The 115,343-nt window shown below is 40.2% G+C and carries 101 protein-coding genes, 2 tRNA genes and 1 other RNA gene (2 of these 104 running past the window's edge); 62 read left to right on the top strand and 42 right to left on the bottom strand.

Features of this window, described 5'->3' with window-relative positions:
- The 5 genes from E4S40_RS13480 to E4S40_RS13460 all read left to right on the top strand — a co-directional run.
- A protein-coding gene (locus tag E4S40_RS13480) for a tetratricopeptide repeat-containing hybrid sensor histidine kinase/response regulator (protein ID WP_135075099.1) crosses the window boundary here: on the top strand, window positions 1–545 show its 3' end. The gene continues 1,681 nt to the left of window position 1, outside the view; the window shows 545 of its 2,226 coding nt (coding positions 1,682–2,226); the start codon falls outside the window, past its left edge; the stop codon is at window positions 543–545.
- A gap of 91 nt (window positions 546–636) precedes the next feature.
- Complete coding sequence (locus tag E4S40_RS13475; RefSeq protein WP_135075096.1) at window positions 637–1,314, top strand: N-acetylmuramoyl-L-alanine amidase; 678 nt, start codon at window positions 637–639, stop codon at window positions 1,312–1,314.
- A 3-nt stretch (window positions 1,315–1,317) separates the two neighbouring features.
- Window positions 1,318–2,949, top strand: a complete 1,632-nt coding sequence (locus E4S40_RS13470) for a glycoside hydrolase family 10 protein (protein WP_135075093.1) — start codon at window positions 1,318–1,320, stop codon at window positions 2,947–2,949.
- Complete coding sequence (locus E4S40_RS13465) at window positions 2,946–3,425, top strand: GNAT family N-acetyltransferase (RefSeq protein WP_135075090.1); 480 nt, start codon at window positions 2,946–2,948, stop codon at window positions 3,423–3,425. The genes E4S40_RS13470 and E4S40_RS13465 overlap by 4 nt, the downstream gene beginning before the upstream one ends.
- Window positions 3,422–4,690: an MFS transporter gene (locus tag E4S40_RS13460; protein WP_135075087.1), complete on the top strand. Its 1,269-nt coding sequence runs from the start codon at window positions 3,422–3,424 to the stop codon at window positions 4,688–4,690. The genes E4S40_RS13465 and E4S40_RS13460 overlap by 4 nt, the downstream gene beginning before the upstream one ends.
- Window positions 4,691–4,767: 77 nt before the next feature.
- On the opposite strand, the gene ssrA is transcribed toward E4S40_RS13460, so the two are convergent.
- Window positions 4,768–5,170, bottom strand: a transfer-messenger RNA (tmRNA) gene (gene ssrA / locus E4S40_RS13455).
- Between the two features lie 256 nt (window positions 5,171–5,426).
- On the opposite strand from ssrA, the gene E4S40_RS13450 reads away from it, so the two are divergent.
- Both E4S40_RS13450 and E4S40_RS13445 read left to right on the top strand, forming a co-directional pair.
- Entirely contained in the window at window positions 5,427–6,572 is a 1,146-nt protein-coding gene (locus E4S40_RS13450) for a DNA polymerase III subunit gamma/tau (protein ID WP_135075084.1), read from the top strand.
- A gap of 176 nt (window positions 6,573–6,748) precedes the next feature.
- Window positions 6,749–7,144, top strand: a complete 396-nt coding sequence (locus tag E4S40_RS13445) for a hypothetical protein (RefSeq protein WP_135075081.1) — start codon at window positions 6,749–6,751, stop codon at window positions 7,142–7,144.
- Here the strand turns inward: E4S40_RS13445 and E4S40_RS13440 are convergent.
- Genes E4S40_RS13440 through E4S40_RS13425 form a run of 4 tightly spaced genes read right to left on the bottom strand, consistent with a single transcriptional unit; the run spans window position 7,141 to window position 11,659 of the window.
- Window positions 7,141–8,133, bottom strand: coding sequence for a DUF3078 domain-containing protein (locus tag E4S40_RS13440; protein ID WP_135075078.1), 993 nt, complete (start codon window positions 8,131–8,133; stop codon window positions 7,141–7,143). The genes E4S40_RS13445 and E4S40_RS13440 overlap by 4 nt on opposite strands.
- A 22-nt stretch (window positions 8,134–8,155) precedes the next feature.
- Complete coding sequence (locus E4S40_RS13435) at window positions 8,156–9,727, bottom strand: LysM peptidoglycan-binding domain-containing protein (protein WP_135075075.1); 1,572 nt, start codon at window positions 9,725–9,727, stop codon at window positions 8,156–8,158.
- 58 nt (window positions 9,728–9,785) lie between these two features.
- A complete protein-coding gene (locus E4S40_RS13430; RefSeq protein WP_135075072.1) occupies window positions 9,786–10,430 on the bottom strand; it encodes an O-methyltransferase in 645 nt (214 codons plus the stop codon).
- Between the two features lie 2 nt (window positions 10,431–10,432).
- Window positions 10,433–11,659: a M16 family metallopeptidase gene (locus E4S40_RS13425; protein WP_135075069.1), complete on the bottom strand. Its 1,227-nt coding sequence runs from the start codon at window positions 11,657–11,659 to the stop codon at window positions 10,433–10,435.
- 138 nt (window positions 11,660–11,797) lie between these two features.
- Here E4S40_RS13425 and E4S40_RS13420 point away from each other — a divergent pair, with 138 nt between their 5' ends.
- Complete coding sequence (locus E4S40_RS13420) at window positions 11,798–13,087, top strand: aminopeptidase P family protein (protein WP_135075066.1); 1,290 nt, start codon at window positions 11,798–11,800, stop codon at window positions 13,085–13,087.
- Window positions 13,088–13,228: 141 nt separating this feature from the next.
- Here E4S40_RS13420 and E4S40_RS13415 read toward each other — a convergent pair whose 3' ends face one another.
- On the bottom strand, window positions 13,229–14,080 hold the full coding sequence (locus E4S40_RS13415; protein WP_135075063.1) for an endonuclease/exonuclease/phosphatase family protein: 852 nt from the start codon (window positions 14,078–14,080) through the stop codon (window positions 13,229–13,231).
- Window positions 14,081–14,147: 67 nt separating this feature from the next.
- On the opposite strand from E4S40_RS13415, the gene E4S40_RS13410 reads away from it, so the two are divergent.
- Window positions 14,148–15,041, top strand: a complete 894-nt coding sequence (locus tag E4S40_RS13410; RefSeq protein WP_135075060.1) for a flavin reductase family protein — start codon at window positions 14,148–14,150, stop codon at window positions 15,039–15,041.
- A 100-nt stretch (window positions 15,042–15,141) separates the two neighbouring features.
- Here E4S40_RS13410 and sppA read toward each other — a convergent pair whose 3' ends face one another.
- Window positions 15,142–16,908: a signal peptide peptidase SppA gene (gene sppA, locus E4S40_RS13405; protein WP_135075057.1), complete on the bottom strand. Its 1,767-nt coding sequence runs from the start codon at window positions 16,906–16,908 to the stop codon at window positions 15,142–15,144.
- Window positions 16,909–16,953: 45 nt separating this feature from the next.
- Here sppA and folK point away from each other — a divergent pair, with 45 nt between their 5' ends.
- The gene (folK, locus tag E4S40_RS13400; protein ID WP_237563197.1) at window positions 16,954–17,469 is read left to right on the top strand and encodes a 2-amino-4-hydroxy-6-hydroxymethyldihydropteridine diphosphokinase; all 516 of its coding nucleotides are present in this window, start codon (window positions 16,954–16,956) and stop codon (window positions 17,467–17,469) included.
- Between the two features lie 33 nt (window positions 17,470–17,502).
- Here the strand turns inward: folK and asnS are convergent, their stop codons facing one another.
- Window positions 17,503–18,954 (bottom strand): asparagine--tRNA ligase, encoded by a 1,452-nt coding sequence (gene asnS, locus E4S40_RS13395; protein ID WP_135075054.1) that lies wholly within the window; start codon window positions 18,952–18,954, stop codon window positions 17,503–17,505.
- Window positions 18,955–19,128: 174 nt separating this feature from the next.
- Here asnS and rpoN point away from each other — a divergent pair, with 174 nt between their 5' ends.
- Both rpoN and E4S40_RS13385 read left to right on the top strand, forming a co-directional pair.
- Entirely contained in the window at window positions 19,129–20,586 is a 1,458-nt protein-coding gene (rpoN, locus tag E4S40_RS13390; protein WP_135075051.1) for an RNA polymerase factor sigma-54, read from the top strand.
- 56 nt (window positions 20,587–20,642) lie between these two features.
- Window positions 20,643–21,206 carry a PA-phosphatase gene (locus tag E4S40_RS13385; protein WP_237563196.1) on the top strand — a complete coding sequence of 188 codons (564 nt, stop codon included), beginning with the start codon at window positions 20,643–20,645 and terminating at the stop codon, window positions 21,204–21,206.
- Window positions 21,207–21,235: 29 nt separating this feature from the next.
- Here E4S40_RS13385 and E4S40_RS13380 read toward each other — a convergent pair whose 3' ends face one another.
- Window positions 21,236–21,979, bottom strand: a complete 744-nt coding sequence (locus tag E4S40_RS13380) for a porin family protein (protein WP_135075045.1) — start codon at window positions 21,977–21,979, stop codon at window positions 21,236–21,238.
- Window positions 21,980–22,234: 255 nt separating this feature from the next.
- Between E4S40_RS13380 and E4S40_RS13375 the strand changes: the two genes are divergently transcribed.
- Both E4S40_RS13375 and E4S40_RS13370 read left to right on the top strand, forming a co-directional pair.
- A tRNA-Arg gene (locus E4S40_RS13375) sits at window positions 22,235–22,308 on the top strand.
- A gap of 165 nt (window positions 22,309–22,473) precedes the next feature.
- On the top strand, window positions 22,474–22,734 hold the full coding sequence (locus E4S40_RS13370) for a YgdI/YgdR family lipoprotein (RefSeq protein WP_135075042.1): 261 nt from the start codon (window positions 22,474–22,476) through the stop codon (window positions 22,732–22,734).
- A gap of 37 nt (window positions 22,735–22,771) precedes the next feature.
- On the opposite strand, the gene E4S40_RS13365 is transcribed toward E4S40_RS13370, so the two are convergent.
- The 5 genes from E4S40_RS13365 to E4S40_RS13345 all read right to left on the bottom strand — a co-directional run bounded on the left by E4S40_RS13365 (window position 22,772) and on the right by E4S40_RS13345 (window position 36,786).
- Window positions 22,772–24,001 (bottom strand): MFS transporter, encoded by a 1,230-nt coding sequence (locus E4S40_RS13365; RefSeq protein WP_135075039.1) that lies wholly within the window; start codon window positions 23,999–24,001, stop codon window positions 22,772–22,774.
- Between the two features lie 106 nt (window positions 24,002–24,107).
- A complete protein-coding gene (locus E4S40_RS13360) occupies window positions 24,108–26,849 on the bottom strand; it encodes a hypothetical protein (RefSeq protein ID WP_135075037.1) in 2,742 nt (913 codons plus the stop codon).
- Between the two features lie 97 nt (window positions 26,850–26,946).
- Window positions 26,947–30,414: a gliding motility-associated C-terminal domain-containing protein gene (locus tag E4S40_RS13355; RefSeq protein WP_135075035.1), complete on the bottom strand. Its 3,468-nt coding sequence runs from the start codon at window positions 30,412–30,414 to the stop codon at window positions 26,947–26,949.
- A gap of 104 nt (window positions 30,415–30,518) precedes the next feature.
- On the bottom strand, window positions 30,519–31,271 hold the full coding sequence (yaaA, locus tag E4S40_RS13350) for a peroxide stress protein YaaA (protein WP_135075033.1): 753 nt from the start codon (window positions 31,269–31,271) through the stop codon (window positions 30,519–30,521).
- Between the two features lies 1 nt (window position 31,272).
- Window positions 31,273–36,786 (bottom strand): T9SS type B sorting domain-containing protein, encoded by a 5,514-nt coding sequence (locus tag E4S40_RS13345; RefSeq protein WP_135075031.1) that lies wholly within the window; start codon window positions 36,784–36,786, stop codon window positions 31,273–31,275.
- An 83-nt stretch (window positions 36,787–36,869) separates the two neighbouring features.
- On the opposite strand from E4S40_RS13345, the gene E4S40_RS13340 reads away from it, so the two are divergent.
- The 6 genes from E4S40_RS13340 to ppsA all read left to right on the top strand — a co-directional run bounded on the left by E4S40_RS13340 (window position 36,870) and on the right by ppsA (window position 44,688).
- Window positions 36,870–37,916 carry a PorP/SprF family type IX secretion system membrane protein gene (locus E4S40_RS13340; RefSeq protein WP_135075028.1) on the top strand — a complete coding sequence of 349 codons (1,047 nt, stop codon included), beginning with the start codon at window positions 36,870–36,872 and terminating at the stop codon, window positions 37,914–37,916.
- Between the two features lie 9 nt (window positions 37,917–37,925).
- Complete coding sequence (locus tag E4S40_RS13335; protein WP_135075025.1) at window positions 37,926–39,158, top strand: M48 family metallopeptidase; 1,233 nt, start codon at window positions 37,926–37,928, stop codon at window positions 39,156–39,158.
- A 73-nt stretch (window positions 39,159–39,231) separates the two neighbouring features.
- Entirely contained in the window at window positions 39,232–40,110 is an 879-nt protein-coding gene (locus E4S40_RS13330; protein ID WP_135075022.1) for a phytanoyl-CoA dioxygenase family protein, read from the top strand.
- Between the two features lie 174 nt (window positions 40,111–40,284).
- Complete coding sequence (locus tag E4S40_RS13325; RefSeq protein WP_135075019.1) at window positions 40,285–41,154, top strand: DUF808 domain-containing protein; 870 nt, start codon at window positions 40,285–40,287, stop codon at window positions 41,152–41,154.
- Window positions 41,155–41,160: 6 nt separating this feature from the next.
- Window positions 41,161–42,165 (top strand): ThuA domain-containing protein, encoded by a 1,005-nt coding sequence (locus tag E4S40_RS13320; protein WP_135075016.1) that lies wholly within the window; start codon window positions 41,161–41,163, stop codon window positions 42,163–42,165.
- A gap of 153 nt (window positions 42,166–42,318) precedes the next feature.
- Window positions 42,319–44,688: a phosphoenolpyruvate synthase gene (gene ppsA, locus E4S40_RS13315; protein WP_135075013.1), complete on the top strand. Its 2,370-nt coding sequence runs from the start codon at window positions 42,319–42,321 to the stop codon at window positions 44,686–44,688.
- Between the two features lie 24 nt (window positions 44,689–44,712).
- On the opposite strand, the gene E4S40_RS13310 is transcribed toward ppsA, so the two are convergent.
- On the bottom strand, window positions 44,713–45,342 hold the full coding sequence (locus tag E4S40_RS13310; RefSeq protein ID WP_135075010.1) for a YdeI/OmpD-associated family protein: 630 nt from the start codon (window positions 45,340–45,342) through the stop codon (window positions 44,713–44,715).
- Window positions 45,343–45,482: 140 nt separating this feature from the next.
- On the opposite strand from E4S40_RS13310, the gene E4S40_RS13305 reads away from it, so the two are divergent.
- Window positions 45,483–46,787 (top strand): pyridoxal phosphate-dependent aminotransferase, encoded by a 1,305-nt coding sequence (locus E4S40_RS13305; RefSeq protein WP_135075007.1) that lies wholly within the window; start codon window positions 45,483–45,485, stop codon window positions 46,785–46,787.
- Window positions 46,788–46,805: 18 nt separating this feature from the next.
- On the opposite strand, the gene E4S40_RS13300 is transcribed toward E4S40_RS13305, so the two are convergent.
- On the bottom strand, window positions 46,806–47,738 hold the full coding sequence (locus tag E4S40_RS13300) for a zinc dependent phospholipase C family protein (protein WP_394345422.1): 933 nt from the start codon (window positions 47,736–47,738) through the stop codon (window positions 46,806–46,808).
- Between the two features lie 222 nt (window positions 47,739–47,960).
- On the opposite strand from E4S40_RS13300, the gene rpsT reads away from it, so the two are divergent.
- The 8 genes from rpsT to E4S40_RS13260 all read left to right on the top strand — a co-directional run bounded on the left by rpsT (window position 47,961) and on the right by E4S40_RS13260 (window position 55,176).
- Window positions 47,961–48,215 (top strand): 30S ribosomal protein S20, encoded by a 255-nt coding sequence (gene rpsT, locus E4S40_RS13295; RefSeq protein WP_135075004.1) that lies wholly within the window; start codon window positions 47,961–47,963, stop codon window positions 48,213–48,215.
- 91 nt (window positions 48,216–48,306) lie between these two features.
- Entirely contained in the window at window positions 48,307–49,002 is a 696-nt protein-coding gene (gene radC, locus E4S40_RS13290; protein ID WP_135075001.1) for a RadC family protein, read from the top strand.
- A gap of 3 nt (window positions 49,003–49,005) precedes the next feature.
- On the top strand, window positions 49,006–49,620 hold the full coding sequence (locus E4S40_RS13285) for a DUF1684 domain-containing protein (RefSeq protein WP_135074998.1): 615 nt from the start codon (window positions 49,006–49,008) through the stop codon (window positions 49,618–49,620).
- Window positions 49,621–49,738: 118 nt separating this feature from the next.
- On the top strand, window positions 49,739–52,153 hold the full coding sequence (gene pheT / locus E4S40_RS13280; RefSeq protein ID WP_135074995.1) for a phenylalanine--tRNA ligase subunit beta: 2,415 nt from the start codon (window positions 49,739–49,741) through the stop codon (window positions 52,151–52,153).
- Between the two features lie 3 nt (window positions 52,154–52,156).
- Window positions 52,157–52,441, top strand: a complete 285-nt coding sequence (locus E4S40_RS13275; protein WP_135074992.1) for a hypothetical protein — start codon at window positions 52,157–52,159, stop codon at window positions 52,439–52,441.
- Window positions 52,442–52,726 (top strand): cell division protein ZapA, encoded by a 285-nt coding sequence (locus E4S40_RS13270; RefSeq protein ID WP_135074989.1) that lies wholly within the window; start codon window positions 52,442–52,444, stop codon window positions 52,724–52,726.
- 69 nt (window positions 52,727–52,795) lie between these two features.
- Entirely contained in the window at window positions 52,796–54,361 is a 1,566-nt protein-coding gene (rny, locus tag E4S40_RS13265) for a ribonuclease Y (RefSeq protein WP_135074986.1), read from the top strand.
- Window positions 54,362–54,414: 53 nt separating this feature from the next.
- Complete coding sequence (locus E4S40_RS13260) at window positions 54,415–55,176, top strand: zinc-dependent peptidase (protein WP_135074983.1); 762 nt, start codon at window positions 54,415–54,417, stop codon at window positions 55,174–55,176.
- Here E4S40_RS13260 and E4S40_RS13255 read toward each other — a convergent pair.
- Together E4S40_RS13255 and E4S40_RS13250 are read right to left on the bottom strand one after the other, a co-directional pair.
- Window positions 55,162–56,550 carry a tagaturonate reductase gene (locus E4S40_RS13255; RefSeq protein WP_135074980.1) on the bottom strand — a complete coding sequence of 463 codons (1,389 nt, stop codon included), beginning with the start codon at window positions 56,548–56,550 and terminating at the stop codon, window positions 55,162–55,164. The two genes, E4S40_RS13260 and E4S40_RS13255, sit on opposite strands and share 15 nt — an antisense overlap.
- Window positions 56,551–56,554: 4 nt before the next feature.
- The gene (locus E4S40_RS13250) at window positions 56,555–58,195 is read right to left on the bottom strand and encodes a UxaA family hydrolase (RefSeq protein WP_135074977.1); all 1,641 of its coding nucleotides are present in this window, start codon (window positions 58,193–58,195) and stop codon (window positions 56,555–56,557) included.
- Between the two features lie 170 nt (window positions 58,196–58,365).
- Here E4S40_RS13250 and E4S40_RS13245 point away from each other — a divergent pair, with 170 nt between their 5' ends.
- Genes E4S40_RS13245 through E4S40_RS13235 form a run of 3 tightly spaced genes read left to right on the top strand, consistent with a single transcriptional unit; the run spans window position 58,366 to window position 61,158 of the window.
- Window positions 58,366–59,367 carry a TRAP transporter substrate-binding protein gene (locus E4S40_RS13245; protein ID WP_135074974.1) on the top strand — a complete coding sequence of 334 codons (1,002 nt, stop codon included), beginning with the start codon at window positions 58,366–58,368 and terminating at the stop codon, window positions 59,365–59,367.
- Complete coding sequence (locus E4S40_RS13240; RefSeq protein ID WP_202615376.1) at window positions 59,364–59,861, top strand: TRAP transporter small permease; 498 nt, start codon at window positions 59,364–59,366, stop codon at window positions 59,859–59,861. The genes E4S40_RS13245 and E4S40_RS13240 overlap by 4 nt, the downstream gene beginning before the upstream one ends.
- A gap of 1 nt (window position 59,862) precedes the next feature.
- Window positions 59,863–61,158, top strand: a complete 1,296-nt coding sequence (locus tag E4S40_RS13235) for a TRAP transporter large permease (protein WP_135074971.1) — start codon at window positions 59,863–59,865, stop codon at window positions 61,156–61,158.
- Between the two features lie 39 nt (window positions 61,159–61,197).
- Here E4S40_RS13235 and E4S40_RS13230 read toward each other — a convergent pair whose 3' ends face one another.
- The gene (locus tag E4S40_RS13230; protein WP_135074968.1) at window positions 61,198–62,031 is read right to left on the bottom strand and encodes a sugar phosphate isomerase/epimerase family protein; all 834 of its coding nucleotides are present in this window, start codon (window positions 62,029–62,031) and stop codon (window positions 61,198–61,200) included.
- A gap of 189 nt (window positions 62,032–62,220) precedes the next feature.
- On the opposite strand from E4S40_RS13230, the gene E4S40_RS13225 reads away from it, so the two are divergent.
- The 12 genes from E4S40_RS13225 (at window position 62,221) to E4S40_RS13170 (ending at window position 74,986) form a co-directional block, all read left to right on the top strand.
- Complete coding sequence (locus E4S40_RS13225; protein ID WP_135074965.1) at window positions 62,221–63,261, top strand: NHL repeat-containing protein; 1,041 nt, start codon at window positions 62,221–62,223, stop codon at window positions 63,259–63,261.
- A 27-nt stretch (window positions 63,262–63,288) separates the two neighbouring features.
- Window positions 63,289–63,669 (top strand): VOC family protein, encoded by a 381-nt coding sequence (locus E4S40_RS13220; protein ID WP_135074962.1) that lies wholly within the window; start codon window positions 63,289–63,291, stop codon window positions 63,667–63,669.
- A gap of 1,067 nt (window positions 63,670–64,736) precedes the next feature.
- The gene (locus E4S40_RS13215; protein WP_135074959.1) at window positions 64,737–66,440 is read left to right on the top strand and encodes a GMC oxidoreductase; all 1,704 of its coding nucleotides are present in this window, start codon (window positions 64,737–64,739) and stop codon (window positions 66,438–66,440) included.
- Window positions 66,441–66,459: 19 nt separating this feature from the next.
- Window positions 66,460–67,326 carry a sugar phosphate isomerase/epimerase family protein gene (locus E4S40_RS13210; protein WP_135074956.1) on the top strand — a complete coding sequence of 289 codons (867 nt, stop codon included), beginning with the start codon at window positions 66,460–66,462 and terminating at the stop codon, window positions 67,324–67,326.
- Window positions 67,327–67,666: 340 nt separating this feature from the next.
- Window positions 67,667–68,476, top strand: coding sequence for a MotA/TolQ/ExbB proton channel family protein (locus E4S40_RS13205; protein ID WP_135074953.1), 810 nt, complete (start codon window positions 67,667–67,669; stop codon window positions 68,474–68,476).
- Window positions 68,477–68,536: 60 nt separating this feature from the next.
- Window positions 68,537–68,866, top strand: a complete 330-nt coding sequence (locus E4S40_RS13200; protein WP_135074950.1) for a hypothetical protein — start codon at window positions 68,537–68,539, stop codon at window positions 68,864–68,866.
- Window positions 68,867–68,868: 2 nt separating this feature from the next.
- A complete protein-coding gene (locus E4S40_RS13195) occupies window positions 68,869–69,501 on the top strand; it encodes an ExbD/TolR family protein (protein ID WP_135074947.1) in 633 nt (210 codons plus the stop codon).
- A gap of 1 nt (window position 69,502) precedes the next feature.
- Window positions 69,503–69,967, top strand: coding sequence for an ExbD/TolR family protein (locus E4S40_RS13190; protein ID WP_135074944.1), 465 nt, complete (start codon window positions 69,503–69,505; stop codon window positions 69,965–69,967).
- Window positions 69,968–70,026: 59 nt separating this feature from the next.
- Window positions 70,027–71,340, top strand: coding sequence for an MFS transporter (locus tag E4S40_RS13185; protein ID WP_135074941.1), 1,314 nt, complete (start codon window positions 70,027–70,029; stop codon window positions 71,338–71,340).
- 4 nt (window positions 71,341–71,344) lie between these two features.
- Window positions 71,345–72,814 (top strand): NAD(P)H-hydrate dehydratase, encoded by a 1,470-nt coding sequence (locus tag E4S40_RS13180; RefSeq protein ID WP_135074938.1) that lies wholly within the window; start codon window positions 71,345–71,347, stop codon window positions 72,812–72,814.
- A gap of 81 nt (window positions 72,815–72,895) precedes the next feature.
- The gene (locus E4S40_RS13175; protein WP_135074935.1) at window positions 72,896–74,083 is read left to right on the top strand and encodes an MFS transporter; all 1,188 of its coding nucleotides are present in this window, start codon (window positions 72,896–72,898) and stop codon (window positions 74,081–74,083) included.
- 63 nt (window positions 74,084–74,146) lie between these two features.
- A complete protein-coding gene (locus E4S40_RS13170; protein ID WP_135074932.1) occupies window positions 74,147–74,986 on the top strand; it encodes a DUF3667 domain-containing protein in 840 nt (279 codons plus the stop codon).
- Window positions 74,987–75,019: 33 nt separating this feature from the next.
- Here E4S40_RS13170 and fabD read toward each other — a convergent pair whose 3' ends face one another.
- Window positions 75,020–75,895 (bottom strand): ACP S-malonyltransferase, encoded by an 876-nt coding sequence (gene fabD, locus E4S40_RS13165; protein WP_135074929.1) that lies wholly within the window; start codon window positions 75,893–75,895, stop codon window positions 75,020–75,022.
- A 59-nt stretch (window positions 75,896–75,954) separates the two neighbouring features.
- Window positions 75,955–76,866, bottom strand: a complete 912-nt coding sequence (locus tag E4S40_RS13160; RefSeq protein WP_135074926.1) for a LysR family transcriptional regulator — start codon at window positions 76,864–76,866, stop codon at window positions 75,955–75,957.
- Between the two features lie 85 nt (window positions 76,867–76,951).
- Here E4S40_RS13160 and E4S40_RS13155 point away from each other — a divergent pair, with 85 nt between their 5' ends.
- On the top strand, window positions 76,952–77,911 hold the full coding sequence (locus E4S40_RS13155) for a sodium-dependent bicarbonate transport family permease (protein WP_135074923.1): 960 nt from the start codon (window positions 76,952–76,954) through the stop codon (window positions 77,909–77,911).
- Here the strand turns inward: E4S40_RS13155 and E4S40_RS13150 are convergent.
- Together E4S40_RS13150 and E4S40_RS13145 are read right to left on the bottom strand one after the other, a co-directional pair.
- Entirely contained in the window at window positions 77,899–78,327 is a 429-nt protein-coding gene (locus E4S40_RS13150) for a thiol-disulfide oxidoreductase DCC family protein (RefSeq protein WP_135074920.1), read from the bottom strand. The two genes, E4S40_RS13155 and E4S40_RS13150, sit on opposite strands and share 13 nt — an antisense overlap.
- A complete protein-coding gene (locus E4S40_RS13145; protein ID WP_135074917.1) occupies window positions 78,324–81,098 on the bottom strand; it encodes a T9SS type B sorting domain-containing protein in 2,775 nt (924 codons plus the stop codon). The genes E4S40_RS13150 and E4S40_RS13145 overlap by 4 nt, the downstream gene beginning before the upstream one ends.
- A 316-nt stretch (window positions 81,099–81,414) precedes the next feature.
- On the opposite strand from E4S40_RS13145, the gene E4S40_RS13140 reads away from it, so the two are divergent.
- The 6 genes from E4S40_RS13140 (at window position 81,415) to E4S40_RS13115 (ending at window position 88,040) form a co-directional block, all read left to right on the top strand.
- A complete protein-coding gene (locus tag E4S40_RS13140) occupies window positions 81,415–82,095 on the top strand; it encodes a succinate dehydrogenase cytochrome b subunit (RefSeq protein WP_135074914.1) in 681 nt (226 codons plus the stop codon).
- A gap of 13 nt (window positions 82,096–82,108) precedes the next feature.
- On the top strand, window positions 82,109–84,043 hold the full coding sequence (locus E4S40_RS13135) for a fumarate reductase/succinate dehydrogenase flavoprotein subunit (protein WP_135074911.1): 1,935 nt from the start codon (window positions 82,109–82,111) through the stop codon (window positions 84,041–84,043).
- A gap of 114 nt (window positions 84,044–84,157) precedes the next feature.
- Entirely contained in the window at window positions 84,158–84,907 is a 750-nt protein-coding gene (locus E4S40_RS13130) for a succinate dehydrogenase/fumarate reductase iron-sulfur subunit (RefSeq protein WP_135074909.1), read from the top strand.
- Window positions 84,908–85,092: 185 nt separating this feature from the next.
- Entirely contained in the window at window positions 85,093–86,538 is a 1,446-nt protein-coding gene (locus E4S40_RS13125) for a sodium:solute symporter family protein (RefSeq protein WP_135074906.1), read from the top strand.
- Window positions 86,525–86,965, top strand: a complete 441-nt coding sequence (locus E4S40_RS13120) for a GNAT family N-acetyltransferase (RefSeq protein WP_135074903.1) — start codon at window positions 86,525–86,527, stop codon at window positions 86,963–86,965. The genes E4S40_RS13125 and E4S40_RS13120 overlap by 14 nt, the downstream gene beginning before the upstream one ends.
- Before the next feature lies 1 nt (window position 86,966).
- Window positions 86,967–88,040, top strand: a complete 1,074-nt coding sequence (locus E4S40_RS13115) for an alanine racemase (RefSeq protein ID WP_135074900.1) — start codon at window positions 86,967–86,969, stop codon at window positions 88,038–88,040.
- On the opposite strand, the gene E4S40_RS13110 is transcribed toward E4S40_RS13115, so the two are convergent.
- The 3 genes from E4S40_RS13110 to E4S40_RS13100 all read right to left on the bottom strand — a co-directional run bounded on the left by E4S40_RS13110 (window position 88,033) and on the right by E4S40_RS13100 (window position 91,072).
- A complete protein-coding gene (locus tag E4S40_RS13110; RefSeq protein WP_135074897.1) occupies window positions 88,033–89,142 on the bottom strand; it encodes an SO2930 family diheme c-type cytochrome in 1,110 nt (369 codons plus the stop codon). The two genes, E4S40_RS13115 and E4S40_RS13110, sit on opposite strands and share 8 nt — an antisense overlap.
- Window positions 89,139–90,434: a parallel beta-helix domain-containing protein gene (locus E4S40_RS13105; RefSeq protein ID WP_135074895.1), complete on the bottom strand. Its 1,296-nt coding sequence runs from the start codon at window positions 90,432–90,434 to the stop codon at window positions 89,139–89,141. The genes E4S40_RS13110 and E4S40_RS13105 overlap by 4 nt, the downstream gene beginning before the upstream one ends.
- A gap of 77 nt (window positions 90,435–90,511) precedes the next feature.
- A complete protein-coding gene (locus E4S40_RS13100; protein ID WP_135074892.1) occupies window positions 90,512–91,072 on the bottom strand; it encodes a Crp/Fnr family transcriptional regulator in 561 nt (186 codons plus the stop codon).
- 85 nt (window positions 91,073–91,157) lie between these two features.
- Between E4S40_RS13100 and E4S40_RS13095 the strand changes: the two genes are divergently transcribed.
- Window positions 91,158–91,718: a porin family protein gene (locus E4S40_RS13095; RefSeq protein ID WP_135074889.1), complete on the top strand. Its 561-nt coding sequence runs from the start codon at window positions 91,158–91,160 to the stop codon at window positions 91,716–91,718.
- Between the two features lie 146 nt (window positions 91,719–91,864).
- Here E4S40_RS13095 and ruvC read toward each other — a convergent pair whose 3' ends face one another.
- Window positions 91,865–92,440 carry a crossover junction endodeoxyribonuclease RuvC gene (gene ruvC / locus E4S40_RS13090; protein ID WP_135074886.1) on the bottom strand — a complete coding sequence of 192 codons (576 nt, stop codon included), beginning with the start codon at window positions 92,438–92,440 and terminating at the stop codon, window positions 91,865–91,867.
- Window positions 92,441–92,521: 81 nt separating this feature from the next.
- Between ruvC and E4S40_RS13085 the strand changes: the two genes are divergently transcribed.
- The 8 genes from E4S40_RS13085 to E4S40_RS13050 all read left to right on the top strand — a co-directional run bounded on the left by E4S40_RS13085 (window position 92,522) and on the right by E4S40_RS13050 (window position 98,805).
- Window positions 92,522–93,607, top strand: coding sequence for a glycosyltransferase (locus E4S40_RS13085; RefSeq protein ID WP_161971806.1), 1,086 nt, complete (start codon window positions 92,522–92,524; stop codon window positions 93,605–93,607).
- Window positions 93,588–93,845, top strand: a complete 258-nt coding sequence (locus tag E4S40_RS13080) for a hypothetical protein (protein WP_317129231.1) — start codon at window positions 93,588–93,590, stop codon at window positions 93,843–93,845. The genes E4S40_RS13085 and E4S40_RS13080 overlap by 20 nt, the downstream gene beginning before the upstream one ends.
- A gap of 2 nt (window positions 93,846–93,847) precedes the next feature.
- Entirely contained in the window at window positions 93,848–95,074 is a 1,227-nt protein-coding gene (locus E4S40_RS13075; RefSeq protein ID WP_135074880.1) for a PP2C family protein-serine/threonine phosphatase, read from the top strand.
- On the top strand, window positions 95,058–95,687 hold the full coding sequence (locus E4S40_RS13070; protein WP_135074877.1) for a polysaccharide deacetylase family protein: 630 nt from the start codon (window positions 95,058–95,060) through the stop codon (window positions 95,685–95,687). The genes E4S40_RS13075 and E4S40_RS13070 overlap by 17 nt, the downstream gene beginning before the upstream one ends.
- Window positions 95,688–96,788, top strand: coding sequence for a glycosyltransferase (locus E4S40_RS13065; protein ID WP_135074874.1), 1,101 nt, complete (start codon window positions 95,688–95,690; stop codon window positions 96,786–96,788).
- On the top strand, window positions 96,785–97,567 hold the full coding sequence (locus E4S40_RS13060; RefSeq protein ID WP_135074871.1) for a TatD family hydrolase: 783 nt from the start codon (window positions 96,785–96,787) through the stop codon (window positions 97,565–97,567). The genes E4S40_RS13065 and E4S40_RS13060 overlap by 4 nt, the downstream gene beginning before the upstream one ends.
- Window positions 97,557–98,624, top strand: a complete 1,068-nt coding sequence (locus E4S40_RS13055; RefSeq protein WP_135074868.1) for an asparaginase — start codon at window positions 97,557–97,559, stop codon at window positions 98,622–98,624. The genes E4S40_RS13060 and E4S40_RS13055 overlap by 11 nt, the downstream gene beginning before the upstream one ends.
- A gap of 93 nt (window positions 98,625–98,717) precedes the next feature.
- Window positions 98,718–98,805 (top strand) — tRNA-Ser (locus tag E4S40_RS13050).
- A gap of 135 nt (window positions 98,806–98,940) precedes the next feature.
- On the opposite strand, the gene E4S40_RS13045 is transcribed toward E4S40_RS13050, so the two are convergent.
- From E4S40_RS13045 to E4S40_RS13000, 10 genes are all read right to left on the bottom strand, one after another.
- Window positions 98,941–99,393, bottom strand: coding sequence for a JAB domain-containing protein (locus tag E4S40_RS13045; RefSeq protein WP_135074865.1), 453 nt, complete (start codon window positions 99,391–99,393; stop codon window positions 98,941–98,943).
- An 81-nt stretch (window positions 99,394–99,474) separates the two neighbouring features.
- On the bottom strand, window positions 99,475–100,452 hold the full coding sequence (locus E4S40_RS13040; RefSeq protein ID WP_135074862.1) for a DUF3871 family protein: 978 nt from the start codon (window positions 100,450–100,452) through the stop codon (window positions 99,475–99,477).
- On the bottom strand, window positions 100,427–101,308 hold the full coding sequence (locus E4S40_RS13035; RefSeq protein ID WP_135074859.1) for an AAA family ATPase: 882 nt from the start codon (window positions 101,306–101,308) through the stop codon (window positions 100,427–100,429). Before E4S40_RS13035 ends, E4S40_RS13040 begins: the two co-directional genes overlap by 26 nt.
- A 354-nt stretch (window positions 101,309–101,662) precedes the next feature.
- Window positions 101,663–103,747 carry a DEAD/DEAH box helicase family protein gene (locus E4S40_RS13030; RefSeq protein WP_135074856.1) on the bottom strand — a complete coding sequence of 695 codons (2,085 nt, stop codon included), beginning with the start codon at window positions 103,745–103,747 and terminating at the stop codon, window positions 101,663–101,665.
- Window positions 103,748–103,774: 27 nt separating this feature from the next.
- Window positions 103,775–104,902, bottom strand: a complete 1,128-nt coding sequence (locus E4S40_RS13025; protein ID WP_135074853.1) for a hypothetical protein — start codon at window positions 104,900–104,902, stop codon at window positions 103,775–103,777.
- A 350-nt stretch (window positions 104,903–105,252) separates the two neighbouring features.
- Complete coding sequence (locus E4S40_RS13020; protein ID WP_135074850.1) at window positions 105,253–105,585, bottom strand: hypothetical protein; 333 nt, start codon at window positions 105,583–105,585, stop codon at window positions 105,253–105,255.
- Window positions 105,578–105,877, bottom strand: a complete 300-nt coding sequence (locus tag E4S40_RS13015) for a hypothetical protein (RefSeq protein WP_135074848.1) — start codon at window positions 105,875–105,877, stop codon at window positions 105,578–105,580. The genes E4S40_RS13020 and E4S40_RS13015 overlap by 8 nt, the downstream gene beginning before the upstream one ends.
- 98 nt (window positions 105,878–105,975) lie before the next feature.
- Complete coding sequence (locus E4S40_RS13010) at window positions 105,976–106,479, bottom strand: hypothetical protein (RefSeq protein WP_135074845.1); 504 nt, start codon at window positions 106,477–106,479, stop codon at window positions 105,976–105,978.
- 301 nt (window positions 106,480–106,780) lie between these two features.
- Window positions 106,781–107,560: a DUF4468 domain-containing protein gene (locus tag E4S40_RS13005; RefSeq protein WP_135074842.1), complete on the bottom strand. Its 780-nt coding sequence runs from the start codon at window positions 107,558–107,560 to the stop codon at window positions 106,781–106,783.
- Between the two features lie 285 nt (window positions 107,561–107,845).
- Window positions 107,846–108,238: a hypothetical protein gene (locus tag E4S40_RS13000; RefSeq protein ID WP_135074839.1), complete on the bottom strand. Its 393-nt coding sequence runs from the start codon at window positions 108,236–108,238 to the stop codon at window positions 107,846–107,848.
- 235 nt (window positions 108,239–108,473) lie between these two features.
- On the opposite strand from E4S40_RS13000, the gene E4S40_RS12995 reads away from it, so the two are divergent.
- Both E4S40_RS12995 and E4S40_RS17305 read left to right on the top strand, forming a co-directional pair.
- Window positions 108,474–108,686 (top strand): hypothetical protein, encoded by a 213-nt coding sequence (locus tag E4S40_RS12995; RefSeq protein WP_135074836.1) that lies wholly within the window; start codon window positions 108,474–108,476, stop codon window positions 108,684–108,686.
- On the top strand, window positions 108,683–109,516 hold the full coding sequence (locus E4S40_RS17305) for a J domain-containing protein (RefSeq protein WP_135074833.1): 834 nt from the start codon (window positions 108,683–108,685) through the stop codon (window positions 109,514–109,516). Before E4S40_RS12995 ends, E4S40_RS17305 begins: the two co-directional genes overlap by 4 nt.
- 19 nt (window positions 109,517–109,535) lie before the next feature.
- On the opposite strand, the gene E4S40_RS12985 is transcribed toward E4S40_RS17305, so the two are convergent.
- The 5 genes from E4S40_RS12985 to E4S40_RS12965 form a co-directional block, all read right to left on the bottom strand.
- A complete protein-coding gene (locus E4S40_RS12985; RefSeq protein WP_135074830.1) occupies window positions 109,536–110,744 on the bottom strand; it encodes a tyrosine-type recombinase/integrase in 1,209 nt (402 codons plus the stop codon).
- Between the two features lie 425 nt (window positions 110,745–111,169).
- A complete protein-coding gene (locus E4S40_RS12980) occupies window positions 111,170–112,219 on the bottom strand; it encodes an ABC transporter transmembrane domain-containing protein (RefSeq protein ID WP_135074827.1) in 1,050 nt (349 codons plus the stop codon).
- Window positions 112,220–112,235: 16 nt separating this feature from the next.
- Window positions 112,236–113,303 carry a DUF1611 domain-containing protein gene (locus tag E4S40_RS12975; protein WP_135074824.1) on the bottom strand — a complete coding sequence of 356 codons (1,068 nt, stop codon included), beginning with the start codon at window positions 113,301–113,303 and terminating at the stop codon, window positions 112,236–112,238.
- Window positions 113,304–113,315: 12 nt separating this feature from the next.
- A complete protein-coding gene (locus E4S40_RS12970; protein WP_135074821.1) occupies window positions 113,316–114,128 on the bottom strand; it encodes a DUF2490 domain-containing protein in 813 nt (270 codons plus the stop codon).
- Window positions 114,129–114,606: 478 nt separating this feature from the next.
- Window positions 114,607–115,343: the final stretch of a carbohydrate binding family 9 domain-containing protein gene (locus E4S40_RS12965; RefSeq protein ID WP_135074818.1), read on the bottom strand. It continues 1,480 nt past the right edge of the window; only the last 737 of its 2,217 coding nucleotides appear in the window; its start codon lies beyond the right edge, outside the window — the gene reads right to left on this strand; its stop codon occupies window positions 114,607–114,609.

Raw genomic sequence — 115,343 nt, 5'->3', positions numbered from 1 at the left:
TTCAGGGAGGAAGGATTTGGGCTGAAAGCGAGCTGGGAAAAGGAAGTACTTTTATTTTCGAACTACCCATACATTCCAGTTTAGCTGAAGCATCAAACCCGAATTTAAAACCTCATGTAGATCTAAAAACCCTCGGTGAAGAACTTGCGGGAATTCGGATTCTTTTGGTAGATGATGATGAATTTAATATGATGGTTGTGCAGGATGACCTCAATTATTTTATTCCTGAATTGACTATAACCGTAGCAAAGAATGGAGAGGAAGCTTTGCAATTATTTGAGAAAGAAGATTTTGATTTGATTTTTATGGATATCCACATGCCGGGGATGGGAGGGATTGCTGCTGCTGAAAAAATCAGGGTTCTTGAGGCACAAAATAATGCCAAGAAACGAATTCCAATCATTGCGCTAACTGCTAATATCGTCCAATCGGAGATCAATAAGTTTATGGCTTCGGGTATGGATGATTATATTCCCAAACCCTATAAAGTGGAGGAAATCCTATTGAAAATGCATCATTTTTATAAGCAAGAATTAGGGAATTGAATTGATGGATTCTCAACAAATATTGTTTGGTTTTCTTCCGATAAATGCAATTTTCTGGGTAGTTTAGCTCATCTAGAAATTTACTTGCATTATGAAGAAAAGCTGGTTTTCATTCACCCTTTTTTGGGGGATTATTCCTTTGCTGATTTTTTCCTGCTCACCTAAGTCCACCTTTCGAATTTTCGAAAAGCCCATCACTTGGAATGCTGAAAGGGAGGCTTTGTCTATCCAATACTTGAAGGACAGGCACGGTTTGGAACAGGAAACAGCTACGATTAAACCTCAAATGGTTGTGGTTCATTGGACAGCCATTGATAATATTGAAGTGACCTTTGATGTGTTTGATAGCCCTACTCTAGGAGGAAGAGAAGATCTTACCGGGGCCAGTAATTTGAATGTATCGAGTCAGTTTTTGGTTGATCGAGATGGTACCATCTTCAGGCTACTACCCGATACGACTTTTGCCAGGCATACAATTGGTTTGAATTATTGTGCTATTGGAATTGAAAATGTAGGGGGTCCGGAATCTCCACTTACTTATGAGCAATTGGAAGCCAATGAAAAGCTCATTCGCTATTTGAGAAAAAAATACCCAGCTATCGAATATGTTATTGGTCATCATGAGTATCAGCTTTTTCAAGAAACTCCACTTTGGAAAGAAGCTGATCCAGATTATCGTACCGTGAAAACTGACCCGGGAGATGCTTTCATGAATAAACTCCGAAAAAACTTGGCTGATCTAGAACTGAAACCTCTTCCAAAGTTCTGATTTATGAACCGATATTTTTCCCAGTTTTTTCTTGTCATTGGGTTCCTGTTTTTATTGCTCGCTTGTAAAAGTCAACAGGTGATTCCTGAGAAAAAGGAGGATAAAACAGAAGTGCCTTCTGTTGAAAACCCACCAAAAGTCCCTGTAGAACCAATTGAGAAAAAGAGCTTTGTTGTTTTGGATGATAAATTGCCCGAGCCAGTCAGGGAATTTCGTGGCGTTTGGATCGCAACAGTTGTAAATATCGATTGGCCTGAATCAGGATCCGATTCATGGGAAAAGCAAAAGGCGGATTTTTTAAAGCTTTTGGATTACTACCAAGGATTGAATTTTAATGCGGCAATTGTCCAGATCCGTGCCGCAGGAGATGCTTTTTACCCAAGTAATTTCGCCCCTTGGTCTAAATACCTAACAGGGCAAGAAGGGAAGGCACCTCAAACTTTGGAGAATCCACTTTCTTGGATGATTCGGGAAACCCACCTTCGAGGGATGGAATTTCATGCTTGGTTGAATCCCTATCGGGCTACTTTTGATACAAAAACCGAGTTATTAAGTCCTGATCATGATTTTTTTATCCATCCTGATTGGATGCTGAAGTATGGCACCAAATACTATTACAACCCAGGATTGCCAGATGTCAAGGAGCACTTGAAGAAAATCATTCACGAAGTCGTCTCGAATTATGATATAGACGCCATTCATTTTGATGACTATTTTTATCCTTACAAGGTGCCAAATCAGGAATTTCCAGATCAGTCTACCTACCAAAAATTCAAAAAGCCCGGACAATCTATTGAAGATTGGAGAAGGGAAAATGTCAATACGCTGGTAAAAGAAGTTTATGAAACTTTAAAGACGACTAAACCTTGGGTTCAATTTGGAATATCACCTTTCGGGGTATGGAGAAATAAGGACAAGGACCCCAATGGGTCAGCAACCCAAGCAGGTCAGACCAATTTTGATGATTTGTATGCAGACCCATTGGCATGGATGAAAAATGGTTGGATTGACTATCTGATCCCTCAAATTTATTGGAGTATGGACTATTCTTTGGCGAGTTATCGCGTGCTCACTGATTGGTGGGATCAACGATCTTTTGGAACGGCTATATACATTGGGAATGGACCCTATAAAATTCGGGATAATGCAGACATAGCTTGGAATAATCCTCAAGAGTTAATTCGGCAAGTTGTCTATACTCGGACTCTTCCAACCTTGGGTGGGAATTCCTATTTCTCAGCTAAATCTCTCTTTTCGAAAAACAGGGATGTGGCTGATATGCTTCGAACGGAATTATATGAAAAACCGGTGCTTCCTCCAGCTTTTGAACCTAAGGAGCAGGTAGAAATCGTGAAGCCAAAAGTTCAGGAACTTCAATTCAAGGATGGTCAATCTCACCTAGAGCTGGAATCCCCGCTTGATCCTGCTATTCGTTATTTGGTTTTTCAGGAATCCAATGATTTAGAGAAATTGAAGGATGTTCCTATTCAAAAACTTTGGGTAGGAGGTTCAAGAGCCAAAAGCTTGCAAATTTCCTCAACCAACTCTAGATATTTGGCTATCCAATGGCTAGATCATTTTGGCCGCCTAGTGGAATCACAGATAATTCAAAACCTCAATTCCTCTCAGCCATGAAAGATATGCTCGTTCGATTAATGGAATTACCTTCCGTTTCTGAATTCGAAAAGTTGCTTTTTGAAAAAGAAAAGATTGTGTTTCGAAGAGCTATTTCTCCAGAAAAGCACCTCGTCAGTGAATGGGTACTGGAGCATTTTGGGGAGTATTGGAAGTCGGAGGTAGAGGTTACATTTTCAAGGCAACCTGTGACCTGTTGGATTGCTCAGCGTGAAAATCAAATCTTGGGATTTGCCTGTTATGAAAGTACTGCCCGAAACTTTTTCGGACCTACAGGAACTTTGGAGTCGGAGCGTGGAAAGGGGATAGGTAGAGTTCTTTTGGTGAAGTCCTTAGAATCGCTTCGGGAAATGGGTTATGCTTATGCAATCATAGGAGGAGTAGGTCCAGCAGAGTTTTATGAAAAAACCGTAGGAGCCAAAGTAATTGAAGGTTCCGAAATCAGTGTTTACCAGCATTTATTAAGAAAATCATGACCCAAAATCAATCGAAAAACCCTTGGATTTGGGTTCCAACCCTTTACCTGACTGAATCGCTCCCATATGTTATTATCATCACTGTTTCAGTGATCATGTACAAAAGTCTGGGTGTTTCTAATTCAGATATCGGGCTATATACTTCCTTTTTGTATTTGCCATGGGTAATCAAACCAATTTGGAGTCCAATTTTGGAGCTTTTTGGTAAAAAGAAACAATGGTTCTTGACCATGCAATTGATCCTTTCCTTGGTCTTTTTGGGAGTAGGGCTGACCACAGGTTTGGATGAATTTTTCTTGATTACACTTGCGTTTTTTTGGATGGGAGCATTTGCTTCCGCAACCAATGACATTGCCTCTGATGGGCTCTATTTGATCGCGTTAAAACCCGATCAGCAGAGCTTTTTTGTGGGGATGCGGAGTACATTTTATCGGGTAGGGATGATTACAGGACAAGGGTTGATAGTTATTGGAGCGGGATTTTTGGAGGAAAAATTTGGCAATCCAACCACTGCTTGGTCCTGGACTATGATTGGGGTTGCCGGATTGATGCTACTATTAACCGGGATTAATTTTCTCGCGACGCCGAAAGTAATTGAAGAGCGTGTTGCTAAAGAAGATCAACCAAGTTTTGGGAAGGTGTTTGCGACATTTTTCACCAAAAAAAACATTGGACTTTCCCTGGCTTTTGTTCTGCTTTACAGGCTTGGAGAATCTCAGTTGGTAAAAATGGCTTCTCCGTTTTTCTTGGATGAAAGAGCAAAAGGAGGACTAGGATTGACGGTAACTGAGGTTGGTTATTTGTACGGAACCTTAGGAGTGATTGCCCTATTGATTGGAGGAATTGTCGGTGGAATTGTGATTTCTAGAAATGGATTGGGAAAGTGGATGCTTCCCATGGCCTTTGCGATCAATGCTCCTAATTTGGGGTATGTGATACTTTCCTGGTATCAGCCTGAAAGCATTCTTTTCCCAGCGACCGTTGTATTGATTGAGCAATTGGGCTATGGATTTGGATTTGCAGCCTACATGGTATTTTTGATTTATCTGGCTGAAGGATTATATAAGACGGCTCATTATGCTTTGGCTACAGGATTTATGGCTTTGGGAATGATGGTGCCGGGAATGATTTCGGGGTATATGCAAGAATGGTTAGGATATCCCGGGTTTTTCGTTTGGGTAGTGATTGCTACCATTCCGAGTTTTATCATGGCCTACTCTGCCAAGTATCCTAAAGAATTTGGGAAGAAGAAGGAAGTGGATTAACCAGATTACGTTATTCGTTATTAGAGTTAAAAAAACAAAACCCTGTAAGTTGAATCTTACAGGGTGTTTATTTTTCCAAGTGGAGCTGGCGAGATTCGAACTCGCGTCCAGATAAGGAAACACCGTACCGTCTACATGCTTAGTCACCGATTGGGTTTTCGACCAGACTATGCTGGGTGACACACCTGAGTCTGGCTTAGCGACTAAAACTTAAGCTTGCTTAATCGCATCACAAGCCGCAGCCCGATCAAATCGACACCTCGAATCCGCCCAGATCAGACAACAGACGGTGAGATGTGGCCGGGGAATTACTCTTGTAACTCAACCCTTTAAGCGATCTATCCTCTTGAGGTTAGATTAGGCAGCCATGGCGTAAGAAGTTTCGCCATTTATGATTCGTATGAATCTTTTAAGGCCGTACATACTCCAGCCTGCATGCGAGCCCGATCTTTACACTTACTGTCAAAACCGGTCAGCCCCATTTCAATGGGAAGACAAAAGTAAATCAAATTTGGTTCCTGACAACAGGAAAGAATCAAGTATCTAGTAGCAAGCAAAAAGAAAAAAGAATGGGACAAAATCTATAGGAATTCTTATTGTAAGGACATAAACCTTTCTACTTTGTCACCTTCCAACTTTACAACTTTACCACCCTCCAACCGAATTCTTCCAATTTTCTAATTTTTCAATCTTTCAATTTTCACCCCAATCAAAGAGATTTTTATATCTTGCAGCGATGGAAAATTTTGTCGTTTCGGCACGTAAATACAGACCTGATAATTTCAAAAGTGTAGTAGGGCAGCAGCATATCACCACTACGCTTCAGAATGCAATCAAAAACAATCACTTAGCTCAAGCTTTCTTGTTTTGTGGTCCTCGAGGTGTAGGGAAAACCACCTGTGCCCGTATTTTAGCAAAAACCATCAATTGTGAAAATCGGGGAGAAGATCAGGAGGCCTGCGGTACTTGCGAGTCATGCGTTTCCTTCCAAAATAACGCTTCCTTTAATATTTACGAGCTCGATGCTGCTTCAAATAACTCCGTGGATGATATTCGGAATTTGGTAGAGCAAGTACGATATGCCCCTCAAAAAGGCCAATATAAAGTTTATATCATTGATGAGGTTCACATGCTCTCAGCTAGTGCCTTCAATGCCTTTTTGAAGACACTGGAAGAGCCACCGAAATATGCGATTTTTATTTTGGCTACCACCGAAAAGCACAAAATCCTTCCAACCATTCTCTCCCGATGTCAAATCTTTGATTTCAATCGGATACAGGTGAAGCATATTGCAGAGCACTTGCAATACATTGCCAGCCAAGAAAATGTTGATTATGAGGAGGAGGCGCTTCGTTTGATAGCAGCCAAAGCTGATGGAGCACTTCGGGATGCCCTTTCTATTTTTGACTTGATTGTTACCTATTCAGCAGGCAAAAAGGTTACTTATCAAGAGACAATTTCCAATCTGCATATTCTTGATTACGACTATTATTTCAAGGTAGTAGACGCCTTATTGGCTGGAGATATTTCACAAAGCCTGTTGATTTTTGATGAAATCCTCAGAAACGGGTTCGATGGACATAATTTCATTGTTGGCCTTTCTGAGCATTTTAGGGACTTGCTAGTATCTCAGGATGAAAGTACCATAGACTTGATGGAAGTATCCGATGAGGTAAAAGCCCGATATTTGGAGCAGTCCAGACAGGCAAGTCAATCCTTTTTACTTTCTGCACTTAATCTGGCTAATCAATGTGATATTCATTATAAAGCCAGCAAAAATCAGCGCTTGCATGTGGAATTGGCTTTGATGAAAATGGCCAAGATTCCATCTGCTCTCCAATTAGCTGCACTTGCTGTGGAGGAGTCAAAAAAAAAAATCTAAAATCTGAGTCAACATCTCAGCAAACGGAAAAGACTCCAGCTTCCACCGAAATCCACACCAAAACTACTCCTGTTCAAAGGACAATTTCTGTCCCAACCAATTTAGGGCAGGCAAAGAAGTTTCTTAAGAAGGAGGAAACTACTCCTAAGCCAGAAACCAAAAAAGAAGAAGCTCCGGTGGAGCTGATTCCTACTACTTCGGTTCAGTCCTTTACTCAGGAATTATTGGAAAAGAATCTTCCAGAGATTTTAACGCATTTCAAAAATCTTGGTAAAAATCTGGAATTAGCAATTCTTCAACAACCGATAAAAGTCAAAGGTGGAGATTTGGTGATTGAAGTGATTGGTTCAGTGCAGGAAGAAATTGCTGAAAAAATGAAGCCGGATTTGGTTGGTTTAGTTCGAAAATTAACCGGAGCTAATTCCTTTTCTGTTCATTTGGAGGTAAAAGAGGAAATTCAAGAAACCCATCAAAAGTTATATACCGATCGGGATAAAATGAATTTCCTAATCAAAAAGCACCCTGCTTTGATGGAGTTGGCAAAGAAATTTGAGCTAGATACAGACTTCTAAAAATCCAGCGATATGCCGAAGTTGACCAAATTTTGGAGTTGAACTGCCTGTTTAGAGGTTCCGTTATCCTGTTTGATAAACACCTCCTCGTCATAAATGATGGCTGTTTCAATTCGGGTGGAAATATATTTGTTGACTTTCATTCGAATGACCGAATTGAAGTTGACCACAAGATTTCCAAACCGCTCGTAATTCGAGAAAAGATTCAAATCAGCCTTCCAAGTTATGTTTTCCATTAGTTGGAACCCATTGATGGAGGTGGCAAGCGACATACCCGCCTCAGCCCGAACATTCTCTCCTGGAGTTACACCAAAGGCCCCGGCATTACTCAAAGAATCATTCATGACAATGGTGAATCGCCCTGTAAAAGGAGAAAGAATCACTGAAATTTTACTACCATCCTCGTAGGATTTCCGATAATTCAATCCAGTAGAGGATTGGACATAACCCGGAGAAAGTAAGTCGGAAATCTTTGTTCGAATGTCATTCTCACTTCCGGAAGGTCTTGAATATTTAAATCCTTCCAATAGTTGAGTTCTTGCATCAATTTGGGTAGATAAGTAATAGACCTCCGAAAGTTCCCGACCATAATTACTGACAAACACAAAATTGTCATTGGTCTTTCGGGTCTGATAATCTCGATCAGATTGCCGGTTAAAACCCAAATTGATGGTCAGCTGCGTATCCCAGACCTTTTTGTCCTTTTTGTAGTTGGCAAAAAGCGAAACCCCTGAATTCAAGGCAAAGGAGGAAGCTCCCCCAGCAGCCCAATTGCTAAGTGTTACCTGTTGAATATTGAGATTGTAATTTCCCCCCGTTTTCCAAAATATTTCCTTTACCGGCTCCTCAATCAACAAGGAGTCTCCCAACATGAGCAAGGTGTCTCCATTGATCAACACAGTGTCAGGAATAATCTGCCTGTCTTGGGCGAGTAGCTTTCCCCCAAGCCCCATGAAAATAAGGCCTACAAAAAATAGAAATCTGCTCATAGGATTATTAAACAGGCTGAAATCAGGGCTTGAAGATAGTTAATTTCTGCCCCACACTAATGATGTTTTGGTTGCCAATACGATTCCAATCTTTCAGTTGTTCTACCGAAACCCCATATTTTCTGCTGATTCCATAGAGGGTGTCTCCTGGAGAAACTACGTGGGTAATGCTATTTCCATTGCTAGAAACCGGACGATTGGAGGACGTTACTTGTTCTGTTCTACTTGGATTTGCTTGGGGAGTATTCTTTGCTACCACATCCCTTTTTCCGGGTTGGATAGGTACAATAGGAATTTCTTCTCCTCGCTTTCTATGTTCTTGAAGGTTTAATACCATCCCTGCTTTCAAATCCTGATCTCTGCGAATCCGGTTTTTTGCTTTCAAAGCAGATAGCTTAATTCCGTATTTTTGGGAAATGCTCCAAAGGGTTTCGCCTGGTTGGACGATGTGTGTAGCGACTTCGGCTTTCGTCTTCTTCTTTTCGGTATAATAATATTCTCCAGCTTCAATTCGCTCTCCTGACTCCAAGTCATTCAAACGACGGAATTTTTTCTCTTTGATTCCAATTTGATCGGCAAATGTCGCCTGGGTCGTTGTTTTGTTAGCTTGTACCCCATCCAATTCATTGACGGTGATTTGATCAGGTTGGGATGCCTTGCTGGTATTTCCTGCAATGCGAGGGTAGGAACTAGCTGTACTATATTTTGGACTTGAACCAGTATTAGTGTTGCTTGGCTTATTTTTCTCAGTAATAGCTGGTTTGAAGTCCAATTCATCATTGCTAACAAATACTACCGAGTAAGCTCTTCCAGCTGGTATTTTACCATTGGAAGTCCACTTGTTCATTTCCTGTAAATGGTCTTCGGAAACCTTGTATTTTTGTGCTAGGGCAGAGAGACTAGTTGGGCCTTGGACTTTTACTTCCACTAGTCTAGGATTTCCCGAACTGGTGAAGACCGTCAATTGATTCTCAAAAGCTACTTTGTGAGCGAGGAATTTCTTAAAGTACCAATGAGAATTCCGATCAACATCTATAACTCGTTTTCCATTATACTTATTGCCAAAATAGGCTTTTGCGCCACCCAGACCCATCTGATAGGATACTAGTGCGCACATCCAGTTGTCAAAACTGGCATTGTGTTTTTTAAGATATAAAGCAGCACCACGGGAAGAATTCACGATATTTTTTCGATCATCAATTTGGCGATCTACCTGAAGAAAGACCTCTTCCGCTGTTCCTTGCTTGAACTGCCAAAAACCAACTGCATTAGACGTGGAGACGGCATCTGCGATCAAGCCACTTTCTTGAATGACCAAATATTTCAAATCTAAAGGGACGCCTACTGCCTGAAATTCACGCTCTACAAAAGGCATGTATAGTCTGACCCGATCCAGCTTTATCTGAAAATGTTTGGGACTTCGATACAAGGCATCCACATCAAGTTGGATTTCTCGTCGCGCCTGAGGATTGATACGGATGATCATATCCGCAAATTCCATCTCAGCAGGAACCTGGGGGATTTGGGCTACAGCCTTCCCTAAAAGGCTAACCAAAAGAAAAATTGAAAAAGCGAGTCTGGAAATAATCTTCATTTTCAGGGTAAGAATTTTATTGCTTCACCCTGTTGCAAAAATGATTCCTAAATTGCGATTACAGCTTTCTTGCCATCATAATTCCATCCCGAATGGGAATTAATGAGTTTTCTACTCGGGGGTCTTCTTGGACAAATTGATTGAATTTTAAAATAGCTTCAGTGTCCTTGTCTAGTTTTTTTCTCCCTTTTGGAAGGACTTTTCCTGACCAAAGTACATTGTCAGCAAGAATAATTCCCCCGGGAGGTACTCGGTCAATCACCAATTCATAATACGCTAGGTAATTTTCCTTATCTGCATCGATAAATACAAAATCAAATTCCCCTTCCAACTGAGGAATCAAATCTAGGGCATTTCCTAGCCGATAATCGATTTTTTCACTCAATCCACTTTCTTTAAAAAATCCCCGAACGCGATCTTCCAATTCATCATTGATATCTAAAGTAATGAGCCTTCCATTTTCACCTAATCCTTTGGCAAGGCAAATAGCAGAATAGCCTGTATAAGTGCCTATTTCGAGAATAGTTTTTGGGCGATGCATTTTGACCAATAATTCCAAAATTTTTCCTTGAAGAGGACCCGAAAGCATCCGAGGCATCAAAACCTTGGCTTGAGTTTCACGGGTTATTTTCTGAAGAATAGGGTCTTCTGAGCTAGTATGAGCTTCGCAATAGGCCAATAATTCTGGATCGATGAATTCCATGCTTAATTGGGTAAATAAGTCAGGTCGGTAATTTGGTTGGGGTCAAAAATCTCGTTGGCTATTTCCAGTAGTTCTTCCGCTGTAGTCTGTCGAATTTGAGTAAAAATCCTTTCCAATGGATCAATTTTTCCATGGTCAATTAAGCTTTTTCCAAATACGAGCATCAAGGCTGCGTAATTTTCTTCAGCCATTGCCATTTGACCCATAGCTTGTTCTTTTGCCATGTGAAGCTGTAGGGTACCTAACTTTTTTTCTCGCAATCTATTGAGCTCTTTTCGGACGATTTTTTTGGCTTTTGGAAGGGTTTTTTCCTCTGTGCCAAAAAATATCCCAAAGAAACCAATATCTGAAAATGGCTGGTAGCTGGATTCTATGCTATAAACAAGTCCATGTTTTTCTCGAAGAGCCATGTTTAGTCGGCTATTCATGCTGGGACCTCCAAGAATATTATTGAGAAGAAAAAGCTTGTACCGCTTTGGGTCATGTAGGGAATAGGCTGGTCTTCCCATTCCACAAAGGGATTGGGTGATATCGCGCTTGACCTGTTCTGCTTTTGCCTGATAATCTTTAAAACCACTTCGGATATATAGAGCCCGCTTGGTTGGGATTTCTGACAGCATTCCCTCAATAGCTCTAACTGCTTTGGAAAAGGAAATATTCCCGACCACAGAAAACACAATTTGGGAAGTATCAAGTCGACTTGCGATAAAATCAAAAAAGTCCTGCTGGGTGAAACGTCCGACAGTTTCTTCATTTCCCAAAATATTTCTACCTAAGGCATGATTTTCAAAGACCAAGGCATCCAATTCATCTTGAATAGAATCATCCGGAGAATCTCTATACATGGCCATTTCCTCCAAGATTACCTGACGCTCTTTTTCGATTTCTTTTGCAGGAAAAGTAGAATTGAAAGTAATGTCATATAGCAATTCGGCTGCTTTGGAATAGTGGTCTTTCAAGACTGAGGCATAAAAGCAGATTTTTTCTTTGGTAGTGTAGGCATTCAGTTCACCACCTAATGATTCAAGGCGGTTCAGAATATGAAAAGTCTTTCGCTTTTTGGTACCTTTGAAGGCCATGTGCTCCCAAAAGTGAGCTAGGCCTTCTTGTTCTTTGGTCTCGTCTCGACTACCGATATTCAAAATAAACCCACAGTGAACCAATCGGGTATGACTGACTTCCTGATGGACGATTCGAATGCCATTGGCAAGTTCTTTTACTTGATGCATAGTTTTTTTACCTACCAAAAATCAACTTTCCAAAGTCTTTTGGAATACTGAGAAGATTATCTCAATTTCAATCTCTGGTTATACAAAGAAAACAATTTTCTAACCGGGACTTGATTCAATTTAAAATAAAATAAGCATATGAAATATACGCCACTTCCTGCGGAACTCTACATCCGAAACCGAGCTAAGCTAGTACAGAAACTTGCGAAAAACTCCGTTGCGGTTCTTAATTCCAATGATATTATGCCTACCAATGCCGATGGTACCATGAAATTTCGGCAAAACAATGACTTGTTTTATCTCTGTGGAATTGATCAGGAGGAGACTATTTTGCTGATTGCACCGGATTGTCCTAATCCAGCTTGGAGAGAGGTTTTATTTCTGCGGGAAACCAATGAGCATATTGCGATTTGGGAGGGGCATAAATACACCAAAGAGGAAGCTGAAGCAGCCTCGGGAATAAAAAATATCCATTGGCTTTCCGATTTTGACTTGATTTTCAATTCGGTGATGGCACTTTCAGAGCGAGTTTATCTTAATACGAATGAGCACCTCCGTGCTGGTGTTGTCGTCGAGACACGAGATTCCCGTTTTATCAAATCCTGTAAGGAACGCTATCCACTCCATGAATACGAGCGCTTGGCACCTATCATGCATGAACTTCGAGGCGTTAAAGAGCAAGAGGAGATTGATCAATTGCAAGTCGCTTGTGATATCACGGAGAAGGGATTTAGAAGAATTTTGAATTTCGTAAAACCTGGTGTAACTGAGTATGAGATTGAGGCTGAATATCTGCATGAATTTGTACGAAGTAGAAGTAAGGGTTTTGCTTACGAACCAATCATCGCTTCGGGTCCTGCAGCATGTGTTTTACACTATATCGAAAACAATAAAGTCTGCAAGGCTGGTGATTTATTGTTGATGGATGTAGGAGCGGAATATGGAAATTACAATGCCGATATGACTCGGACTATTCCTGTCAATGGCCGCTTTACTGAAAGGCAAAAGGCAGTTTATAATTCGGTTTTACGCGTTCAGCGAGAAGCGATGAATATTTTAAGACCTGGTGTCACTATTCAGGATTACCATAAAGAAGTTGGTCTGATTATGCAGTCAGAGCTTTTAGGTTTGGGTTTGATTGATCAAACAGATATCAAAAATCAAGATCCTAAATGGCCAGCTTACAAGAAATATTTTATGCATGGAACTTCCCATCATTTGGGGCTTGATGTGCATGATGTGGGAACAATGCATTACCCAATTACCACGGGGATGGTCTTTACGGTGGAACCAGGTATTTATATCCAAGAAGAGGGCTTGGGAGTTCGCTTGGAAAATAATATTGTCATTAAGGAAGAGGGCTATTTTGACCTAATGCGGAATATTCCTATTGAAGTGGAGGAAATTGAAGAATTGATGAATTCATAAAAAATAGAGGCCGTCTCGAAAGTCTATCTTTTGTCAGGCTGAGCGAAGTCGAAGCTGATTTTGTTACTATGCAACATTTTGACTACGCTCAATGTGACAAAAATGAATTATGAGATGGCCTCTTACTTTAATTTTACTTTCCTAAAATCCAATTTCTACCATCACAGGAAAGTGATCCGATGGATATTTCTTCCCATAATTATCGCTCAAAACTCCATGACGATAAACTTGGATATCACCTTTGATAAAAATATGATCGATGATTCCATCAGGTAGTACTTCCCAATCGAATCCAGTAAAAGTTCCTCTTGGTCCATAGGAGGGAATTGTTGAAATCAAGCGAGCATCTTTCCAATCAGGGGATTGGGTGATGGTGGTATAGGCAGGATTATCAGGAGTAACATTGAAGTCTCCCATTAAAATCACAGGGAGATTTTCGGAATTAATTTCATCTATTTTTTGAACAACTAATTTGCTGCTTTCTTCTCTGGCTTGCTGTCCGATGTGATCATAGTGGATATTGAACACGTAGAATTGATTTCCTTCCAAGTCTTCAAATTTTCCCCAAGAACAGATTCGATTTAGGGCTGCATCCCAGCCTTTACTCGGTGTTTCAGGAGTAGGGGAAAGCCAAAAAGTTCCTTGCTCATCAAGCTTAAACTGATCAGGATCAAAAAATATCGCTGTGTATTCACCTTTTTCAGCACCATCATCTCTTCCCACACCCAAATAATCATAGCCAAGAGCTTCTTTTAGCTGATTGACTTGATGGTTTAGCCCCTCTTGTGTGCCGAAAAGGCTAATTTGATGGAATTGAATCAAGGCAGCGACATGAGGTAGTCTATCTTTCCAGAGGTTTCCTTCATCATTGGGATTGTCCCATCGGATATTGAAAGTTGCTATTTGGTGGCTTTGAGCAAATGTATTGGAACAAAATGCACTAATTGAAAAAATAAAAAAAGCGAGTTTGAGACTATTTGTGAGATTCTTCATGGAACTATTGCGATTCTTTTTGTTTATCATTTAAAAATGACCTTTAATTTGAAGAAAAGAAAAGCTAATGAAGACAATCTACCCGAAAGATCTGCCCATTCCTGAGTTTCATGCTTTATTGCAAGGAAGTATTGCACCACGGCCAATTGCATTTGCCAGTACGATTGATGGGGAGGGAAACGTGAATTTGAGCCCTTTCAGTTTTTTTAATTTATTCAGCACTAATCCACCTATTTTGATTTTTTCCCCATCCCGGCGGGTACGCGATAATACTACTAAACATACCTTGGAAAATGTCCATGAAGTCCCGGAAGTGGTCATTCATGTCGTTCATTATGGGATAGTAGAGCAGATGTCCTTAGCAAGTACCGAATATCCAAAAGGCGTAGATGAATTTGTGAAGGCAGGATTCACACCAGTGCCTTCCACTCATGTTAAACCCCCTCGAATTAAAGAGGCTCGTGTTTCTTTTGAGTGCAAGGTCAATGAAATAAAAGCACTTGGAGATCGAGGTGGGTCCGGGAATTTGGTGATTTGTGAAGTGCTTTGTGTCCATGTGGACGAACAAATACTCAATGAAAAAGGAATAATTGATCCTCATAAACTGGACCTCGTGGCGAGATTGGGAGGGAATTGGTATTCCCGTACAAATGGTCCATGCCTATTCGAAATTCCCAAGCCTTTGAGTACAATGGGAATTGGGGTAGATCAAATACCTGAAGAAATTCGAACTAGCCCGGTTTTGACGGGGAATAATTTGGGAAGATTAGGTAATGTAGAAAGCCTGCCTACTGAGGAGGAAGTGATAGCATTTGGAAAAAGCCCTGTACTTGAAGAAATGCGTGTTCGATTCCAAAATGATCGAGCAAGCTGGATTGATCACTTGCATCGCTACGCTCAGGAGATTCTTGAAGCGGGAGATGTGAAAAAAGCTTGGTTAGTCCTTTTACAAAAGGTTTAATAAATGCGTTTCCATTCAATTTATTTTGTCAAACTGAGCGAAGTCGAAGTCTTTTCTTTAATTAAAAGGACATTTCGACTCCGCTCAATGTGACATCAAATTAATTAACTCTTATTTCCTGAGGCATTCGGGCTTGTATACCCTGATAGTTTTTCACCTTTTCCAAATTTTGATAAACCGGATAGAGTTCACCCAAACGGGCTTGAAGGATTTTGGTTTGAACATTGTCTGACAAATCATCCATCAACTTTTCAAACCAAGGTTTTGGCTGCGGGTAGTAAATTACTCGGAAGTCATCTCCTGCATCAATTTTTCCAGCTGCAATTTCAATAGCTGTGTCCAAGCCTCCTAAAACATCCACTAGTCCTCGTTCTTTCGCTTGATTACCTGTCCAAACTCTCCCCGACGCTACTTCTTTCACGGCTTCAGGGCTCATGTTCCTTCCTTCAGCAACACGGGAAATGAAGGTGTCATATCCCTCTTCAATCGAGTTTTGCATGATGGTTCTTTCTACTTCCGTCAGAGGACGTGCTACATTCATAAAATCAGAAAGTTCACCCGTAGAAACCACATCAGTTGTTACTCCCAACTTATCATTGATGAGTTCCTGCACATTAAACCAAAGTCCAAAAATTCCGATTGATCCTGTGATGGTATTAGGTTGTGCAACAATGGTGTCAGCTGGTGCAGAAATGTAATATCCCCCCGATGCAGCAACTTCTCCCATTGAAACGATGACTGGTTTTGCTTTCTTAGCCTCATTCATTTCTCTCCAAATAACCTCAGATGCTAAAATGGATCCGCCTGGAGAATTCACTCGAAGAACAATGGCTTTGATATTATCATCCTTTCTTGCTTTTCGGATTTCTTTGGCAAATTTATCAGAGCTGATTACTCCGTCTGCATTTCCGCTTACGATTTCACCCTCAGCGATAATCACCGCAATTCGGTTTCTTGAAGTTAGGTTTTCACTTTTTGCTACTGAACCTAAATTCGTTGCATTGATTGTTCGTATATCATCATCCTCACCCAATCCTAGTTTTTCTCTAAGAATGGCATGAACTTCATCTTCGTAAGTCAGCTTGTCTACTAGGTGGAAATCCACAGCATCCTGGGCCCTTCTAACCAACATTTGATCATTGATGAGTTGCATGCTGTCTAGAGAAACTTGACGGGATTCTGCTACAGCCTGAATCATGTTTTGATTGATATCTTCCAAAAAGAATTCAGTTTGTAAGCGATTTTCAGGACTCATTTTGTCGAGAATAAAGGGCTCTACTGCACTTTTGAATTCACCTACCCGAAACACAATCGGCTCGATTCCAACTTTTTCGAAAAAGCCTTTTAAGAAAATTACCTCTGAGGCCAAGCCATTAAAATCAACTGCCCCCATGGGGTTCAGATAAACCTCATCTGCAACAGAAGCCAGGAAATAACCGCCTTCCGAATAGGCTTCATCATAAGCAACGATAAATTTTCCAGATTCCTTAAAGCTTTCCAACTCCTCCCGAAGCTCCAATAAATTGGCTTGGCCAGCCATGACTAATCCTGAATTCAGGTAAATTCCTTGGATATTTTCATTGGTTTTAGCTTCACGTATAGCCTTCTTCAAATTAACCATTCCTGCTTGAAGAGCCCCGCCGAAAGGATTCTCCAAAGGTCCAAAGTTGAGGTCATCTTCAGATGTTCGTTCCACTAAAGTCCTGCCATTGAGATTCAGGTGAAGGATGGTGTTTTCCTGAACCTTGACTTCTTTTTCTCCCGAGGCTGCAATGATGCCAATCAGTCCAAAAAACAGCAGAAAACTGAGGATACTGAAAATAACCAAGCCTACAATAACTGCTAAAACGTTTCCTAAGAATTTCATAATGAATTTATTTATGGGGCTAAAATAGCTTAATTTGATCTAGTATTGAAAATCAATTTAAAAGTAGAAATGGTTCATGAGGTTGTTTTGATTTTGGGGGGTAATCAAGGAGATCGAAAGAGACTCTTGGAAAATGCTAAAACGGCTGTCAGTAGTTTAGGAAATTTGGTTGCAGAATCTCAGATTTTCGCTACCGAGGCCTGGGGTGGAGTTGCAAAGGAAGCATTTTTAAATCAGGCGTTGGTTCTTGAAACAAAGTTGGGTCCCTTGAGATTTTTAAAGCAAATCCAGCAGATCGAAAAAAATATGGGTAGGAAGCGTTTGGTGAAATGGGGAGATCGGACGATGGATATTGATATTTTGTTTTGGGATAATGCAATGATTGATTTGCCCGAATTAAAAATCCCGCACCCTGAAGTTGCCAATAGGCGATTTGTTTTAGGGCCCCTTATGGATGTCCTTCCCGATTTGGTTCATCCTGTTTTAGGAAAAACCATTCGCCAACTTTTTGAGGAATGTCCGGACACATCCAATGTATCAGTATTCAAAGAATCAGTATAAAAAAATCCCCGACTGATTAGCCGGGGATTTGAATTAAAATTCTGCGTTCCCAGGAGTCCTTGGGAAGGCTATTACGTCTCGAATATTACCCATTCCAGTTACGAATTGGACCATTCGTTCAAAACCAAGTCCGAAACCTGCGTGTGGGGTAGAACCAAATCGACGTGTATCCAAGAACCACCACATTTCCTCGGTTGGAATGTGCATTTCTTCCATTCGCTGAACCAGTTTATCCATTCGTTCTTCCCGCTGAGATCCACCGATGATTTCACCGATTCCAGGGAAAAGAATATCCATAGCCGCTACCGTTTTTCCGTCTTCATTTTGACGCATATAGAAGGCTTTGATCTCTTTTGGATAGTCTGTTAAAATTACCGGCTTTTTGAAATGCTTTTCTACCAGATAACGCTCATGCTCAGATTGAAGATCAGCGCCCCATGATTCGATCAGGTATTGGAATTTCTTCTTTTTGTTTGGTTTCGAATTCTTCAAAATATCGATTGCCTCGGTATAGGTGATTCGAACAAAGTCATTATCAGCTACAAACTTCAGCTTTTCAATCAAGCCCATTTCAGAGCGTTGATCGGCTGGCTTGGACTTTTCCTCCTCCAGTAGTCGGGCTTCCAAAAACTTGAGGTCATCCTCACAGTTTTCCAAAGCGTATCGGATCAAATACTTCAAGAAATCCTCGGCTAAATCCGCATTATCCTCTGCATCATAGAAAGCCATTTCTGGTTCAATCATCCAGAATTCAGCCAAATGACGAGTAGTATTGGAATTTTCAGCCCGGAAAGTAGGCCCAAAAGTGTAAATCTCAGACAATGCCAAAGCTGCCAATTCACCTTCTAGCTGACCAGATACCGTCAAATTAGCTTCTCGCTCGAAGAAATCTTGCTTAAAATCTACAGCTCCATCTTCGGTTCTTGGAGGATTGCCGATTTCTAAGGTAGTTACCTTGAAAGTTTCTCCAGCTCCCTCCGCATCGGAAGCGGTGATGATTGGAGTGTGAATATAGAAGAACCCTTTGTCATTGAAATACTTATGAACAGCATAGGCAAGGGCATGGCGGACTCTGAAAACTGCGCTGAAGGTATTCGTGCGCATTCTTAAATGAGCGATCTCTCGGAGAAATTCCAAAGAGTGCTTTTTAGGCTGTAGCGGATATTTTTCAGGATCTGCTTCGCCCAAAACCTCAATAGAACTAGCATGTAATTCTGCTGCTTGTCCAGCGCCTTGCGACTCCACAATGGTGCCGTTTACCTTTAGACAAGCTCCGGTACTACATTTTTTTAGAGTTTCTTCCGAAATCACATTCGGGTCAGCAACCACTTGGTAGTTGGTGATAATGGAACCGTCATTCAGGGCGATGAATGATACATTTTTATTAGAACGTTTGGTTCGTACCCAGCCCATAATAGTGACTTCAGCTCCAATAAGGGGCTGTTCCAGTAAAGATTTGATTTTGACCCGCTTGTTAAATGCCATGATTGCGTTGATTAAATTTCATTTGAGCTTCCTTGCTCGCTAAAAGGGTTTGCAAAAAAACGATTAAATAAGCTTTTTATCAAAAATTTGCGCGTTTTTCCTAACTTTGAATTCAAGGCTTTTTCAGTTGAAAAAGCTTTTTTAAACCTACAGGATCGGTTCTAAATTTCCCAAATGCAGAAGTTAAATCTTAGTCAGACGCTTTCTCAGAAGCTTTCTCCTCAGCAAATCCAATTTATCAAATTGCTGCAGGTGCCTACTGCTGAATTGGATGCTAGAATTGAGGAAGAGTTGGAAATTAATCCCGCCTTAGAAGAGGGAAGGGAAGAAAAAGAGGAATCTTCTCAAGACGATACCTTTGAGGATAATTATGAGGAAGATATGCCAATGGAAGATCGGGATATCAACCTAGATGATTATCTCGATGATGAGTATAGTGGGTATAAAATGCATGGGGACGGGAATTATAATCCGGACGAAGAGGACAGAGAAATACCGATTTCTTCACAGGCATCCTTGCATGAACAATTGATCCAGCAATTGAATTTTTTGAAACTGGATGATCGGCAGAAACTGATCGGTCAGCAATTGATTGGAAGTATCGAAAACGATGGCTATATCCGCAGGGATTTGGAAGCCATTATCAATGATTTAGCCTTCAGCCAAAATATCGAAACTGACATTGATGAAGTGGAAGAAATTTTGGTAAAAATCCAAAATTTTGATCCGGCAGGAATTGCGGCCCGAAATCTTCAAGAATGCCTTTTAATTCAGTTGGAGCGAAAAGAACATCCGGACGACCCGGAAGTGCAACATGCCCTTCGGATTGTACAGGATTGTTTTGATGAGTTTACCAAAAAGCACTATTCTAAAATCCAGCGGAAGTGTGACTTGACTGAAGAAGAGACCAAGGAAGCAGTCAATTTGATCACCCGGCTTAACCCTAAACCTGGAGGAACTTCGGACGGCTTGGTTCGGACGCAGTATATTATTCCTGATTTTATTTTGACCAATAATTCAGGGAAGCTTGAGGTTTCTTTGAATTCAAAAAATGCTCCTGAACTTCGTATTTCCCGATCTTATGCAGAAATGTTTGATGCATATGATAAATCCGACAAAAAGGACAAGAAACTCAAGGAGACGGTCACTTTCGTCAAGCAAAAATTGGATGCGGCTAAATGGTTTATTGATGCGATCAAGCAGCGTCAAAATACTTTGCTTAGAACGATGGAGGCCATTGTGGAGTATCAGTACGAATTTTTCTTGGATGGTGATGAGACAAATTTGCGTCCGATGATATTGAAAGATATCGCAGAGAAAATCGATATGGATATTTCCACTGTTTCTCGCGTGGCCAACAGTAAAGCTGTGCAAACCGAATTCGGCGTTTATCCTTTGAAATATTTCTTTTCCGAAGGTATTTCTACCGATAGTGGGGAAGATGTAAGTAACCGAGAGGTCAAATCTGTATTGCAGAGTATGGTTGACCAAGAAGATAAAAAGCGGCCACTTTCAGATGACAAATTGGTCAAATTACTCAACCAAAAAGGATATAATATCGCAAGGCGAACTGTTGCCAAATACCGAGAACAATTACAGATTCCGGTTGCTAGATTAAGAAAAGAGTTGTAGTGGGGAAAATCAGTTCATTAGTAATTTCTGTTGTTTTCCAGCCACTAATCATTCCAATGATGGTATTTGGAATGATCCTTTTTGGCGTACCAGAATCTACTAGCGTGCCTTTTGAGTTTAAGACTCGAATTTTTTACCTGATCTTGATGTCCACATTAGTGATTCCCATGTTGACCATATTTGGTCTTCGGCTAAGTGGAACTGTCAAAAGTCTTCATATGCACACTACAAAAGACAGAATTATTCCTTTTTCTGTAACAAGCATATATTTTTTATTGACTACTTATTTTATGCATCGGATTTCTGAATTGGATCCGATTATTTGGGAAACCATGGCATTGATTTCGGGAGTTGTGGTGATTTTGACTATAGTGACTATTTTCTGGAAAATGTCAGCTCATATGACCGGGGTAGGAGGTTTAGTCGCCTTAGTTTTGGTATTAGGATTCCGATTTTCCAATTTTCAATCCCTGTACCCACTTTTACTTTCTATCTTTTTATCGGGAGGGGTCGCATCTTCACGATTGTTTTTAAATGCGCATAAGCCGTTGGAGGTTTATGTAGGATTTATTTTTGGATTCTTGAGTTGCTATTTTGGATTCCAATGGATTTGGTCATAAAAAAACCGGGCTATTGACCCGGTGAATAATTAGAATAAGTTAACCGCGACACCAAAACTGATTTGAGCAGCCCTGTTGTCGAAAGGACCTTGATTTTCTTGGAAAAGTCGATTTAGACCAAAGTAGCTCCAAACATAAAAACCAGGTGATCCCGCTTTCAATGATAAGCCGTATCGGATTTTTTCGAATCCATAATTTTGGGAGTCTTTGATTTTTCGACTTACCCCATCTTCATCTTCAAATTTGATTTTGCTGTGGGCATTGTAAAGAAAGCCAACTCTACCACCAAAAGTCAATTTGAATCCTTTGTAATAATTGGTTTTGTTGAAGTGATATGTGAAATCCAATGGTACTTCAAAGTAGCTAAGCGCAAAGGTGTTTTTATTCACTTGAATATCATCTCCAAAAACTTCTGTAAGCTCTAAAAGTTGACTGGATTCGGGTCCTTTTTCAGGGTCATTGAAAAGATTTTTTTCGTCATTAAAAGCAAGCTTATCTGTTCCAATTCCAAAACCCGGATTAAATGTCACTCCAGATGTTTCTCCGAAAATTGAGATTGGGTGCTGGTAATAAATATTGAGTGTTCTTGATCCGAAAAATCCAGTACTAAGATCTGCAGGTCTATTATTCAATACATTAAAACCGAACTCTACCTTAAGGTCAGAAGGGATATTGGGACGACCTCCGATTGGTACTTTTGGAGTTTTGGTTTCTTGGGCCTGTACAAAGTGGATCAGGAATAGAAGTGGTAATAATCCGAATAGTTTTTTCATTTGATAGTATTCTTTTTTAGCGATCAAAGGAAACTTTGTTGTCACTGCACAAATTATTTTGATTTGCCTGTAATCATCGAAAAGCAACAAGTCTCCATGCTAATGCGGGCAAAAATAGAAAATCCCAAAGGATTTAACCTGCTTTTGCTCTTAATAATTCTTAAGTCTGCTTTGATGAAATTTTTTGTATTAAAAAAAAGCTTGAAGGTGATATTTGAAAACAAAACGATATTCAATACCTTTGCATTCGCTTTCGGCCTCGTAGCTCAACTGAATAGAGCACCTGATTACGGCTCAGGAGGTTTCAGGTTTGAATCCTGACGAGGTCACAAAGACAAAAGCCCAACTTATACGGTTGGGCTTTTTTTGTTGCTTTGTCTCGTCCTCAAATATGTCCTTAAGAGGCTTCAAGGTCAGTTTTTAAATTCTTCTCCAATTTAATTTGGCTTTTTTTTTGTAACCAATGTGGTTACTTTGGTATCAAATTAAGCTTTATGAGAGGCATTAGACTTTTTTGTTTTGGGTCACTTTTATTTATCCTTGCCGGGTGTGAAAGTTGGCTACAGGATATTGGCCTGGTAGATGTCAAAAAAATCAAAGGGCCTTGTACCATCACCTTGATTGATGGAACACTCATAGAAACTCCCCATACGATTGAAATTAGTATCCGAACCGAGGTGCTTACTTATCGCGATGAGGATGGGAAAATTTGGTCGCTTTTTAAAGACGAATACGAAAGTTATTCCTGTCAATAATTAAAAAAAAATGCAGCCCGAAGGCTGCATCTTATTTTTAGTGACCTGCTGAAGATAATGCAGGTTTACTTCCTTTTTGCCAGATAAACAGGATTATAAATAGGACAATTAGAATGGAAGGGAACATGGTGAGCTTTAGAAGCGTCTCTTGTCCAGTTGCTAATTCCAATTGTGCTCCAGTAAGTCCTTCTGCCACATTAGTCGCTCTTGCTGAGTCAATCCAGCTACCAATGATTGGCTGCCAAATTGCAGTAGAGAACATTCCCACGCCACCAATAATCGACATTCCCAAAGCACCGCTTAGAGGAACTCGTTGAGCAACTGCACCTACCATTACTGGCCAGAAATAAGCCACACCCAAAGCAAATACAACGGCAGCAACATAGGCAACTGGACCAGTTACAACGCTAAACATGTATGTTCCAATAGCCGCTAAAACCGCACCGCTGAGAAGAACACCGGTTTGTCCCAATTTGCCAACAACAGGTCCTGCGAAAAACCGTGCTACTGCCATTACACCAGTAGTCAAAGCCAAAATCAACATACCACTTGCTCCTGAGCTATCCAATACCACATTTGCCCACTGCTGAGTACCAAATTCGGTGATCGCAGTGATAGACATACAGATAAACAAGAAGATGTAAAGCGGGCTAATCATTGCCTTGATGTTACTTGAAATAGAAGTAGCTGCTTCTACATGTGGTTTAGGGAATGCTTTTCCAAAGAACAATACCGCGTAGGCAATAGTAGGGATCATCATTACCCAAATTTGTGGCTGCCATCCCATTCCGGCATCAGTCATAAACTTGGAGATCAAGGATCCTAAAACGATACCTCCAGGGAACCACATGTGGAAGCGGTTCAACATTTTATTCATTTTTACTCCAGTGTACATGTCTGCAATCATAGGATTACAAGCTGCTTCTGTACATCCATTTCCAAAACCAATAAATAGAGTGGAGATCAATAGAGTAGTATAACCACCTGCATAAATTGTCATCAAAATACCGATAGTGTGGGTGACAAAGGCGATGTTCATGATGACTTTTGGGCCAAGTTTGTGGTAAAAAAGACCACCCAAAATCATGGATATCGGAAAGCCTAGGAACCACATGGAGTTTATAAAGCCCAACTGCTCAGCAGTTAGTCCGAAGTCTTCACCAAGTTGGGGAAGGATTCCCGCACGAATGGCAAAGGTGAATGCGGTGGTAATCAAGGCCAGACAGCTGGCATTGAAAAGCGCGGTTCGGTTGATGTTTTGCGTCATAGATTTAGGTTTTTTTGGATTAGGATTGATAATGCATTCGATTGAAAGCTGTCAAAATAGGAAAAATATTGCATTCTGACTTTTCCAGTTATAAAAATTTCACTGGCTAATCAATCACCAGAAGAGAGCCTGTGATTTTTTCTTCAAAGCCATAGATTGAATTTCTGACAATTAGCAAAACAGCAAGGGTCCCAATCGGGGCTTTTCTTCCGTTAATTGAAGTTCCGTCCCAATTAAAAAAAGGATATTCGATTGGGATTTCTTGAGTGATATCGTGGTGGACCAATTCTCCAAACCTATTGAAAATAAAAAGTTCTGCTTCGGTGATTCCTTCATTGACTATTACCCTGAAATCCTGATTTGGATCACCAACCACCATAGCATCAGGAAATATCACCTGGAAGTTACAGGCATCGTAAGTCTCGAAATTATCTGAGAAGACACAATTGTCTGCAGTGCTAACTATGAGGGTATATTCTCCAACCTGGTCAGGTTTGAAAATAGGCGCAGTAGAAATTAATTGCCCTTCAAAATACCATTCGTACAAAGCATAAGAGCCAGGATCAATTCCCGGATAGGAATTTGGTTTTGAGCAGATGGCATATCGTTCGTCCAAATTTGGCTCAGTTAATAAGGTACTATTTTCTACGGGAATAAAATTTCGGCCTATTTCACAACCAATCTTATTATATACAACCGCTTCATAATTTCCAGGTCGATCTATTTCAATCTCAAAAAGGTTTTCAAATTGGATGAGATCTTCCCTATTATTATTCTCATCATAAAAAATCCATTCCACTCGATCCACTTCTTCTTCTTGAGTGTCTAGCGTTACAATGGCAGTGGCTGGATCAGGACAAATTTTGGTGGCAATTAAGTCCACTGGAACTGATAGAACCGGAGGTAGAATTGAAAAAGGAATAGGAGTTACTTCACAGAAGCCGCTTGCTAATGGTTGGACTGTTACCGTATAATCTCCCAATGCAGTAGGGTAGAAATACTCTCCTCTTCCGACAATTTCTCCCTGATCATTGAGCCATCGAATTGAAGTTTTGGAGATGTCAAAATTTTCAACGATTACACGATATACCTGATTACCAAAACAATCCTCCTCGAATAATTCCAGATCAAATTGAATTTTATCAGAAAGGGTAGCTTCAAAGTTAATTTCTCGAGGGCAATTGCCATTGGCCTCATTACTTTCTCCAATTAATCTATAAGTCCCTTCTTTTGTTAGTACAAATGATTCTCCTTTTTGCCGAGACTCTTCAAGCCCATCAGGATCAATTAATGTGAAGGTTAGGTTTTCATTTGTTTCGGGAATCAGCTCAAATTGCTCACAAATGTTGATTTTCCCCGGGTTACTGAAATTGACTTGGGGTAGAGATGGAATTGTAATTTCCCGAACTGGATAGGTGCACCCGTCAATTTTCAATTCAATCAAATATGTGCCTCCTGAAAGCGTAAATTGAACTTGGTCCTGAGCTGTAATATTATCGGCTTGAACTTCTCCAAACCCAGGAGATAAAGCACGAATAGTTCCATTTACTTGGCCTTGTTGAAATTGGAGTGTAAGGACTCCAGGTTTAACACCATTTTCGGTACAGCTTTCTGCTGTGATTTCATAATTCGGCTCAAAAATATCTGGCGTACTGGGATTGGTAATTGGAGGGTTTTTGGTATCTAGATCAAGTAAAGTGGTGAATTTACAAAGGTTACTATAGGCTTGAATGGTATAGACTTGTGGATTTAGGTTAGACAAGGAAATGCTATTTCCAGTACCTAAATTGGTCTCTAAATAATCAAGTTCGACTATTCTTACAGAATCAAGGTCAGATAGAGCTGATATCAAAAAAGAGCCGTTTGGTTCAGAACAATTGTCTGGTTTCTCCAAAATCCGGATGTCAATTTTTGGCTTTTCACGGACTTCGAAAGTTGTTCTCCTTTCTGACCTACATCCAGGATAATTTTCATCTATTGCTGAAAAAATCACTGTATAAGTTCCTAGTGCCTGTATTTCTTCACTCTTAAGATTAACTTCAAATGCAGATCCAAGGGGTTCTGGAGTGTTATTTCCTGGTTTAATCAAAAACCAATCACCTGAAATTGGCGTGTCTAGTCCAAGCTTTTGAGATTCACCTTGACAAAGTGTAGACTGGGAAAGAGTTAGTTTAAAATCCAAAGATGGGCCCACATAGGTAGATCCATTAACAACACATTCAGCTGACCCAGTACTACTAGTTTGAAAAAACTCAACTTTATAATAGCCCTCTTTATTTACGAAAATGCTATTTCCATTTCCAATAATATCTCCTTCAATGTTTCTCCAAATAATCGTGTATTGCTCTAGATTTGAAGTTGAGGGATCAATAGCAATAAGTTCCACTGGATCGCTCCCACAAAGAAGATAATCTGTTTTTAATTCTAAACTTGGGCCTTTTTGTACCCGGACAGTCTGTGATTCTTGATAAATTATTTGAGTTCCTCTTCTTACACTCAAGCTGACTTGGTATAATCCAATTTCATTGAATGATATTTTAACAGTTTCAAAAGGGGCTCCACCGCCAGTTCTATTAAAAAATTCATTGCCATTTGGGTCAATAGCCTTCCAAGTATATACGTCTCCTGGATCTCCACCTCCACTAAAAGTCCCAATCACACCTCCAAAAACAATGCAAAGATTTTCAGGTCCTATAAGTTGAGGGTCTGCAAAGCGATGAGACTCAAGAGAGGGAAAGGAATCGATATTCTTGTTTTGACCAGATGGAATAAAAGCCAAAATCAAGAAAATTGTCCAAACCAATTTGATCTCAATCTTCGTAAATGAAAACTGAGCAAAGGCTTGCAATTAATTGTTTTTTAGGGTGATGAGTAAGTTTGGAGTACTCACTAATTATTCTGACAATTCGCTATCGCAAAAAATGTTCCATTACCGGAATTAATTATCAGTCAATCACCATTAAAGATCCAAATTGCGTTTTATGGATATTTTTCTCGTAATTAATTAGATCAATTCGGATGGAATAAGCACCATTTGGTACTTTTTTACCTCGATAATAGCCATCCCAAACACAAGTTGATTCTTCGGTGATTAGCTCGGAATTTTGGCAATTAAAAATCAACTCTCCCCATTGATTAAAAATCCATAACTCCAGTTCATCAACCAAGTAGTTGGTATAAATCAAAAATGGCTTATCAGGATCTTCAGGGGTTATGGCGGTTGGGAATTGAACACGTAATTCGCATTCTTCTTCGGTTACAAAACTTGTAGCATAGGCACAGCCTTCAGCACTTGTAACCACCAAGTCATATTGTCCAATTTGGGAAGGCTTAAAGGTACTTGCAGATGACACTACTTGACCTTCAAAATACCATTCATATGAGGCAAAGTTTCCAGGATTTATTTGAGGTCCTAAATCTAATCGAGGACATATTTTATAAGAATCCTTAACCTCGGGTCTAAATTGGTCAGTACTTCTTATGACCAAATTTTCATCTCTTCCAATGACACAGCCAAACCGGTTATACAGTCTAACTTCATAAGTTCCTTCCTCAATTGCTAAGATTTCTGTTTTGTTGTTTTGGTTGAGCTGGGAAGTATTATTGCTGAGATCTGTATACCACCATTCAATAGTTTGAACTTGTTCCAAATCTGCCTCAAGTCTAAGAGCAGCGTCAGGTTGATCTGGACAGAGGGTTTCTGCTATGATTGCGGTAGGAATAGATAATATCGGTTGTGGTAGGTTAAAATCCTTTGGGTTAATTTTACAAGCAATGGAGCCCGAGGGTTGAACTTCAAGGGTAAAATTTCCATATTCGTCCGACAGAAATATCTGATCAGTTGATAAAAGATCTCCACTAGCATTTCTCCAGAAATAGTCGACTTGGTCAGCCAGATAATTGCTAACGTCAGCCTGATATTCATATACCCCATTGCAGTCCAAGTTGATCAAAACAGGTTCAAATTCCACTGGAGGGTTGATTCTCACATTGAATAATTTCTGCTCAGGGCAGAGCGGTCCTGAAATATCAGGATCATAACCTAATAGAACATATTCGCCTTCCTGATCCAAAGTAAATGACTCACCTGATGATTTGATCTCTTCTTTCCCATCAGGAAAAGTAAGAAGGAATTCCAGGTTTCCATTAGTATCTGGGAGGAGCTCATAGGGATCACAAATTGAAAGATCACCCGGAATATCAAAAGGCACTTTATCCGGGATTAGGTCGATTCGAAGGGTAGATCTTCCTAACTCACAGTCTTTATTTATTGATGGAATTCGGCTGAAAACAGCTGCCTCATAAACCCCTTCCACATCGACTGTGATTTGGGTTTGATTGATGAATTGGGGCAGGTCCTCTATATTTCCCTCAAAGTCATAGCGTCTCCACTCAATATCCGTTATTTCTTCAGGGAATGTGGAGCTCAAATCGAGTATTGCTCTTGGGCCAAATTCACAAAGCTTGGTAGATTCTAGCGATACCTCTACCTCCAAAACAGGTTGCTTGATTTCGAATTCCACTGGAGGTATAGGGCAGGCTTGACTATTAGCTGGCTGAACATCGAGCTTGAAGTTTCCAAAACTTGTAGGGTTTAGGAATTGCCCTGTTCCAACCAGTTGATCGTTTTCGTCAAACCAACGGAATTTTACAGTACTTGGATCTCTGCCAAATATGTCTGCTTCATATGTCATATTACCAAAGCAATCCTGATCAATTAGTTTGGGCTCGAAGTCTACAGGATCAACCAATGTTACATTGAAAGTTTTCAATAAGGGGCAAAGATCTCCAAGACCAGCAAGTCGACCAACCATACTATACTCACCCGCTTCGGTTAAGGTAAAGGGTTCATTCGCTGTTTTTGTGGTTTCCGAACCATCCGGTGAAATCAGCGTGTATTCTAGATTTTGAGAGCTAGATGGAATAAGGTCATATGATTGGCAGATATTTAAATTCGCGGGAATATTAAAATTCACCTGGTTTAAGCCGGGGACCTCAAATTCTTCACGTTTTGGGAGTTTACAACTATCCTCGTTAAAAACTTCAAAGAAATATTTCCCTCCTCCGATTTCAATTTTTTCAGACTCTAGCCCTGAGGCTGAGCGAGTGAATATTTCTTCACCTCTAAAATTTAATAATCTGTAAGAACCTTCTAGCGGTCCACTAATCATTCGAAATATAAAAGACCCCAAAGTTTTTCCGGATTCTGTACATACCTCTGGTTCGATGTTCTCAATTTCAAATTCAAGTCCGGGAGGAGGGTCTGATAAGGGTACAACAGTTCCAAATAATGAAACACAGCCATTCAACTGTGAAACAAGACTATACGCCCCAGACTCAAGCCCTGTAAAATCAATAATATCTCCGGAGTTAAATGGCCCTTGACTTTGTCCTATTCCTTCAATCGAAATAAAGTCCAGATCCGTTAAAGCTTTTACCTGTAATGCGCCGTCGGGAATAAAACAGCCTGAAGAACCAAAGGCTTCAACTAGTTCAATGCTTGGAAGAAAATTGAATGTAATAGTCTCTGTATCCTCTGGCGAACAACTAGGATTATTCGGGTTTTCTAGCCTAAAAATAATTTCATAATCACCAGGTTCATTAATTGCTCCTCCACCTGAAACTGTAATTGAATTTCCCGTTCCAATTTTTGTAGGAGTCGATGTACCTAATTTTTGGATATACCAATCGCCTGAAATTAATGGGTCTGTAGTAAAATTGATTGTTTCTCCTGGGCAAAGATTGGTTTTTGATGCTTGTATAGAAACACTTGGCAATTCCTTAACCTCTGTTTGAATGGTTGTTGTACATTCTGGATTTCCGGAAGAATTTGGAAAGAAAAAAGTCACTTCATATTTGCCAATAGAGGAAATATCAAGTAAACTTTCGTTTCCTATGATGTTTCCAGATTCATCTCTCCATTCAAATTCATAATCAGAGAAGTTTTCAGATGACGGACTTATAGCCTCAACTGTCAGCACCTGCCCATTACAAATTTGATAGCTCGGATTAAGCGTGATATCTGGCCCTTTTATTACTTCAATTACCTTTTCTTCCTCATAAATTTGAATCCCCCCACGATTTACAATCAATTGTATTTTATGAGACCCCAATAATCCAAAAGTGTAGCTGATTTCTTCAAAACCGCCTGTTCGATTAAATAGAATCTGATCACTTGGTCCTAAAATAGTCCACTGATAAACGTCAGTTTCGGGGTTTCCTCCCCCTGAAAAAGTACCTAATACACTTCCAAATACATTACAAAGCTGATCCGGTCCTTGTATCATCGGGTCATTCAAGGACCTTGAGAATAATTCCCCTTTACCCTCATACAAATTGGATTTCGGCTCAGAACCAACTTGGATAAAGAGCAAAAACAAGGAGAACCAAGTTAGTGAGATAATTGCCTTCAAAATTCGGGGAGATAAAAATATCTGATAATCAATCTATAAAGATACAAAAATGAATTCGGCGTAAAAAAAGCCCGAGTCTTTTTAATAACTCGGGCGGAAAAATTTTAACGTACAAAAACCCAATCCGAATCAGAGCTCAATGGCTCTGAAAATTCATAACCTTCCTCATTGAATGTTTTCAAATCTTCTGGATATGTGATCCGATTTTTGATGGCAAAATTGGTCATCTTACCTCTTGCTTGCTTCGCGAAAAGACCGATTACTTTATGTTCTCCATCTCGATACTCTTTGAAGTGAATATTGATTACGGGAGATTTTAAGGTGTTTAAATCTACCGCCTTAAAATATTCTTGAGAAGCCAAGTTGATAATTGGAGCACCTTCAGCAGCAGCATTGATTGCCTTTGCAATTTTCTTGTCCCAATATTCATATAGATTTTTGCCCTTTTTGGTTTCTAACTTAGTCCCCATTTCCAGGCGGTAAGGCTGAATTAAGTCCAAAGGCTTCAAAAGCCCATATAATCCAGAAAGTATCCGAAGATGTTCTTGCGCAAACTCAAAATCTTCTTCCGAATAATTGTCCACATCTATTTTGGTGTACACATCGCCCTTGAAAGCCAGGAGCGCTTGCTTTGAGTTATCAGGGGTAAAATCCTTTTGAAAGGTTTTGTACCTTTCCTCGTTGAGCTGCGCTAAGTTTTCACTGACAGACATCAGCTTAGCAATATCTTTAGCTGACTTTTTTTTCATGACTCCCACCAAGGATTTGATATCTGTGGTAAAGTCAGGCTGACTGTATTTATCAATTTTGGGAGTACTGTAATCGAGGGTTTTGGCTGGTGAAATTAGAATTAACATACTATTGAATAATCGTAATTGCTTTGACTTGTTGTTCGGTTAAGTTTTGATCTCTACTGGTAAACTTCACGACTACGGCATATGTTCCATTGGGCACCAATTTTCCATTAACTTGACCATCCCAAGGGCAGAAAGGCTGAGCTGGTTCTAAGTTTTCATGAGAACAGTGGAAAATCAATTCCCCCCATCGGTTGAAGACAAAAACCTCTGCTTCGTCGATGTATTCATTGGCATAAATAACAAAATTTCGATTCTCGTCCCCAAGAACCACCCCTGTAGGGAAAATGACTTTAAGATCGCAGTCTTCAAAAACCTCAAAGGTTTCTACATATTCACATCCTAAATTATCGGAGACGATCACTTCATAAACCCCAGGTAGGGAAGGTGTAAATATGGCCTCATTAGACACAACTTCTCCATTTAAGATCCAGGTATAATTATCATAATCCCCCGGATCGATACTCGTAGTTACTCCTTCGACGGCACAAATGGTAAAACCTGTTGGAACTACCGGAGGAATAATTGTAGATCTTACAACCAAGCCGCTTGCTCTTCCGATATCACATCCAGCTGCACTTCTCAAAATTACTTCATAAGTTCCTTCCTGATTCACTTCAACGATAGGTAGATCATCGAATTGCGGAATTCGAGTTCGCGTTCCGCCTTGGACAGAATACCATTCGATATTAGCCACATTGGTCAAATCAGCAGAAACCAAAATAGTGGTGCTAGTCACTTCTCCGCAGAATGGAGTGACATCCAATTCCACATCGACATCTTCATCCAAAACTACTGCAGTAAATGGAATGGAGTTTCCTTGGCATTGGGCACCTGAAGCTGGCTGAACTTCTAGGCTGTAATCACCTTCACGAGGAGGAACAAATCGTTGTTGACGACCTACAATAACACCCAAATCATCTTTCCATAAAAATAAAACATCAGCAGGGTCTGCATTAGTTAGGACTGCCTCATAGGCGACACCTGCCTGACAGTCTACGATGGGTCCGTCTAGTTGAAACTGAATTGGTTGAGTAATAGTAGCATTTATCGGTATTTCCAATGGGCAGTTTTCCCCTGTAGGATCTTCCCCTCGCATGGTATAAAGTCCAGTTTGAGTTATGGTGAAATTTCCATCTCCGTCTGGAGCAATAGAATTCCCCGTATTATTCAATAAGGTGAACGTTATGTTTTCCGAAGGCTCGGGTTGGAAGGTGAAATTTTCACAGGCTGTGAAATCAGTTGGAACTGAAAAATTCACGGTGAATTTTTGAGCAATGGAATAAATCGCGGGATCAGGAATACTGCAATTGGTAGGATCGAGGATTTCTACAGCATAATCACCATAGGGAACTTGAACATCAAAAGATGCCTGATTTGGTAAAGAACCAGTAAATTCTTGACCATCACCTTGTCGAGTAATCACATAGGTTCCTCCTGATGGGATTCCATTATCAAAAGAAATAGTGATTGATCCCGGTTCCACGCCAGATGGACCACAAGTTTCATCTGTTGAAGTAACTGTGAAAGTATATTCCACCGGCGGATTATTATTTTCAACCGTGACAGTTCCAATATAGGTACATCCAAAATTATTTTCGGCCTCTATCGTATAAACTCCAGGAAGAAGATCCGGGACAGGAATCACATCCCCAGCATTGACATTATTGAAAATATCTCCTGTTTCTTGAATAGTAACTGTGTTGGCATTCCCCTGAATGGATATTTCAAATCCCCCATCTGCTGTCGAACAATCAGTAGCTGGACTACTTTGAGTGGCTGTGAATAGTGGAAGCTCATTTACGATCAAATCCACCCGCTTTTCAACAGTACATCCATCTAAAATCGGGTCTTCGGTGATGAAAATAATCTCATAATTTCCAGGACCAGGAAGTGAACTTACATTTAATGCTAACTCGAAAAATTCACCAATCAATACTGGGTTTCCGTCTTGATTTTGCTCAAAATACCATTCTCCGGAAATAGGTGTGTCAGGAGCAAAGTTGATGACAAAATCTTCATAACAGACCTCCTGCGCATCTTGATTGATATCGAATTCGAATGCTGGGCCTACAAAAACTTCTGCAGTAGCTGGACAAGTTTCAAATAGTGCAGCTTCCTCATCAGAAAGTCCATCAGGCAATCGATACGTCACTTGTACGGTGTAAATACTTTCTTCATCAACCGTAATCGTATTGGAATTTTCATCTCCAAATACCTGACCGGCCGAATTGGTCCATAAGAAATCATAGAGCCCTTCAGAAGGATCATACCCTTCAATTGCTGTAAGTTCTACAGGATTTCCGGAGCATAGGGTGATATCCGATTCCAAAGTTAAAGTAGGTGGAGCATCAATTTGAATCTCCAAACTAGCGTCATAATAATCCGGAGTAGCACAACGAGTTACGTTCAAATTTACCGTGTAAAGTCCTGGTGTGTCAAAAATCTGCTCCAAAGTCTGAAACTGATCTCCAGGACCTCCAAAATCTTGCAAGATCACAGTTCCGTCTTCATGAGTAATAGTCCAGAAATAACTGTCAATATCCGGTTCGCCTCCTCCTTCGAAAAGTGCCGTTGCACCTGCATCTGGGTCCAAACAAAGCCTTGGAGGGCCTGCTAGGGCTGGTTCAGGAATCGAACTTCCACCTAATTGTGCAAAAGAGGGGAGACCAAGATTTGTTGTTCCAGGCATTGGCTCCACGGAATCCTGATTGAAAGAGCTGGTGGAATTACAACCTGCTCCGACAAGTATTTGACCGATTTGGTTGGAGCCGACTACAGCCACATACACATTGCCATCAGGTCCAATTTGCAAGGCTCCCAAATCCAATCCGCCTGTTCCACTTACCGTATTCCGATTTGATAAAATACAGGATTCGATTTGTGGTCGAGAAGAAGCATTTCCAAAACAGGAAGGACAAGTGGCCGAATCCGGATCGTCTTCATCATTTACAGGCCGTATGGTAAACTCTTCAATTCCCGGTCCTCCGTTTCGGTAGGAGACAAAAACTTTATCTCCGCTATCAGAAAATTCCAAACCATAGACTTCTCCATCACAGCCTAAATCTAACAGGGCATATTCGGTGAGTTCTCCGGTATCGGCATTGAAATCAAAAATTTCTAATCGATTACAGCCACCTTCAGAAATGGTTACGGCAACTTTTTCACCATCAGGACTGAATTTCATGGCCCCTACGCCAGCGTTGAATCCGTGATTACTTCCTACAGAACTGAAAACCGGTTGTCCGATACCTTCAGTTGAAACAGGATAGGCTCGGAAGGTATTATTTCCCAATTCGTGAAAAAGTACCCAAGTCGTATCGCCATTTACTAAAGCTGCTGATTGCTCGGTGGAGGGGCTGAACAGAAAATTGTCTTTCGTTACTACATTACCAACTCCAGATGGATTTTCTGCTTTGATATCGATGAGGGAGAATTTCACCTCGTTGGTGCCATTGGCTGTGGCTTGTGTGGTAAATAGATAATATAATGTTGGTTCTTCGGGAACAGCTACCGCGATAACGGACTGGGAAGAGGTGTTGTCCCCTCCAATATTGTCCCCATTTTCCATTAGGTTTCCATTTAAGTCCCAAACGGATTCTCCGTCAGTAAAAAACAGAACCTCCCCACTGGAATCAGTAATAGTTGTGGTACCTGCTGGGATATTTTGGGGGTGAGGGGAATCAATAGGCCTTGGTACTGGTACTGTCTCATCATCAGGGTCCGGATTGAAGTTCAAACCAGCACCATTTCCGAAATACCAGATTCCATTACTCTGATCCTGTAAATCCCAAACTTTTACATCGATTTCAGCATAGGCATAGCAACTAGAACCTTGTTCTCGGACTAGAACCCAATAGGTGCCTGGTAAACAAACTTCGTTTTCCTGTCGACTAGTCCAGCCTTCATCTTTATAATTGGACCAGAAATACTCGTACTGATCCATATTTCCTCCCGGAGCCTCTCCATCCTGCTGGCCAGCAGCGTTTTGAGCTTGAAGAAGAGCACTGATATCCACGCATTGTCCTTCACAAATGGTGGTATCTGCTGGGGTGAAATCTGCTTCGAGATTATTTTCTGTAAGGGTAATGTCACGGGTCACAGGTACTGATTGTCCATCCGCAAACGTGACGGTCAAAGTTACCGAGATCGATTGCTCCTGAGTTGCATCAGCTGGGACCAAGAAATGCTCTTGGGTATAATCCGCAGGGACGGGGTTTCCATCAGAATCTGTCAAAGGAGGATTGAATTCCCAATTGAAAGATACCGGCTGATAATTCTCTGGAAGAATTTCACTGACTAATTGGATAGGGTTATTTGCGCAAGGCTCATCCGGTGTCCAGGTAAAATCAACAGTAGGACTTATATCCGCATTTGGACCAAAAACAGGGAATATGGTTCCGCAAAAATCCGTGCCTGTAAATGGATCAATATCGACGGTTATCGCTGCTAAATCCTCTTCATTTGGATTTTCAACCTTACCCATCAATTGAGGCCCCCCATCAACTTCCTCGTACAGAAAATACAATTCTCCGTCGGGCCCTACTTTCATGTCATAAATACTGGATGGAGCAGGGTCTAAGGGAATTACTTCAGGAGTAGCCGAAAGATCCGATGTAGGAACTCGGAGTAATTCATTTCCTCTGGAGAAGTAAATAAAATTCCCATCTGGAGAGAATGCTGCCCCTTCAATTGGATCAGCTCCTCCGCTATTGGATATAGGTCGCGGATTTCCAAAATTTCCAGAAGAGGTATTGAAATCTAGAACTAAAATATCATCTCCTGTATTCTCAGGAATTAAAATCAATTCACCTCTATCCGGGTCAAAAACAATGGCTTTAGGGGTAAAAGGGATAGCTTCGGTATCCGTTTGTGTGAAATCCCCTGCAGTAGCTTCCAATCTCCTGGCAATGAGATTTCCACCATTGAAGCTAATTAGGTAGGAAGGAGAAGCAGGTGTTTTGACAACCAAAATCGCGCCCTGTGCATTTCCTATAAATTCATCTTGCTCAATGATTTCACCTAAAGGACGTTCATTTCCAGTAGCTTGCCCCGGGGCATTCATATCAATTAAGGAATAGAGAAGTTGACCCGCTGGAGAAACATAAAAAAGGTAAAACAACTTATCTCCATCCGGTTCGTAGCTCAAGAATCCCGTAGCCACTTGCTGACGGGTATCAATTGGACCATTGAGATTGCCTACTTGACCCTGAATAGGTGAGGCGCTGTAATCATAGACGATGGAGCCATTGGAATAGAAGAGAGGTTGACCAGTAATAGGATCAATGGCAAGAGCATTGCTAAACTTATCGATGATAACAGTTCCGGGAAGTGTCTGAACGGTAGGATTTTCTCCCTTACCAAAAGATAAATAGCTGTTTTCTGAACTTCCTTCACAATAACCAAAAATCCACTCGTTGTCATTAAAGCCCTGACCAAATCCAGTTTGGACAAGCCCAAATCCAAAAAAGAGGATGAAAAAAAGCGTGATATGTATGGAATGCGGTCTGCTTTTCATATTTTTCCAACTGCTTTCTAAAACAAGCTTAACACTAAAACGTTTTAGAAGCTGACTGAGTACTCAAATAAACGAACAATTCCTTGTTACGGTCTTCTCTGAAACTTGTTTTTTTTGTGGGAATGCTTTTGGCATTATCGGGACGGGCTTTAGCTCAGGATCCGCAATATAGCCAATATTATGCTGCCCCATTGTATCTTAACCCTGCGATGGCTGGAGGAGAACTGACAGGTAGAGTTGGCTTCAACTATCGGAATCAATGGCCGAGTATTGATGCCCAGTTCACTACTTTCTCTGCATTTTATGATACTTATCTTCCTAATAATAATATTGGATTAGGAGTCCATGTGATGCAGGATACGGAAGGAGCGTCCAAACTTCGATCTACGAGTATTTCTGGAATGGCTTCTTATGAATTGAAATTGGGACAGAATTCCTATTTCCGTCCAGGATTTCAAGCAACTTATATTCGAAGAGAGATTGGTTTTTATGAAAACTTAGTTTTTGCCAATGAAATCAATCCCAATGATCCCTTCGGGCCATTGCTTCCAGGTACGGATATCCCTGGATTGGGAGATCCAGTAAGCATGCTTTCTCTTTCAGTAGGTGGATTGTTTTTTACAGAAAATTTCTGGCTGGGATTATCTGCTCATCATGTAAATCAGCCTAATCAGTCCTTTGTGGATGGGTTAAGCCCGCTTCCTGCTAAGTTTTCACTTCATGGAGGTTACAGAATTCCATTGGGAGAGGGAGGTTATCGCGGAGACTTTACTCATGCACGTAAACAAAGATCTTTGACTCCAACATTTAACTACAAGCGTCAAGGCCCATTCGAACAATTGGACGTCGGAGCCTATTTTTATGTTGAGCCTATTGTATTTGGATTATGGTATAGAGGTCTTCCTTATAAACCAGTAAATAATCAAAGTAACCGAGACGCAATCGTAATGATGGTGGGAGTTAACCTGCTAAATGGTTTGAATATTGGCTATAGTTTCGATTATACCGTTTCCCAATTGGGAATTCAATCCGGTGGAGCACACGAACTCAGTGTATCCTGGACCCTTCCTAACAGCTATCAAGGCAAGCCATTGCGAAGGGACACTGTTTTACCTTGTCCGAAATTTTAAAATCAGTACATGAGTCCGGAGAATTTAAAATACCTACTCGTAGGGGTGTTGGTCTTTGGGTTTTTGGTTGAGAAAGCCCTCAGTTTTCTTAATGTTAAGCAGCCAATTCCTGCTATTCCAAAGACCCTGTCAGAATATTTGAGTCAGGATAAATTGAAAGAATCCAAAGCTTATCAACTCGAAAATTTCCGCTTTGGCCTTATTTCAGGAGTATTTTCTTTCGTGTTGACGCTTTTGTTTATTTGGAATGGCTGGTTTGGAGCGATCGATACCTGGGTAGGTACTTATTTCGAAAATCCGCTGATTCATTCGGTAGCTTTTTTCGCTTTGATTTTCATAGGCTCAGATATTATAAGCTTGCCTTTTGACTATTACAGCACCTTTGTTATCGAAGAAAAATATGGTTTTAACAAAACCACTTTTCAGACTTTCTTCAGTGATAAACTCAAAGGATATGTCCTCAGTCTTTTGATAGGAGGAGGATTATTGCTTGTTTTTTTGGGGTTGATTCATAAAATGGGCCCCCACTTTTGGTGGATATTTTGGTTGGTGGCTGCCACTTTTATGATTCTGATTAACCTGTTTTACACGGCTTGGATTTTGCCCTTATTCAATAAACTCACACCCCTTGAGGATGGAGAACTTAAGCAAAAGATTATTCATTATGCCAAATCCGTGTCCTTCCCCTTGGACAATATTTTCGTGATGGATGGAAGCAAGCGCTCTGCAAAAGCGAATGCCTTTTTTTCCGGTTTTGGAAAAAGAAAGAAGGTGGTCCTTTATGATACTTTATTGGATCAGCATCCACCGGATGAGTTGGTTGCAGTATTGGCACATGAAATTGGACACTACAAAAAGAAGCATATCATTTTGGGAATGATTACTTCGATTTTACAAGTTGGTTTGCTTCTTTTTCTACTTTCCCAATTTATTTTCAGTGAAGCTATGAGTCTGGCTCTAGGTGGGCAAGAATGGTCAGCCCAACTGAATATCATTGGCTTTACAATGCTTTTTTCTCCGATTTCAATGATCATCGGTATAGGGATGAATTGGCTCAGCCGAAAAAATGAATTTGAGGCAGATGCTTTTGCTAAGGAAACTTTTGCAGGAAAGCCTCTAGCTGAGGCACTCAAAACTTTATCGGTCAAAACACTCAGCAATATAAATCCACACCCTTGGTATGTGTTTGTGAATTATTCACATCCGCCATTGCTTCAAAGGTTGCAGAGGCTAGAAAGCTAAATGAATGAGAAAAGAAGAAAGGAAATCATAACAAGATTTTTTAACTTCAAATTTGTTCAATAGCTCAGAATCCATGCAAGACCTCGCCGATTTTCATCACCCTATTACTGATCTGTTTCTTCAGCCTAAAACTGCCTCCGATTGGGATCAATATCGCCTCAGTCCGGAGCAGATTCAGTTTTTTGAGGAGAATGGATATTTAGCAGGCATCAAGCTTTTGGATGAAAAACAAATCGAAACCCTAAAAAAAGCGCTTGATGAGGTCATGGATCCCAAGCATCCGCTTCATCATCTATTTCATGAATTTCACAGCAATGAATCCGGGGATCCAAACAAGGTGCTTTTTCATTCCTTGGGACATTGGCGAATAGCTGAGGCTTTTCACGATGTGATTTGGAATCCAGCTTTTCGCATGGCTGCTTCTCAATTGCTGGGAGATAGAGCTGTTCGCTTTTGGCATGATCAGCTTTTTTGCAAACCTGCCCATCATGGTGGGAATGTCGCCTGGCATCAGGATTACAGCTACTGGACTCGAACAATCGAGATGCAGCACTTGACCTGCTGGTGTGGACTGGATGATGCCACAGAAGAAAACGGTTGTCTCCAGTATGTGCCGGGGTCGCATCGTTGGGGACTTTTAGAAAAACCTGCACTGGCAGGTGAAATGGATGGCTTGATGGCCATGATGACTGAAGAGCAAAAGGCTGATTTTAAACCAGTGGCTATTCCTCTGAAAGCAGGTTATGCGGCTTTTCATCATCCACTTTTAGTGCATGGGAGCTTTGCCAATTATTCAGACAGGTCCCGAAAAGCCTTTGTTTTGAATGTCTTTGCTGATGGCACCGTATCCAATATCGATGAACCACTTTTGGAAGGTGTTCCTGTGATTCCGAAAGGACATAAAATGGAAGGGAAGTTCTTTCCACTGATTTTTGATCCTAAGGAGTTGTAAGGTTTTAAAGTTCAAAGGTAGCGTGAAATGTAGCTTCTGAATTTTTCTAGATCTTATAGGAATTTAAAATTTCATTGATTCAATCAGGAATAGTTTAAATTAAGGCTGGATTCTATTTTAAACCTTCACTTCTCCTTAGTTTCGTAATTCGTATTTCGTAAATCCTAATTCGACATGGCTTCTGGATTATTTGCACTATTTGATGATATCGCAACCTTAATGGATGATGTGGCTACCATGACTAAGGTGGCGGCAAAGAAAACTTCTGGGATTTTGGGAGATGATTTGGCGGTAAATGCTGAAAAAGCATCAGGTTTTGTACCGGATCGGGAATTGCCGGTTTTGTGGGCAATTACAAAGGGCTCCCTGCTCAATAAACTGATCATACTTCCTGTTGCTTTTCTTTTGAGTGCATTTCTTCCAGTAGCGATTACATTCATTTTACTTTTGGGAGGCTTGTATTTGGCCTATGAAGGGGCGGAAAAAATATTGGAGTTTTTTATTCCTCACCAGCAACATCAACAAGTCAATTTGAAAGAAGAGGTAACTCAGGATCAGGTTTTGGCCCATGAAAAAACCAAGATAAAATCTGCGATTACCACGGATTTTATCCTCTCAGTAGAAATCGTCATCATTGCATTAGGAACCGTTGTCGATCAGTCGCTTAGCACCCAAATAGTGGTGGTTTCCATCATTGCTTTGCTTGCCACAGTAGGAGTGTATGGTTTGGTTGCTTTGATTGTTCGGATGGATGAGTTCGGTTACAAATTGATCGCACTCAATCCGGAGGATGATACCATTTCGGATAAGATTGGCCGCTTTTTAGTAAAGGCTCTTCCAGTGGTAATTCGAGTGATCGGATATATTGGAACTATCGCCTTGCTCTTGGTTTCGGGAGGGATATTTACACACAATATTGATTTTCTGCACCATTTATTCCCTTCATGGCCAGGAATCATTAAGGATTTTATTTTGGGATTAGGAGTAGGATTTATCACGCTTTTAGTAATTTCTGGTTTCAAAAAAATCTTTTCCAAAAAATAATTTCCCATGACCCGGATAATCCTGTTTTCCTCCATTTTGCTTCTTTTCTTCATTTCAAATTATTCAAAAGCACAGCAATACCTCCATTTTGAAGGAGAACAAGGTCCGGGAAAAGGAAAACATATAGTGCTGGTGGCTGGAGATGATGAGTATCGATCAGAGGAATCCATGCCAATGTTGGGTAAAATTCTGGCCTATCGATATGGATTTAAGACCACGGTCCTTTTTCCAATCGATCCTGCTACAGGAGATGTGGTGCCGAATTATCAAAACAATATTCCCGGTTTGGAACATTTGGAATCAGCGGATTTAATGATCATGCTAATTCGTTTTCGGGAATTACCGGATGAACAAAGCCAATACATCGAAAACTTTTTAAAAGCAGGTAAACCTATTATCGGCTTGCGAACGTCTACCCACGCCTTTGCCTATCAAAAGAATAAGGAGTCAAAGTTTGCAAAGTGGGATTGGATGAGTAAAGACGAAGGATGGGAAAGAGGTTTCGGACAGCGGATTTTTGGAGAAACTTGGGTTAATCATCATGGTATTCATGGAAAAGAAGGGACTCGGGCTTTGGTAGATGGAGTCGGGCTACAAAATGATCATCCGGTGCTTCGGGGAGTTCAGGATATTTGGGGCGCTTCCGATGTGTATGGAATCAAACACCTTCCGGAAGATGCTCATGTGCTTTTGTATGGTCAAAGTACAGCTGGAATGACTTCGGATGCTCCCGTGATTTGGGAAAAAGCCGTTATGCCTATTGCTTGGACAAAGCCCTACCAAATTGAAGGAGGTTCCCCGGGAATGGCTTTTGCCTCTACTTTGGGTGCTTCATTGGATTTTCAAAGTGAGGATCTCAGACGATTAATTGTCAATGCCTCTTTTTGGCTTTTGGGAATGTCTGAAGTGATTACCCCAGATTTGAATGTTGATTACGTTGGCGCATATAATCCCACGATGTTTGGTTTTGATACCTTCCGAAAGGGAATGCGGGTAGAGGATTTTAAGTAGAAGCACTTTTCTAACATTTTTAGATTGATTTTTGGGTTTTAGCAAAATCCTCAGAATTACTGACATATATCAGAAAATCCCCCTAAAAAGGTCATAGGAGGTTCATCTCTGGATTGGTAGCTTGGGTACTCTTTAATTTAAAACCTGACTGCCATGGATGCGCTCATTTTAACATTTGACCAAATCGGAATCGAGGATGTTCCCAAAGTAGGAGGAAAGAATGCCTCTTTGGGTGAGATGTTTCAAAAACTCAATCCTTTAGGGGTTCATATTCCTAATGGATTTGCCATTACAGCTACAGCATACCGACTTTTTATTGAGGAAAATAATTTGAAGGAAAAAATCCAGGATCAATTAGCAAGGTTGGATAAAGATAATTTTTCAAATCTCAAGCAAGTTTCTGATGCCATCAAATCCTTGATTTTGAAAGGAAAAATTCCAGACTCATTGGTGAAGGAAATTGAGAAGCATTATGAGAAATTGTGCAAAGTAGAGAAACGGACCGTGGATGTGGCAGTCAGAAGTAGTGCGACTGCGGAAGACCTTCCAGGTGCAAGTTTTGCAGGACTTCATGAATCTTTTTTGAATATCAGCGGTAATGAAGCATTGGTTAAGACTGTACGCTCTTGTTTTGCTTCGCTTTACAATGCACGAGCAATCAAATACCGACACGACAAAGGCTTCGATAAATTTGAAATTGCCCTGTCAGTTGGGGTACAATTGATGGTTCGAGCTGATTTGGCGAGTAGCGGAGTTATTTTTTCCATCGATCCGGAATCCGGTTTTCCCAATGCTGTTTTGATTACAGGCTGTTGGGGCTTGGGTGAGAATATTGTTCAAGGAGCCGTCATTCCTGATGAATTTTTGGTTTTTAAACCTTCCTTGGAAAAAGGTAAAAAATCGATCATTTCCGAAAAGGCAGGTTCCAAGACAAAGACCATGATCTATTCAAAATCTGGAGGGACAGTGAACTTGAATACCCCAATAGAAAAACAAAAGCTATTGGTGCTTTCTGATGAGGAAGTGGAATTATTAGCGAAATGGGCGGTGCAAATCGAAAAGCATTACGGGTTGCCTATGGATATCGAATGGGCTAAGGATGGACATTCTGGTAAATTATTTATTGTTCAGGCCCGACCCGAAACAGTTCATACGGAGAAAGATCATTTTAAATTGAAGGAATATTCCTTAATGGAAAAAGGAGATTTGCTCACTTCTGGATATGCTGTAGGAAATGGAATTACTTCAGGAAAAGTCAAGGTTCTTCATTCCGCGGAAGAAGCAGATTTGTTGAAAGAAGGAGAAATCTTATTAACTGAAATCACCAATCCCGATTGGGATCCCATTATGGAAAAGGCTGCCGCCATCATTACCTCAAAAGGAGGTAGGACAAGTCATGCTGCTATTGTAGCTCGAGAAATGGGAGCTTTGGCAATAGTGGGAGCAGAAGATGCCTTGGAAGTTTTAAAGAATGGGAATGAAATCACGATTGATAATGCATCGGGTAAGATTGGTAAGGTTTATTCAGGTCAACTTAAATGGAAGATAAATGAGCATAATTTCAAAGGAATGAAGCTTCCAAAAACAGCGCCCATGTTTATTCTAGCCGATCCTGAAAAGGCTTTTGATCTTTCTTTTTTTCCAAATCAAGGAGTCGGTTTGATGCGGATGGAGTTTGTCGTTACGAAAAACATCCAGATTCATCCTATGGCTTTGGTCCATTTTGATCAACTGGAGGATCATGAAGCGAAAGAACATATCGAACTGCTCTGCGAAGGGTATTCGGACAAAAAAGAATATTTCGTGGATAAGCTTTCACAAGCAGTCGGAACGATCGCAGCCGCATTTTATCCCAAAGATGTGATTTTGCGAATGAGTGATTTTAAGTCCAATGAATACGCTAATCTTTTGGGAGGAAAGCAATTTGAGCTGTCGGAGGAAAATCCAATGATCGGCTTCCGCGGGGCATCACGCTATGATCATGAAAACTATCGGGAAGGCTTTCAATTGGAATGTGAAGCTGTAAAAAGAGTTCGGAATAATATGGGATTGGATAACCTTAAAGTCATGATTCCTTTTTGCCGAACTCCCGAGGAAGGCAAAAAAGTTCTGAAAATTATGGAGACTTATGGGCTCAAGCGGGGTAAAAAAGGATTGGAAGTCTATGTGATGGCAGAGATTCCTTCTAATGTGATTTTAGCGAAAGAATTTGCAAAGGTCTTTGATGGATTTTCTATTGGGTCCAATGATTTGACCCAGCTTACTCTTGGGGTAGATCGGGACTCGGAAATTTTGAGTGAATTGTTTGATGAGAATAATCCAGCCGTGAGATGGATGATTTCTGAAGTAATCAAGGTAGCTCGAAAAAATGGTAAGAAGATCGGTCTTTGTGGTCAGGCTCCTAGTGATAAACCAGAATTCGCTAAGTTTTTGATTGATGCAGGAATTGATAGTATTTCCTTTAATCCGGATGCTTTACTTAGAGGAATTAAAAATATGGTGAAGGCTGAAAAGAAAAAGTGATTCATTTCTAAGTATTAGGAGATTCTAATCCATCATTCCTTTTCCTTCCATGATTTTTGGAATGAATTTTTCAATCCGATTAATTCGGGTTTGACTTTTCTTTGAGCCTAAAAAATGGATTACATATCCTCTCTGCCTGCCAGGTGAAAGGGTATTAAAAGCTTTTTCCAGTCCTTCAACTTCCTCGAATTTTTGTTTGAGCTCTTCAGGAATTTTAAGTTGATCCTTCAAAGTCCTTTCTGGCTTTTTGCCTGATTTTTCTATTTCAATCGCCTCTAGTATAAAGCCTCGGATTTTGTCTTTCAACTTGACTACCTGCTCATCTAGTGTAAATCGTATCAATCTCCCATCCCTTGAATTTGGGCCGGGCAGTTCCAAAATTCCCTCTGGATCTTTCATCAAACTGCCTTTCAGAAAGCTGATAACGCAGGATTCTTTGAATACCCCGAGCATAATCACGTTTTTTCTATTCAGGGTATAAGTTGGTACACCCCATTTTCTTTCTTCGATCAGTTCGCTCTCGAGAAGCATTTGTCTCAGCTTTTCTAGAATGCCTTTCCATTGGTGAACCTTGCAGGCTGGAGTGGCTCCTTTCGAACAGCGCATGCAGCCCTCTATTAGAAACAGGTCTACTTGGGAATTGGGTTGATTCATTTTGCTTGGGGGAATAGTGTTGGAAGATCAGAAATCTATGGAGTTTATTTGATTTTGGATAATGAATAGTAAATCAATCCTTTTCCTCCGACTTTTCGCTTTCTTTGTATTGGATCTTTTTCCAACCAGCCTATTAAACTATGAGACAGCTACTTTTACGACCGGGAGCTGAGGAATTATCCTACGAAATCCGTGGGATCGTTAAAAAAGCCAGACAGATTGAAGCTCTGGGTTATCCCATGACTTGGGAAAATATCGGAGATCCCATTCAGAAACACAATCAGGTGCCCGATTGGATGAAGGCCATCATTGCGGATCTGGTTCAGGAAGATAAAACCTACGGTTATGCAGATTCTAAAGGCGTCTTGGAGACTCGCCAATTTTTGGCAGAGCTCACCAATGAAAAGGGAGGAACCCAGATCAGTCCTGAGGATATTTTATTTTTCAATGGGCTAGGAGATGCGATCGCAAAGCTTTATCAATTTTTGATTCCCACAGCACGGATTATTGGCCCTTCGCCTGCGTATTCTACTCATAGTTCGGCTGAGGCGGCGCACGCCAATACCGCTCCGATTACCTACAAGCTGGACCCAGATAATCAATGGTTACCGGATTTGGATGACCTCTATCTAAAAGTCAAATACAATCCTTCCATTGTCGGGATTTTGATCATTAATCCGGATAATCCTACCGGTATGGTGTATCCGAAGGAGGTTTTGGAAGGATTTGTACGAATTGCAGAGGAATTCAATTTACTTCTGATTGCAGATGAAATCTACCAGAATATCACTTACAATGGAATCAAAGCTGTCGCTTTAGCGGAAGTGATTGGGAATCGCCCTGCAATTTCATTGAAAGGAATTTCCAAAGAGTTTCCTTGGCCCGGAGCTCGCTGTGGATGGATGGAATTTTACAATCGGGGCAATTCAAAAGAGTTTTCCAAACTCTGTCAGACCCTTGAAAATGCCAAAATGATTGAGGTATGTTCGACTATTCTCCCTCAATTGGCCATTCCAAAAATCATGAGCCATCCGGAATATTTGAAATACCGGGAAAGGGCCAATTTGGAAATTGGAAAACGGAGTCAATGGATGGAAGATATTCTAGGACAGATTCCTGGAATAAAATTCAATCCTACCCAAGGAGCTTTTTACAATACAATTGTCTTTGAAGATGGTGTCTTGAATCCAAATCAACAGCTTTCTATTTCTGATCCTCGCCTGCAAACCTTGGTTGAAGGATGGGTTTCTGATCCAAATATGCCACTCGACAAGCGCTTTGTTTATTACTTACTGGCATCAGAACGGATTTGTGTGGTTCCCATTTCTTCCTTTTGTTCGGACTTGAGAGGTTTTCGGGTGACTTTATTGGAAGAAGAAGAGGATGTCTTCAGAGATACCTTTGAGCGATTGGGGAAAGCAATATCTGAATATTTGAATTCTTAACTTTAGATAAAGTCCATACTAATTATCGTGAGTTCTGACTCGTAGTGATGGATTTGTTGGAAGTTCTTCTTCTTCCGGTTGAGTGTTAGTCTCAAACTTCGATAAGTCCGGCTGACCTGCATTCACCCATGCGGTATACCAAAAACCAGCAATCATTTTGATGGATTTTCGCATTTGACGTTCTACCATTCCATCCAAAGCAATGGCATAGGCCTCGGTGAATTCTTGGGAATAAACCCGAGTGGTTAAGCGGTTCCTTTCTTCAAAGCTATATTTCTGATCATCAGAAAATTGCCGGCTCAATTCACGCTCAAAATTCAAGACACTATCTACTTGACTATGGGCTTCTTCCACAGCTTTCCAGATTGCCTCTTGAGGCTTTTTTATGTATTCAGCTTTCCCTACCCACAGCGAGAAGTTTTGAGAAAGCAATTCAGGTACCCGGCTTTCCCAAAACCCATGTATTCCTTCCTGTCCGGTAAGCTGTCCATTGTAGTTCATGGTAGTATGTAAGGGGACATTCAAATCCCCTAAATAATGACCCAAATCAGCTGACAGGCGGAGAATAGCAGCGCTGTTCTTTTTCTCAAAAGCCTCAACCAAGTTTAGAAAGGTCAAATAGGCAGACCAAGGACCTATTCCATGAGCTCGGAGACTATCCTCTCCAAATTTTTCTACGGCCTCATTCCAATAAATTGGTAGAATAGTAAGCGCAGAATCTCCATACTGATCCAAGTCGATGTAATGTTTTTCGGCCTCGCCCTCTACGGCATATCTTCTTCGATCCGGATTAACAGCTTTTTCTGTAATAAACTGAATTTGAGGTTTATAGAAAGTGATTAACTCCGGAGGAAGTGAGTAAACAGCGAGCCGATTGATCAGTTGATGAGCAAAAAATCCCCAGGGAGCAAGGGTAGATCCATTTAAAAAGAGGTAAAATATGTAGATCATAAAAAATTTCATTTTTCAAAATAAACAGAATTAACGAGCTGAAAAACATCAAAAAGCCTTTATATTTGTCGGAAATTAATCTAGCACGTAAAATTTTCGATTTCTTCAGTTTGAATTTTAGTGAGGTAATTAATAAAATCCTTTGGCGGAAATAATTATTTACCGTAAATTTGCACTCCAATTCGGTTAGGGGATCGTAAAGAAATTTATTAAAATCAAGATATGGCAAATCACAAATCCGCTCTAAAGAGAATTCGTGCCAACGAAGCGAAGCGTTTGAGAAACAGATATCAAGCCAAAACTACTAGAACTTTCATCAAGAGATTGAAAGCTGCTACTGATAAGGCTGAAGCACAGGAGCTTTACAAAAAAGTATCCTCTATGCTTGATAAGCTGGCAAAGAAGAACATTATTCACAGGAATAACGCTAGCAATAAGAAATCTAAGCTTGCGAAATTTGTCAATGCTCTTGGCTAATTAGCATTCAACTTATTTTCAAAACCCCGCTTGTCGGGGTTTTTTTATTTTCAGTTTATCAGTATTTTTAGTTTCAATAAACTTTTTAAACATGGATTTTTCTACATCAATCAAAATCTCTCAGCTATCCGAGGAAGATAGACCCCGGGAAAAGCTTTTACTAAAAGGAAAAACAGCTTTAACGGATGCTGAACTGATTGCCATTCTAATTGGGTCAGGAACACCCTCACTCAGTGCTGTTGATCTTTCTCGGCATATCTTGGCTTCCGTGAATCATGATTTGGCCGCGCTGGCGCGACTAAGCGTTCAGGATCTCAAGAAGTTTAAAGGAATTGGAGAGGCTAAGGCGATCAGTATTGTCAGCGCATTGGAGCTAGGACGACGGAGAAAAGTACTCGAACCGCGAAAACGAGTGAAAATCTCCAGTTCCCGGGATGTTTATGAGCTCATGAAACCCGAATTATTTGATGAATTGGTAGAGCATTTTTATTTGGTATTGCTAACCCGATCCAATCAGGTCATCAAAAAGGAAAGGATTTCCCAAGGTGGGACATCAGGGACTGTGGTTGACGCAAAAGTGGTTTTTAAGACAGCACTGGACCATCATGCTCAGTCTGTGATTTTGGTTCACAATCATCCGAGTGGTACGCTCAGTCCCTCTGAACAGGATAAGCGCTTGACCAAGCGGCTCACCGAAATAGGCCGCGCAATGGATTTGCCGGTCTTAGATCATGTGATTTTTACAGATATGGGCTATTTTAGCTTCGCCGATGAAGGTATTCTGTAAAAAATGAAAACTAACCATATTCTACTCATCTTCGTGACCGTGGTGGTACTCGCTGCGGTCATCTATACGCTCACGAGTGCCGAAGACCCGGAAACTTACATTGAAAAAATCGAAGCCGAGCGCGAGCGGCAATACAAATTTATCCGATATAACATTGAGTCTCCACTTACGGAGGAACAGAAGCGGGACTTTAAAGAATTAACCTTTTATCCTATTGATCCCACCTATAAAGTCAAAGCTCGCTTGATTCCCAATGAAGAAAAAAAGGTCCGGGAAGTTCCTCTGACGGATGGAAGTAAGGAGCGTTACATTGAGCATTCATTTGCTGAATTTGAATTGGGAGGTCAGACCAATAGGCTGTTGCTTTTGCAGGCAATCGACGAGACTGATATGCGGAATTTCTTTTTGGCATTTGCAGATGAGACGAGTGGTCGGGAAACTTACGGAGGCGGGCGCTACATCAATGCCCGACAGGATGGGAAAACTAGTATCACTATTGATTTTAACTTGGCTTATAATCCCTACTGCGCCTACAATCCTGATTATGCTTGCCCCATTCCTCCCCGGGAAAATATTTTAAAAATTCCGATTGAGGCAGGGGAGAAAAATTACAAGTAATCAGTTTCGGCCTCATTTAAATCCCTTAAATTTGTGGTCATTTACTTTGAAAATCGGGGTTTACGAACCCTTTTTCTTTATTGAATAGCGTGCATGCATGCACTCAATTTCAGATTTTATGAAAATTTCAATCAATCGATTAAAAAAATACATTGCACTTACTGAGTCCCCAGAGGAAATAGGCAGTCTACTCACCCAATCAGGATTGGAAGTGGAAGGGATTGAGGAATTTATTTCTATTCCCGGAGGCTTGGAAGGAATTGTAATTGGGGAGGTTTTGACTTGTGAAAAACACCCTGATGCGGATAAACTAAGTATTACCACTGTAGATATTGGTTCAGATACTCCTTCACATATCGTTTGTGGTGCTCCCAATGTGGCAGCAGGGCAAAAAGTTTTGGTAGCCACCGTAGGCTCGACACTATATCCAACCGAAGGAGAGTCCTTTACCATTAAGAAAGCCAAAATTAGGGGTCAGGTATCCGAGGGAATGATCTGTGCTGAGGATGAGTTGGGGCTGGGAAGCAGCCATGATGGTATTATGGTTTTAGATGCCGATTTGCCTAATGGAACTCCAGCTACAGAGCTATTTCCTGTAACAAAGGATTATGTTTTAGAAATTGGTCTTACTCCTAACCGAGCAGATGCTGCTTCTCATTTAGGTGTAGCCCGAGATTTGAAAGCCTTGCTAGGAAGGGAATTGTGCATCAATCAGGAACCTGAAATTCAAGTTGAAACATCCGGTCCGGCAATTTCTGTGACCGTGGAGGATTCTAAGGATTGCCCTCGTTATGCTGGCATTACAATTACCAATTTGAAAGTTGGTCCATCTCCTAAATGGCTTCAGGACTTCTTGAAGTCTTTGGATATGGAGCCCATCAATAACGTAGTGGACATTACGAATTTCATTTTGCATGACTTGGGTCAGCCGTTGCATGCCTTTGACGCCGATAAGATTGCCGGAGGAAAGGTAATCGTCAAAAAACTCTCAAAAGACAGTCCATTTGTGACTTTGGATGAAAAAGAGCGAAAGCTGTCCGGAGAAGAGTTGATGATTTGCGACCCGAATGGTGGGATGTGTATTGCGGGGATTTTTGGAGGAATTGGCTCTGGTGTGACAGAGCAAACAACCTCTATTTTCTTGGAATCAGCCTACTTCGCCCCGGATGTGATTCGTAAAGGTGCTCAATTTCATGGATTGAAGACGGATGCTTCCTTCCGATTTGAGAGAGGAACTGATCCAAATATGCCTGTTTATGCTTTGAAGCAGGCAGTGAAATTATTGCAGGAAATTGCTGGCGGAAAAGTTTGCTCTGAAATCATCGACATCTACCCTGAGCCTGTTGCTGACTTTGAAGTGCTGGTGGAGTATGGACATATCAATAGATTGATTGGGAAGAAAATCGATCCTGCTCAAGTGAAATCAATTCTGGAAGGGCTTGATATTCAGGTAAAAAATGAAACTGATAAGGGGTTCACAGCAATCGTAAAACCTTATCGAGTGGATGTAACTCGAGAGGCGGATATCATTGAGGAGATTTTGAGGATTTATGGTTTTCAGCAAGTGGAACTTTCTGAGAATCTGAAAACCGATTACCTCGCAGAGCATCCGGTCAAGGATCTCAATAAGCTTCAATACCGACTTTCAGAAATCTTGGGTTCCCAAGGCTATCATGAGATAATCACCAATAGCTTGACGAAGCCACTTTATTCTGAAAAATCCGGGTTCTTGGATCCATCCTTAAATGTTGAAATTTACAACAAGTTGAGTGAGGATTTGGGTGTGATGCGTCAGAGCTTGCTTTTCAGCGGATTGGAAGTTTTGGCTCATAACATCAACCGACGTCAGACGGATTTGAAATTATTTGAGTTTGGAACGGTTTACCAAAAAACCGAAGAAGGTTACCAAGAGGGAAGACGATTGGCAATTTTTCACTCCGGAAATCGTTCTGCTGAAAGTTGGATTGAATCTTCCAAGCCTTTCGGTTTTGCAGATTTGTATTCCACAGTAGAGAAGGTATTGGAAAAGTTAAACCTTGAAGTTAGCGAAGTGCAGATGGTGGAAAGCGCGCCCTTTAATTATGGTCTTCGACTAATGCTTGGCCAAAAGGAATTGGGTACGCTAGGTCTTGTTGATGATTCCTTGCTGAAACTTGCCGAAGTAAGACAAGAAGTTTGGTTTGCGGATTTGAATTGGGATTTGCTTTGCAAGAAGGCTTCAGGCTTGAAGAAATACCAGGAAATCTCCAAGTTTCCCGAGGTAAGAAGGGACTTGTCTTTGGTTTTGGATAAATCCATCAGCTATGATCAAGTGAAGCAAGTGGCCTTGAAGGCAGGAGGGAAACTTCTTCAGCGTATTGGTGTGTTTGATGTTTATCAAGGAGATAAAATCGAAGCCGGAAAGAAAGCTTATGCTTTGAGTTTCCACTTACAGGATCAGGAAAAAACCCTGACCGACAAGGTAATTGATAAAACAATGCATAAATTAATGGAGGCTTTCCAAAATGAAGTAGGGGCCGTCATTAGAAGTTAAAAAATGATTCACGAAGAACTGCAAAAACTGGAAAAATTGGCGAGACAGGCAAGTCTAAAGCTGGCTGAAATGTCTGATGAAAACCGTCAATTGAAAGATAAATTGGCGCAAATGGAAGCTGATTTGGACCAGAAAGAGCAGGCGATTGAGGATTTTAAAAATAAAATTAAAATTAGTAACATTGTGGATAACCGTACGGTGAATCCGGAGGATTCGGCCGAAATGAGTGAATTAATCAATAATTATATACAACAGATTGATCAACTGATCACCTATTTATCTGAATAAATGGAGACTCTTGCTATACGCATCAAAATCGGTGACCGGGAATATCCTATGCGGGTAAAAGCGGAAGATGAAGCCAAAATTCGGCATGCGGGCAAGTTGATAAATGAGAAGCTGAGGAAATATAAATCGGAATTTGGACTTGATGATAATCAGGATTTACTGGCAATGGTAGCCTTTGACTGCATGGTGGAGTCATTGGAAACCAATGAGGTAAATACAGAAGATAGTGAGCATATCAGAGCCAGTTTAGCCCAAATCAATTCCTTGCTTTCCCAAGCGTTATAATTGTTGAATTCCCACTGATTTACCGAATTTTTAGGATTCCCGACAGGTCAAATAAATACCAAAATACCTATGGGAGAAGTGTTATATATCATCCTGGCCGGCCTGGTAGGTCTTGGCGCAGGTGCAGCGCTAGCGAGCGTTTTGATAAAAAATAAGCATCAAAAATTAGAGGAGGAGACCAAAGAAAAGGTCAAGTCCATGTTGCGGGAGGCAGAGATTTCTGCAGAGTCTATCAAGAAGGATAAAATCCTAGAAGCCAAAGAGAAGTACTTGAAGCTCAAAGCTGAGTTTGATGAGGAAGTATCGCACAAGAAAAACATCATCATCACCAATGAAAACAAACTGAAGCAGCGTGAGCAACAGCTATCCAAGGAACTGGAGCAAGTAAAGCGAAAAGAAGCTGAATTGGATAGTAAGAAGGAAAATCTGGATGCTCAACTTCATGCTGTAAAAGTGAAAAAGGATGAGCTCGATCGGGTGACCAATCAGCGAATTGCAGATCTTGAAAAAATTGCCGGATTGACTCGTGAAGAAGCACGGGATCAATTGGTGCAGATGCTTACTGACGAGGCGCAAAGTAAAGCATCTTCCCGTATCAAAGACATTTTGGATGAGGCAAAACTATCTGCCACCAAACAAGCCAAGAAGATTGTTTTGGATACCATTCAGCGCACAGCTACTGAGCATGCCATCGAAAACTGTGTCTCTGTTTTCAATATAGAAAGCGATGATATCAAAGGTAAAATCATCGGTAGGGAAGGTAGAAATATCCGAGCTTTGGAAGCTGCGACTGGGGTTGAGATTATCGTTGACGATACGCCTGAAGCGATCATTATCTCAGGCTTTGATCCTGTAAGAAGAGAGATCGCTCGATTATCTCTTCACCGCTTGGTTCAGGATGGTCGAATTCACCCTGCTCGAATTGAGGAGGTGGTTGCGAAAACCGAAAAGAATATTGAAGAGGAGATTGTTGAAATCGGTGAGCGAACCTGTATCGATTTGGGAGTTCATGGATTACACCCTGAATTGATCAAGATGGTGGGCCGAATGAGATTCCGATCTTCTTATGGTCAGAACTTGCTTCAGCACTCTAAAGAAACAGCGAAGTTGGCGGCTATCATGGCTGCAGAAATGGGCCTTAATGCCAAGCTTGCCAAGCGTGCAGGATTGCTGCATGACATTGGGAAGGTATGGCATGAAGAGCAGGAACTTCCGCATGCTATTCTAGGAATGGAATTGGCCAAGCGATACAAGGAGCACCCTGAAGTTTGCAATGCTATTGGAGCGCACCACGATGAAATTGAGATGACTTCAATGATTTCACCAATCGTTCAAGCCTCCGATGCTATATCTGGTTCAAGACCAGGAGCACGTCGCGAAATCATGGATAGCTACATCAAGCGCCTTAAAGAGCTAGAAGAATTGGCACTTGGCTTTGATGGGGTAAATAAGTGTTTTGCGATGCAGGCAGGTCGTGAATTACGCGTCTTGGTAGATGCTGAAAATGTAGATGATCAAACTGCAAGCAAGCTTTCCTTCGACATTTCACAGAAAATTGAGAAGGAAATGCAGTATCCAGGTCAAATAAAAATCACAGTAATTCGTGAAATGCGAGCCGTGAATTACGCACGATAAAAAATAGATTAGAAAGGTAGTTGGAATAACAGCTACCTTTTTTTTATTTGTTTATGTTTTTTATTGAATTACTAAGTTTTGTCTCTGAAAGTATTTGGAGAATTTGGCGAGCAATTTTTCATCACCGCCTAAATAAGGAAGAAGTTGAAGTTTTAAATAAATACTTCCCATATTATTCCCAACTCAGATTAACCCACCAGAAAGAATTCAAACAAAGACTTGAATACCTTTTAACTGATAAAAAGTTTGTCGCTCGAGGTAATCTCCTAGAAATTACTTCCGAGATGAAAGTGCTGATTGGTGCGACGATTGTTCAAGTCACCTTTGGCTATCCCAATGTTCAGCTTCGGCATTTCAAGAAGATTCTGGTTTATCCTGATACTTATTTCTCCAATATTTCTAAAGCATATCATCGTGGAGAAGTTAATCCCCGCTTGGGAATTATCGTCCTTTCCTGGTCTTGTTTTGCAAGAGGTCTGGCAGATTATGAAGACGGTGTGAATTTGGGTATTCATGAAGTAGCACATGCTTTGAAGCTGGAGAATCAGATCCGCTACAATGGGGAAAGCGATTTTTTTCATCCGGTTATTTGGACGGAATATCAAGAGTTAGCAGACGAGGAGCAGAAGCTTATCAGAACAGGGATAGATTACTTTTTTCGTGAAAGAGGAGGGGAGGACTCTCATGAATTCTTCGCGGTGGCATTGGAAAACTTTTTCGAACGGTCAGAATTGTTCAAAGCTAGAAAGCCTGAGTTATATCGAGCCTTGGTTCGATTACTTCAGCAGGATCCTATCACCTTAAAATCTGTCTAGTTTCTGCTTTAATTTTTCCAAAGATTGGGTCAGATGAGATTTCAAACTTGGATAGGAGTTTAAATCTTCACCCCACAGTTCTGTGTTTCCCAAAACTTCTTCAATGACTTTATTTTCGTCCGGATTTTTCCAAGCCTGTTTAAAAAAATCTGTGACTGATGCAAGATCATTTAGGGGAAGAGAAGTCCCTTTGAATTCACCTTTATAGAAAATGAAGGTGGCTGCAAAAGCCTCACAAAGCTTTTTCGGCCAGTTTCCGCATTTTTGATGAAAAGCTAGAATAGAGGGAAGGACCCGAACCTTGAATTTTGATATGCTATTCAGAGCGATAGATTGAAGTTCATGTCGGATGAATGGATTGGCAAAGCGTTCCAAGATTTCATTAGCATAAGTCTCTAATTCATCTTTATCCCCATCGAGAGTTGGAATGACTTCTTCGAATAAGACAGCCTTTAGCCAATTTTCTATTTCGGGATTTTCCAAACATTCCCTAACCGTTCTGAAACCTTGAAGAAAGGCAAAAGGGACTAAAGCCGTATGCGCTCCGTTTAGAATTCGGACTTTTCGAGTTCGGTAGGGAGTCAGGTCTTTTACGAATTTGACATTCAAGCCTGCTATATCCAATGGGAAAATCTTCTGTAACCAGTCTGGACCTTGGATAGCCCAAAAATGGAAGGGTTCCGCCATGACTAGTAGCTCATCTGGAAAATGAAGTTGAGGCTGAATTTCAGAATAATTTTCTTTTGGGAAACCCGGGACAATTCGATCCACCAAAGTATCGCAGAAAGTACAGGCCTGATCCAACCATAAAGAAAAATCCTCTTCTAATTTCCAGATTTTCGCATACCATTGGATGCATTTTTTTAATTCCTGACCATTCTTTTCGATGAGTTCGCAGGGTAAAAAGATTAATCCTTTTTCATGATTTCCATCAAAATGCAGATATCGTCGCCAAAGCAGTTGGGTCAGTTTCCCCGGAAATGTAGTTGGAATATTTTCAAAATTCTCATCCTCAGGATTAGTTACAATTCCCGCTTCTGTAGTGTTTGAAATGACAAATTTTAAATGAGGATTTTCGGCAATTTTTAAAAAACTCTGAAAGTCTTCTTTTACACAGGAATACGCGGCGATACAATTTATTTCCTTGAGCCGGCTGACCTTTCTCCCATTTTCAATCCCAGCTTCCCAAACATGAAAGCGGTTGTTTTGTTGCTGCATCCTAGGATCGGCTTGTTTGGAGTGAATTTGTACACTGTGGATTTTTCCATTGAAAACACCTTTTTCATCAGCCACTTGAATCATCCAATCCACGAAACCACGGAGGAAATTCCCGTTTCCAATTTGGAGTATTTCTATAGGCTCACTTGAATTCATTTGATTAGAGAGAAACACCCCGCTTCCAAGGAATAAAGTCATCCTGTCCTAAATCCATTGCTTTCGTGGGTTTTTTTCCGCTTGCAACCTGTATGATTTCTTCCAGTAATTCTTTCCCCATTTCCTCTATTGTCTTTTCTCCTGAAATAATGGCTCCGGCATCAAAATCAATAATATCAGGCATTCGTCTAGCTAATTGATTGTTACTTGAAACTTTGATCACAGGTGTAATGGGGTTTCCTGTTGGGGTGCCAAGTCCAGTGGTAAAGAGAATGATAGTACAGCCTGAACCTGCCATAGCGGTTGTGCTTTCCACATCATTTCCGGGAGTACAAAGAAGAGTCAGTCCGGATTTTTTTACATACTCTCCATAATCGAGTACATCAGCGACGGGAGAAGTACCACCTTTTTTTGCAGCACCACAGGATTTGATTGCATCCGTGATTAGGCCATCTTTTATATTGCCAGGGGAAGGATTCATATCGAATCCCGAACCGACTTTTTCTGCTGCATAAGCATAAGCTCGCATCAACTCTGTGAATCGATCGGCGGTTTGGTCATCCACGCAGCGGTCTATTAGATTTTGTTCTACGCCACAAAGTTCAGGGAATTCTGAGAGTACGGCTTTTCCACCCAAACTCACCACCAAATCTGAAACATGGCCTAGAACCGGATTTGCTGAAATACCGGAAAAACCATCCGAACCCCCGCATTCCAAGCCAATACATAGTTTGCTAAGAGGAGCAGGTTTTCTCTGGATTTTATTGGCAGCAACCAATCCCCAAAATGTTTTTTCAATTGCCTTCGCTAAAAGCTCGGATTCCGTTCCCTCTTTTTGCTGCTCAAAGACATGCAAAGGCTTATCAAAATCAGGATTGAATTGGTAAAGTTTTTCTTTCAAAATATCCGCTTGGGCATGTTGACATCCCAAACTCAAGACCGTGGCACCTGCCACATTGGGATTGTGGATATATCCGGCCAACAAAGCGCAAAGGGCTTCCGCATCTTGCCGGGTTCCCCCACATCCTCCTTGATGGGATAAAAATTTGATCCCATCTACATTTGGAAATAATTGCCGATTAGTAGAATTTGAAAAAGTCTCCAATTTGGTCTCGGACTCTTTTTTACCACTTTGAAATTCATTAACAAGCCCTTTAACCAAGCTTTTGAAAGGGTTGGGTTTAGCGTAACCTAATTCTTCTAAAAATGCATTTCGGATCACCTCTACATTTCTATTCTCACAAAACACCAATGGAATGACCAGCCAATAATTGGCAGTCCCAACTTGCCCGTCAGATCGATGAAACCCATCAAAAGTTCTGTTTTCAAATCGATCGGTTTGTGGAGGATTCCAGGTATACTTTATATTTCTTCTTCCGTATTGGGCACTATCATGTTTGATGTTTTCAGTTGTTAGGAGCCCCCCTTTTGGAATGGATGCTGTTACTTTTCCCACCAAAACCCCATACATGATTACCGATTCCCCTGGTTTCAGGTCCTGCAAAGCAAATTTGTGTTTTGCCGGAATATCATCTTGGAGCACAACCTTTTCCTTTTCAGTTTCAATTGAATCTCCTTTATATAAATCTTGGAGAGCAACTTGTACATTGTCTAAAGGATCAATCTGCAAACTTCTGATTTTCATTTTGGGCTTTGTTGGGGTAAAATGACAAAGCAAGATAGAAGGCTTTTGAGAAAAATAAAGTATGGTGGAATTAGACAATCCTTTGGAGGATTATTTGAGATGGGAGCCAATCGCAATACGATCATATAATTCTACTGCCAATAGTCTTTTAAAAAGTGTATTATTGTTTGATGAGTAAAATTCGATTAATGCAGGCGAGAAAGGCATTTTGGATTCTTTTGTTTTCAATTGCGATTGCAGTTTCCTGCAGCGGTCCTTCTGATGTGCGAGTTATCAAAATGGGACATGCTTTGGTTACTTCCCATCCTGTGCATGAGGCAATGCTTTTCTTGGCAAAGCGTGTGGAGGAAAAGTCAGGAGGAAAATTGAAAATCAAGGTTTACCCAAATCAACAATTGGGTACAGAAAGGGAATTGGTAGAACTTCTTCAAATCGGGAGCTTGGGAATGACCAAGGTTTCTTCGGCAGCTTTGGAAGGCTTTGCTCCAATGATGCAGGTGTTAGGAGTTCCTTTTTTATTTAGAGATGATGAGCATTTAACCAAAGTTCTTCGAGGAGAGATTGGTAAAAAACTCCTTTTGGATGGTGAAAAATATTGGTTGCGTGGACTTTGTTATTATGATGCTGGAAAGCGGAGTTTTTATTCTAAGGAAAAGCCAATTGAAAGCCCAGAAGATCTTAAAGGTTTGAAGGTCCGAGTAATGGAATCCAATATGGCAACCAATATGGTTCGAGCCATGGGAGGTTCTCCTACGCCAGTCGCCTATGGAGAATTGTACACAGCCCTTCAGCAAGGGATTGTGGATGGTGCCGAAAACAATCCACCAAGTCTTTACACATCCAAGCATTATGAAGTTTGCGGCTATTATTCTTTGGATGAGCACACAGCGCTTCCAGATGTGGTGATCGTCAGTACCAAAGTTTGGAATAGTTTGAGCCCTCAGGAGCAGGAATGGCTTCAGGAGGCGGCAGATGAGTCTGCAGATTACCAATATGAACTTTGGGCTGCTTCTACAAAAAAATCCCTAGAAGAATTGGAAAAGGCCGGTGTGGTTATTTCCTATCCTGACAAAGAGCCTTTCAGGAAGGCAGTAAGCGCTGTTTATGAATCCTTAAAAACTGAGCAGCCGGAAATCTATGAAATCATCCAAGAAATTCAGGAAATCCAATGAGTCAATTGTTTTCATTAAAAAGGAAAAGTCAAATTGATCGAGTTATAGCTACAGCATTGGTTGGGTTGATGGCTTTAATGGTAATCAATGTCACATGGCAGGTAGTTTCTCGTTATGTCTTTCAAAATCCAAGTTCGTTTACTGATGAACTTGCACGATACATGTTGATTTGGGTTGGAATGCTTGGAGCAGCTTATGTGGCTGGGAAGGATCAGCATTTAGCGATTGATATTGTTTTGAGTAAAATGAACAGTACACAAATTCGAGGAACAAGAATTCTGATTCATCTTTTCGTATTGCTATTCGCTTTGGTAGCCATGGTTATTGGTGGAAGTAATTTAGTATATATCACCTTTACTTTGGGGCAAACTTCCGCTGCATTGAAAATTCCGCTAGCCTATGTGTATGCCATTATTCCTATTAGTGGGCTTTTGGTGATTTACTATCAAGCAATGGCTATTTTCTTTTTGAAATCATCCCAACCAAGCACTTGATATGGAGACTTTAAGCATTTTGGTTTTGGTTATTTCATTCTTGTTCTTTTTGGGAATAGGAGTGCCTGTGGCTTGGAGCTTGGGACTTTCAAGTTTGTTGACACTATTAGTAACAGTTTCAGCACTACCTGCGGCTACTACCATAGCACAGCGAATGGGAACAGGATTGGACAGTTTTTCACTACTTGCTATTCCCTTTTTCATTTTAGCTGGGGAACTGATGAATAGGGGAGGAATAGCAAATCGGTTGATCGAATTTGCAAAGGCCCTTACAGGAAGATTACCGGGAGGCTTGCTTCATGTGAATGTAATCGCGGCCATGTTAATGGGAGCAATCGCAGGTTCGGCAGTAGCAGCAGCTTCTTCCATGGGAGGGATTTTGGGAAAAAGAATGGAGAAGGAAGGATATCCAAAGGAATTAGGGGCGGCTGTGAATATTACTTCTTCTACTACTGGTCTGATTATCCCGCCTTCCAATGTGTTGATTGTCTATTCTTTAGCCTCAGGAGGAGTTTCAGTAGCAGCTTTATTTGTAGCGGGGTATGTGCCCGGACTTTTAGTGGGATTGATGTTGATGATTACAGCGGCGGTTTTGGTGAAGATCAAGAAATTACCTTCGGGTGAGTCTTCTTCCTTTAGACATTTGCTTTCAACTTTTTGGAAGGCAATTCCTAGTTTATTCTTACTTATTGTAGTGATTGGAGGGATTGTAGCAGGTGTATTTACTGCCACAGAAGCTTCTGCCATTGCGGTGTTGTATGCTTTGGGGCTTTCTTTGATTTATAGGGAATTGAAAGTTTCTCAGCTTCCATCAGTTTTGCTGAAGTCAGCAGAAACAACGGCTGTTGTTATGTTGCTGATTGCTACTTCTATGGCGATGTCTTGGGTGATGTCGGCAGAAGAAATCCCTCAACAAATAGCAAATTCCCTGCTGTCACTGAGTGATAATATCGTGGTCATCTTAATCATGATCAATCTGATTCTATTGTTTGTTGGGGTTTTTATGGATATGACTCCTGCTGTATTGATCTTCACTCCGATTTTTCTCCCGGTAGTGACAAAGCTCGGAGTGGATCCTGTTCATTTTGGAATTATGATGGTGTTGAATCTTTGTATAGGTCTTTGTACACCTCCTGTAGGTTCTATCTTATTTATAGGAGTGGGTGTAGCGCAAACCAGTATTCAAAAAGTTCTCAAGCCATTACTTCCTTTCTTTTTTGCGATGATATTGGCTTTGATTCTAATTATGCTTTTTCCGCAAATAAGTCTCTGGCTACCCGAATTATTTGGTGTTTAAAAAAAGGAGGGTTTTCGAAAAACCCTCCTTTTTTTGTTTTTAGTCTTGCCCCATGACTTTTTTAATAAATGCCACCGAAAGTGGGATTTGCTCAACTGATCGACTGCTTTCATCTTCAATCACTAAGTAAGTCGTACCCTGCTTTTGGGCTTCTTTGATGATTTTCTCAATTCCCACATCGCCTGTTCCCAAGACGACATTTGTTTCTACATCTCCATGTCCATCATTGGAGTTTGGTGTTCCTATTTTTCTGTCCTTTAAGTGAAGCATGGGAAATTTTCCTTTGTGCTTTTTCATGATTTTCAAAGGGTCACCTCCTCCCATTTTCACCCAATACACGTCCATATTGAATGCGAAATTTTCAGCATTTTCAAGCATCCAATCCATCACCACTCCTTTTCCTTCAGGTGAAAATTCATAGCCATGCGGATGATACAAGAGTGTGATTCCTTCTTTTTGAAAATCTTTTCCCACTTCATTGAAAAGTGCTGTGGCGACTTTGATCTCATCCAAAGAAATCGGGCCTTCTTGATGAGGAATCCAATAACAGGTAGCGTACTTGACGCCTTGTTTTTTGGCTTCTTCTATAATAGGAGCCGGATCTCGGAGCAATTGATTATAATCAGCGCCAACACCGACGATTCGTAATCTGTTTTCGGTAAATAGCCGCTCATATTCAACTTCCGATAAACCGTATAGCCCACCTCCCTCGATGGCATGGATTCCCCAATCGGCGATCATTTCATAATACTTGACAGGATCTTCTGGTAATTGGTTTCGAAGGGAATAGGTTTGGATGGCGATTTCCTGAGCAAAGGTTACCTGCATTAGGAGAAAAAGGAATAAGGATAGGATTAGGTTTTTGGGTCTCATAGCTAATTTTTCTTATAAGTTATTGATTCTTACCAATTCTTAAAAACCTGGCCTTTTCGACCATTATTAAATTGCCTATGGTTTTAATAGCCCTATAAAAAATGAAATCTGGCTTTTTGAAATTGAGTAATCTATCTTCCTCAGTTTCCATTTAAATTCCATTTCACTTAACTTGAAAGAAACTACACTATGAATTCGCGAAGGAATTTTATTCAAAAGACCTCTCTTTTTGGATTAGCTATGAGCCTAAAACCTGATTTTTCATTGTTTGCTGCCCAAGACAAGATTCTAGGTCATGGGGATTTTCGCTATAAGTTGGATATGAATTGGGGGAGTCTGGATCCTGATAAGTATCCCGTCGTGAATTGCCATGAAATGGTCATGGACCGAAAAGGGAGGATGATTCTATTGACGGATGAACCTCGAAATAATGTGATCATTTATGATCAAAGTGGGAAGCTTCTGGGCACTTGGACTTTGGGATTGAAAGCGGCTCATGGTTTGACTTTGGTGGATGAAGGCGATGAAGAATACCTGTGGATTGTAGATAATGGGGGACGTGTAGTGAAAACCAATTTGAATGGAACCATTGTGACTGAAATCAAAAATCCTCTTCAGGAAGGCATCTATCAGGAAGGAATGCGTTGGACTCCTACCGAGACAGCTGTTTCTCCAAATGGGGATTTATATATCGCAGATGGTTATGGTTCCCAATATTTCCTGCACTATGATTCAAAAGGAAATTTTATAAGAAAATTCGGTGGGGATGGTCATGGAGATGCTCAATTTAAAACAGCACATGGTATCGCTGTTGATCAAAGAGGGGGAGCAAAGCCCACCTTGATTTGCACATCGAGAGGGCATAATTCCTTTAAGCGGTTTAGCATGGACGGCGAATATTTGGAAACGATTTTTCTTCCTGGAGCTTTTGTTTGCCGACCCGTAATTCATGGTGAAAATCTTTACGCCGGTGTATGTTGGTCCCGGTTGAAGTATTTGGAGCAAATGGATAATTCAGGTTTTGTTACAATTCTGGACAAGGATAATAAAGTTGTTTCAAATCCAGGAGGAACAGCACCGGAATACCGAGACGGCGAACTTCAATTAATGGTGCAGTCCGAACCAGTATTTAAGCATTGCCATGATGTATGTATAGATCAGGATGAAAATATTTATGTCTGCCAGTGGAATGCCGGGAAAACATATCCGATTAAACTGATACGAGTTTAGATTCCTTTTTCACCAAATCATCATGTCATGAGATCTGTAAAAATTACTTGGTTTGAAATTCCTGTGGAGGATATGATCAGGGCCATTAAATTTTATGAAAAAGTATTTGAATGTCAGTTGGATTTTCAGGATCTCGGTGATTTCAAGATGGCCTTGTTTCCAGTTGAAGAAGGAAGTGAGGGAGCTTCCGGTAGCCTTGTTTATCACCAAGAATTTTATACTCCAAGTTCCAATAGGGGAGTTTTAATCTACTTTTTTACGGAAGACTGTGGTCAGGAATTGAAGCGAGTGGAGGAGGCAGGTGGGAAGGTAATGATTCCCAAGCGACAAATTAGTCCCGAAATGGGCTTTATGGGTGTTTTCTTGGATTCAGAAGGGAATAGGATTGGAATTCGATCCAAAGCTTAGGAACTAGGTTAGCTTTTTTAATCGAGTTGATTTTTTCTCTCTTTAGGTTTCGTTTTTGTTAATTTTTATTGATCAAGGGAAAAAGTGATCCTGTTCAAAAATAATTTTTTCAAGTTGAGAGGCAGAATCAGTCTAAAATTGTGTCCAAGTTTCTCTCATTTGGCTGTGAAAAATGTGATTTTTCTGACGGATATCAGTTAATTTTTGCAATTGTGGATAAGTGATTAAAATTTTGTTCATAAACTGTTAAAATCAATCATATTTTGTATTGATAAATTGTGGGAAAATAAAATTTTAAATAGTTGGATTCTAATGAAATCTTGCCCAAATTTGATATTACCAAGTGAGAGATAAATGGTCGGAAAACGTTCCGGATCTTGGTTTGAAAGTTTGGGATCAGGCACAAAGGGGGATTTATCAATAGATAAATTTCTGAAACGGACTACCGCAGAAGTGCTGTCACGATGAGTTGAGTTTGAGAAAAATCTTCGGATTGACTCAAATTTCTGTCGCTGCTACTGACTGATGATTCAGTCGAGCTTCTTGTCGGTCTTTGATCGATAACGTTGCGAGCATGGCAGATTTATCAGCGTACAGAGAAGCTTCGGCTTCAATGTCATCAGGCACGAAGGAGTGATTTCGAAAGGAAGAACTTGAAACGGGTTACCGCAGAAGTGTCATAAGATCCACCCATTCGAAAACCGAAAGGTTTTCCTAGGCTTCAGGTGTGAAGGGCAGAGTTTTTCGAAACAAAGCTGAGACGGGCAACCGCAGAAACACGACATGATGATCTAGTTGGGAATACTCTTCGGAGTAGCTTCAGATTAAAGATTTCCTACTGCTTCGCAGATGGAGCCACGAACTGTAGCTTGGCGCAGTTTAACAATTACGGTTGTTGGATTGTGGAACGGGAAGTAATCGAAAGGTTGCTTCCCGTTTTTGTTTTTGGTGATTGATAGTATCATTTTTTGCTTCAAAGTATTTTTCTACCTTTTATATCCATTTAACTGGAATATTTCACCGGTTTTATATTGCTTTTGCCATATTTCATTTCAACAAAATAGAAAATGTCTAATCTCAATCTGAAAGCCCAAGCCCAAAACACCTATGATGCAATTGTTATCGGATCGGGAGCTAGTGGAGGCTGGGCGGCCAAAGAACTCTGTGAAAATGGTTTAAAAACCTTGGTGCTTGAAAGAGGACGCATGGTTCGGCATATTGAGGATTATCCCACCGCATCCAAGGCTCCTTGGGAGTTTGAATTTCGTGGAACTGTCCCAATCGAAAAGCGTTCGGGTATCGGTGCTGCTAGATGGGGAAGGGAAGAAACCATGCATTGGGCTTTAGCGGAAGATGAGCAACCTTACATTGAGGAAAAGCCTTTCCGATGGTTTAGAGGATACCATGTGGGAGGAAAATCCCTGCTTTGGGCGAGGGGGACACAGCGTTGGTCTGATTTTGATTTGGAAGGTCCGGCTCGGGATGGGTATGCAGTAGATTGGCCAATTCGTTATAAAGATTTGGAACCTTGGTACAAGCATGTTGAGACCTTTGTTGGGTTTTGTGGCTCCAAGGATGGCTTGGATGTTCTGCCTGATCAGATTGTCCAACCGGGTTTTGAGTTGAGCTGCGTAGAAAAGTATTACAGTGAGCAGCTTAAGAAGATTTATGGGGATCGTTATTTGATACAGGGAAGATGCGCCCATTTGACTGATCCGCAGGAAATTCATAGGAAGCAAGGAAGGAATAAATGTCAGCATCAAAATATGTGTAATCGAGGCTGTATTTATGGAGGATATTTTTCTGCTAATGCGGCCACTTTGCCTTGGGCTGAAAAAACGGGAAATCTGACTATTCGACCAGATTCGGTTGTGGAGTCCATTATCTATGATGAAGAAAAAGGGAGGGCAATCGGAGTACGAATAATTGATCGGCTGACCAAAGAAGCAATGGAGTTTTATTCCAAGATCATTTTTGTTAATGCTTCTACTATAAACACCAATGCGATTTTGCTAAACTCCAAATCCTCAAGATTCCCCAATGGTCTAGGAAACGATAATGGCTTGATGGGGAAATTTATGGCTTGTCATAATTACCGAGGAAAAGGTTATGCAACCTTCGAGGGATTTTTGGACCAAGCTACCGAAGGAAGACATCCAGGTCATGCCTATGTACCGAGATTTAGAAATGTTTATAAACAAGAGACTGATTTTCTTAGGGGATATGCCATTGGGATGTCAGGAAGTAGAAGAATTGATTCTGATACTTCCGGGATCGGACACGAACTAAGAGACAATCTTCTCAATAGAAAATATGGAGTATGGGGAATGGCAGCTTGGATGCAAGGAGAAGTAGTTCCCATCGAATCCAATCACATACGGCTTAGCGAAACCGAGACCGATAAATATGGGATTCCTAAAATCGTCATGTCTGTGGAATGGACAGAAAATGATGATAAAATGACGGAGGATTTCCTTCAGCAGCAATATGAAATGTATGAACGCATGGGATTCACCAATATTGATGTGAGTGACTCGGGAGCGCCTCCGGGATCAGACATCCATGAAATGGGTGGAGTCCGTATGGGCAAGGATCCAAAAACCTCTCTCTTAAATAAGCATAACCAATTACATGCTTGCCCAAATGTATTTGTGACTGACGGAGCTTGTATGACGAGTACAAGTACACAAAATCCTACCTTGATGTTTATGACCTTGACAGCAAGAGCTGCAAATTTTGCTGTGGAGGAATTAAAAAAGATGAACTTATAACACCAAAATAACCCTACTTATGAAGAATTACTGGATGCTAATTCCAATCCTATTTCTTTTTGTTTTCCAACCTTCTAATTCGAACGCACAGCAAAAAGGAGACCCGATGTTTCAAGTTCCTCTTGGAATAGCTTCCTATACCTTCCGAAACCATTGGGAGAATGGCGTTGAGGAGACGCTTGATATTATTCAAAGCTTAGGGTTTACAGAATTTGAAGGCGGAGCTCCTGCGGGTGTAAGTCCTGAAGATTTTAAGCAAATGTGCGCTGAAAGGGGGATTTCGATTCCTTCGACAGGAACTGGCTTTGATCAATTGGAAAAAGATCCTATGGCAGTAGCTGATCGGGCAAAAGCCTTGGGAGCTAGTTATGTTATGTGCGCCTGGATTCCACATAAGGTAGGACAATTCTCAAAGGCAGATGCTGACAGAGCCATTCAGGTTTTTAATCAAGCGGGAAAAGTTCTGAAAGAAAATGGGATAGTCTTCAAATATCACGTTCATGGTTATGAATTCCAGCCTTATGAGGATGCGACTTTATTGGAATATTTAATTGAAAACACCGATCCTAATGTTGTCAAGTTGCAAATGGATGTAATGTGGACTCATTTTGGGGGAGGTGATCCTGCAGCTTTGCTTCAAAAGTATGGGGATCGATGGGTTTCCTTGCATTTGAAGGATTTTAAAAAGGGAGCTCCTAAAAATTTGACTGGATTGACTGGTCCTGAGAATGATGTTCCATTGGGGGAAGGAGAATTGGATTTTCCAGGCATTTTAAAAGAAGCGAATCGAATTGGCATCAAACATATGTTTATCGAGGATGAGAGTGAGCATGAGTTAGAGGCCCTGCCAAAAAGCATAGCTTATTTGAAAAGTTTGAGATATTAATCGATTCTATTTTTCTTTCTTTTTGGATGATTTTAAGAGTGTTTATCAGAAAAGAAAGAAATGAAATACTGTTGCAAAGAATCTTAAAAGAAATTCTTTTTGATTTCGGAAAAAAATCCGAACCTTAGGGGCGAGTTAAGAAAGAGTGAGGTTCGATTAGATATAAGGAAAACCTTCCGTTCATGTAAAAATTGCCTAATTCAAGGCTTAAAAGCTGAATTTTTCCAAAAAATCTAAAAGAACCCATTGTTTTTTGAAGTCAAAAAATGATAACTTTAAAACTCGATTTTAATTTAGAAACCATTTAACCTTTATCAAAAGTCTATTTAAAATTCACATTATGAGAAAGTTAATCGCTTTGTTCATGCTGGCAGGTATCTTGTTTGCACCTGTTTTCGCTAACGCACAAGAAGCAGAAGCCGATAGTGCGGCTCAAGAAGAAACAACACCAGTAGCAGAGGAGCCTGCTGCATCTCCTATGATCGTCGATGACGAAATTGTAGCAGAGGAGCAAAGCTTCCACCAGGTGGTAAAAGAGAAGTTCATCGAAGGTGACCCTGTCTTCATGACTCCGGTATTGATCTGTTTGATCCTAGGTCTTGCCGTAGCTTTGGAAAGAATCATCACCTTGAATCTTTCCACCACCAATACCAAGAAGCTTCTAGCTAAAGTTGAGGACGCATTGTCTTCCGGAGGTGTAGAAGCTGCTAAAGACGTAACAAAAAGCACTAAAGGACCTGTTGCTTCCATCTTTACGCAAGGTTTGATGAGATACTCTGAGGGTATCGAAATGGTAGAGAAGTCTATCATCGCTTATGGATCCGTTGAAATGGGCCGATTGGAAAAAGGTCTTGTTTGGATCTCCCTATTCATCTCTCTTGCTCCAATGCTTGGTTTCATGGGTACGGTAATCGGTATGATCGGTGCATTCGACTCCATCGAAGCAGCTGGTGATATCTCTCCATCCCTTGTAGCAGGTGGTATTAAGATCGCCCTTTTGACTACCGTAGCAGGTTTGATTGTTGCGATCATCCTTCAGTTGTTCTACAACTACTGTGTGGCTAAAATCGATTCTTTGGTAAATGACATGGAAGATGCTTCTATCTCTTTGGTAGACATCCTTGTGAAGCACAAGTTGACTGGTAAGTAATTCCCAGTTATTCCGAGTACCAAATAATTTAATTAGTCAAACTCCAAAGAAGAAACAATTATGGATACTTATGACATTTTCCTATACGTTGGATATGGTCTAGTCATCTTCGGTGCTTTCTTCGCGATTGTTATGCCTTTAATCAAGTCATTGGACAATCCGAAATCTTTGCTGAAGACTGTCGTGGGGATCATTGCCATCGCTGTGTTGTTCTTCATTGCCTATTCAGTATCAAGCAATGAGGTACTTCCAAAATTCGAAGCAGAACCCTTTAACTTGACTCCTACAGGTTCACAATTTGTGGGAGGTATGTTGATCACCACCTACGTTTTAGCAATCGTTGCTCTTGTAGGTATTGTATTTACTGAATTGAATAAAGCTATTAAGTAATTATGGCTAAAAGTAAAAGCAGAATGAGTCAGGAAGTTAACGCAGGATCCATGGCGGATATCGCCTTCCTGTTGTTGATTTTCTTTCTCGTGACGACAACGATCGCTTCGGACAAGGGTATTTTGAACGTCCTTCCTCCGAAGTTGGATCCGAATAATCCCCCACCAGAAATCGACAAGAATGAGCGAAACATCTTTACCATTTTGGTAAACGCTAATGACGATTTGCTAGTAGAGGGTGAGTATCGTGAAAATGCTGATGGATTGGACGAAGAAATCAAGCTATTTGTCTTGAATTTCGGTGCACCTGATGAGGATGCACAGGCTTTGTTCAACTCTCTTCCTGCATCGTTGCGAGCTCAGGCTAAAAGAGATCCTGAATCATCTGACCACCCTGGTGAAGCGGTAGTTTCCATCAAGACAAACCGTGGTACTTCTTATGAAAAATTCTTGGAAGTTTTCGATTTGGCTAAAAAAGCATACTTCGATATCTATGCGGAGCGTGTTAATCTTGATACGGATGAATACCGAACGCTAACGGGTAAAGATGAAGCCGAAGAGGCATTGATCGATAAAGGAAAAGAAGGAATCCCAATGGCGATTTCTATTGCAGAACCTGATAAAATCGGTAGTTGATATGGCAAAGTTTAAGAAAAAGACGAAAACCTCGGAAAGTATCCCTACCTCAGCTCTTCCTGACATTATCTTCATGCTGTTGTTCTTCTTCATGGTGACGACAGTATTGAGAGAGCAGGAGATCTTGGTAGAGCAGAAAATTCCGCAAGCTACCCAGCTTCAGAAATTGCAAAAGAAAACCCTTATTTCTTACATCTATATCGGTAAGCCTAAAAACACAGCGCTTTATGGATCTGAGCCTAGAGTTCAGGCAAATGATGCGTTGATGAATACAACTGATATCGTTCAGTGGGTTAACCGTGAGCGTGATGCTTTACCTGAAGCAGATCGTGGAATGATCACCATCTCTATGAAGGTGGATAAAGATGTGAAAATGGGACCTATCTCTGATGTGCAAACTGAATTAAGAGAGGCTGACGCTCGACGTGTGCTATATGCATCTGTCGGAAAGGTAGTTCGCAATTAATTCCCAATAATCTTTATATTGAAAGCTACTTCTTCGGAAGTAGCTTTTTTTGTTTCGCTATGTCTGTAATCACCACCAATAGAAAAAAGCTCCAAAATGCTTGGGCTATGTACGATTGGGCCAACTCGGTCTATAGTCTCGTTATAACTTCCACGATCTTCCCCGTCTATTATAATTCAGTGACAAAAGGAATTGATGGTTCGGAGATTGTTTCTTTTTTCGGATATGAGATTATCAATACAGTCTTATACTCTTATTCTATTTCTTTCTCCTTTTTGATTATTGCTTTGGTTTCTCCTTTGTTATCAGGGATTGCTGATTCAAGTGGGAAAAAGCTGGAATTCATGAAATTCTTCGCCTACCTAGGCTCTATAGCCTGTATTGGGCTTTTCTTTTTTGAAGGTGAAAATCTAGAGTGGGGGATTCTTTGTAGTGTAACAGCCAGCGTTGGATATGCTGGAAGTATCGTGTTTTACAATGCTTTCTTGCCTGAAATATCTAAAGAAGATGAATATGACTTGCTCAGTGCCAAAGGTTTCGCACTAGGGTATATTGGAAGTGTGATATTATTGGTTTTAAACTTGGCAATGATTCAGATGCCGGGTGTTTTTGGAATTCCGGAAGGAGGTATGGCAGCTAGATTATCCTTTTTAATTACAGGTATTTGGTGGGCAGGATTTTCACAGATTCCTTTCCGCGTTTTACCCAAAAACCCATACAATAAAAAGCTCAAAAGAGAATTGCTATTTCACGGCTATCAGGAAATTCGTAAGGTATTTGCACAATTAAGAACCATGCCCGTGATGAATAAATTTTTGGCTTCTTTTTTCTTTTATTCCATGGGTGTACAAACAGTCATGTATCTGGCAGCGACATTTGGAGATAAGGAATTGGGTCTTCCTGGAGCTCAATTAATCATGACTATTTTGATTATCCAATTTGTGGCCATCATTGGGAGTTACCTTTTTGCTTTTATTTCAAAACGATTTGGCAACAAAACCAGCTTGGTAATTATGGTTCTAATTTGGACCTTAATCTGTGGTGCTGCTTATTATGTCTACAATGTGTATGAGTTTTTTGCTTTGGCTTTCGTGGTGGGATTAGTAATGGGGGGAATTCAATCGCTTTCCCGATCTACATTTTCAAAATTGATTCCTGAAACCACCACGGACCATGCTAGTTTCTTTAGTTTTTATGATGTCACTGAAAAAATCGCCATTGTACTCGGAACTTTCTCCTATGGAATAATAGAGCAATTGACTGGGAGCATGCGGAATTCTGCCCTTTCCTTGGGTATATTCTTCTTAGTTGGCTTAGGCTTCCTTCTGTTAGTTAGCATTCCGAAAAAGGATTTATCCATCAAAGCAGCTTGAAAAAATGATTCGCATTTTACAAGGGGAATCGGTCAAAAAACTGGATCAACTTCATGTGGAACGAAGTGGGGAATCAGGCTATGATTTGATGGAGCGAGCTGCTCGAGGTTTTTGTAATTGGTTTTTGGTAAAAGGGTTTGAAAGGGCCAAAGACGTCTTTGTATATGCGGGGGCAGGAAATAATGGAGGAGACGGATTGGCAATTGCTAGACTTTTGTCCGAAAAAGGTTGGAAAGTCAATGTAATTGCCTGTTTTGATGAAAATTCAAGCCTGAGTCCTGACGCAGAAACCAACCTTGAAAAACTCCCAAAAGAGGTCAGTTTGATCAATTGGAAAGTTTTTTCCACTTCAAAGGATGGGATTTTCATCGATTCTTATTTGGGAGTGGGTTTGAAAGGAGATCTACGAGATGAGGCACGCGATTTAATTCAGAAGTTCAATTCCTTTTCTGGAATCAAAATAGCCGTAGATATTCCAAGTGGACTTCAGGCCGAAGGGGTTGGAAGTTTAGATGTGGTAAAAGCCGATTATACGATCACATTTGCCTTTCCGAAGCTAGCTCTTTTGCTTCCTGAGAATGCAAGTTTTGTTGGAGAACTGGAAGTGGTGGATATTGGGATCAATGAATCGCTCTATCAGGAGTTTGATTCTGATTATTTTTTTATTCAACAAAAGGACGTGCTTCCTTTACATCGAAAATTTAATCGTTTTTCTCACAAAGGTGATTTTGGTAAAATATTACTGGTAGGGGGAAGTCCTGGAAAAATGGGAGCGATGATAATGGCTTCGAAGAGCGCTCTTCGAACCGGTGCCGGATTGGTTAGTGCGCATATCGAAGAGTCTGAAAGAGAGATCATCCAAACAGCCGTTCCGGAAGCTATGGCTTCTTGGGGATTGGTTGCCAATCCGGAATATTATGATGCAATTGGAATAGGTCCGGGCTGGGGAATAGAGCAGCGGAAACTCTTACTCGAATCCTTATTTAAGAATTTCCAAAAACCCATGGTTTTGGATGCAGATGCACTGAACGTGTTGGCTCGAAATCCAGAATTATTGGAAAAAATCCCATCTAATTCCATTTTGACTCCGCATATCGGTGAGTTTGAACGCTTGGTAGGGAGGGCAGAAAATCATCTTGACCGAATAAAACAAGCAAAAGAATTCTCTCAAAAATATCGAATCATCTTAGTGCTCAAGGGTGCAAATACGCTCATTTCATTGCCCGATGGTCGACAATTATTCAATAGTTCGGGCTCTCCCTTTATGGCAACAGGCGGTTCGGGAGACGCCTTGACTGGAATGTTGACAGCATATTTGGGAATGGGGTATTCACCGGAAAATGCAGCCATTTGTGGAGTATTTCATCATGGTTTGGCAGGACAATTAGCGGGAGAATTGAATAAACGTGGGACCATAGCTACGGATATTATTGAAAAGATTCCTGAAACATATCGCGTTTTAGGAATTGAATAATTGATTCTATCGGTCGAAAAATAAAGGAGAAACACAGTAAACTATACTCATGAAAATGAGGTTTTGGGCTAAAGTATTTTTATGAATAAGGAAAAGTTACTGCTTTGGACTTTGGCGGCGATCAATTTCATCCATATCGTGGATTTTATGATCCTGATGCCACTTGGCCCACAGTTAATGCGGATTTTTGAAATTTCACCTAGTGAGTTTGGGCTATTGGTTTCTTCCTACACCTTTAGCGCAGGAGTTTCGAGTTTCTTTGGAGCCTTTTTTTTGGATCGGTTTGACCGAAAGCAAATTCTCCTTTGGGTTTATGTGGGATTTACCATCGCTACCTTAGGCTGTGCACTATCACCCAGCTATTTCATATTATTAATGGCACGAATCCTATCGGGACTTTTTGGGGGATTGACCTCTGCTTTGATTTTAGCAATTATTGGAGATGTAATTCCCGATGTCAGAAGGGGAAGAGCAATGGGTTTGGTAATGGCCGCATTTTCTGTTGCCTCGGTTTTAGGGGTTCCTTTGGGTTTGTTTTTGGCAGGTTTATCCGATTGGCATACCCCATTCTTCATATTGACAGCACTTTCCTTTATCAGCCTGGGAATGATTTTCAAATTTATTCCAAGCATCTCAGGTCATTTGGAGCAAGAACTTCAGCGCCCACATCCTATGGTGGTGGTACGCCGAGTGACTAGTAACCCCAATCAAATGCGTGCAATCACCCTTTCAGTGATGATGATGTTTGGTCAGTTTATGATCATTCCTTTTTTGAGTCCATACACGGTAGCTAATGTGGGATTTACGGAGTTACAGCTGACATACATTTACATGGCAGGAGGTGCTTTTACTATCTTCACTTCTCCTTGGGTGGGTAAAATGTCCGACAAATATGGGAAGCTTCGGATTTTCACCATTTTTATGACGTTGAATGTAATTCCGATTGCAATCATCACGCATTTGGGTGTCACTCCAATTCCGTTTGTTTTAATGGTTTCTACCATGTTTTTTGTGACTTCCAATGGACGATATGTCCCAGCTGCAGCAATCATTACTGGGACTGCAAAACCTGAAAATAGAGGGAGCTTTTTGAGTTTTAATTCTGCTATTCAACAATTGGCAACAGGTCTCGCTTCTCTCATTGCTGGGATGATTATCGGGGAAAATGCTGCTGGTCAATTAACGAATTATAATATAGTTGGCTATTTGGCAATTGGGTTTAGTCTTCTTTGTATTCCTTTGGCAAGAAGGGTGAAGGTGGTAAGTTGATCCTTTTTTACTTTTGATTTAGGAGAATTTTCGGGAAATTAATCAGTTCGCAATCATTCATTCATGGAGGTTCAGACTGAAAATTGTCCTGCTTGTGGTATATCTCTTCATGGCCAGTTTTGTCATCAATGTGGAGAAAAGAAAGTAAGTCCAAAGGATAAAAACTTAAGGCAGTTTTTTGAAGAATTGATCGCTTCCATTTTTGTGGCAGATGGTAAATTTTTCAAAACTATCAAACTCCTAGTATCCCAGCCCGGTGAATTGACAAGATCATTTATCAAGGGTGTACGGAAAAAATATCTTTCACCTGTTCAGCTATTCTTTTTCGCGAACCTTATCTATTTCATTTTTCCACTGATTTCAACTTTTAATACTTCTCTTTCAATCCAAATGACTGGTTTGCCCTACAGTTCTTTGATTCGGCCTGTTGTAGAGGAAAGGGTTCAGAATATGAACATAAGTATGGAAGAGTTTAGGCTGAGTTTTGAAAAGAAATCGGAATCCAACGCTAAACTTTTGTTGATAGTTTTGGTGATTATGCAGGGGGCTGTTTTGAGGTTGTTGTATTGGAAAAGAAAGGATCTTTATTTCTTAGACTTCCTGGCAGAGTCAGCTTACTTCTACAGCTTCTATATTCTAATATTCTTGGTTTTAGTACCAGGTATATTTCTATTCCTAAAGAATTATTTCAATTCCGGTTTTGGGTGGTTTTTCAATGAGATTTCTCTCAGTATAATCTTTTTTATTGCCATTTGGGTTTATGGGTTTTTCCAAATGAAGCGGGCTTTTCAGATTACAAAATGGGAGTCTGCATGGAAAAGTCTGGTTTTAGCCTTGTGGGTGATCCCTAGCTTTATCATTTACAGGTTTATTCTATTTTGGTTTTCCTATTGGATGGTATAAAAAAAAGACCTGCTAGAAGGCAGGTCTTAAATTTTATAAACCAGAGACTATTGCTTCTGGGTGGATTTTTTTGACTAATCCCTGAAGGACTTTACCCGGTCCACATTCTACGAATTCAGTAGCGCCGTCTTGTACCATATTTCTCACTGATTGTGTCCATTTTACCGGGGCGGTAAGCTGCGCAATCAAGTTGACCTTGATTTCATTTACATCTGTCACAGCTGTAGTGCTTACATTTTGATAGATTGGGCATGTGCCAGGATTAAAGGAAGTGTTCTCGATAGCCTTTTGGAGTTTTTCGCGAGCAGGTTCCATCAACGGAGAGTGGAAAGCTCCTCCTACAGGAAGTGGAAGGGCTCTTTTTGCACCGGCCTCTTTCATTTTTTCGCAGGCTATTTCGATTCCTTTGTTGGATCCAGAAATTACCAATTGACCCGGACAGTTGTAATTAGCTGGAACAACAATTTCACCTTCTATACTGGCGCATATTTCTTCCACTTTTTCGTCATCCAAACCTAGAATTGCAGCCATGGCGGAGGGATTGATTTCACAAGCTTCTTGCATGGCCATAGCTCTTTGATAGACAAGTTTTAATCCGTCTTCGAAAGCCAATACTCCATTGGCAACCAAAGCAGAAAATTCACCCAAGGAATGACCTGCCACCATATCCGGATTGAAATCAGGTGTGGTTTTAGCCAAAATTACAGAATGTAGAAAAATTGCGGGCTGAGTGACTTGTGTTTGCTTTAGCTCTTCGGCAGTTCCCTCAAACATCACATCGGTGATCCGGAATCCCAGAATATCATTGGCTTGTTCGAACAATTCCTTTGCCTTTGGATTGTTTTCGTACAGATCCTTTCCCATTCCCGGGAATTGGGCTCCCTGCCCTGGAAAAACAAATGCTTTCATGTGTTTTAATTTGGTTGGCACAAATATAGGGCTTTTCCTTCAGGCAGAGGATTGAAAGCTTAGGTCAGAAGGCGTTTAAATGCTTCCTCATGGTTTTCAGAAATCCACCGAATGAAAGCAAGAACTGCAGGAGAGTGTTTTTTTTGACGGAGCCAAACTAATTTCCAATCGGCTTCAAGGGGAAGACCCTCAACCTCCAAAATTTTAATCCTTCCCTGCGGGATTTCTTTTCGTATGGAATATTGGGATAATATCGTAGCACCCAATCCTGCCATCACAGCTTGTTTTACGGCTTCATTGGTGGCCAATTCCATTTTACTTTGAATGGTGATGTCTAGGTTCTCGAAAAATTTCTCCATCATGACACGAGTTCCAGATCCTTTTTCCCGCAAAATGAATGGGATTTTTTGCCAATTATTTTCTTCAATTAGTTTCTGATATTTTTCAGCATGTTCAGGAGAGGCGACTAAGTACCATTTGTTGTCCGCCAAAGTCAAAGTTTCCAAATCCATATCTTCCGGTGAAATAGATACCAAAGCAAGGTCGGTACTGTTTTCTTCCAGGTGAGCGAGAACTTTATATCGATTAGAAACTTCAAGGCTAATCTCCACATGAGGGTGGAGCTTCATGAATTCAGCCATGAGGTAGGGGATAATGTACTTTCCCGTGGATACCGATGAAATGCGAATTTTTCCAGCCAATAAGCCTTTCAATTCCAGCATTCGCTGCTCGATTTGTCCAAGCTCTTCAAAAATCCGATCCGTAATTTCTACCAATTCATTTCCGAATTCAGTAATGTGTACCTTTTTACCGATCATTTCTGTCAAGGGTACATCAAATTGATCCTGAAGATTCTTAAGTTGCATTGAAACAGCCGGCTGTGTCATGTCCAATGATTTAGCAGCCTTGGTAATACTTTCGTATTGGGCTACAGCATGTAGCGCTCGAAGTTGGTTGAAAGAAATGTTCATAACTAAATCTGATACAAAAGTATAATACGATCAAAAAAAATTATGTTTCTGTTTTATTTAAATTTTTTCTGTAAATCTTTGTGTTATGAATTTTGAAATTCTGATAAATAACCTGACCAATCCCAGTTTGCTGTTTTTTGTGTTGGGGATTTTGGCGGTCAAATTCAAGAGTGATTTAGAGATTCCCCCGACCTCTGCCAAATTCATCGCACTTTATCTGATGCTTTCTATTGGATTTAAAGGTGGTCAGGAACTTTCCCACAGTAATTTTGAAATGTATATTGTGTGGGCTTTGATTTTTGGTTTGGTCCTTTCCGCAGCTGTTCCTTTTTATACCTTTTTTATCCTGAAGCCTCGGTTAGGAACTCCTAATGCCGCGGCGATTTCCGCAGCCTATGGTTCTATTTCTGCTGTAACATTTGTAGCAGCCGCTTCTTTTTTGGATACGCAAGGGGTAACCTTTGGTGGACATATGGTTGCGGTGATGGCCCTGATGGAAGCACCGGCAATTATTTCCGGGGTTATTTTACTTCGAAAATATTCTGACACTAAAACTCCTGGAGGAGTTAGGGGAATTATCAAACATGCCTTTACCAATGGTTCGGTACTTTTAATTATGGGAAGTTTGGTCATTGGTTTGATTGCAGATGAGAAGCAAGCAGAAGGTATCAAGCCATTTGTGACCGATATTTTCAAAGGTTTTTTGGCGGTATTTCTCTTAGATATGGGGATTAGTAGCGGTCGAAAATTGAAAGCTTTTTTCAAAAACGGCTATTTCTCTACCTTCTTCGCGATTTTGGTTCCGCTAGTAAACGGAAGCATAGTTTCGGTCTTGAGTTATTGGATCGTACCTGATGTGGGCGATCGCTTTATTTTCGCAATTCTAGGAGCAAGTGCTTCCTACATTGCAGTACCAGCAGCCATGAAGCTAGCCAATCCAGAAGCTGATGAGGGACTCTATATTCCAATGGCTTTGGCCATCACATTTCCATTCAATATTACCTTGGGGATGCCGATCTATTGGATGATTATTCAGGCTTTTTGAGAATAAGTTTTTGGGGAAAGGAATTTCGCCTCTTCCTCAGGAGTTGGAAGTCTACAGGTATTTTTCTTTCCAAACCATCGGTATCGATTTCTTCCAATCCAATCATATATGGGATCTCTTAGCCAGCTTGGGAAAATAATGAAGATGTAAAAAGCAGGCCAAAGCCCACTTAGGTATTTGGCTATTTTTAGAGCAGCAGTACTTCGATAAAAAATTTGATCATTCTCAAGCAGAACAAGAGAATCTAAATAATCAGGCTTTACTGAATAATTTGACAATATTTTTTTTGAAAAATCATCCTGTAACGCACCTACTAGAAATCGGTTGTTTTTATCTCGTTGAAGAATAAAATCGATGGAGCTATTGCAAAGATTGCATACTCCATCGAAGAAAATTATGGACTTTGATTCATTCATCGAAGAATCTGAATGGTTCCCTTCAGTTCTTGTTCTTTTTGGCTTGGGTCCAATACGTCAAAGGTCACTTTTCCGGAATAGAAGTAGGTTCCGGCTGGTAGATCGTTACCATTTTGGTCTTTTCCATCCCATCGAATGAAAACGTCATTTTCTGAAGATTCCAAGCTATTGTATCTGAATACCTCAGCTCCCCAGCGATTGACGATGAAAATCTCCACTCCAAGAACGAAGCGAGGGCATTGAGAAAATGGATTGTCAAATGCAATAAACGTATCATTCAATCCATCTCCATTCGGCGTGAAGGCATTCGGAAGTTCATAGAATGGGCAATTGTCCACGCAGACGATATTACTTGGTTCGCTCTCATTTCCAGATCTGTCAATGGCAGTAATGTAATAGCAGCCTCGGAACGTTGTCAGATTGGATATTCTAGTAGAAAGCTCCAAAGAACTGAGTTCGGCAATAAGCTCAAACTGTCCTTCTTCTCCATCAGGCGTGTAATACAAACGATAGCCGGAAAGCTCATCATCACAATCTCCCGAGAAATCAGGTTCCCAGCTCAAATCATGATAAAATGTATTCGTATTACAAGGTTGCTCAGCCAGGTATTCCGAACAAACTGGCCCATCAAAAGTCAATACTGGAGGACAAGGAAGGCGATTGTCATCTGGTTTTGCGCAGACAATTTGTGATTTGTTTTCCAATGGATATACCAATCCTGCCACATTATAAGCTCCTTTGGTCACAACATAATAGCAATACTCAATTTCTCGTTCTAAAGGAATTCCATTAAAGCTTCCATCATCCAGGAATGTGAATCCATTTTGGGTGACATCCACCTCAGCAATCAATTCAAAGGTATCGGCATCTTGGGCATTGGCATCCGTTCTGTTTCGATATACCTCGTGCTTGTATTCACCGATGGAGTTGTTCCAAGGAACTTCGAAAGTCCAATTGAGCTCAATTGCTTGATTGATGATAGTTGGCTCAAGTCTGACAGTAGAAGCGGTAGATGAAGTGTCTATTTTGGTGCCGTTGTCTAGGAGAACGACCTTGTAATTATAGACCAAATCTTCTGTATTCAAACCGGTATCCGTAAACAGGGTATCGCTTGTTATACCCAAACTGGTTCTGTTATTGGAACCCGAAAACCCATCTTGTCGAATAAGCTCATAGCTATATGGCCCTGGGAATTGGATAGTATCGATATCATAGGGTGGGGTCCATTTCACAAAAATTTCCCCATTCTGCTCATCCGTCTCTTCGATGCTGACATTGGTAATGATTGGGACATCTACATCAATGGTGATACAGATTTCTTCAGACACAATACTTTCACCTAACCTAGGCTCTGGGAATGCTGCTACCAATCGGTAGCAATAAGTATTGCCTGGAGCTAGGCCTTCACCACCATTTAAATCGGTGAAGCTGAAGGTTTCCATATCAGTGATTCCAATCAACTCGTAGCCTGGACGAATTCCTGTTTCACAACTATCTGGTACATAAGGATCAGAATTGATTCTTCTCCAGATTTGCATTTCGCTGGCCGAATTGCCACAGACATAAGGATCCCAATTGAGCTCAACGGTTCTGCCGGTTTGTTGCTCAAGATCGTCCCATACAGGAGGTGGTCCAATTACTTTAATCCTCCAAGTACGAATATCCACCAAGGAAGGACCGGATTGAGGCTGATCCGTGATTCTTACGCGTACATCGTATTCTCGAGCACGAACGTGATTACAGACAGTTTGCCAAGAAAAATCTACGATTCCAGGTGAACTTTGAAAGGTAGGTTCCGGGCTGTAGGAAGCAGGAGAGGTGGTGATTTCCATCGGCTCTCCAAAAACTTCAATTTTGATAGGATCACCATCTGGGTCCTGACCCTGAATGATTTCTTCGATAAGCGTACCTGCTTCCACACAGAGATCAGGTGGAAGGATTAATTCCGGTCTTCTATTGTTGGAGTTTTCGATAATGATCTGCATATCGCGAACAACATATCCGATCTGCGTCCAAACTCCATCTAGCTTTCTATATTCTTTGATTCGGAATGCCACGTTAAACTGTCCCGCCGTACCTGGAGCATCCCAGATTAAATCCCCGAATAGCTCATCAATTGAAAATAGAGCAGGAGTTGCACCGGATTCCTGGTTGGTAGAAAACTCAGCGACATTGGGATCACGATAATTATTTACTGGTCTCTGGAATGCTTGCTTAGGGATATCCAACTCATAAGCCAAGCTGTCTCCATCAGGATCATAGGCTCCTGGATTGTGAATGAACCGAACGTTTACAGCTCCATTGTCTACTGGAGGAATTGTCAGTACAGGGGAATTATTTACCCCTATAAAAGGGTCAATGGTGATTTGAGTCTCTACATAGAATGGCGTATCCACCGAATTATCCATGTTCAGAGTCAAATCATTTCGATTGAACTCCTGAAAACGGATGGTATAGGTGCCAGGCCCTTGAAAAGTATGGGTGATGACGAAGGTGTTTTTTTCCACTTGAGGGGCCACAAGTTCCACCAATGAAAAATCACTCTCCGTGTTGAGTTGTTCTTCTCTTCCGTCTCCAAAGTTTATAACCCCCGGACCAAAAACTACATTGGATCGGGTGTCCGTATATCCGACTACAGTGATTCGGTATGTTAATGTTTGGACGGATATGCGTTCGGCAATGATTTCTCCCGCTCTAATATGCGTTGCCCAAGCATCACTGATAGCAAGGATTAAGAAGAAAAAAAATGCTAAGGAATATTTCAGCTTCATAATTTTTCAGTTTCCTATGATAATCAAAACTCCTTTTAGACATGAAAGGTTGGAGTTAGTCAAACGTAGGTTTTTTAGCTCTATACGAAATAAATGGAAGTAAGTAGAAATTCTGCTTAAAATCAAACAATAAAATTGAACAGGCTGTTGATTGATCAACAATTTAGCGGAAAACGAGTAGAATTTTCAAAAATTATTTAGAACGTTTTAAAATAACTTAGGGCTTTACGAATGGATTGTTTGCTAGCTGTCGGAGGCGTAAATTTGGTCCCGGTATAGAAATAAGACATTCGTTTTAACAAAAGAAAAAAATTCTATGAGCTGGGTTACAAAAACCTTAAGTAGCACCTTGGGAAGAAAGCTGATCATGGCTTTGACAGGTCTCTTCCTCATCCTGTTTTTGACAGGCCATGTTTCTGGTAACATGTTGTTGTTTAAAGGAGACGGTGGTGAGGCATTTAACAAATATGCCCAATTTATGACCACTAATCCGGCGGTGAAGATTTTGTCTTACTTGACATATATATCTGTAATCGCCCACGTGATTTATTCAATTCTCCTTACTCGCAAAAACAAATCAGCTAGACCTGTGGGCTATGCTGAGTCAAAAGCATCTACCAATTCTGCCTGGTCTTCCAGAAATATGGGAGTTTTAGGTACCATTATTCTCATTTTCTTAGTGGTACACATGCAGGGATTCTGGGCAAAAATGCACTGGGGCGATATGCCGATGGTGACCTATGAGGGAGAAACTTATAAGGATCTTTATCAGATTGTTCAGTTTGCATTCCAAAATGAAATTTTGGTAGCGGGATATGTGATTGCAATGGGATTCTTGAGCTTTCACTTGTCTCATGGTTTTGCAAGTGCCTTTCAAACACTAGGCTTGAACCATGTGAAATATTCTCCTGCTATCGAACTTATCGGAAGAATATACTGCATCGTGGTGCCGGTTTTATTCGCCAGCATGCCACTTTATATTTATTTCACTAGCTAATCCATCGTCTTTTATGATACTAGATTCCAAAATACCAGCCGGTCCTTTGGCGGAAAAATGGACCAAGCATAAGTTTAACATGAAGCTGGTCAATCCGGCGAATAAAAGAAAGTACGAGGTAATCGTGGTGGGTACCGGCTTGGCAGGTGCTTCCGCTGCAGCTTCTTTGGCTGAGTTGGGGTATAATGTAAAAGCCTTCTGTTTCCAAGACAGCCCTCGAAGAGCACACTCTATTGCTGCTCAGGGAGGTATCAACGCTGCGAAAAACTATCAAAATGACGGAGACTCAATCTTCCGTCTGTTTTATGATACGATTAAAGGAGGTGACTATCGTGCAAGAGAAGGTAATGTTTACCGACTTGCTGAAGTCTCTGTAAATATCATCGACCAGTGTGTGGCTCAAGGTGTTCCTTTTGCTCGTGAATATGGAGGTTTGTTAGCTAACCGATCTTTCGGTGGTGCGCAGGTTTCCAGAACATTCTACGCTAGAGGTCAAACTGGACAGCAATTGCTTTTGGGAGCTTACTCCGCATTAAGCCGTCAGGTAGCAAATGGAAAAGTGAAGCTTTACCCGCGTACCGAAATGATGGACGTTGTTGTTATCGATGGACATGCGAGAGGTATCGTTACACGAAATTTGATAACTGGAGCAATCGAAACGCATGCGGCCCATGCAGTTCTTCTTTGTACTGGTGGTTATGGAAACGTATTCTTCCTTTCCACGAATGCGATGGGATCAAACGTTACGGCTGCCTGGAGAGCGCACAAGCGTGGAGCGTATTTCGCTAACCCTTGCTACACCCAAATTCACCCAACATGTATTCCTGTTTCAGGTGATCATCAGTCTAAATTGACATTGATGTCTGAGTCACTTCGAAACGATGGTCGAGTTTGGGTTCCTGCTACAGTAGAGATGGCAGAGAAGCTTCGTAAAGGACAAATCAAGGCCAACGATATCCCTGAAAACGAGCGGGATTACTATTTGGAAAGAAAATATCCTTCCTTCGGTAACCTTGTTCCTCGTGACGTAGCTTCAAGAAATGCTAAATACGTTTGTGACGAAGGCCGAGGAGTGAATGAAACCGGTGAAGCAGTATTCTTGGATTTCCGAGATGCTATCAAGCGAGACGGAGAAGATGTGATCCGAGCGAAATATGGAAACCTCTTCGATATGTATCAGCAAATCACCGGGGAAAATCCATACCAAGTACCAATGAAGATTTATCCTGCTGTTCACTACACTATGGGTGGACTTTGGGTTGATTATAATTTGATGACAACTATCCCAGGATTGTATGCATTGGGTGAAGCAAACTTCTCTGACCATGGAGCCAACCGATTGGGGGCTTCAGCATTGATGCAAGGTCTAGCTGATGGTTACTTCGTGATTCCTTACACTGTTGGGGATTATCTAGCGCAAATTGGTACTAAGCCGGTTGATGCAAATCATCCTGAATTTGAAAAAACTGCTCAGGAAGTTAAAGATCGAATTCAGAAATTATTGAGTATTAACGGTACCAAGTCTGTGGACTACTTCCACAAAAAGCTTGGTAAAATCATGTGGAATGAATGCGGAATGGCTCGAACTGCAGAAGGTCTTAAAAAGGCAAAGCAGGAGATACGCGAGTTAAGAGCTGAATTCTGGAAGGATGTGAAAGTATTGGGTGAGAACGAAGAACTCAACCAAACTCTTGAAAAAGCACATCGAGTAGCTGATTTCCTTGAACTAGGAGAATTGATGATTGATGATGCTTATAACAGGAATGAATCCTGTGGAGGTCACTTCCGAGAAGAATATCAGACCGCTGATGGGGAAGCACTACGTGACGATGAAAACTTCGCATATGTAGCTGCTTGGAAATACATGGGAGATGGACAAGATGAGGAGCTTAACAAAGAGCCTCTCGAGTTTGAAAATGTGAAGTTGACGCAGCGTTCTTATAAATAATCAAGACAAAGATTCATAGTTATATGAATTGAGCATGGTAGAAATATCTATAGGAAACGATAATTCAATTCATGCGAGATTACATGTGACCTTTGAAATTTAAAAGACACAGACATGAAACTTACTTTAAAAGTTTGGAGACAAAAAAATAAAGCAGATCAAGGCGGTTTTGTCACCTATCCAATAGATGGAATTTCCAAAGACATGTCCTTTTTGGAGATGATGGACGTGCTCAACGAAGAGCTCACTGAAAAGGGAGATGATCCTATTCATTTTGATCATGATTGTCGAGAAGGTATCTGTGGTATGTGTTCGCTTTACATCAATGGAAAGCCTCATGGACCTCAGCAGACTACCACTTGTCAGCTACACATGCGCTCCTTCACTGACGGAGATACCATCACCATTGAGCCTTGGAGAGCAAAAGCTTTCCCGGTTGTAAAGGATTTGGTAGTAGACCGTTCAGCCTTCGATAGAATTATTCAGGCAGGTGGATATGTATCTGTTAATACAGGTGGTGTTCCTGATGCCAATGAAATTCCAATTCCGAAAAAGATTGCGGATGAGGCGTTCGACGCGGCCACTTGTATCGGTTGTGGAGCCTGTGTGGCAGCTTGTAAAAATGCTTCTGCTATGCTATTTACCTCTGCGAAAATTTCCCAATTGGCACTTTTGCCACAGGGTCAGGTAGAGCGTAAGGAACGTGCAGAGAAAATGATCGCGCAAATGGATGCAGAAGGATTTGGTGCTTGCACCAACACAGGTGCTTGTGCAGCTGAATGTCCAAAGGGTATTTCCCTGTCCAATATTGCACGAATGAATAGAGAATATTTCTCAGCTGTAGTGAGCAGCGAGAATATGTAATATTTTCCAAAATCGATTGAAAAGCCGGAGCGATCCGGCTTTTTTATTTTTCACTATTCTAATCTAAAATTGGATTATTGTATCAAATTTTCCCAAAAAACCCAATTTTATTTCATTTTTGGCATGAATTGATTAACTTTAAAAAATTATATTCTAAATCAAATTGATACAAATCCCTCTATATAATGCATTGGATAGATCTGGTGATCTTTGTTTTTTATATGCTGGTCATGCTCGGTGTGGGCTTCTATTTCATGAGAAAAAACACCGGTCAGGAAGATTATTACGTAGGAGGTAGAAGTATTGGAGCTTGGCACATTGGGCTATCTGTGGTAGCTACTGATGTGGGAGGAGGATTTTCGATTGGATTGGGAGGACTTGGCTTTGCCCTAGGACTTTCCGGATCATGGATGCTTTTTACAGGACTCTTAGGAGCTTGGATTGCTGCAGTTTTATTGATTCCCAGAGTTAAATCAGATGCAGCATTCTCAAAATTTTTCACTTTCCCCCAAATTATGGGGCATTTGTATAATTCGACTACAGCGAAAGTAGCTGCGATCATCTGTTTTTTGGGCTATTTAGGATTTACGGCTTCTCAGCTTTTGGCAGGAGCCAAATTAGCTTCAGGTACATTTGAAGCATTGGATATTTCCACAGCGCTTCTAATAATGGGAGTAATTGCTGTAGTATATACAGTAATGGGCGGTTTGAAAGCTGTTATCTATACAGATACAGTACAATGGATCATCTTGATGTTGGGATTGATGGTAATCGGAATTCCTATGGCCTATAGTTATGTAGGTGGTTGGAAAGAAATTCAGGCTACACTTCCTTCCGAGTTTTTCTCCTTTTCCAACTTGACCTGGCAAGATTTGGTGAATTGGGGGATTACGATTATCCCTATTTGGTTTGTTGGAATGACACTTTACCAGCGGATTTTTGCAGCCAAGGATACTAAATCAGCAAAAAAAGCATGGTTTATTGCAGGTTTATTTGAATGGCCCATCATGGCTTTTATGGGTGTTTCCTTGGGTTTGCTTGCTCGGGTAGCTGTCGAACAGGGAATTTTGAAAGGAGCCTCTGCAAGTATGGATCCTGAAATGGGTTTACCGATTTTGTTAAGTCAAATCCTTCCCGCGGGGATACTCGGACTTATGATGTCAGCCTATTTTTCGGCAGTTCTTTCTACTGCTGATTCCTGCTTGATGGCTGCTTCTGGAAACTTGACAACGGACTTAATGGGAAAGGTAATCAGTAAATGGTCCCACCGAGCAGAAGTCCGGATTTCTCAGTGGATTACCCTCGCTATTGGAGCTGTGGCACTTTTATTGGCTTGGCAAATGAACGAAGTTCTGAGTTTGATGTTGTATTCATATGCCTTTATGGTTTCCGGTTTGCTTGTTCCTGTCATCTTTGGTCTCTTTTTTAACAAGAGTAATCCAAAGGCAGCTATCAGTTCGATGGTTATGGGAGGAGGGCTTACAGCTGGATTAACCTTTGTCAATAGGGAAATGCCTTTAGGTTTGGATCCAAATATTTTCGGGCTCCTACTTTCCTTAATGACCTTCTTATTGATTGATAGACTTGAACCTCAACCAAAAACAAAAACACATAGATATGCTAAAATTTGAAACCCTCTCCGCAATTGATAATGCCACCTTTCTTCAGAAAAATGAGATCGCAGATTTTCTGGTGAAGCATTTGGGGAAGTATGGGGATCCGAAGGAACATATCATGAAGTGCCTGGATTATGCGCTAGACCATAGCCTTCATGCAGGTGGTTTTGTGATCATTGCGAGGGAAAATGGAAAAATCGTCGGAGCCTTGGTAATGAATCATACGGGCATGTCTGGCTATATCCCTGAAAACATCTTGGTATATATCGCTGTAGATGCCGCTCAGCGAGGAAAAGGTATTGGTGCTAAAATCATGGAAAAAGCACTCAAACTGGCAAAAGGTGATGTTGCTCTTCATGTAGAGCCTGATAATCCTGCTAAGCGACTTTATGAACGTCTTGGATTTACAAACAAATACCTTGAAATGAGATTGAAAAAGTAAGATGGCCTACCTAACACTCAATAAAACCAAACTCAAAGAAAACTATGAATTCCTGAAGAATATCTTTCAGGAAAATGGAATTGCCTGGGGAGTGGTTTCTAAGTTGTTGTGCGGTAACAGACTTTACTTACAAGAGCTTATTAATCTTGGGGTCACTGAAATTCACGATAGTCGTATCAGTAATCTGGCAATGGTGAAGCGCCTGAATCCCGATGTGCAGACTGTTTATATCAAGCCTGTATCCAAGCGCAATGTGGGTAAAATGGTGGAGTTTGCTGATGTCAGCCTCAACAGCGAGTTGGAGACCATTCATTGGATCAGTGAAGAGGCAGTTTTGCAAAAGAAAAACCATAAAATCATCATTATGGTGGAGACAGGTGATCTTCGCGAAGGGGTGATGGGAGAGCAGCTGATTGATTTTTACTCTCAAGTCTTCAATTTGCCAAATATTGAAGTGATTGGCTTAGGGACCAATTTGAATTGCCTTAATGGAGTAATGCCTTCTACTGACAAACTCATCCAATTGTCTTTGTATAAGCAGATCATTGAATTGAAATTCAACAAAAAAATCCCATGGGTTTCAGCAGGTACTTCCGTGACCATTCCATTGATGTTGACCCATCAATTACCTAAAGGAGTCAATCACTTCCGGGTAGGAGAGACATTGTTTTTTGGAGTGGATTTGTTTGAGGAAAAGGTTATAGACGGGATGCATGGGGATGTGTTTGAACTTCATGCTGAAATCATTGAAATGCAGGAAAAACCCATGCTTCCGGTGGGAAACCTTGCTGCAAATCCTCAAGGAGAAGTAGCCGAAATTGATGAGGAACTCTATGGACAGACCTCCTTCAGAGCTATTGTGGATATTGGACTTCTTGATGTAGATCCCAAATACTTACTTCCTACTGACAATTCTATCGAAATTTTGGGTGCTAGTTCCGATATGTTAATTATGAACCTTGGGGATAATCCCAACAAATACAAGGTTGGAGATATACTGACTTTTGATTTGAAATACATGGGGGCTTTGGGAATCCTGAACTCCAACTATGTCGACAAGAAAGTCATCAGTTAGGGCTGGAATCCATGGAATTGATCCAAGTTCGAATCAGTTCAACTCCTTCCTTGTGGATAGTAGTTCTTCCAATCTCCGGCATGGCTACTCCTACTTCAGTGCTTTTCATTCGGTGAATCAAAATTGATTCGTCTGCTTTCCCAGGAACTATGTCAAACTGAAAACTTCCAGCTCCATTTCCCGCAGCGACCGGAGTTTTGTTTATTCCCAATTTAAGTGGATCAGTTTGGTCAAACCCTAGGAAAAGTCCGGATGTGGAGGCTGGTCCTTCTTCCCGGTGGCAATGAGCACAATTGATATCCAAATAGGCTTTAGCGCGTTCTGCTAGGGGAAGGCTTTCATTGGAATAATCAACAATTTTTGGATGTTCATTTTCGCCTAAGAAACCTTCGAGTTTTCCCACATTGGCCCAATAAGCCAGTTGATTAACGGACTCTCCTTTTATCTTCTTTTCTGAGTTTAGATGCTTGACTTCGACTCCAAGAGGATCGAGTTTTTCATTTTTATTATGGCAAGTCTTGCACTGGTTTTTATTGGGAATCAGATAGTTGATTACCTGGTCCTTTCCTTTTTCATCGCGATAGGTCACTTTTGTTTCTCCCCCAACTACTTTTAGTATTGCATCAGTTTGGCTGTCATTCCAGATATATGGAAAAGCTTCCCAACCATTTGCTTGATGAATCATCAAACGGGTTTCAATAATTCGTCTTTCTCCGGTTGGTTTTGAAAAGTCTTCAGGATAATAAAAGTTTTTGACTAAAACAGACCCTTCTGGTAAATCCAATTCATCGCCGGATATTTTTGCTTTTTCTCCTTCTGGAATCCAGACAAACCTGGATTTATGGGCGTAATCGGTGAATAGGGAAGAGGCAGGCTCGTAGGGAATGAGACCCTCAATTGGTGAAAGATTTTTCAGATCTCCTTCAAAAAACCCATAAGTTGATAGCCATCGATAAGGGAAATTCCCATCTGCTTCTTCCGAATCTTTTTGAGGATCAAAGGATATCATTGATTCCTCATTTGATTCTTTTTTACAGGCAGAAAAAGCAAGGAGGAAAATAGCTCCAAAAAGGGCGGGGTAGAATTTGATTTTTCCTTTCATCGGCTAGCAATTTCAGTTACATCCGTTTCTACAGATACATTGCATTGAGTAAAAGGAGCTACATCCGGATAGCTTTGAATGTCATCCTCTCCCTGACTCAGGTCAAATCGAGTAAATAAAAGATCCTTAATTCCCGGTTCTGAAATACAGATATTCATTGGATTTCCTTCAATATCCTTTCCTCTGCCTTCATCAAAAATCCCATCATACACAATATCCTGAGTTTTTGCTTTTCCATGAGCATTGTACAAACTGATCAATTGTCCCAATTCATGGGTCAGGTCAGGCATGCCTTTGCTTCGATCATAGGCATTGTCATGAATGTAAATGTCCGAGGTGTAGGGTGACCAATTGGGGGCATCTGTTGGGAAGCCTGTAATCTGATAACTGGCTACTGCAACCCCCACTGTTTTATTTCTCAAAATCTCATTATCGTAGACTTCCACTTCTTTAGCGGCTAAAAGCACAACTCCCGATCCCGGGGGAATCATCGTCACGGTATTGCCATTTGGTCCTTCTCCCATTGGAGTCGCGAAGTTTTTATGGTTGTTTTCGATGATCCGATTATTATAAATTTTCGTTCCTTTTCCATCGGATTTTGGAAGGCCGGGAAGGTTGAAAACCAAAATGCCACCGGAATTATTTCGTGCTGTATTCCCAAAAACCTCCGCATTATCACAGTTCTCGATTTCTATCCCTGCCACATTTCCATATGCCAAAGAGTTTTTGACTATGATATTTTCAGATTGTCCCACATAGATACCAGCATCCCGCGAATGGGCTGCGATGCATTCATCGATCATTACATTTTTGCACTGAACTGGGTAGAGAGCATAGGTCCCATTTTTGGATTTATTTCCATGCGTCCAAGTGACGTGTACTTTTCGAAGGGTTAATCCATCGGTATGCTGGGCTTTGATTCCATCTCCCGGTGCATCTTCGATGGTTAAATCTTCAACGGTAATATTTTTTCCTACAATCTTCATCCCTTCACCACCGGTTTTCAAATTCCGGAAGGAAAGCACCGTCTTTGTCATCCCTGCACCTTTGATGGTGATGTTTTCCTTGCTGTCTAGAATTAGTTGCGTTTTCAAATCAAAAAATCCTTCGCCAATCTCAATAGTTTGATTGTTTTCAGCTAGAATAAAATCTTCAACCACTCCTTCCACTTCTTCGGCAGTTCGCTTGGGAAGTAAACTCGAGTCAAAAAGCTGTTCATGGCTCGTTTCCCAACAAGCCTGAATGAGCAAGATAAAAAGAAGTAAAACTGGATAAGAGGAAGACTTTTTCATAGTGGGCGGGTTTATAGGGAGGATAATTTCAAATCTAAGTTTTTCCCCTGAACCCTACCTTGACAAAAGTCAAAATATCAAATCTTGGATCGTACCCGACTTAAGGTTTCGATGGTCATATCTAAAAAAGAAGCAATATGGCCTACCGAAGCGCGCTGAATGATTTTTGGCTTTTTCTCCATCAACTCCAGGTATCTTTCTTTGGCAGACTTAAATTTTGTAAAGATCATCTGCTCCTCTAAAGCGATGTAATACTTCTCTAAAATAATTCGATAGACTCGCTCTAGGTCCTGAAACTCCTGAAAACAGCGCTGTAGATTCTCGTAGGAAATTCGATAGAGTAAGGATTTTTCTAGGGTTTCGATTGTCTCATAGCTTGGACTTCGGGTGATAAACGAGTGCATGGCTGTGACAAATTCCCCTTCTAAGGAAAAAGAAACAGTGATGTCCCGATTGTCTCGAATATAAAAGCTCCTAGCCGAACCTTGGGCTATGTAAAAAAGGTAATTACTAACTTCGCCGGCTTTTTCCATTTTGTACCCTTTTTCGGCTTGGATTTCTTCCAAATATCCAATGAAGGCATTTCTTGCTTCCTCGCTTACTTCGGTGATATTTTCAAAAAGACCTGTTTTTATCATTTCGGGCTATAAAAAATCTGGGAGATTCTATATTTAATAATCCTGAACCACTAGTTTTATCGGAAATTTAAAACATCTAGAACATATGAGAAAGATTTTGGTCCTTTTCTTCCTTCTTGGACTTGTTTTTTCTGCTCAGGCTCAATTTGGAATTCGTGCAGGTTTGTCTTCCGCCAACTTCTCTGATACCAATTACAAGGCGAATGTAGGCTTTCATGGGGGTGTATACTATAGATTAGGAACGCCTATGCTGGAGGTAGAGCCAGGGATTCAATTTGCTCAAAAAGGATTTGAAACCAACAACCCTGTGAATGGGGATGTAATTACTGAGTCTTTAAATTATGTGGATTTTCCACTTTTGGTTCGATTGAATTTTCTACCAGCGATTAATGTCTTTGCGGGACCTCAGGTGAGTGTATTGGTTTCTAGAAAACGCGAAGAATCTGGCGATATCCAAACAGCAACTGACCCGATCAAAGGCTATGATTTTGGTGGGGTAGTGGGTATATCGGCTTACGTAACAGAAAAAATCAACTTCCAATTGAGTTATGACATCGGTTTGTCAAGCCTGAATTACTACGATACAGATGTAAAAAACCGAGTATTGAAATTATCGCTTGGTTACGATATTTACCGCAAATACTAATTGAAGAGGCTGCCTCAAAAGTAAAGTTTGTCATATTGAGCGCCAGCCTCGCCAGTAGGCTGGAAGTCGAATTTTGGTTCAGATTGAAATATATGGCCAACGACTTTGCTCAGGCTGACATTAGAACGATTTGTAAGGCAGCCTCTTTATTTTTTGATTCGATTGGGGTTTTCCTCAATGAAAGATTTCCATCCTGCAGACCTTCCTCTACTTTGTACACGGCCCTCATGAAAGTGATGGCAAAGGGCTACTGCTAAAGCGTCTGTAGCATCCAGAAGTTTCGGGATTTCTTCAAGTTTGAATAGGGTTTGGAGCATAGCAGCAACCTGTTCTTTGGAAGCGTTTCCGTTTCCTGTTACAGATTGTTTCACCTTTTTAGGAGAATATTCCGTGATTGGGATTTCTCTAGCAAGAGCAGCAGCCATCGCCACTCCTTGGGCTCTTCCAAGTTTGAGCATGGATTGAACGTTGGCGCCATAGAAAGGAGCTTCCAAAGCGACCGAATCCGGCATAAATTCCTCCAAAATCCCGGTAATTCGCTCAAATATCTTTTTGAGCTTCAGCTCGTGACTACCGTATTTCTTTAGGTGAATGACCCCATACTGAAGGAGTTTGTATTGCTTGCCTTCAGTCAGAATCAATCCATAGCCCATCACGTTTGTTCCGGGGTCAATTCCTAAAATGATTTTTTCCTTTGAGGGTTTTTTAGCTTCTTTACTCACCTTCGCAAGATAGCCGAAAAGATGCTAAGTTTTTATTTGCTCTGGTCCCTAATCTATTTGCTTTTCTTAGGCTATCTAAAAATGGTATGGCTTAAAATACCAGGCCAGAAATATTCAGACCATCCTTTTTCTCCCAAAGTTAGCTTGTTGATTCCGATTCGGAATGAGGCGTCTCGACTTCCGATTTTAATCCAAAACCTCCAAAAAATTCATTTCCCTAACCTTGAAATTATCTTCATTAATGATAAAAGTGAGGATGATTCCTTAGAGCTTCTGGAACAGTTAGTAGGTAAAAACCCACTTTTTAAAATTTATTCCAGTGATGGGGTAGGAAAGAAAGCTGCTTTGCAAAAGGGGATTCATCAGGCCAACGGTGAAATAATTGTTACCACAGATGCAGATTGTGAATTCCATGCCAATTGGCTTGAAACCCTGCTTTTACCTTTTCAAGATTCCAGAATTCAACTAGTTGCTGGGCCTGTTTTGGTTCGGTCCTCAAACTCATTTTTGTCTTTCTTTCAAACCTTAGATTGGGCTAGTATTCAATTGCTTACTGGAGTTTCGTTTGAGATGAAAACGCCCTTAATGTGTAGTGGGGCAAACTTGGCTTTTCGCAAAAAAGCATTTGAAGAAGTGGAGGGTTATCAGGGAAATGAGCAATGGCTTTCAGGAGATGATGAGTTTCTTCTAAAAAAGATTGTCCGGAAATTCGGGCCTGAAAGTACTTGCTATATGCCTTCAAAGAAATCCTTGGTATTGACTCAGGGGGAAATGTCCTGGCAAGCCTTGTTTAATCAACGGATACGCTGGGCCGGAAAATGGAAAGCTCATAAATCATTCTTTCATGCAGCCTCTGCATTTTTCATAGCTTTTCTACAGTTGGTTTGGTTAGGGGCCTTTGGATTGATTTTTTTTGAAAATTGGGGCTTGGTTTGGCTTGCTTTCGTTTTTAGCGTCAAAATTTTAGCCGAATATCTTTCATTAGGATCTATTACAAAATTCTTCAAAAGTCCGGTTCCTTTTTGGGCTTTTGTTTTGACGAGTTTATGGCATCCTTTGTATTCAGTTTTTATAGGAGTAAAGGCAATTAAGGGAAATTATCAATGGAAAGGCAGAAGGATTCAAGGAAATGTTAATTTTGGGAATCATGGAAATGACGGAAGATGAATTTGACCTGCTGGACGAGCTCTATTTTGTCCAGCCTTATGATTACCTTCAGGAGACTTTGAATTGGTCGGAAGATCGCCTTTTAGATACCTTGGATTCCCTATACCGCAAGGCTTTCATCAAGTGTCTTTCTGCTCCGGATGATGAATTATTTGGAGCGATCAATATTTTGGAGAATGGGAAAGAGATGTTATTCTTAGCCACCAAAAAGGGTCTGATGGCCCATAATGCCCTTTGATTTTGTCACCTGAAAACCAAAAATATCAACGTAAAGAACTGGAGTTAAAGTCACTCCTGGAGATTACTCAGGCGATCAATGAGAATCAGCCTGAGCATGTTTTGGCGGATATTTTCAAATTTACCTGTTTGGTGCATTTGAATATCCGCTCTTTACTCTTGTATGTTCGCTCAGATAAGGGCTTCGAAAAGAAAATTTCCCATGGAATCAAGGGCTCGGTTCCAAGTCTGATTTCCTTTGATCAGATCAAAGAACATAAGGATAGACATCGCTTGGAACTTCATTTGTCTGAGGGCTTTTCCTTTGATGAATTGGAGACCTATTTGCCGGTTTATCACAAGGACAAGATGCTGGCAATTCTATTTTTTAAGCGGAAAAACCAAGAAGGTGAAATTGATTTGGATTTTACGCAGGCCTTAACCAATATTTTGGTGGTGGCATTGGAGAATAAGCGATTTGCCAGAAAGCAGCTTCAGCAGGAAGTGCTGAATCGGGAAATTGAAATTGCTTCCCAAGTGCAGCAGATGCTTTTGCCAAGTGAATTGCCACATGATGGGGAGTTACAGGCCAAGGTGACTTACATCCCACATAGCATGGTTGGGGGAGATTATTACGACCTGATTCAGCATGGGGATGATTTGGTTTATTTCTGCGTGGCAGATGTCTCTGGAAAGGGAATGGCAGCCGCTATGCTTATGTCCAATTTTCAGGCAGCCCTTCGCACACTTCTCCGAAGCAATGCCTCCTTGGAGACCGTAGTTCGGCAATTGAATTATACCTTGTTTGAGAATACAAAAGGGGAGCGTTTTATCACCTTTTTCCTTGGGAAATTCGATTTCCGAAACGGAAAGCTTGATTTCGTCAATGCCGGCCATAATCCACCCATTCTTTGTCGGGAAGACAAAATGAAAACCGAGTTGTTGGAAGCTGGGACGACCATACTGGGGGCATTTGATGAGTTGCCTTTTTTGGAATTAGGTAGCCGTCAATTGACTGGGGATTTTACCATTCATCTGTACACGGATGGCCTGACTGAAGTGATGGATTCAGCAGATGAGGAATTCGGAGAAGTGCGTTTTCAGGATTTTGTTTCCGGTCATATTTGTGTGGATCCGCGAACTTTCCATGATGAATTTCTGAAAAAACTAAAAGAGTTCAGAGGCGAAGAACCGCTTCGGGATGATTTGACCTTGTTTAGCCTTCGTTTCTTTTATGGTTCCCGCTCATAAAACACCGAGCTGGGTTCAGCGAATATTCCCTTATCGAATCTGGCAAAAAAAGACGGACGATCAATCTATTTATTTGACTTTTGATGATGGACCAGTTCCGGGAGTGACAGACTATGTCCTTGATCAATTGGAGAAAAGAGGGCAGAAAGCGACTTTTTTTATGGTTGGGGACAATGTTCGAAAACACTCTAATCTTGCTCGGGAAGTTCTGAAAGCAGGCCATTCTATCGGTAATCACACCTTTCACCACCTGCATGGCTTGCGGTATTCTAAGGAAACGTATTTGGAAGATGTGCAAAAATGTGATCAGATTTTTCAGGAGGTTTTAGGGTTTGAAACATCACTTTTCCGACCTCCTTATGGTTGGATGAAACCAAGCCAAGCGAAGGCCCTCGCTCAAGAAAAGCAAATAGTCATGTGGGATATTTTGACCGGTGATTACGATCCAAAGCTTAGCCCAGATAAGATTCTACAGGCTAGCTTGAAAAAATTGGAGCCGGGATCTATAGTCGTTTTTCATGATCAGGAAAAGACCGGGGAAGTGCTACCGAAGGTGTTGCCTGACTTTTTGGATCAATTAATAGAGAGAGGACTGCAAACAGGGGTCTTATAAATGGAACTGATCATATACTTTATCATTTCATTTATTCTGGTGCAGTTTGTATTAGGTATCTGTCATATTCTATTCGTTTGGAAATCATTTCCCTTTAAAAAAAAGTCAGATTCCCTTCCCTTCGTTTCGGTTTTGGTGGCTGCTCGAAATGAGGAATTCTTTCTTCCCAAACTTTTGGAATCCTTTGAGAATTTGAATTATCCTTCGAATAAAATCGAGTTTTTATTTGCTGATGATCAAAGCGAGGATGCTACCTTTTCAATTTTAAGTGAATGGTGCCAAAAGCAGCCTAATGCGATGGTTTATAGAGTTGAGGAATTTGATCCCACAAAAAATCCAAAAGCCCAAGCCATAGCCTTAATTGAAAAGGAAAGCCAAGGGGAGTATCTCTTTTTTACGGACGCAGATTGCCAAGTTCCACCAAGTTGGATTGAGGCTTTGCTAGGGGGCTTCTCTGAAAAAGCAGGAATGGTAATCGGAGTAACGCAAGTGAAAGGGGGTAATCTTTTAGGGAAATTCCAGGAATTGGATTGGTGGCTGACCCTTAGCTTGGTTAAAGTGGCCACGGATTGGCGAGTTCCCACCACAGGATTAGGAAATAATATGTGTATTTCCCGAAAGGCCTATAAGGCTAGTGGAGGATTCGAAAATTTAACTTTCAGCTTGACTGAGGACTTGGAGCTTTCTAAAGCTGTACTTCGGAAGGGTTTTTTAATTCAAAATCAGGTATGTCCAGAAGCTTTGACCAAAACCAAAGCAGAATGCTCTTGGAGGGATTTACTGATTCAACGAAAGCGGTGGATGTATGGAGTCATGACTTTACCTATTTACATGAAAGCATTATTGGCTTTGCAGTTTTTTTACTTTCCAGCTATCGTCTACTTACTTTTCCTCAACCTTCCCATGGGGTTAGGAATTTGGTTTTCAAAATCAACTCTTCAGGCATTTTTTCTCCTCATGTTTGCCAGAAAAGCTGGCAAATCACCGTCATTTTTTACTACCCTTCTCTTTGATTTTTACTTATTGCCTATTACCCTGCTGACGATTCTTTATTACTTTTGGCCTTCCGCTACCAAGTGGAAATCAAGAAGCTACTCATGAATTTAATCGATACACACGCTCATATTTATTCACGCAAGTTCGAGTCCGATAAGGATGCGGTAATGCAGGAGATTCGAGAAGCAGGGGTAGAACGAATCTACATGCCTAATATCGATGTGGAGTCCATCGACGAAATGCTGGAAATGGAAAAATCCTATCCGGGTTTTTGTATTCCTATGATGGGTCTACATCCTTGTGATGTCAAAGAAGACTTCGAAGCGCAATTGGAAGTAATGAAAGATTGGCTTTGGAAGCGACCTTTTGCAGCAGTAGGTGAAATAGGATTGGATTTGTATTGGGATAAAACCTTTTTCGAAGAGCAAAAACAGGCACTTCGTGAGCAAATTACTTGGGCAAAATCCCTGAATTTACCTATCGTCCTACATTGTCGGGATTCCATGGATGAGACTATAGCCATTGTTCGGGAAATGCAGGACGGGAACTTAAAAGGAATTTTCCATTGCTTTACGGGAAATCTCGATCAGGCTCAGCAGATTATTGAATTAGGCTTTCTCTTAGGAATTGGAGGAGTGGTTACTTATAAAAATGGAGGTTTGGATCAGGTACTTCCTCATCTGAAACTCAAAAATTTGGTCCTGGAGACTGATGCCCCATACTTAGCGCCGGTTCCTTTTCGGGGGAAACGAAACACACCTGCTTATTTGCCTTATATTGCAGAGCGGGTGGGAGATTTGATGAAAATTAGTTCATCTGAGGTTGCTCGAGTAACGAAGGAAAACGCACTCGCATTATTTAAGGAATTTGACTATGAATTATAAAATAGTCCGACTCAATACGCAGGCAAAAACGAGTAAGACCTCCTCTGTTCTGATTATTTACACGGGAGGTACTTTGGGGATGGCTTATGATGAAAGCGGTTCCTTGGTTCCTTTTAATTTTGGGCAGATTTTGGAAAAAATACCCATTCTTTCCAATCTGAATGTGGCTATTACGGTGATTTCTTTTCCTTCACCGATTGATTCCTCCAATGTGTCTATGCTACATTGGAAGGATATGGCTTATATCATCCATGAAAATTATGACAGCTACGATGGGTTTGTCGTGTTGCATGGTACGGATACAATGGCCTACTCGGCTTCCATGCTCAGCTACATGCTTCATGGATTGAATAAACCTGTGATTTTTACAGGAGCGCAACTTCCCATCTCGGCTTTACGCTCAGATGCGCGGGAAAATTTGATGACTAGCTTGGAAATCGCCACCGCTAAAATCGATGATAAGCCTCTCGTTCCAGAAGTTTGTATTTTCTTCAATCACATGCTATTGAGGGGTAACCGTTCGAAAAAAGTGCAGAGTGTACATTTTGATGCCTTTGAATCGGAAAATTATCCTCCTTTAGCTGAATCCGGGATTGTGATCGATTATCACACGGCAGCCATTCGGCCTTATGAACCGAATCGCAAACTTCAGTTGATGAATGAGCTCGATAATCGGGTGATGATTCTTAAGCTTTTTCCCGGAATCACGGATCAGATTATGGACGCCTGTTTTGCAACGCCCGGTTTGCGAGGAGTGGTACTTGAAACCTATGGATCAGGAAATAGTCCCAGTGAAGCGTGGTTTATGCGTTCCTTGGAGCGCGCTATCAAAAAGGGCTTGATCATCTTAAATGTCTCCCAGTGTAACGGTGGTCGGGTGATTCAAGGAAGATATGAGACTTCCCGGGAATTGCTGAATGTTGGTGTGGTTAGTGGGGCTGATATGACGACCGAAGCGGCTATCACGAAGTTGATGTTTTTACTGGGGCAATACACCGATAGAGACGAAATCCGAAAGCGTTTAACGATTCCTTTGGCTGGGGAGATGACTACCTAGAAAAGGGGTGCGATTTTCTCACGAAATTTGGAAAGGGAAAGAATAATTTTTTTCTTTGCACTCCGATTCAGCAAATGAATCAACAGACCATACAGAGAGGTGTCCGAGTGGTTGAAGGAGCACGCCTGGAAAGTGTGTATACCCCTAAAGGGTATCGAGGGTTCGAATCCCTTCCTCTCTGCAGATTAGAGTAATTAACCCTTGTAAACATCTGATTTACAGGGGTTTTTATTTTTTAAGAATTGATAAAGTGGCTATTTGGCGGCTCCGCCTGTTAAACATTATTGATATAATCAAAGATAATATTTTTAAGAAATCATAGAAGCCCTTCATCAGCAAAGCTGAAATAACCTCCCTCTGGAGCTACAATTATGTGATCAGCTAAGTATAAATCTAAAGCTTCACAGGCTTTTCTAACCTTCCTGGTAAGGACTTTATCAGGTTCTGACGGAATTAATTGACCTGAAGGATGATTGTGTGCTAAGATGATGCTTGAAGCCATTCCTTTCAGCGCAATGGACAAGATTATTTTAATATCGCAAACTACTGAGGCATTTCCTCCTTTGAATCCCTTGAAGTACCCAAGGATTTTATTCCCTCTATTCAGGTAGAGCACAATAAACTCTTCCTGTAGGGAAATGATATCCTCTGAGAATAAGGGGTAGAGGTATTCGTATGCTCTTTTGGAGTCTTTTATTGTCAGATTATCAAAGCTAGCCCTATTTGGCTCATAGCTGATTTTGATTTCATTTAGAGTATGTGGTTTCATTACGATTAAGTGATTGAAATAAGATTAGGAAATAAAAAAGCCCACCATTTGGCGGGCTCGAAGTTGGAATTTGCAGTTCCCTTAATTTAAATACCAGAAGTCCTCTGGGCCTGTTTCTAAAGCATTCTGAACTTGTCTTGTGAATTCAAAGCTATTGAGTTCTCTTTCTAGGAATTTATCAATGTAGGAGGATTTTACAGCCCCTGTAAGAAGATTGAAGAATCTCCATAGGTCAATGCTACCATTCTTCTGACGCTTGAAATTTCTATCGGAATAATAGTATTCAGCCACCCTTGAAATCATGGTGTCATTGATCAATAATTCAGGGATATCCTTCTTTTCCTCCTTTGGGAGATACTGATAAAGTCTAGCTTTCCCAATAATCTGTGCAAACTGATTCTCAGATAACTGGAATTCATTAAAGCTATTCATAGTATCAATATGACTTGACTCATCATAGGTTGTTAGTAAGGATATAACCCTAGAGTATAATTCATCCAGGGATTTCACAGATAAGTCCAGCAGTGCTCCGTCCGTAGAAATACAGAGATTAGTACAGACTGTATTCTTGAAGCCTGCAAATACCTTGAAATGCTCATTTGAACCCTTGGTAGTATTCAGATTATCAAGATTATATGCCTTCACTCCACCTATGGTTAATTCAATAGGATTACCTCCAATCACTGTAGTGACGGCAGGAATTTGAAGCATAAAGGCCATGCGCTCATAATAGATAGTTTTCTCATTATCTAGGAGCTCTTGAGCCTTCTTATGTCTTGCTTCATAGATCCTTCCTTTGATTGGATGAGATACCCTTAAAAAAGGCTCAGGAGTAAAGGGTAAATTAAAGTGAGCTCTAGCTGCTTCACTAACTACCTCCACAAAATCCACTTGTGAAATTGCGGGTTCATTATCCTTCAAAAAAACAGGGATAATGTGCTTATCCCTGATTTCATTTAAGTTCATTTCAATGGTATTTGCTTCCAAGAATCTAGAAGCTTTTGGTCTTTCGGAATTCACCTCATAGACACCATTATGATTCAATATTAAGTTTTCCATTTGATTTGAAGTTGCTGTTAAATTCGATTTTGTTACGTTGCTCAAGGAATGCACCCTTGTGAGTATCCTGAAACTCAGGAGAGGATTTGTATAGGGCATACAGCTCCTCTAAGGACTTACAATTCATGATTTTACCTGCGAAATCCTGCTTTTCTGTAGGCACGGATTTTTCAGTAGGCTCAATCATATTGCACCAATCTCTTACAGCTATTCCTGTTTCAGGAGTAATCTGGAATTCAGGTTTTTCTACAAAAAGATTTGTCCTATCCTTTGAAGCTCTTGCTTGGTGACGGGAATCAATGTCAAAGACAATGGTTAATTCATAGTCCATTCCGTCTCTGGTAACACCTTTTAATCCTACTTTTTCAGGAACCATTTTTCCATTCTTCTCCGAAAGGACATAATCCTGCTTGCTACGTATAGTAGCAATTACATGTACTGGAGCTTGGAGAATACCATTAATAAATGAATTATGCCTAGGAGTAATCTTACCCCAATTCTGGAAGGAATTACCAGGCATATTGGAATGATGATCCACCAGATATTCCCATTCATGGGAAATGCTATCAATTACAATCGCTTCCATTCCGTGTTGGACACAGAGGTTAATGGCTTCGATATATTTCTCAGGAGTATAGGGAGCTGAGATGGGTACTACATTATATTCCCCAAGATGAGCATATAGATCAGCAGAATTATTCTCGCTGTCAATTACTGCTATCTTAGACCAGTTGCCAACTAGCCCAAAGGCTAGCAATAAGGATGAATAGGACTTCCCAGAGCCACTTGAACCCTGAAGCCCAATTTTGATTTTAGCTTGCTTTCTAGCAGCTCTTCTGAAATTGAGATTTGACATAAGTGCTATACTTAATTATATGGAAGATTTATTTACTGGACTTTAGGCATAAAAAAAGGTGGGAAAAGTCCACCTCTTCGAATTCTAAAATCCACGGTTAAGCTATCTGAATAAATCTTTGTGACTTAAATTCAGACCAGAGTCAAAGCAATGTGATGAGATACTGTTACTTTATGATTAAATGAAAAAGTTAGGATTTATCCAGCTTCAGTATCATTATGATTAAATAAACCCATCGGGGACTAACCCCAAAAAATGTTTGGTGGGGGGTATGTGTCTATGTACTCCTCGAAGGGGGGTATAATTTTGGACAGGGGTCACCTTCTTTTTAAGTAAATAAATGACCCCTGTCCATTATTTTATTAAAGAGCTCAATTCATCCTCCGTCAATCCCAAAAGGTATTTTTTGTAAGAGATACCAAATAGGTCTTGGACCTTCTCATTTGGGAATTCTTCCTTTCTTTCAACTTTGAAGAAGTCACTATTAAAAGCCAATAGCTTATATTTTTTTGGCTCCTTTTTCCCCGTAGTGGGGTTTAATTTTCGAAGAATTTCTTTTATGACGAATAATTTCTTCATCAAGTCCACCACGTATGCAGGTTGGCCAATATTTTTGTTTTTTAAATACTTTTTGATACCAGGTGATTGATCAACAATGTCTTTCCATATACCAACCAATTCTTGAGCTGTGTATTCAGAATTTAACTTGAAAAATTTTGTAAGTAATTTGTACTGAGCTGAGTGGTATAATTGATAGAGTCTTAGGATGTAATAAAAGTCCTTAATTAAAAATTTGCTTTCATTTAATTCAATAAATTTCTCTTTAAGCAAGTGATAATCCTGACCATGCTTTTCAATTAAAAATACCATCTGAAGGGAGGCAGAGTACATCCTTCTATTATGACGTTGATTTTGAATGAATTGGAAAAGATATGCTTTGTCTATTCCTCCAACAGATCTGGAATTAGTATCTTTTAGTATTTCCTTAAAGATATCATCAAAAATTCGCGGTATTTTATCTGGAAAATTTTCTGCAAAATCATCCCCAGTAAACCCTTCTAATTCCTGTGATACTTCAGTAAAGTTGTACTCTTCTAAGACTTCAAAATAGAACTCTAATTTTTCTTTTAGGTGATCAGCTCTAGTTTCATAATCCAAGAGAGATTGAAAAAAGTGTTCTTTGTAGTCAATGGTAAATGAGGAGGGAACAACTTCACCGTCTTTATTTACCCTTATAAAACCTTCTTCTCCGTTAATTTTTATCTTTTCGAATGAAGATTTGACAGATGTGTAATCATCCAAAAATTCCTCACCATCGTACAGTTCTTTTGCAAAGCTGAAAAGTGAATTTACTTTTTCCACTCTTTTCATAATTTCTTCCCTATCAAAGAATTTTCCAGGGGTATTATGTGCATCAAACTTTACAACCTTACATGACAAAAATCCATTTCTTGCCCTTCCCGTAATTTGGTAAATATTTTCAAAGGTGAGCATTGCATGTTGAGGAGCCTTTAGTACCCCAATCAGCAAATGAAATTTATCTATGAAATCAACCCCAGTGAAGTATGCAGAGGTAATAAAAGTAAGAGGATATTCTAGAGAAATCTTTCCGTCTTCAGGTATGTCAATCCAATTTGACTTAGAATGAACTTTGTATTTACTAAACTGGCTACATAAGACGCCTGTATCGAATTCTTTAATCTTACCAAGAGCTAAAAGATTTTTTATGGCATAGTTAATCCCATCCATTGAGTTAATAGCTACAACAACTTTCTCGCCCTTTGGCAATAACTCAGTAATTTCTTCTACCAGGGATTGTATAGGATAATAAACATTCACTAACCTAAGTTCTGGCTTATCGAAACTCTTCTTCTCAAGGGTAAAATAATCAATATTTCCCTCTTGAAAATCAGGGTCTGAAAAAGGGATTAAAGTAGCTGTCAAAGCACACCTATTCTTGAAATCCTTGAAGTAATCAACTGCAAATTCTAATGAGGATCTATAGGAAGTATCCACTTGAAAGGTGTCTATTTCATCCACCATCAAGAAATAATCATAGTAAACATCTTCCCCAAGAAAATTGATGAGTCGTGGTAAACTGTCTGCCACTACAAAATACTTGTCTATATCATTCTCACCCCTTTCCGAAATGAATTGCTCTAGCTCTTCATTTTTCACACCCCCGTTTAAAAATTGATACCTGAATCCATCTTTTGCTTCCTTGCATGCCTTCAAATATTTAGACCTAGCCAGCGCAATAGTAGGAAATACCAGAATACTATCCCTTTCAGCAATTATTTCACAGTGGGTAGCACCTATACCTGTAAACTTCTTGTATAGGATTCCATTTGGAAGTCCTTTGGAAAAATCCCAAGCACCATCTTTGAAATCACTTAAAAATCGAATTCCTTTTGGTATTTCTATCGTAATTCTTGCCACTTAAATTTCTGTGGTAGGTAATTAAACTTATTTTAGGACATCTCCATTTTCAAAAACAATGGATTTAATATTTGCTGAGATTTTTATGTCATCTAAATTTCTTCTCGAAAACTTTCTCTCTCTAAGTTTTCTTAATTCCTCAAAAGCCCTTCCATTCTCATTATATCTATAGTAGTCTACATAATATTCTATCCTTCCCGAAGGAGAAGTGGTATACCCCGTTGAATAAGCGGACTCTAAAATACCATATCCATCGTACTCCAAATCCTGCACGACAAGTATCGTATCCTTATACTCATCTTCAAAAATGACATCAAATTTGAATTTTTCAATATTTCTAGGCTCTTCTGGAAGATTATGTGAAACACTAAACATACGTAAATTCAATCTATCTGTGAATGGAGGCATTCCTTCAGTAAATTCATCCAAATAAAACCTCAATGAGATAAAATCATTGATACTGGCGTTATTTCTAATTTCTTCCTTTCTCTTATTTAGAATCTTATCATAATTTATTACTTCATACTTAATAAACCCATTAGTAATTGTGCTATCAATTTCTTCCCATCTGTATGAAATCATTAAATTGAATCCTTCTGGGTTCCACACTAAAAAATAATTATCATCTTCTCCTCCTAGGAATTGTGATATAATTGATTCTTTTTCACTTTGAGACTTTTTATTTTTAAATATTGAGTCTATCTCACTTATTTTTACTTCTGAATAATTATGTGAAAAACTGTATTTAGGTTCTCCATACCACTTTTTGTATATCTCTAAGATTAAGTTAAGCTTTTCTTTACTTACTTCTCCTTTTCCTGGCGCAAACATCATCTCATCATAAAATAGAACTGAGTCAGACCCAAAATTAATCTTTATTGATTGTAGGGTGTCAAATTCATATTTGTCTGTATGTGTCCAAAGAACACTTTTTAAAGTCGAATCTCCATTTATATTAAAATAGTATATTGTATCATATGGCTCTTCACCACCATAAACCACTTGAACTAACTCTTCATCTATTAAATTTTTGTAAAATGATTTTGTAGGAATCTTTCCAAATTCAGTTTTTGCAATTGGGTCACCACTATCGCATGAAAAATGCAAGGACGTTATCCCAATAAGAAAGAAAAGATTAATTTTTCTAAAGTTCATAACAGTTTGATTTTATGTATTTTATGTAGGTAAAAAATTAAAATTATCTTTAATCTTTGACTTCAATAATTTTGGACAGGGGTCACTATTTTAGTTAAATAACAGCTAACCCCTGTCCAGAATATTCAATAAATGGGTTTTCAATTTTTCTAATAATTTGAAAGTATCTTCTAAAATGGATATTCAATTTTTTCGCATGAGATTGATTTAAATTTCAATTGGTCAAAATCTTCCCTATCTCAGGAATTAACTTTATGGCGAATACTTTTTTCAATAGCTCGATATTTCTATTTTAAAAATCAAGTAAAGATATCAGAACGACCGTTTTTCATAATTGAACTGCTGTTTGCTTATTCATCCAAATGTTTCGCATTTATAAATGTGTTCTGTGCATATCTTAATGCATCCTCCTTATTATAGTGGACAAAAGTCAAATCCGTTTCAGGATCTTTAGCAAGAAAACTTCCAGGAATAGTCTTGTTCCATCCTTCTTTCCCATTGTCAAAGTATAAATAAGTTGCCCATTTGGGGTCTTGATCATATTTTTCTATAATCTTGTATTTAATTACACTCTGCTTAAAATTATCAAGTGACTTCTTTTTATTAGTATTACTAATAATTCTCCATACTAACCATGCAATAAATGCAATAATTAAAATATGCCAATAGTTACTGCTATCCATTTAAATTTAAAATAGTTGTTACTATAAAAACAATAATATATGCAAGGGATGCATAAATGCTGTATTTAGGGGCATTAGAAACTGCTCCATGAATTTTTATGTATTTGTATGCACTGTAATAATTTAAGAGACTACCAAGCAATCCTCCTATTCCCATTATTATTGATTCTGTACCAAGGAAATATCCTAAGAAGGCATAAGTTATAGGTATTAACAACCCCAAAAAAGCTGTTAGGGGTGTTGTCAATGCATAAATCCCAACAAAAATTAAAACTGCCCATAAGTATTCCATGTTTTCTTTATTTTGATAAGTTATAAATTCTTTGATATTCTAAGCTTATCAGCAGCAGCCCATAGGGTCTTTTCGAGGTCTTGGGTCATTATTTTTTACTATCTTTTTGAGAAAAAAATAAGAAGAAAAACTAATAGATAGATCAAAACAAGAATAACTGTAACTCTATTGATTCTTCGTTTTATGCGTTCTCCTTTATCTTTTATTCTCTTAGGGTATTCTGTTATATCATTTAAATATTCACGTAATCTTAGGTCGGGTAACTCTTTTTGGTTAGCAAATGCTAGGAACTCTAATGTACCACCATCTTTTTTTAGAAGAAGAGCTTTACCATCTGCGAATATCTCATTCATAAGAATTTTCTTACCGCCTACTTCTATCACAAGTGAATTCATCGCTGGTAGATATTCCCATTTTGATTCCTGAATTTCGCCTTCTCTCACAATGTAGAGAGAGTTGTCCTTTCTGAATATCAGTCTTTGAAGATTAAGGTCACCATCCACCATAGTCCAAGGTATATCCACTAGGAGATTTTGCTTGGCAAGTCCTTGACTGTAGGACTTTAAGGTTGATTGTAGATCTTTGATTAGGTCTTGAAGCATTTGCTTAAAAATGAATGAGAACTAAAAATAAGGGAATAATTGAAATTTTGGAAAAATTAAAGAATTCAATGGACAGGGGTTGATAAAATTGTTAATAAGTAGGCGACCCTTGTCCAGAATATTCAAGAGATGCTTTCTTCCAAGAATTTTCGACTTGTCTTTTGTTCAATTTTTACTTCCAATTTATCATATTTACGGATATTCATTATCGCGAAAAACTGGACTAAATGGGTAACCATTTAGTCTCAATTTCGGTCACTTGATTTAAATTCTCTTAATTATAACCGAAAAATTTTCCTGATTAAAAATCATCAATTTTTGCCTTAGATTTCATGTAGTTAGCAAAGTCTTCTAAATGCAAAATTGCATCTTTTTTACCCTGTTCTTTAACTTTATCCCAATGTCCTTTTGGAAAAAAGAAAGTCCCAATTGCTGGTTTTTCATTTTCAAATGACCCACCAACATGAGAGGTGTCACCTATTAATCCTTTGTGAGTCAGATCTTCGATTATTCCCCTAAACTTCCCATCTCTAACATCAATTGTGAAAGTAAATTCAATAATACTTGGATACCTCCCCATAGGAACTTTAACATCAGATGTGAAATTTCCTTTTGTTATTATTCTTCCATTTTCTTTATCATCTAACTGGATAACATCTTGAGCACTCTTAAAGCTGTAAGCAATGTATGATTTTGCTTTAGTGTAAAGCTCATCCTGTGAAAGATTGATACTATCAATTTTTATAAAGACATATTCATCCTCTAAACTTGGCTCTTTTTCGTCTGAAAAGACAAAATTTTCATTTGAAATATCTCCGAAATCAGTCCCATCCCCAAAATCAATTTCAAGTTTCTCACTCAATTTAGAATATGTAGACTCAAATTTGGAATCAAATTTTTCAAATGTGATTTTCTTAATTTTTTCAATTGGAATATTTCCCGATTTGGTGAAAATATTTGTTTCACTAACTGCATTAATTACTGTCACAATTTCTTGACCATCAAGAGCAATTCTAGCTTTTTGAGCGAAGTTAAATCCAAAAATAAAGCAAAAAACAAGGGTGAAATACGAAGTTTTCATCAATGGTTTTAATTAATTAATTAACATTAAATATGCCGTCAAGTTAATGAATTTCATGATTTTACTCAAATCCAACTCATGACTTTAAAATGATTTGGCGAACAATTAACTATGTCAAGCCTTTATCGTCTTTACTTATATAAATAATCCACATCAATTTCAAACATCTTCATAACAGCTTTCCCAAACCCTACCAATGACATGGAATAATCGAAGAGTATCGATTTATATTCAAGAATTCTTTCTTGAAATTACTCATGAAATACTTTTTAGATTTCTAAAATATTAACTCTCCTTTGAAAAATTCAATGGACAGGGGTTGATAAAATTGTTAATAAATAGGTGACCCTTGTCCAGAATTCCGAAATCTTCTTGGCACACAGCTTTCCTTGCAAAATGCGCTTTGATAAAATGCCCCCTTAGCTTCTTCTTCTTTCCTTTTATGGAGATTAATGGTACTAAACCATAGGCTTTTCGGATATAGCACTCTTGAGCCTCAAATTCATCCATAAGAGTTAAAAGTACTTCGTGTTCCTCTTCCTCTTTCCAATAAATCAATTCCGTGATTCTCTCATCAATTTCCTTTGGAACTTCAAATTGATTCCACTCTTTGGCCATGATGATTCTGGCTTCAAGTTCCTCATCATCAATTTGATAATTTTTCGGTAAATCCTTCATCAAAAAACTCTTTTAGGCTATTATCTTATCCATGCAAAATTTTAAGCAAATTAAGAAGGTATCTCTATTTTATTTCGAAGCTGTTTGATTCTTGCAACTAATTTCTAGAGTTGTTCTTTTTTGAATTCTCCGAATTGTTCATCCTTATTCTTCATAAACAAAAGGCAAATTCATTGCGAACTCTTGTATTACAACTTAAAAGATAATACTTTAGGATAACTATCATTGTTTAATTATGAAAAAATCAGAAAAGATTATGGCCACAATTGCAATTATTTTTGGATCCTTGGTTGTAGCAGTGCTTTTACAAGCAGGAATTAATGCTAGTGGCGGAGGAGGGGGTGCCGTTATAGGAATGATGTTTCTAGGTGTTATTTATGGGATAAGGTCAATTTGGAAGTCAAATAAAGGGCAAGATAATTCAGGTAATTTACCTTCCAAATCATGAAGAATTACTACGACATTCTAGGTGTTAACCAAAATGCCACTCAAGAAGAAATCAAAAAAGCATATCGAAAATTAGTTCTTGAATGGCATCCTGACAAGAACCCTTCTCCTGAAGCGCATGATAAATTCATTGAAATAAATGAAGCTTATCTTGTTTTGTCAGATTCAGCAAAAAGGAGTGTTTATGATCAACTTTTCAATTCGCATACTAAAAAATCCGTCCCCGATGATCAGAAATATTCAGAGTCTTCTGATTTTGATGATTTTGTAAATAGATCTCGTGAAAAAGCTAAAAAATATGCAGACTTTTCATTCGAGGAGTTTAGTAAATCTTTAGCTAAATCCCTTGGTGAAGCTGGTAAAGTTGTTGGAAAATCCGCAGGAAACAGCATTCTATATTACATCTTAGGGGGTGTAGTACTCTTCTTTGGAAGAATGATTTATTCTGAAACAAAGTCTTCCTTAAATAATCTACCTATGGAAGAAAGGTTAGTTTTCTCTGACTCCCTAAAGAGAATAACCTTCACAGACATGGAGGCTGTTAGAAAAAGGGAAGAAAACTCAATTATTACTGCAGATGCCTCAGGATTTATTAAGGTTACGCAAGACAGTGTTACCGTTTTGATATTGACAATCAATGGAGAGGACGTACCCAGAGAAGAAAGTCTATTTTGCAAAATTCGGTCAGTTACAAAATCAACTGACTCCAATAATTTTACTTCATTTGACTTCAAAACGAATGAAGGAGACATCTCTATCCTTGTAAAGCCTGATGGTACCCCATTTAATTTAATTGCATTTCCGTATTCGTTTACCCCAAAAAATGATTAGGGGGCTTTTACCCCCTTATTCATTTGAAGTATTCTCCTAATTTTTCTAATTCGGATTTTTTCGATTCATCCGATATTTCCACATACTTCTGCAGAGTACTTAATTTCCTATGCCCAGTAATTTTCTGGATTACTGGTAAGGGTATTCCAGCAAGGATGGAATTTGTGATAAAGGTTCTTCTTCCAGTATGGCTAGCAATCAACTTGAACTTGGTAAAAGTCAGATACTTTTTTTCTCCCTTTTCATACTTGACGATTTCAATCAAAGAGGTGATTCCAGCTTCTTGACATAGTACCTTCACATAGTCATTGAACTTCTGATTTGAAATCCTAATCTTCGACACATCGTATTGATGAGCTTCCAGAAGTCCCTTCAATTTTGGATGTAATGGTATACTTACCTTTTCTCCCGTTTTCTGTGTGTTTACAAATAGGAAGTCTCCTCTCACCCAACTTGGATTTATCCTTACTGCATCACTATATCGAAGCCCTGAGTAAATCATGATTAAGAATAGATCCTTAACCTTTCTCAAGGATTCACTTCTTGGAATGTATCTGGTAAGGGAAATAACCTCTTCCTTATTCAGGACTACAGTATTTGTATCTACCTCACTTGGATATTCAAGCCTTTGGTACTTTAAACTGGTTAGAATTTCCTCATTTTTAAGGTAGTTCATAAACTGCCTAAAGAATCCAAAATTTTTAGCGACGGTATTAGGCTGTAATCCTATTTCCTCCACCCAATACTTTGTCAAGGAATTGACAAATTCTTGATTAACCTCATTCAAGAATAGCCTTCTACCTTTTAGAAATGTGGTTAATTGGTTTCGAATGGTTTTTAGCTTTTCAATAAGCTTCTTTTTTGAGCTCAGGTTCTTAACCTCTATGAATTTGTCGAGTAAAGTCAGTAAATCCTGCTCAGTATTTTTATCGCCTTGAATGGAATCATTGTATAGGTTTTTATTAATAAATCCATTCTTCCTCTCTAGATCAAATAATTGTGCACGGATTTCATTGTGTATGATTTCTACCCGTTTCGATATGTCCTTATGGGAAGGGTAGGCTTTAGAAATTTTACCCTTTTGCCAGAATTCTATTGGTACTTTTTCTCCAGTTGGGATATAGATCCTTTCTCTTAAAGAACCTGTTTGGAAAGTAATCTCGATTGTAATTTTCCCAAATCTGTTGGACTTGTTTACTCCTTTTAGGATTAGGTTTGTTCTGTACATTTTGGTGGCTATTTGGTGGCAGAACTCACCAAATATTCACTTAATCATATTCTCCTTTTTTTGAAAAACCCTGTTTCTGACCGATAAGCACGCCTGGAAAGTGTGTATACCCCTAAAGGGTATCGAGGGTTCGAATCCCTTCCTCTCTGCAAACAAGCCTTTTCGCATAGCGGAAAGGCTTGTTGCATTTTAGCCGCCAAGCTTGCTTGAGCGGGTAAGGAGCAAAAAGACTCCAGCGAACAAAGTGAGCAGGCTTGTTTGCAACCTTACATCCACATGGGAAAGGCGAAGCCAATCCCTTCCTCTCTGCTTCTAGACTAGTTTTTGAATAAAAGCTAGTCTTTTTTTAGTCCATCATTACAGTTGAAAGAAAGGGATGAGAACCCTCGGGTTTGAAATCAAACAAAAGGAGATTTGCGAGAGGCTTATGCTTCTTTTGGCAGGGGTATTAGTACTGGTTTGGAGGTAGTTTTGGGTTTCCTTCTTTGTTTTTTGCGGAGCAAAATTTCCACCTTTTCCAGCGAGAGCATTCCTTTTGCTATGGTATTTGGTGCTTTGATTACATTTCTGATTGCAGGAGTCAAGGCAGAAAGTACCAACATAAAGGCCAATAATTCTCCCGGAGTACTTGAATTTGGAGAAAAATAAATCAGAAGAAGTAAGAAAAAGATCAAAGCAGGACTGAGGATGGTTATCAAGCTTTGTCTCAAGGATTCGGATTTTCTATACTCTAAATTGGCGGTCAAAACCCTCGACTTTTTCCGCTTGAATCTTCTGATAGTGCGTTGGATCAGCTTATTTTCTTGGATTTGGGTATGCTTGCCAAAACTCTCCGTCACCAGGTTGATCAAGCTACTTTTGCTGTTTCTTTTTTCAAGAATTAAAGGCTTCTGTTTTCGATCCAAAAAAAGAAAAATCGGAAATAGGAGCAGGGCCATACCCAAAACAGTTAGTGTCCAGATAGGATTGAGCCACAGCAAGACGAATAAACCAGTCAGGAGAAATACTGAATCTCGGATTCCTCTAAAGATTCCATTGACCAACATGTTCCGGATGGACTGCATATCCCCACTGTAGCGAAGTAGGTATTTTCCAAAGGGGACTTCTGAGAACAATTGAGAGGACCAGTTCATTTGCTTGGAAAAAAGGTCCGAAGTAAGTCTGCTGACCATTCGTTCTGCGGCGTAATTGATGGATTTTCGCTCATAAAAGTCCAGGGAAAACTTGACCAGAATCACTGCTAAAAAAATCCCAAAAAAGAGATTGATATCCTGAATCCTTATCCCGAATTTTTCCAAAAGCAGAGTTTTGCTGATTCCTTCCTGATAATTGATGTCAAAAAAGGAACCTACCATCAGGCTCAAAAGAAAGGTGCTGAGGCTGGATATCAAGCCTGCAGCCCAAATGAGAATCAGGAGTGGGTTTTTTCGAAACCAAAGCCTCCTTAAAGTTCTGTTTTTGATCCAATTCGTCATTTTCGGATAGGTTTATCTAGGCCTGTAGTAAGTTGGAGCTTTGATGAATCATAGGCCATTTGCCAAGACTCAAATCTTCCAGATTTAGGATGGGCATGAAGAGCAGGTCTTGTTTTTCATATAAGTATTCCTTTACCTCTTTGATGAGCAGAGGACTGGCAGTAAAGAGTCCGGACAGAGCAGAAGGCATAATCTCCCAATTGATCAGCGTTTCCATCCCATGGACTGCAGAGAGGCTATCACCCGCAGAGAATACCACCTGATGAACCGTACTCATAAAAACTGGATTTTGAAGGAGCATCCGGGTTTCTCTCTGGAATAGGCCATCGGCGATTTCCACCACCACAAATTCAGGATTTAAAGTGTTTACTTCAGTCAGAAGGGTTTCATAGAGGTTGAGAATTTCTGCTTCTGAACTGAGGTAGGTAGAAGGGTAGCCAAATTTTGAGAAATCCACTGAAACAGCAGCTCCTAGGTCATATGCTAGGTTTTTGTCCTTGGGATAGGCCGTTCCCGTTAACTTGATGTATGCGGAGGTAATTCCTTTTTTTGCGAAGCCATGGACTAAATAGGCAGCAGTGGTTGTTTTGCCGCTGTCCATTGAGGAACCGAGAGAAAGGATGACTTTAGTTTTGTGGGCTTCTTTACCGGTAAATTTTTTGATGGCATTCTTCCGCTCCAGAATGGTGTTGATGATTTGACCCTTGTGGTCCACAGCCATTCCTATCAATTTTAGTCGGGTTGGTCCTTCTTTTTCATACTTGACATGGGTACTTTCCAAAATACCAACTACACCTCCTCCTCCGAGCAGATGATATTCGTCCTGGATTTGGGAAGGAATGTATCCTTCAAACTGATTGGTCGCGTATCGGGTACCAAATACGCACATGATATGATCTCCTGGAAGAATACTCAAGTTGCGGCCTGAAGACTGGAGTTGGGTATGTTTTCCGATCTCCAGGACCTCAAAGACGCCTACGTCCCCGGCTTGAAAAGAAGTATCTAAGGGAAGTAATTCAGGGGAAAGGAGACGGGCGGGATCGATCTTGTTGCAAAGCATTCCCTTTTTGATTCTCGTGTTCATAGAATTTTGGTATTAGAAGTTGATAGGGAGAAATCCATCTCCATTGAGGGGTTTGATTTGGTAAGACAAGGCAAAACCAATGATGTGTTGATTGTTAAATGGCCTCTGGATTCTGCCTGTATTGGGATTCGGGACGTTGATTTTATTGGTTTCAGAAAAGACCAAATTGAATTCGTGCTGATTGATATAGTACACCGAAAGGCGAATAGGCTTCGATAACTTGAAGTTGAAATTGGCCATCAGCCTTCCCCGATGGAGGCCATTGGAGGGTTTCCGGATGATTTCCTCCCCGCTTTCTGAAAAGTATCGGATCGGATCACCACCTATATTGAAAAACAGGGCATAGTTCAATGAGGGAGCAACTCCGAGGAAGTCCAATCTTTTTCTCAAACCTATTCTCGATCCCATGATGACCCGGTAGTCAAATCGGGGTTCCTGATCGTTGTGAGCTTCCAGTTGTAGGCTGTTGCGTAGTGTAAATCGTCGGTCCAGCCTTATGCGATGACTTCCTTCCATGGTCCATCGGTGGGTGGTTCTTCCGGAGCTTGGGAGTTCCATCCAAGCCGACCCGAGTTGCATTCTCCAATCTTTGGTGAGCTGATAGGTCAAGGCCGCAGCAAACCAGTTGAATGAAGTTTCCAGACCTGGTTCATCTATTTTTAGCGATTTGATGTATGAGGCACGTACGTCAAGTTTATCGGTCAGTGGTGCTCGCACATTGAAGCTACTCCACAGTCGGGTTTTGTATTGTCCCTGCACTAATTGAGGACCTCCGATCAGGAAGAAAAGCAATACAAGCTTGAACGACAGGAAATTGGTTTTCATAAAAGGTTGATGATCTAATCTGCCTTTTGGTCGTAGCCCGATGAAGAATTGTAATCCCGGACATTAAAATTTTTTAATGATTAGAGTAAAAAATTAAAGTTGGAGAGTGGAAAAGAATCCCCGGAGGGAGTAGGAGAATTATGGTTAGGACTTGGTGTACTTTACCTGTCCAGCTATCTGGCCTCTCGCTAAAAAGCTTTACTAAAGCTTTTTGTAAAGCTCGATCCTACCTTCGTATCCTAGCAAATTTGCAATTTCCCTATGAAACAAGAGTTGAAGGAATATAGCCAATTGAAAAATTGGTAGGGATGTTAGGTTAGAACAAGGCGTTAAAAAAATCATTCTGTGATTCCGATAATGATCAGAATTAGCCTTGGTCCGGCTTTTAGATTGGAAAAAATTCACTCATTCCAACGTAACGATTTGACTAAACTGCAATCTTATACAAAGATTGGCCTTTTGTTTTTTTGAGTGTCAATCAAAGATTCAACCAATAAGTCATCTTAAAGACAATAGCTCGGGATTTGGAAGGTCCAAACTCGATAAATCCATCGGGATTCATTTCCGCGAGGTAATTATCCGTGTACACGAGGAAAATATCTGATACTGGAGCAAATCGCCATTGAAATCTGGAATTGATGTTTACATTGTCGATTTGGCTATTGTATTGGACAAAGGTGGTCCAAAACAATTTTTTGCTGAAAGTAAAATCGAATCTAGGACCGATTAGAAATAGGTTGGAATCGTTGTAAGGCCTTGGAAGCCGGATTCGATTAAAGGCAAAGTCTATGCTGGTGAAGCCCAGAGGCTGATATCGCCACTGTACGCTGCCTTCCAGATTGATTCTTGTTCCGTTGAAATATTCCCCAGATCGAGTACTTAGATTAAAGGAGAGTTTCTTCCGTTCATCTGATTCGTAGCGAGCAATGATTACATCATTCGTGTATTCTGTATTAGCGGGCAAAGGAAGTCCATCCGTTCCGCTAGGATCGAAACCATTGAACAAATAAGTGTATTGCCTTCTCAGACGAAATGAAAACCGAGCAGATGACTTCCAAAAGATATCGTATAGCAGGTTCACATCCCAATCCAAGAATCCGTAGCTGTCATTTCCTACCATGTCAAAATCAAATCCAGGTCCATGACGCTGAATACCACCTTGGGAAGGGAAGAAGCTTCGTCGGTAGGTCATAGCCAATTGTCGGATGTCCGTTC

Source organism: Algoriphagus kandeliae (assembly GCF_004571135.1).
GTDB classification, from domain to species: domain Bacteria; phylum Bacteroidota; class Bacteroidia; order Cytophagales; family Cyclobacteriaceae; genus Algoriphagus; species Algoriphagus kandeliae.
This window is presented reverse-complemented; position numbering and strand designations above follow the sequence as displayed.

Coding starts and splice junctions, on each gene's coding strand:
- E4S40_RS13185 (WP_135074941.1), top strand. CDS start 70,027: ATGTCTGTAATCACCACCAATAGAAAAAAGCTCCAAAATGCTTGGGCT.
- E4S40_RS13060 (WP_135074871.1), top strand. CDS start 96,785: ATGAATTTAATCGATACACACGCTCATATTTATTCACGCAAGTTCGAG.
- E4S40_RS13085 (WP_161971806.1), top strand. CDS start 92,522: ATGGTATGGCTTAAAATACCAGGCCAGAAATATTCAGACCATCCTTTT.
- E4S40_RS13055 (WP_135074868.1), top strand. CDS start 97,557: ATGAATTATAAAATAGTCCGACTCAATACGCAGGCAAAAACGAGTAAG.
- E4S40_RS13120 (WP_135074903.1), top strand. CDS start 86,525: ATGCTAAAATTTGAAACCCTCTCCGCAATTGATAATGCCACCTTTCTT.
- E4S40_RS13135 (WP_135074911.1), top strand. CDS start 82,109: ATGATACTAGATTCCAAAATACCAGCCGGTCCTTTGGCGGAAAAATGG.
- E4S40_RS13125 (WP_135074906.1), top strand. CDS start 85,093: ATGCATTGGATAGATCTGGTGATCTTTGTTTTTTATATGCTGGTCATG.
- E4S40_RS13015 (WP_135074848.1), bottom strand. CDS start 105,877: ATGGAATACTTATGGGCAGTTTTAATTTTTGTTGGGATTTATGCATTG.
- E4S40_RS13005 (WP_135074842.1), bottom strand. CDS start 107,560: ATGAAAACTTCGTATTTCACCCTTGTTTTTTGCTTTATTTTTGGATTT.
- E4S40_RS13025 (WP_135074853.1), bottom strand. CDS start 104,902: ATGAACTTTAGAAAAATTAATCTTTTCTTTCTTATTGGGATAACGTCC.
- rny (WP_135074986.1), top strand. CDS start 52,796: ATGGGAGAAGTGTTATATATCATCCTGGCCGGCCTGGTAGGTCTTGGC.
- E4S40_RS13330 (WP_135075022.1), top strand. CDS start 39,232: ATGCAAGACCTCGCCGATTTTCATCACCCTATTACTGATCTGTTTCTT.
- E4S40_RS13475 (WP_135075096.1), top strand. CDS start 637: ATGAAGAAAAGCTGGTTTTCATTCACCCTTTTTTGGGGGATTATTCCT.
- E4S40_RS13080 (WP_317129231.1), top strand. CDS start 93,588: ATGGAAATGACGGAAGATGAATTTGACCTGCTGGACGAGCTCTATTTT.
- E4S40_RS13150 (WP_135074920.1), bottom strand. CDS start 78,327: ATGAATGAATCAAAGTCCATAATTTTCTTCGATGGAGTATGCAATCTT.
- E4S40_RS12970 (WP_135074821.1), bottom strand. CDS start 114,128: ATGAAAACCAATTTCCTGTCGTTCAAGCTTGTATTGCTTTTCTTCCTG.
- E4S40_RS13010 (WP_135074845.1), bottom strand. CDS start 106,479: ATGCTTCAAGACCTAATCAAAGATCTACAATCAACCTTAAAGTCCTAC.
- E4S40_RS13435 (WP_135075075.1), bottom strand. CDS start 9,727: ATGAAGATTATTTCCAGACTCGCTTTTTCAATTTTTCTTTTGGTTAGC.
- E4S40_RS13000 (WP_135074839.1), bottom strand. CDS start 108,238: ATGAAGGATTTACCGAAAAATTATCAAATTGATGATGAGGAACTTGAA.
- E4S40_RS13225 (WP_135074965.1), top strand. CDS start 62,221: ATGAATTCGCGAAGGAATTTTATTCAAAAGACCTCTCTTTTTGGATTA.
- E4S40_RS13190 (WP_135074944.1), top strand. CDS start 69,503: ATGGCAAAGTTTAAGAAAAAGACGAAAACCTCGGAAAGTATCCCTACC.
- E4S40_RS13240 (WP_202615376.1), top strand. CDS start 59,364: ATGAGTCAATTGTTTTCATTAAAAAGGAAAAGTCAAATTGATCGAGTT.
- E4S40_RS13175 (WP_135074935.1), top strand. CDS start 72,896: ATGAATAAGGAAAAGTTACTGCTTTGGACTTTGGCGGCGATCAATTTC.
- E4S40_RS13380 (WP_135075045.1), bottom strand. CDS start 21,979: ATGAAAAAACTATTCGGATTATTACCACTTCTATTCCTGATCCACTTT.
- E4S40_RS13260 (WP_135074983.1), top strand. CDS start 54,415: ATGTTTTTTATTGAATTACTAAGTTTTGTCTCTGAAAGTATTTGGAGA.
- E4S40_RS13110 (WP_135074897.1), bottom strand. CDS start 89,142: ATGAAAGGAAAAATCAAATTCTACCCCGCCCTTTTTGGAGCTATTTTC.
- E4S40_RS13385 (WP_237563196.1), top strand. CDS start 20,643: ATGATGGTATTTGGAATGATCCTTTTTGGCGTACCAGAATCTACTAGC.
- radC (WP_135075001.1), top strand. CDS start 48,307: ATGGATTTTTCTACATCAATCAAAATCTCTCAGCTATCCGAGGAAGAT.
- E4S40_RS13140 (WP_135074914.1), top strand. CDS start 81,415: ATGAGCTGGGTTACAAAAACCTTAAGTAGCACCTTGGGAAGAAAGCTG.
- E4S40_RS12985 (WP_135074830.1), bottom strand. CDS start 110,744: ATGTACAGAACAAACCTAATCCTAAAAGGAGTAAACAAGTCCAACAGA.
- sppA (WP_135075057.1), bottom strand. CDS start 16,908: ATGAAATTCTTAGGAAACGTTTTAGCAGTTATTGTAGGCTTGGTTATT.
- E4S40_RS13210 (WP_135074956.1), top strand. CDS start 66,460: ATGAAGAATTACTGGATGCTAATTCCAATCCTATTTCTTTTTGTTTTC.
- E4S40_RS13300 (WP_394345422.1), bottom strand. CDS start 47,738: ATGATCTACATATTTTACCTCTTTTTAAATGGATCTACCCTTGCTCCC.
- E4S40_RS13470 (WP_135075093.1), top strand. CDS start 1,318: ATGAACCGATATTTTTCCCAGTTTTTTCTTGTCATTGGGTTCCTGTTT.
- E4S40_RS13465 (WP_135075090.1), top strand. CDS start 2,946: ATGAAAGATATGCTCGTTCGATTAATGGAATTACCTTCCGTTTCTGAA.
- E4S40_RS13095 (WP_135074889.1), top strand. CDS start 91,158: ATGAGAAAGATTTTGGTCCTTTTCTTCCTTCTTGGACTTGTTTTTTCT.
- E4S40_RS13430 (WP_135075072.1), bottom strand. CDS start 10,430: ATGGAATTCATCGATCCAGAATTATTGGCCTATTGCGAAGCTCATACT.
- E4S40_RS13160 (WP_135074926.1), bottom strand. CDS start 76,866: ATGAACATTTCTTTCAACCAACTTCGAGCGCTACATGCTGTAGCCCAA.
- E4S40_RS13065 (WP_135074874.1), top strand. CDS start 95,688: ATGGAACTGATCATATACTTTATCATTTCATTTATTCTGGTGCAGTTT.
- E4S40_RS13035 (WP_135074859.1), bottom strand. CDS start 101,308: ATGTCAAATCTCAATTTCAGAAGAGCTGCTAGAAAGCAAGCTAAAATC.
- E4S40_RS13365 (WP_135075039.1), bottom strand. CDS start 24,001: ATGACGCAAAACATCAACCGAACCGCGCTTTTCAATGCCAGCTGTCTG.
- E4S40_RS13205 (WP_135074953.1), top strand. CDS start 67,667: ATGAGAAAGTTAATCGCTTTGTTCATGCTGGCAGGTATCTTGTTTGCA.
- yaaA (WP_135075033.1), bottom strand. CDS start 31,271: ATGTTAATTCTAATTTCACCAGCCAAAACCCTCGATTACAGTACTCCC.
- E4S40_RS13200 (WP_135074950.1), top strand. CDS start 68,537: ATGGATACTTATGACATTTTCCTATACGTTGGATATGGTCTAGTCATC.
- E4S40_RS13235 (WP_135074971.1), top strand. CDS start 59,863: ATGGAGACTTTAAGCATTTTGGTTTTGGTTATTTCATTCTTGTTCTTT.
- E4S40_RS13285 (WP_135074998.1), top strand. CDS start 49,006: ATGAAAACTAACCATATTCTACTCATCTTCGTGACCGTGGTGGTACTC.
- E4S40_RS13420 (WP_135075066.1), top strand. CDS start 11,798: ATGAAATATACGCCACTTCCTGCGGAACTCTACATCCGAAACCGAGCT.
- E4S40_RS13270 (WP_135074989.1), top strand. CDS start 52,442: ATGGAGACTCTTGCTATACGCATCAAAATCGGTGACCGGGAATATCCT.
- E4S40_RS13215 (WP_135074959.1), top strand. CDS start 64,737: ATGTCTAATCTCAATCTGAAAGCCCAAGCCCAAAACACCTATGATGCA.
- E4S40_RS13450 (WP_135075084.1), top strand. CDS start 5,427: ATGGAAAATTTTGTCGTTTCGGCACGTAAATACAGACCTGATAATTTC.
- E4S40_RS13020 (WP_135074850.1), bottom strand. CDS start 105,585: ATGGATAGCAGTAACTATTGGCATATTTTAATTATTGCATTTATTGCA.
- E4S40_RS13045 (WP_135074865.1), bottom strand. CDS start 99,393: ATGAAACCACATACTCTAAATGAAATCAAAATCAGCTATGAGCCAAAT.
- E4S40_RS13170 (WP_135074932.1), top strand. CDS start 74,147: ATGGAGGTTCAGACTGAAAATTGTCCTGCTTGTGGTATATCTCTTCAT.
- E4S40_RS13275 (WP_135074992.1), top strand. CDS start 52,157: ATGATTCACGAAGAACTGCAAAAACTGGAAAAATTGGCGAGACAGGCA.
- rpoN (WP_135075051.1), top strand. CDS start 19,129: ATGCAGAAGTTAAATCTTAGTCAGACGCTTTCTCAGAAGCTTTCTCCT.
- E4S40_RS13040 (WP_135074862.1), bottom strand. CDS start 100,452: ATGGAAAACTTAATATTGAATCATAATGGTGTCTATGAGGTGAATTCC.
- fabD (WP_135074929.1), bottom strand. CDS start 75,895: ATGAAAGCATTTGTTTTTCCAGGGCAGGGAGCCCAATTCCCGGGAATG.
- E4S40_RS13100 (WP_135074892.1), bottom strand. CDS start 91,072: ATGATAAAAACAGGTCTTTTTGAAAATATCACCGAAGTAAGCGAGGAA.
- E4S40_RS13220 (WP_135074962.1), top strand. CDS start 63,289: ATGAGATCTGTAAAAATTACTTGGTTTGAAATTCCTGTGGAGGATATG.
- E4S40_RS13310 (WP_135075010.1), bottom strand. CDS start 45,342: ATGAATCAACCCAATTCCCAAGTAGACCTGTTTCTAATAGAGGGCTGC.
- E4S40_RS13410 (WP_135075060.1), top strand. CDS start 14,148: ATGAAGACAATCTACCCGAAAGATCTGCCCATTCCTGAGTTTCATGCT.
- pheT (WP_135074995.1), top strand. CDS start 49,739: ATGAAAATTTCAATCAATCGATTAAAAAAATACATTGCACTTACTGAG.
- E4S40_RS13070 (WP_135074877.1), top strand. CDS start 95,058: ATGGTTCCCGCTCATAAAACACCGAGCTGGGTTCAGCGAATATTCCCT.
- asnS (WP_135075054.1), bottom strand. CDS start 18,954: ATGGCATTTAACAAGCGGGTCAAAATCAAATCTTTACTGGAACAGCCC.
- E4S40_RS13195 (WP_135074947.1), top strand. CDS start 68,869: ATGGCTAAAAGTAAAAGCAGAATGAGTCAGGAAGTTAACGCAGGATCC.
- E4S40_RS13320 (WP_135075016.1), top strand. CDS start 41,161: ATGACCCGGATAATCCTGTTTTCCTCCATTTTGCTTCTTTTCTTCATT.
- E4S40_RS13335 (WP_135075025.1), top strand. CDS start 37,926: ATGAGTCCGGAGAATTTAAAATACCTACTCGTAGGGGTGTTGGTCTTT.
- E4S40_RS13425 (WP_135075069.1), bottom strand. CDS start 11,659: ATGCATCAAGTAAAAGAACTTGCCAATGGCATTCGAATCGTCCATCAG.
- E4S40_RS13255 (WP_135074980.1), bottom strand. CDS start 56,550: ATGAATTCAAGTGAGCCTATAGAAATACTCCAAATTGGAAACGGGAAT.
- E4S40_RS13325 (WP_135075019.1), top strand. CDS start 40,285: ATGGCTTCTGGATTATTTGCACTATTTGATGATATCGCAACCTTAATG.
- rpsT (WP_135075004.1), top strand. CDS start 47,961: ATGGCAAATCACAAATCCGCTCTAAAGAGAATTCGTGCCAACGAAGCG.
- E4S40_RS13370 (WP_135075042.1), top strand. CDS start 22,474: ATGAGAGGCATTAGACTTTTTTGTTTTGGGTCACTTTTATTTATCCTT.
- E4S40_RS13115 (WP_135074900.1), top strand. CDS start 86,967: ATGGCCTACCTAACACTCAATAAAACCAAACTCAAAGAAAACTATGAA.
- E4S40_RS12995 (WP_135074836.1), top strand. CDS start 108,474: ATGAAAAAATCAGAAAAGATTATGGCCACAATTGCAATTATTTTTGGA.
- E4S40_RS13245 (WP_135074974.1), top strand. CDS start 58,366: ATGAGTAAAATTCGATTAATGCAGGCGAGAAAGGCATTTTGGATTCTT.
- E4S40_RS13105 (WP_135074895.1), bottom strand. CDS start 90,434: ATGAAAAAGTCTTCCTCTTATCCAGTTTTACTTCTTTTTATCTTGCTC.
- E4S40_RS13415 (WP_135075063.1), bottom strand. CDS start 14,080: ATGAAGAATCTCACAAATAGTCTCAAACTCGCTTTTTTTATTTTTTCA.
- E4S40_RS13345 (WP_135075031.1), bottom strand. CDS start 36,786: ATGAAAAGCAGACCGCATTCCATACATATCACGCTTTTTTTCATCCTC.
- E4S40_RS13180 (WP_135074938.1), top strand. CDS start 71,345: ATGATTCGCATTTTACAAGGGGAATCGGTCAAAAAACTGGATCAACTT.
- E4S40_RS13440 (WP_135075078.1), bottom strand. CDS start 8,133: ATGAGCAGATTTCTATTTTTTGTAGGCCTTATTTTCATGGGGCTTGGG.
- E4S40_RS17305 (WP_135074833.1), top strand. CDS start 108,683: ATGAAGAATTACTACGACATTCTAGGTGTTAACCAAAATGCCACTCAA.
- E4S40_RS13130 (WP_135074909.1), top strand. CDS start 84,158: ATGAAACTTACTTTAAAAGTTTGGAGACAAAAAAATAAAGCAGATCAA.
- E4S40_RS13145 (WP_135074917.1), bottom strand. CDS start 81,098: ATGAAGCTGAAATATTCCTTAGCATTTTTTTTCTTCTTAATCCTTGCT.
- E4S40_RS12980 (WP_135074827.1), bottom strand. CDS start 112,219: ATGACGAATTGGATCAAAAACAGAACTTTAAGGAGGCTTTGGTTTCGA.
- E4S40_RS13460 (WP_135075087.1), top strand. CDS start 3,422: ATGACCCAAAATCAATCGAAAAACCCTTGGATTTGGGTTCCAACCCTT.
- ppsA (WP_135075013.1), top strand. CDS start 42,319: ATGGATGCGCTCATTTTAACATTTGACCAAATCGGAATCGAGGATGTT.
- E4S40_RS13250 (WP_135074977.1), bottom strand. CDS start 58,195: ATGAAAATCAGAAGTTTGCAGATTGATCCTTTAGACAATGTACAAGTT.
- E4S40_RS13305 (WP_135075007.1), top strand. CDS start 45,483: ATGAGACAGCTACTTTTACGACCGGGAGCTGAGGAATTATCCTACGAA.
- E4S40_RS13230 (WP_135074968.1), bottom strand. CDS start 62,031: ATGAGACCCAAAAACCTAATCCTATCCTTATTCCTTTTTCTCCTAATG.
- E4S40_RS13155 (WP_135074923.1), top strand. CDS start 76,952: ATGAATTTTGAAATTCTGATAAATAACCTGACCAATCCCAGTTTGCTG.
- E4S40_RS12975 (WP_135074824.1), bottom strand. CDS start 113,303: ATGAACACGAGAATCAAAAAGGGAATGCTTTGCAACAAGATCGATCCC.